This is a genomic window from Microbispora triticiradicis, assembly GCF_005864065.1.
Lineage (GTDB): Bacteria > Actinomycetota > Actinomycetes > Streptosporangiales > Streptosporangiaceae > Microbispora > Microbispora triticiradicis.
In genome coordinates this window covers 335494-450429 of the sequence record NZ_VANP01000001.1, presented here as the reverse complement: position 1 = coordinate 450429, position 114936 = coordinate 335494, and the positions used below count along the sequence as shown (strand labels likewise).

100 protein-coding genes, 1 tRNA gene and 1 pseudogene (2 of these 102 cut by a window edge) are annotated in these 114936 nt (G+C 72.0%); 65 read left to right on the top strand and 37 right to left on the bottom strand.

All coding sequences use genetic code 11. The annotated features are described in order from the left end of the window. Both FED44_RS02170 and FED44_RS02165 read left to right on the top strand, forming a co-directional pair. Positions 1-186: the final stretch of a DedA family protein gene (locus tag FED44_RS02170; RefSeq protein ID WP_244301665.1), read on the top strand. 519 nt of this gene lie to the left of the window's left edge; the window shows 186 of its 705 coding nt (coding positions 520-705); its start codon lies off the left edge, out of view; its stop codon occupies positions 184-186. Positions 187-265: 79 nt separating this feature from the next. After that, positions 266-712: a hypothetical protein gene (locus tag FED44_RS02165; RefSeq protein WP_138459552.1), complete on the top strand. Its 447-nt coding sequence runs from the start codon at positions 266-268 to the stop codon at positions 710-712. On the opposite strand, the gene FED44_RS02160 is transcribed toward FED44_RS02165, so the two are convergent. Further along, a complete protein-coding gene (locus FED44_RS02160) occupies positions 684-1226 on the bottom strand; it encodes an orotate phosphoribosyltransferase (protein ID WP_111700374.1) in 543 nt (180 codons plus the stop codon). The two genes, FED44_RS02165 and FED44_RS02160, sit on opposite strands and share 29 nt — an antisense overlap. Before the next feature lie 167 nt (positions 1227-1393). On the opposite strand from FED44_RS02160, the gene FED44_RS02155 reads away from it, so the two are divergent. Then, a complete protein-coding gene (locus FED44_RS02155; RefSeq protein ID WP_167521361.1) occupies positions 1394-4225 on the top strand; it encodes a hypothetical protein in 2832 nt (943 codons plus the stop codon). 230 nt (positions 4226-4455) lie between these two features. Beyond that, the gene (locus FED44_RS37960) at positions 4456-6438 is read left to right on the top strand and encodes an NYN domain-containing protein (protein ID WP_262367108.1); all 1983 of its coding nucleotides are present in this window, start codon (positions 4456-4458) and stop codon (positions 6436-6438) included. 25 nt (positions 6439-6463) lie between these two features. On the opposite strand, the gene FED44_RS02140 is transcribed toward FED44_RS37960, so the two are convergent. From FED44_RS02140 to FED44_RS02130, 3 genes are all read right to left on the bottom strand, one after another. After that, positions 6464-7495 carry a MerR family transcriptional regulator gene (locus FED44_RS02140; RefSeq protein ID WP_138459550.1) on the bottom strand — a complete coding sequence of 344 codons (1032 nt, stop codon included), beginning with the start codon at positions 7493-7495 and terminating at the stop codon, positions 6464-6466. 82 nt (positions 7496-7577) lie between these two features. Beyond that, positions 7578-8210, bottom strand: coding sequence for a response regulator (locus FED44_RS02135; RefSeq protein WP_138459549.1), 633 nt, complete (start codon positions 8208-8210; stop codon positions 7578-7580). 3 nt (positions 8211-8213) lie between these two features. After that, positions 8214-12428: a HAMP domain-containing protein gene (locus FED44_RS02130; protein WP_138459548.1), complete on the bottom strand. Its 4215-nt coding sequence runs from the start codon at positions 12426-12428 to the stop codon at positions 8214-8216. Between the two features lie 159 nt (positions 12429-12587). Here FED44_RS02130 and FED44_RS02125 point away from each other — a divergent pair, with 159 nt between their 5' ends. Beyond that, complete coding sequence (locus FED44_RS02125) at positions 12588-14120, top strand: PP2C family protein-serine/threonine phosphatase (RefSeq protein WP_244301664.1); 1533 nt, start codon at positions 12588-12590, stop codon at positions 14118-14120. 28 nt (positions 14121-14148) lie between these two features. On the opposite strand, the gene FED44_RS02120 is transcribed toward FED44_RS02125, so the two are convergent. Further along, the gene (locus tag FED44_RS02120) at positions 14149-15930 is read right to left on the bottom strand and encodes a S9 family peptidase (RefSeq protein ID WP_111700380.1); all 1782 of its coding nucleotides are present in this window, start codon (positions 15928-15930) and stop codon (positions 14149-14151) included. Positions 15931-16040: 110 nt separating this feature from the next. After that, entirely contained in the window at positions 16041-16856 is an 816-nt protein-coding gene (locus FED44_RS02115) for a putative RNA methyltransferase (protein WP_138459902.1), read from the bottom strand. A gap of 54 nt (positions 16857-16910) precedes the next feature. Here FED44_RS02115 and FED44_RS02110 point away from each other — a divergent pair, with 54 nt between their 5' ends. Then, positions 16911-17642, top strand: coding sequence for an MBL fold metallo-hydrolase (locus tag FED44_RS02110; RefSeq protein WP_138459547.1), 732 nt, complete (start codon positions 16911-16913; stop codon positions 17640-17642). 57 nt (positions 17643-17699) lie between these two features. Here FED44_RS02110 and FED44_RS02105 read toward each other — a convergent pair whose 3' ends face one another. Beyond that, positions 17700-18857, bottom strand: a complete 1158-nt coding sequence (locus FED44_RS02105) for an MFS transporter (RefSeq protein ID WP_138459546.1) — start codon at positions 18855-18857, stop codon at positions 17700-17702. A gap of 186 nt (positions 18858-19043) precedes the next feature. Then, positions 19044-21296: an MMPL family transporter gene (locus FED44_RS02100; protein WP_138459545.1), complete on the bottom strand. Its 2253-nt coding sequence runs from the start codon at positions 21294-21296 to the stop codon at positions 19044-19046. Positions 21297-21458: 162 nt separating this feature from the next. On the opposite strand from FED44_RS02100, the gene FED44_RS02095 reads away from it, so the two are divergent. The 4 genes from FED44_RS02095 (at position 21459) to FED44_RS02080 (ending at position 25126) form a co-directional block, all read left to right on the top strand. Next, a complete protein-coding gene (locus FED44_RS02095) occupies positions 21459-21932 on the top strand; it encodes an NUDIX domain-containing protein (RefSeq protein ID WP_244301663.1) in 474 nt (157 codons plus the stop codon). A 72-nt stretch (positions 21933-22004) separates the two neighbouring features. Continuing rightward, positions 22005-22232, top strand: a complete 228-nt coding sequence (locus tag FED44_RS02090; protein WP_111700385.1) for a hypothetical protein — start codon at positions 22005-22007, stop codon at positions 22230-22232. Positions 22233-22305: 73 nt separating this feature from the next. Then, complete coding sequence (locus FED44_RS02085) at positions 22306-24519, top strand: ATP-binding protein (protein ID WP_138459544.1); 2214 nt, start codon at positions 22306-22308, stop codon at positions 24517-24519. Between the two features lie 145 nt (positions 24520-24664). Then, positions 24665-25126, top strand: coding sequence for a PPOX class F420-dependent oxidoreductase (locus tag FED44_RS02080; protein WP_111700386.1), 462 nt, complete (start codon positions 24665-24667; stop codon positions 25124-25126). A 65-nt stretch (positions 25127-25191) separates the two neighbouring features. Here the strand turns inward: FED44_RS02080 and FED44_RS02075 are convergent, their stop codons facing one another. Continuing rightward, a complete protein-coding gene (locus FED44_RS02075; protein ID WP_138459543.1) occupies positions 25192-25845 on the bottom strand; it encodes a GNAT family N-acetyltransferase in 654 nt (217 codons plus the stop codon). Between the two features lie 183 nt (positions 25846-26028). On the opposite strand from FED44_RS02075, the gene FED44_RS02070 reads away from it, so the two are divergent. From FED44_RS02070 to FED44_RS02040, 7 genes are all read left to right on the top strand, one after another. Next, entirely contained in the window at positions 26029-27627 is a 1599-nt protein-coding gene (locus tag FED44_RS02070) for a class I adenylate-forming enzyme family protein (protein ID WP_222867863.1), read from the top strand. 65 nt (positions 27628-27692) lie between these two features. Next, positions 27693-29261 carry an NAD(P)-binding domain-containing protein gene (locus FED44_RS02065; RefSeq protein WP_138459542.1) on the top strand — a complete coding sequence of 523 codons (1569 nt, stop codon included), beginning with the start codon at positions 27693-27695 and terminating at the stop codon, positions 29259-29261. Beyond that, on the top strand, positions 29258-30304 hold the full coding sequence (locus FED44_RS02060) for an alpha-hydroxy acid oxidase (protein WP_208758792.1): 1047 nt from the start codon (positions 29258-29260) through the stop codon (positions 30302-30304). The genes FED44_RS02065 and FED44_RS02060 overlap by 4 nt, the downstream gene beginning before the upstream one ends. After that, positions 30298-31686, top strand: coding sequence for a cytochrome P450 (locus tag FED44_RS02055; protein WP_208758791.1), 1389 nt, complete (start codon positions 30298-30300; stop codon positions 31684-31686). The genes FED44_RS02060 and FED44_RS02055 overlap by 7 nt, the downstream gene beginning before the upstream one ends. A 15-nt stretch (positions 31687-31701) precedes the next feature. After that, positions 31702-33033, top strand: a complete 1332-nt coding sequence (locus FED44_RS02050; RefSeq protein WP_111700389.1) for a cation:proton antiporter — start codon at positions 31702-31704, stop codon at positions 33031-33033. A 142-nt stretch (positions 33034-33175) separates the two neighbouring features. Continuing rightward, positions 33176-33865: a response regulator transcription factor gene (locus FED44_RS02045; protein WP_208758790.1), complete on the top strand. Its 690-nt coding sequence runs from the start codon at positions 33176-33178 to the stop codon at positions 33863-33865. Next, positions 33862-35163, top strand: a complete 1302-nt coding sequence (locus tag FED44_RS02040) for a sensor histidine kinase (protein ID WP_208758789.1) — start codon at positions 33862-33864, stop codon at positions 35161-35163. The genes FED44_RS02045 and FED44_RS02040 overlap by 4 nt, the downstream gene beginning before the upstream one ends. 1 nt (position 35164) lies before the next feature. On the opposite strand, the gene FED44_RS02035 is transcribed toward FED44_RS02040, so the two are convergent. After that, positions 35165-36559, bottom strand: coding sequence for a cytochrome P450 (locus FED44_RS02035; protein WP_138459541.1), 1395 nt, complete (start codon positions 36557-36559; stop codon positions 35165-35167). 402 nt (positions 36560-36961) lie between these two features. On the opposite strand from FED44_RS02035, the gene FED44_RS02030 reads away from it, so the two are divergent. The 6 genes from FED44_RS02030 (at position 36962) to FED44_RS02005 (ending at position 45329) form a co-directional block, all read left to right on the top strand. Beyond that, a complete protein-coding gene (locus FED44_RS02030) occupies positions 36962-40948 on the top strand; it encodes a metallophosphoesterase (protein ID WP_138459540.1) in 3987 nt (1328 codons plus the stop codon). Between the two features lie 94 nt (positions 40949-41042). Further along, positions 41043-42197, top strand: a complete 1155-nt coding sequence (locus FED44_RS02025) for a HupE/UreJ family protein (protein ID WP_138459539.1) — start codon at positions 41043-41045, stop codon at positions 42195-42197. 98 nt (positions 42198-42295) lie between these two features. Beyond that, complete coding sequence (locus tag FED44_RS02020; RefSeq protein WP_111700393.1) at positions 42296-42706, top strand: TOBE domain-containing protein; 411 nt, start codon at positions 42296-42298, stop codon at positions 42704-42706. Between the two features lie 12 nt (positions 42707-42718). After that, the gene (gene modA, locus FED44_RS02015) at positions 42719-43495 is read left to right on the top strand and encodes a molybdate ABC transporter substrate-binding protein (RefSeq protein ID WP_138459538.1); all 777 of its coding nucleotides are present in this window, start codon (positions 42719-42721) and stop codon (positions 43493-43495) included. A gap of 35 nt (positions 43496-43530) precedes the next feature. Further along, positions 43531-44301: a molybdate ABC transporter permease subunit gene (modB, locus tag FED44_RS02010; RefSeq protein ID WP_138459898.1), complete on the top strand. Its 771-nt coding sequence runs from the start codon at positions 43531-43533 to the stop codon at positions 44299-44301. Beyond that, on the top strand, positions 44298-45329 hold the full coding sequence (locus FED44_RS02005; RefSeq protein ID WP_111700396.1) for an ABC transporter ATP-binding protein: 1032 nt from the start codon (positions 44298-44300) through the stop codon (positions 45327-45329). Before modB ends, FED44_RS02005 begins: the two co-directional genes overlap by 4 nt. A 169-nt stretch (positions 45330-45498) precedes the next feature. On the opposite strand, the pseudogene FED44_RS01995 reads toward FED44_RS02005, so the two are convergent. Continuing rightward, positions 45499-45858 (bottom strand): annotated as a pseudogene (locus tag FED44_RS01995) (SRPBCC family protein); the annotation flags it as partial. Positions 45859-46725: 867 nt separating this feature from the next. Here FED44_RS01995 and FED44_RS01990 point away from each other — a divergent pair. Further along, positions 46726-48093 carry a glycoside hydrolase family 10 protein gene (locus FED44_RS01990; RefSeq protein ID WP_208758788.1) on the top strand — a complete coding sequence of 456 codons (1368 nt, stop codon included), beginning with the start codon at positions 46726-46728 and terminating at the stop codon, positions 48091-48093. 33 nt (positions 48094-48126) lie between these two features. Further along, positions 48127-49620, top strand: coding sequence for a non-reducing end alpha-L-arabinofuranosidase family hydrolase (locus tag FED44_RS01985; RefSeq protein ID WP_138459536.1), 1494 nt, complete (start codon positions 48127-48129; stop codon positions 49618-49620). A 164-nt stretch (positions 49621-49784) separates the two neighbouring features. Here FED44_RS01985 and FED44_RS01980 read toward each other — a convergent pair whose 3' ends face one another. Beyond that, a complete protein-coding gene (locus FED44_RS01980; RefSeq protein WP_111700399.1) occupies positions 49785-50198 on the bottom strand; it encodes a VOC family protein in 414 nt (137 codons plus the stop codon). A gap of 224 nt (positions 50199-50422) precedes the next feature. Here FED44_RS01980 and FED44_RS01975 point away from each other — a divergent pair, with 224 nt between their 5' ends. The 3 genes from FED44_RS01975 (at position 50423) to FED44_RS01965 (ending at position 52792) form a co-directional block, all read left to right on the top strand. Then, complete coding sequence (locus tag FED44_RS01975) at positions 50423-50845, top strand: winged helix-turn-helix transcriptional regulator (RefSeq protein WP_138459535.1); 423 nt, start codon at positions 50423-50425, stop codon at positions 50843-50845. Between the two features lie 142 nt (positions 50846-50987). Then, entirely contained in the window at positions 50988-52052 is a 1065-nt protein-coding gene (locus FED44_RS01970) for an LLM class flavin-dependent oxidoreductase (RefSeq protein ID WP_138459534.1), read from the top strand. A 23-nt stretch (positions 52053-52075) separates the two neighbouring features. Next, positions 52076-52792 (top strand): NADPH-dependent F420 reductase, encoded by a 717-nt coding sequence (locus FED44_RS01965; RefSeq protein WP_138459533.1) that lies wholly within the window; start codon positions 52076-52078, stop codon positions 52790-52792. A 4-nt stretch (positions 52793-52796) separates the two neighbouring features. On the opposite strand, the gene FED44_RS01960 is transcribed toward FED44_RS01965, so the two are convergent. Continuing rightward, positions 52797-53828: a nitronate monooxygenase gene (locus FED44_RS01960; RefSeq protein WP_138459532.1), complete on the bottom strand. Its 1032-nt coding sequence runs from the start codon at positions 53826-53828 to the stop codon at positions 52797-52799. Then, positions 53825-53989: a hypothetical protein gene (locus tag FED44_RS35555; RefSeq protein ID WP_167521360.1), complete on the bottom strand. Its 165-nt coding sequence runs from the start codon at positions 53987-53989 to the stop codon at positions 53825-53827. Before FED44_RS35555 ends, FED44_RS01960 begins: the two co-directional genes overlap by 4 nt. A gap of 412 nt (positions 53990-54401) precedes the next feature. Between FED44_RS35555 and FED44_RS01955 the strand changes: the two genes are divergently transcribed. Both FED44_RS01955 and FED44_RS01950 read left to right on the top strand, forming a co-directional pair. Beyond that, entirely contained in the window at positions 54402-57344 is a 2943-nt protein-coding gene (locus FED44_RS01955; RefSeq protein WP_167521359.1) for an immunoglobulin-like domain-containing protein, read from the top strand. Positions 57345-57438: 94 nt separating this feature from the next. After that, a complete protein-coding gene (locus FED44_RS01950) occupies positions 57439-57630 on the top strand; it encodes a hypothetical protein (protein WP_138459530.1) in 192 nt (63 codons plus the stop codon). Positions 57631-57775: 145 nt separating this feature from the next. Here the strand turns inward: FED44_RS01950 and FED44_RS01945 are convergent. Together FED44_RS01945 and FED44_RS01940 are read right to left on the bottom strand one after the other, a co-directional pair. Beyond that, positions 57776-57852, bottom strand: a tRNA-Pro gene (locus FED44_RS01945). A gap of 35 nt (positions 57853-57887) precedes the next feature. Next, positions 57888-58820 (bottom strand): metallophosphoesterase, encoded by a 933-nt coding sequence (locus FED44_RS01940; protein ID WP_111700471.1) that lies wholly within the window; start codon positions 58818-58820, stop codon positions 57888-57890. Positions 58821-58901: 81 nt separating this feature from the next. On the opposite strand from FED44_RS01940, the gene FED44_RS01935 reads away from it, so the two are divergent. Further along, positions 58902-59357, top strand: a complete 456-nt coding sequence (locus tag FED44_RS01935; protein ID WP_111700472.1) for a GatB/YqeY domain-containing protein — start codon at positions 58902-58904, stop codon at positions 59355-59357. A 124-nt stretch (positions 59358-59481) separates the two neighbouring features. On the opposite strand, the gene FED44_RS01930 is transcribed toward FED44_RS01935, so the two are convergent. Continuing rightward, positions 59482-61650 (bottom strand): transglycosylase domain-containing protein, encoded by a 2169-nt coding sequence (locus tag FED44_RS01930; protein WP_316246841.1) that lies wholly within the window; start codon positions 61648-61650, stop codon positions 59482-59484. Between the two features lie 313 nt (positions 61651-61963). Here FED44_RS01930 and FED44_RS01925 point away from each other — a divergent pair, with 313 nt between their 5' ends. Then, on the top strand, positions 61964-62260 hold the full coding sequence (locus FED44_RS01925; RefSeq protein WP_030506755.1) for a WhiB family transcriptional regulator: 297 nt from the start codon (positions 61964-61966) through the stop codon (positions 62258-62260). 36 nt (positions 62261-62296) lie between these two features. On the opposite strand, the gene bagB is transcribed toward FED44_RS01925, so the two are convergent. Further along, positions 62297-63436: an ATPase BagB gene (gene bagB, locus FED44_RS01920; RefSeq protein WP_111700474.1), complete on the bottom strand. Its 1140-nt coding sequence runs from the start codon at positions 63434-63436 to the stop codon at positions 62297-62299. A 44-nt stretch (positions 63437-63480) separates the two neighbouring features. Next, complete coding sequence (bagA, locus tag FED44_RS01915; protein ID WP_165900647.1) at positions 63481-64518, bottom strand: ATPase BagA; 1038 nt, start codon at positions 64516-64518, stop codon at positions 63481-63483. Positions 64519-64690: 172 nt separating this feature from the next. Here bagA and FED44_RS01910 point away from each other — a divergent pair, with 172 nt between their 5' ends. From FED44_RS01910 to FED44_RS01895, 4 genes are all read left to right on the top strand, one after another. Next, entirely contained in the window at positions 64691-64843 is a 153-nt protein-coding gene (locus FED44_RS01910; RefSeq protein WP_076440089.1) for a DUF4177 domain-containing protein, read from the top strand. Further along, on the top strand, positions 64843-65304 hold the full coding sequence (locus FED44_RS01905) for a RidA family protein (RefSeq protein ID WP_138459529.1): 462 nt from the start codon (positions 64843-64845) through the stop codon (positions 65302-65304). Before FED44_RS01910 ends, FED44_RS01905 begins: the two co-directional genes overlap by 1 nt. 105 nt (positions 65305-65409) lie before the next feature. After that, entirely contained in the window at positions 65410-66246 is an 837-nt protein-coding gene (locus FED44_RS01900; protein ID WP_167521358.1) for an NUDIX hydrolase, read from the top strand. Continuing rightward, positions 66243-67046 carry an MBL fold metallo-hydrolase gene (locus FED44_RS01895; RefSeq protein WP_222867862.1) on the top strand — a complete coding sequence of 268 codons (804 nt, stop codon included), beginning with the start codon at positions 66243-66245 and terminating at the stop codon, positions 67044-67046. The genes FED44_RS01900 and FED44_RS01895 overlap by 4 nt, the downstream gene beginning before the upstream one ends. On the opposite strand, the gene FED44_RS01890 is transcribed toward FED44_RS01895, so the two are convergent. Further along, positions 67043-67723, bottom strand: coding sequence for a Crp/Fnr family transcriptional regulator (locus FED44_RS01890; protein ID WP_111700476.1), 681 nt, complete (start codon positions 67721-67723; stop codon positions 67043-67045). The two genes, FED44_RS01895 and FED44_RS01890, sit on opposite strands and share 4 nt — an antisense overlap. Positions 67724-68074: 351 nt before the next feature. On the opposite strand from FED44_RS01890, the gene nth reads away from it, so the two are divergent. Together nth and FED44_RS01880 are read left to right on the top strand one after the other, a co-directional pair. Beyond that, on the top strand, positions 68075-68824 hold the full coding sequence (gene nth / locus FED44_RS01885; RefSeq protein ID WP_138459528.1) for an endonuclease III: 750 nt from the start codon (positions 68075-68077) through the stop codon (positions 68822-68824). A gap of 203 nt (positions 68825-69027) precedes the next feature. Further along, positions 69028-69723 (top strand): NUDIX hydrolase, encoded by a 696-nt coding sequence (locus FED44_RS01880; protein WP_244301662.1) that lies wholly within the window; start codon positions 69028-69030, stop codon positions 69721-69723. Here the strand turns inward: FED44_RS01880 and FED44_RS01875 are convergent. Next, the gene (locus tag FED44_RS01875; RefSeq protein WP_138459527.1) at positions 69670-70386 is read right to left on the bottom strand and encodes a HEAT repeat domain-containing protein; all 717 of its coding nucleotides are present in this window, start codon (positions 70384-70386) and stop codon (positions 69670-69672) included. The two genes, FED44_RS01880 and FED44_RS01875, sit on opposite strands and share 54 nt — an antisense overlap. 71 nt (positions 70387-70457) lie before the next feature. Here FED44_RS01875 and FED44_RS01870 point away from each other — a divergent pair, with 71 nt between their 5' ends. Next, positions 70458-71642 (top strand): MarP family serine protease, encoded by a 1185-nt coding sequence (locus FED44_RS01870; RefSeq protein WP_182872935.1) that lies wholly within the window; start codon positions 70458-70460, stop codon positions 71640-71642. Between the two features lie 11 nt (positions 71643-71653). On the opposite strand, the gene FED44_RS01865 is transcribed toward FED44_RS01870, so the two are convergent. From FED44_RS01865 to acs, 4 genes are all read right to left on the bottom strand, one after another. Beyond that, positions 71654-72139, bottom strand: coding sequence for a DUF309 domain-containing protein (locus tag FED44_RS01865; protein WP_138459526.1), 486 nt, complete (start codon positions 72137-72139; stop codon positions 71654-71656). Between the two features lie 185 nt (positions 72140-72324). After that, positions 72325-73245: an alpha/beta fold hydrolase gene (locus FED44_RS01860; RefSeq protein ID WP_111700482.1), complete on the bottom strand. Its 921-nt coding sequence runs from the start codon at positions 73243-73245 to the stop codon at positions 72325-72327. Then, entirely contained in the window at positions 73235-73735 is a 501-nt protein-coding gene (locus tag FED44_RS01855; RefSeq protein WP_111700483.1) for a phage holin family protein, read from the bottom strand. The genes FED44_RS01860 and FED44_RS01855 overlap by 11 nt, the downstream gene beginning before the upstream one ends. 332 nt (positions 73736-74067) lie before the next feature. After that, positions 74068-76044 (bottom strand): acetate--CoA ligase, encoded by a 1977-nt coding sequence (acs, locus tag FED44_RS01850; RefSeq protein WP_138459525.1) that lies wholly within the window; start codon positions 76042-76044, stop codon positions 74068-74070. 274 nt (positions 76045-76318) lie between these two features. Here acs and FED44_RS01845 point away from each other — a divergent pair, with 274 nt between their 5' ends. The 9 genes from FED44_RS01845 to FED44_RS01805 all read left to right on the top strand — a co-directional run bounded on the left by FED44_RS01845 (position 76319) and on the right by FED44_RS01805 (position 85567). Beyond that, a complete protein-coding gene (locus FED44_RS01845; RefSeq protein ID WP_138459524.1) occupies positions 76319-77095 on the top strand; it encodes a Fic family protein in 777 nt (258 codons plus the stop codon). A 939-nt stretch (positions 77096-78034) separates the two neighbouring features. After that, positions 78035-79120 (top strand): septum site-determining protein Ssd, encoded by a 1086-nt coding sequence (ssd, locus tag FED44_RS01840; RefSeq protein WP_138459523.1) that lies wholly within the window; start codon positions 78035-78037, stop codon positions 79118-79120. Beyond that, the gene (locus FED44_RS01835; RefSeq protein WP_111700487.1) at positions 79117-80307 is read left to right on the top strand and encodes a TadA family conjugal transfer-associated ATPase; all 1191 of its coding nucleotides are present in this window, start codon (positions 79117-79119) and stop codon (positions 80305-80307) included. Before ssd ends, FED44_RS01835 begins: the two co-directional genes overlap by 4 nt. Next, positions 80294-81052 carry a type II secretion system F family protein gene (locus tag FED44_RS01830; RefSeq protein ID WP_244301661.1) on the top strand — a complete coding sequence of 253 codons (759 nt, stop codon included), beginning with the start codon at positions 80294-80296 and terminating at the stop codon, positions 81050-81052. The genes FED44_RS01835 and FED44_RS01830 overlap by 14 nt, the downstream gene beginning before the upstream one ends. 85 nt (positions 81053-81137) lie before the next feature. Further along, the gene (locus FED44_RS01825; protein ID WP_244301660.1) at positions 81138-81887 is read left to right on the top strand and encodes a type II secretion system F family protein; all 750 of its coding nucleotides are present in this window, start codon (positions 81138-81140) and stop codon (positions 81885-81887) included. A gap of 235 nt (positions 81888-82122) precedes the next feature. Then, positions 82123-82578 (top strand): DUF4244 domain-containing protein, encoded by a 456-nt coding sequence (locus tag FED44_RS37005; protein ID WP_244301659.1) that lies wholly within the window; start codon positions 82123-82125, stop codon positions 82576-82578. 1 nt (position 82579) lies between these two features. Beyond that, positions 82580-83236 carry a TadE family type IV pilus minor pilin gene (locus tag FED44_RS01815; protein WP_138459522.1) on the top strand — a complete coding sequence of 219 codons (657 nt, stop codon included), beginning with the start codon at positions 82580-82582 and terminating at the stop codon, positions 83234-83236. Beyond that, complete coding sequence (locus FED44_RS01810) at positions 83233-83622, top strand: Rv3654c family TadE-like protein (protein WP_138459521.1); 390 nt, start codon at positions 83233-83235, stop codon at positions 83620-83622. The genes FED44_RS01815 and FED44_RS01810 overlap by 4 nt, the downstream gene beginning before the upstream one ends. A 307-nt stretch (positions 83623-83929) precedes the next feature. Then, on the top strand, positions 83930-85567 hold the full coding sequence (locus FED44_RS01805) for a hypothetical protein (protein ID WP_138459520.1): 1638 nt from the start codon (positions 83930-83932) through the stop codon (positions 85565-85567). 270 nt (positions 85568-85837) lie between these two features. Here the strand turns inward: FED44_RS01805 and FED44_RS01795 are convergent, their stop codons facing one another. Beyond that, complete coding sequence (locus FED44_RS01795; protein WP_244301658.1) at positions 85838-88447, bottom strand: DEAD/DEAH box helicase; 2610 nt, start codon at positions 88445-88447, stop codon at positions 85838-85840. Positions 88448-88593: 146 nt separating this feature from the next. Between FED44_RS01795 and FED44_RS01790 the strand changes: the two genes are divergently transcribed. From FED44_RS01790 to FED44_RS01770, 5 genes are all read left to right on the top strand, one after another. After that, entirely contained in the window at positions 88594-88944 is a 351-nt protein-coding gene (locus FED44_RS01790) for an STAS domain-containing protein (protein ID WP_030506779.1), read from the top strand. 19 nt (positions 88945-88963) lie between these two features. Continuing rightward, the gene (locus FED44_RS01785; protein WP_111700492.1) at positions 88964-89392 is read left to right on the top strand and encodes an ATP-binding protein; all 429 of its coding nucleotides are present in this window, start codon (positions 88964-88966) and stop codon (positions 89390-89392) included. A gap of 456 nt (positions 89393-89848) precedes the next feature. Further along, positions 89849-92182, top strand: a complete 2334-nt coding sequence (locus FED44_RS01780) for a sodium-translocating pyrophosphatase (RefSeq protein ID WP_138459519.1) — start codon at positions 89849-89851, stop codon at positions 92180-92182. Positions 92183-92403: 221 nt separating this feature from the next. Then, the gene (locus FED44_RS01775) at positions 92404-92889 is read left to right on the top strand and encodes a SixA phosphatase family protein (protein WP_244301657.1); all 486 of its coding nucleotides are present in this window, start codon (positions 92404-92406) and stop codon (positions 92887-92889) included. A 69-nt stretch (positions 92890-92958) separates the two neighbouring features. Continuing rightward, positions 92959-95373, top strand: coding sequence for an FUSC family protein (locus tag FED44_RS01770; RefSeq protein ID WP_138459518.1), 2415 nt, complete (start codon positions 92959-92961; stop codon positions 95371-95373). Positions 95374-95379: 6 nt separating this feature from the next. On the opposite strand, the gene serB is transcribed toward FED44_RS01770, so the two are convergent. Next, positions 95380-96603, bottom strand: a complete 1224-nt coding sequence (gene serB, locus FED44_RS01765) for a phosphoserine phosphatase SerB (protein WP_187405952.1) — start codon at positions 96601-96603, stop codon at positions 95380-95382. 148 nt (positions 96604-96751) lie between these two features. Here serB and FED44_RS01760 point away from each other — a divergent pair, with 148 nt between their 5' ends. Together FED44_RS01760 and FED44_RS01755 are read left to right on the top strand one after the other, a co-directional pair. Next, positions 96752-97510: a GNAT family N-acetyltransferase gene (locus tag FED44_RS01760; protein WP_138459517.1), complete on the top strand. Its 759-nt coding sequence runs from the start codon at positions 96752-96754 to the stop codon at positions 97508-97510. Next, the gene (locus FED44_RS01755; RefSeq protein WP_208758787.1) at positions 97507-98547 is read left to right on the top strand and encodes a lysophospholipid acyltransferase family protein; all 1041 of its coding nucleotides are present in this window, start codon (positions 97507-97509) and stop codon (positions 98545-98547) included. The genes FED44_RS01760 and FED44_RS01755 overlap by 4 nt, the downstream gene beginning before the upstream one ends. 107 nt (positions 98548-98654) lie before the next feature. Here the strand turns inward: FED44_RS01755 and FED44_RS01750 are convergent, their stop codons facing one another. From FED44_RS01750 to FED44_RS01735, 4 genes are all read right to left on the bottom strand, one after another. Continuing rightward, positions 98655-99215: a DUF11 domain-containing protein gene (locus FED44_RS01750; protein WP_138459516.1), complete on the bottom strand. Its 561-nt coding sequence runs from the start codon at positions 99213-99215 to the stop codon at positions 98655-98657. Between the two features lie 122 nt (positions 99216-99337). Continuing rightward, entirely contained in the window at positions 99338-99919 is a 582-nt protein-coding gene (locus FED44_RS01745; RefSeq protein WP_117409119.1) for a hypothetical protein, read from the bottom strand. 41 nt (positions 99920-99960) lie between these two features. After that, the gene (locus tag FED44_RS01740) at positions 99961-101151 is read right to left on the bottom strand and encodes an S-adenosylmethionine:tRNA ribosyltransferase-isomerase (protein ID WP_138459515.1); all 1191 of its coding nucleotides are present in this window, start codon (positions 101149-101151) and stop codon (positions 99961-99963) included. After that, positions 101148-101810, bottom strand: coding sequence for an SDR family NAD(P)-dependent oxidoreductase (locus FED44_RS01735; RefSeq protein ID WP_117409121.1), 663 nt, complete (start codon positions 101808-101810; stop codon positions 101148-101150). The genes FED44_RS01740 and FED44_RS01735 overlap by 4 nt, the downstream gene beginning before the upstream one ends. 124 nt (positions 101811-101934) lie before the next feature. Here FED44_RS01735 and FED44_RS01730 point away from each other — a divergent pair, with 124 nt between their 5' ends. After that, on the top strand, positions 101935-103206 hold the full coding sequence (locus FED44_RS01730) for a GAF domain-containing sensor histidine kinase (RefSeq protein WP_244301656.1): 1272 nt from the start codon (positions 101935-101937) through the stop codon (positions 103204-103206). Continuing rightward, the gene (locus tag FED44_RS01725; protein ID WP_138459514.1) at positions 103203-103826 is read left to right on the top strand and encodes a response regulator; all 624 of its coding nucleotides are present in this window, start codon (positions 103203-103205) and stop codon (positions 103824-103826) included. The genes FED44_RS01730 and FED44_RS01725 overlap by 4 nt, the downstream gene beginning before the upstream one ends. Before the next feature lie 16 nt (positions 103827-103842). Here FED44_RS01725 and FED44_RS01720 read toward each other — a convergent pair whose 3' ends face one another. Further along, entirely contained in the window at positions 103843-104574 is a 732-nt protein-coding gene (locus tag FED44_RS01720) for a hypothetical protein (protein WP_244301655.1), read from the bottom strand. 66 nt (positions 104575-104640) lie between these two features. On the opposite strand from FED44_RS01720, the gene FED44_RS01715 reads away from it, so the two are divergent. From FED44_RS01715 to FED44_RS01705, 3 genes are all read left to right on the top strand, one after another. Further along, on the top strand, positions 104641-105429 hold the full coding sequence (locus tag FED44_RS01715) for an ABC transporter ATP-binding protein (RefSeq protein ID WP_117409124.1): 789 nt from the start codon (positions 104641-104643) through the stop codon (positions 105427-105429). Between the two features lie 95 nt (positions 105430-105524). Further along, complete coding sequence (locus tag FED44_RS01710) at positions 105525-106274, top strand: sulfite exporter TauE/SafE family protein (protein WP_117409125.1); 750 nt, start codon at positions 105525-105527, stop codon at positions 106272-106274. A 6-nt stretch (positions 106275-106280) separates the two neighbouring features. After that, complete coding sequence (locus FED44_RS01705; RefSeq protein ID WP_222867861.1) at positions 106281-106526, top strand: hypothetical protein; 246 nt, start codon at positions 106281-106283, stop codon at positions 106524-106526. A 54-nt stretch (positions 106527-106580) separates the two neighbouring features. Here FED44_RS01705 and FED44_RS01700 read toward each other — a convergent pair whose 3' ends face one another. From FED44_RS01700 to FED44_RS35550, 3 genes are all read right to left on the bottom strand, one after another. Beyond that, positions 106581-107492 carry a Rieske (2Fe-2S) protein gene (locus FED44_RS01700; RefSeq protein WP_117409126.1) on the bottom strand — a complete coding sequence of 304 codons (912 nt, stop codon included), beginning with the start codon at positions 107490-107492 and terminating at the stop codon, positions 106581-106583. Positions 107493-107623: 131 nt separating this feature from the next. Beyond that, complete coding sequence (locus tag FED44_RS01695) at positions 107624-108226, bottom strand: HD domain-containing protein (protein ID WP_117409127.1); 603 nt, start codon at positions 108224-108226, stop codon at positions 107624-107626. A 139-nt stretch (positions 108227-108365) separates the two neighbouring features. Next, positions 108366-108527, bottom strand: a complete 162-nt coding sequence (locus FED44_RS35550; protein ID WP_165900842.1) for a hypothetical protein — start codon at positions 108525-108527, stop codon at positions 108366-108368. 598 nt (positions 108528-109125) lie between these two features. On the opposite strand from FED44_RS35550, the gene FED44_RS01690 reads away from it, so the two are divergent. The 4 genes from FED44_RS01690 (at position 109126) to FED44_RS01675 (ending at position 112349) form a co-directional block, all read left to right on the top strand. Next, complete coding sequence (locus FED44_RS01690) at positions 109126-109983, top strand: helix-turn-helix domain-containing protein (RefSeq protein ID WP_117409128.1); 858 nt, start codon at positions 109126-109128, stop codon at positions 109981-109983. A 61-nt stretch (positions 109984-110044) separates the two neighbouring features. Continuing rightward, positions 110045-110251 (top strand): DUF397 domain-containing protein, encoded by a 207-nt coding sequence (locus FED44_RS01685; RefSeq protein WP_117409129.1) that lies wholly within the window; start codon positions 110045-110047, stop codon positions 110249-110251. Positions 110252-110418: 167 nt separating this feature from the next. Beyond that, the gene (locus FED44_RS01680) at positions 110419-111540 is read left to right on the top strand and encodes a CapA family protein (RefSeq protein ID WP_117409130.1); all 1122 of its coding nucleotides are present in this window, start codon (positions 110419-110421) and stop codon (positions 111538-111540) included. Between the two features lie 158 nt (positions 111541-111698). Further along, positions 111699-112349, top strand: coding sequence for a TetR/AcrR family transcriptional regulator (locus FED44_RS01675; protein WP_117409131.1), 651 nt, complete (start codon positions 111699-111701; stop codon positions 112347-112349). Position 112350: 1 nt separating this feature from the next. Here FED44_RS01675 and FED44_RS01670 read toward each other — a convergent pair whose 3' ends face one another. Next, positions 112351-112878, bottom strand: coding sequence for a hypothetical protein (locus tag FED44_RS01670; RefSeq protein WP_138459512.1), 528 nt, complete (start codon positions 112876-112878; stop codon positions 112351-112353). 161 nt (positions 112879-113039) lie between these two features. Here FED44_RS01670 and FED44_RS01665 point away from each other — a divergent pair, with 161 nt between their 5' ends. Further along, on the top strand, positions 113040-113579 hold the full coding sequence (locus FED44_RS01665) for a tetratricopeptide repeat protein (RefSeq protein ID WP_316246840.1): 540 nt from the start codon (positions 113040-113042) through the stop codon (positions 113577-113579). Between the two features lie 284 nt (positions 113580-113863). Here FED44_RS01665 and FED44_RS01660 read toward each other — a convergent pair whose 3' ends face one another. Continuing rightward, positions 113864-114936 carry the 3' portion of a hypothetical protein gene (locus FED44_RS01660; protein ID WP_138459511.1) on the bottom strand. The gene runs 658 nt beyond the window's last position, so only the last 1073 of its 1731 coding nucleotides appear in the window; its start codon lies beyond the right edge, outside the window; its stop codon occupies positions 113864-113866.

Below are 114936 nucleotides of genomic sequence, written 5' to 3'. Positions count from 1 at the left end.
GGCTATTTCCTCGGCAGCAAGGTCGAGGGCATCGACAAGTACATCCTTCCCGGCGTATTCGTCGTCATCGTCCTGTCGATCATCCCCATCGTGCGTGAAGTGATGAAGAGCCGCCGGGCCGCCGTCGTCGTGCCGAAGGGCCGCCACCACGCCGGCGTGGAGCAGCGGAACCACCCCGGCGTCTGACGCGGGCCCGGCGATGAATGCCTGATGACAAGCGACAGGTCAGCACTGAACCTCCCGCACAGCCGCTACTCTCCGGATTGTGGGACGCCACAGGTCTGATCCCCTCGGAATCGCGAGGCTGGCACTCGTCGGCCTGGCGGTCGTGCTGCTGCTCGCCGTGATCGTGATCGGCGGCAGGGCGCTGTTCTCGACGTTCGGATCAGGGCAGTCCGGGGACCCCGCGGCCGTCGCGTCCTCGTCTCCGGCGGCCCGGCCCTCCGCGGCGACGTCCCCGCCCAGCGTGCCCACCGTACGGGTGGTGTGCCAGGCCGACCGGTGCCCGGTGTTCGTCCGGGTGCCGGGCGGCGACGTGCTGGTCGACCGGGACCTGGCCCGGGGCGAGCAGGCGTCCTACTTCGACCCCGAACTCGACGTCGTCCTGGACGACGCGAGCACGGTCGAGGTGTTCACGAACGGAGCCGCCAGGTCCCCCGGGCCGCCCGGCGAGCGGCAGGCGTTCAGTGTGCGGCGATCCCCAGGTCAGTGAGCGTGTAGGCGGAGCGGTAGGGCACCCCGGTCGCCGCCAGCGCCTCGTCGCCGCCCCGGTGCACGATCGTCGCGATGCCCACGACCTGCGCGCCCGCCTCGCGCAGCGCCTCCACGGCGGTCAGCACCGACCCGCCGGTGGTGGTGGTGTCCTCCACCGCGAGCACCCGGCGTCCGGCGACGTCGGGGCCCTCGATCCTGCGCTGCAGGCCGTGGGCCTTGCCTGCCTTGCGGACGACGAACGCGTCGAGCGCGCGGCCCCGGGCGGCCGCCGCGTGCAGCATCGCCGTCGCCACGGGGTCCGCGCCCAGCGTCAGGCCGCCGACCGCCTCGTAGCCGAGATCCTCGGTGAGGTCCAGCATGACGCGGCCCACCAGTGGCGCCGCCACGCCGTCGAGGGTGATGCGGCGCAGGTCGACGTACCAGTCGGCCTCCTTGCCCGAGGACAGCACGACCCGCCCGTGCACGATGCCCTTGTTCTTGATCTCGTCCAGCAGCTTCTCGCGGTCACTCATGGGCCTCAGCGTACGGCCGGCCCGGCGGGACGCTTCGCAGAGGCCGATGACTACGCAGAGTAAAGACGTGGCTGCGGTTTAGCCAGGACGCGGACTGCGGAATGATTGGCGATGCAACTCATCGTAATCGCGAGGTCGCAATGCGTAGACAAGTCCGGCTTACCGACGTGGAGCTGCTCGAAGCCGTCCGGGGAGGCGACACGGCGGCGTACGGAACGCTCTACCGGCGTCACTCCACGGCCGCCCGGTCCCTGGCCCGGCAGCTCACGCAGAGTGAGGAGGCGGTCGAGAACCTCCTCGTCGAGATCTTCGCGAGGGTGCTGGAACTGGTGCGGCGCGGCGGCGGCCCCGCCTCCGCCTTCCGCCCCTATCTGCTGGCGTCGCTGCGCCGGTACGCCGCCGCCGGGGTGGTCGACCTGGCCGACGGCGACTCCCTCTACGTGGACCCCGAGCTGAAGGGGCTCGAACGCGCGCCGCTCGCCCGCGCCTATCTCTCGCTGCCGGAGCGCTGGCGCATGGTGCTGTGGCATGTGGAGGTCGAGGGCGCCGACCCGGCGGAGGCGGGCCCGCTGCTCGGGCTCTCGGGAAGGGCGACCGTCGAGCTCACCGGGAGGGCCCGCCGCGCGCTGCGGGAGGCGTACGTGCGGCTGCGCCTGGACGGCGGTCCGCGCGAGGAGTGCCGGCCGGTTCTCATCACGATCCTGCGGTACCTGGAGAACGGCCTGCCGAAGCAGGAGGCCGCCGAGGTCGACGGGCACGTCGCCGAGTGCATCGACTGCCGGTCGGTCTTCCTGGAGATGGTGGACCTCACGCAGGGGCTGCGGGACGTCGTCGGCCAGCTCGTCGCGGGGCCGGCCGTGGACGACTACCTCGCGGACCTCGCCGCGCACACGCGGCACGACCAGGCGTCCGGCGGGGACTTCAGAGCGGGCGTCCGGGCGGGCGTCCGAATGGACGACAGCCCTCTGGCCGTGCTGCGGGCCGCGTACGACAGGGCCCGGGCTTTCGTGCGAAGCGTCTGGACGGGCGCGGTCGCGGTGCTCGGGGCCGCCGGTGACCGGGTGCGGGCGCCCATCCTGCGGCTGCCGGCCCTCGTGCAGAGCGTGCCGGCCTCCTACCGCGCGGTGCTGGGAGGCATCGCCGTGGCCGGCCTGGCGACGGCGGCCTTCCTGCTCGTCGCCGAGCCGACGGGCGTGCTTCCGGTGAGCGTCTCGGGATCACCGGGCCGGACGGGCGAGCCGGTCGGCCCCGCGACACCGGCCGGGACGGCCGCGATGCCGGAGCCGGCCCGGCCGGACGACCCGGTCCCGCCGCACCATGACAGCCGAGGGCACACCGGGTGGCCTCCGGCTCCCCGTCACTCCTCCGATGTCCGGGTGAACGCGGGGCACGCCCCGGCTCAGGAGGGCGTCGCACAGGGGGGTACGGCGCAGGAGGGCCGCGTCTCGGCCCCGGAACGGCAGCGGGTGCGCCGGCGGGTTCCCACGGTTCCGTACGAAACGGACCGCGACCAGGGCCGCCGGCAGGCCCACCAGCAGTTCCCCACCCGCCAGGAGGTGCGTCAGCGGGTTCCCGGGCAGGCCCGCGCCGGCGTCCGGGATCACGCGGAGCACGCCGGACGGAGCACCCGGCCCGGCGGCGACGGGACGACCGGGAGGCGGCACGCGGCGCGGACCCCGCACCCCGGCACGGTGAGCCGCGCCGAGAGGAGCGGGGAGGCCGGGCCGGTCGTCGCCGTCGACCCGCTCGGCGCCCTGCTGCGCGGGCAGCCGGGGCTCGTCGCCGTACGGCTGCGCGACGCGGGCCGCGCAGCCACGGAGGGGGAGAGCCGGGAAGGGAAGGACGAGGTCGTCGCGACCGTGACGCTCCCGCCGGGAGTCAGGTTCGTGGCCCGGAGCCGGTACGCGGCTTCCGGCGGGCATCGAGGCGGGCATCGGGACGGGCGCGAGAAGGGGGACGCCGGCACGGGGGACGGCTGGACCTGCACGGCGGAGGGCCGGGTCGTGCGCTGCGCCCGAGGGCCGCTGGCGGCCGGGGAGGTGACCGCGATCTTCCTGAAGGTGGCCGTGGCCGCGGACGCGCCCACGGGAAGGGCGTTCACGGTCCGGGTCCGCTCGGGGCGGACGGAGGCCGCCGCCCGATCGACGGCGGGAGTACGTGGGTCGGGTGTGGCGGCCCGGTTCGCCGCGGACGGCCGTCTGGTCACGCGGGTCGTCGGCAACACGCTCGTGGGCACCGCCGCCTCCACCGCTCCCGGTCGTGGCCCGGGCGTCAGCGTGCCCGTCGACCTCGACGCGGACGACTCGACGCCGACTTCGAGTTGCGCCGATCTCGCTCTGCCCGGGGCCGGCCGGGTGCTGTGGGCCGGGCTCTACTGGTCGGCGGACGGCAGGCGGGCGCAGCCCGCCGGGGACGTCCGGGTGCGTGCGCCGGGCAGCCCGGCGTACGTCACCGTGCGCGCGGCCGAGATCGCGCGGCGGAACCTGCCCACGGGTCCCGGTTACCAGGCGTTCGCCGACGTCACGTCCCTGGTCCGGGCCGCGGGCGGGGGCCGCTGGTGGGTCGCCGGGGCGGCCCCGGCGCGTACGGGGACGGTCCGGCACGCCGCGTGGGGCCTGGTGATGCTGGCCGTGGACGAGCGGCAGCCGTACACGCGGGTGGTGGTGCTGGACGCCGCGGCCGTCGTGGGGACCGAGGAGGAGGCGCTGCGGATCCCGCTCGACGGCCTGGCCCCCGGCGGCGCCCCGGCACGGATCGACCTGATGGTGTGGAACGCCGAGGGGGTCAGGGCCGGGCTCGCCACCACCGGCGGCCGGGGTCGTGGCGAGGACCGGGGGGAGGCGGGTGTCCTCTCCACGGGGGCCACCGGAGCCACCGGCGGTGTCGCGGTGGACTCCCTCCACACGCTGCTGGGACGCCGCCCCACGCTGCGTCTCGCGACCAGGCGGGAGCCGGCCTTCTTCGGGGTCGCGGTCGTGAGCGCGAGGACGTGGTCCTGACATATTCCGCCTCCTCGAGGGGAGCTTTTTCCGAAGGCGACCGATAACGAATGAGTGGCAGGTAATACCTGGACAAACTGGTACGGTCGGCGTGAACGCTTCCGATTCCAGGGGCCGCGGACGTCCCGATCTCCCACCTGGGGGCGAGGGTTGAATCGCCGGGAATCACCCTCGCGGGAACACACGCTTTGACTACCCTGAGAGAGCCACGTAAGGAAGGGCGGTGTCGCGTGGATCGCTGCGCGCTGTTCGTTGACGCCGGCTACCTGCTGGCGGACGGCGCGATGGCCGTCCATGGGACCCGCCATCGCGAGGCAGTCTCCTGGGACTATCCGGGGCTGTTGCGGTTCCTGACGAACCTGTCGCGAGAGCGCACCGGCCTGCCGTTGCTGCGCTGTTACTGGTACGAGGCGACCGTCGAGGGCCGCCGGACGCCCGAGCACGACGTGCTGGCCGACATCCCCGGTCTCAAGCTCCGCCTCGGGCGCATCCGTCCGGGCCGCCGGGAGGGCGTGGACGCCCAGGTCCACCGGGACCTGATGACCCTGGCCCGCAACAACGCCGTCTGCGACGCGGTCGTGGTCAGCGGTGACGAGGACCTCACCCAGGTGGTGAGCGACGCGCAGGATCTGGGCGTCAGGGTGACCGTCATGCAACTGGCCGCGGACGGCGCCTGGTCCGCCGCGCGCACCCTGCGCCAGGAGTGCGACGACCTCGTGGAGATCGCGGGCGCGCACCTGCGGTCGTACGTCACCCTGTCGACCGCGGTGGACACGAGCCTCAACACCGGCAACGGGCAGCACCAGCTCACAGCGGGCAACGGCCAGCACCACGGCAACGGCGTCGTCGCCCACGCCAACGGCTCCCACCCGCAGGGTTCGCAGCAGTACGGTTCGCAGTCACAGGCCGGCTACATCCTCGGCTCGCACACCCCCGGCCTTCCCGCCTCCGGCGGGCACGACAACGCCTCGTACGGCTCCGGCTCACGGAGTTCGGGCGCACACGGCGCCTCGACGCCGGGCACCTCGTCGCCGGACACTGCGACGCCGGGTCTTCCGGCATCTGGCACGCCGGCATCCGACGGGCTGCCACAGAGCGGCGGCTCCCACGGCTCCGGGGCACACGGCTCCGGGTCCCACAGTGCCGGTTCGCACGGCACCGGTTCGCACGGTGCCGGTTCGCGCGATTCGGGATCGCTCGGTCCGGCGTCGCCTGGAGGATCGTCGCTGGGCGGGTCGTCGCTGGGCGGATCTTCGCTGGGCGGGTCGCTCGGCGGCGGGGCCCACAGTACGGGCGCTCACTCGTCCGGCAGCCACGCGTCCGGGTCCGGCGCCCAGGGGTCCGGTGCGCACGCGTCCGGCACCGCGGGGCCGGGCGGCCACACGTCGGGGGGTTACCCGTCCGGCGATCACTCGTCGGGCGGCCTCGGGTCCGGTGCGCAGGATTCCGGCGCCCAGGGCGCGGGTGCGTTCGGTTCCGGTGCCCATGGGACCGGGGCACATGGTTCTGGGGTACATGGTTCCGGGGCTCAGGGGTCCGGTGCCCATGGTTCCGGTGCTCATGGTCCGGGCGCGCAGGGCTCGGAAACGCACAGTTCGGAAGCGCACAGTTCGGGAACCCACAGCTCGGGCGCGCATGGCTCCGGTGCCCACGGCGGCGGCCGATCCTCCGGGCACGCCCGTCCGGTGCTTCCGGCGCAGCCGTCCCCTCCTGCCTACAACGGCTATCCGCCGGAGCCCCAGCAGTCGCCGGGCCAGCCGCAGCAGCGTCCGGCTCCGCCGTCCCCGTCCATGCCGCCTCCGTCCATGCCGTTGCCGGCTCCGCCCGCGCCGCCCGCGGGTCAGGCGCCGCCGACGACCCCGCTGAACAGCCAGTACGCCTCCGGGCCCGTCGGTTACCCGCCCTCCCAGCTCGGGCCGTACACGGGTCCGCAGCCCGCGCCGGTGCCGATGCAGCCCGGGGGCACCACCACGCTGGCCGAGGCGGTGCAGGCCGCGCACAAGGAGGGACACGACTTCGGCGAGTCCGTGGCCAGGGACGCTCCCGCGCTCTGGCTGGAGGCGGTGCTCGCCCGGAAGCCCCGCATGCCGTCCGACCTGGAGGCCAGGCTTCTGCAGGGGTCGTCGCTCCCGATCGACTTCCTCCTCCACGACGAGGTCCGGCACGCGCTGCGGCGCGGCTTCTGGGACGCCCTGGAGCGGGCCCGCCGCTAACCCTCGCCGCTGACCCCCGCCGGGCTCAGTCCGGCATCCGGGTGCGCAGGGCCTCGGCGAACCAGGTGAGAGCGGGCGTCAGGTCGTCCGGCGGCGGCCAGCCGTTGACCACCGCGAGCAGCCGGGAGTAGGTCTGGCGGCGCGGGTCGTTCGCGGTCTCCAGCAGCGTGAGCAACCGGCGACGCAGGGTCGCGTCGTCCGGGCGGCGCAGGCTCGCGGCATATCGTGCGGTGACCGCGGCGAGGTACGGTTCGGCGCCGGGCGAGGCGGGATCGACGCCCGTCGCCAGCGCGGGGGCGACCTGGTCGCGGACGATCGCGACGGCGTCCGGACGTGGGGCGGTGTCGGGAAGCGGGGCGATGTCCGGACGTGCGGTGGTGTCCGGACGTGCGGTGGTGTCCGGACGTGCGGTGGTGTCCGGACGTGCGGTGGTGTCCGGACGTGGGACGGCGGGTGCGCGGTCGGCCACATGCTGCTCGGCGATGCGCCTGAGCGCGGCCCGGAAAGCGGGGTCGCCGGACAGCTCGGCCAGTTCGACCCAGGCCTCGACCTGCTCGGGTTCGGGGTCGTCGGGGAGTTCGGGGGTCATCGTCCGCCTGATCCCGGTCAGGTCGGTGTCCAGTTCACCGAAGGCGGCGTCGAGGAAGTCGTCGATCAGCCGCCGCCGTTCGTCTTCGGTGAGCCTGGCGAGTCTGTGCATCAGATCCATCTCCTCAGGGGTGGAGCCGCGCCTGGCCACCGCCAGCGCCACCGCGTGCCGCAGCCGCAGCACCCGGATCTGCGCCGCCAGCGCCTCGGCGTGCGCCGCCGCGACCTCGGCCAGCGTGGCGTCCCGGTCCAGGACCCTCCTGATCGTGGGAAGGTCGATCCCCAGGTCGCGCAGCGTGCGTACGAGGTCCAGGCGGGCCACGGCGTCGGCGTCGTAACGGCGGTAGCCGGCCGGGCTGCGGTCGGCGGGCGGCACGATCCCGCGGTCGGAGTAGAAGCGGATCGCCTTGACCGTCAGCCCGGTTCGCGCCGCCAGTTCGCCGATCGACCACGTCGTGTCGCCGTCCATGCCTCCAGCCTTCCGTCTCCCCCTACGGGAGACTCAACCCGGCGGGGTGACGGTCCGGCGGGGCGAGAGGGGCGGCTCGCCGTCAGGTGAGGGCGTCGAAGCCGGCCCGGAGGTGGGCGACCCGCTCACCGAGGTCGGAGATGGCGCCGTTCAGTGGTGAGTCGTCCGACCTGCCGGCCTGTTCCCGCACGCGGCGCAGGTCGTCCTCCACGGCGGCGAGCCGCTTGGCCAGTTCGGCCAGGACGGACGTCAGGTCGGTGTCGCGGCCTCCCGGCAGTTCACCGGCCAGCCGCTCGCGCAGCAGCGCCGCCTGTTCGGTGAGCCGCCGGTTCATGGCGTACAGCTCCACGAACACGGAGACCTTCGCGCGCAGCACCCAGGGATCGAACGGCTTGGTGAGGTAGTCGACCGCTCCGGCGGCGTACCCGCGGAAGGCGTAGTCGGGTGCGCTGTCGACCACGGTCAGGAAGATGATCGGGATGTTCCTGGTGCGCTCTCTCCGCTTGATGTGCGCGGCCGTCTCGAAGCCGTCCATGCCGGGCATGCGCACGTCGAGCAGGATGAGGGCGAAGTCGGTCGACAGGAGAGCCTTCAGCGCCTCCTCGCCGGAGCGGGCCCGTATGGGCACGACGTCCAGCGAACTCAGGATCGCCTCAAGGGCGATCAGGTTCTCCTCGCGGTCGTCGACCAGCAGGACCCTGGCGCGGTCGGGCATCGATCATGCCTCCTGGGAGTCGCGGGGCTCGGGGGCCGGCACACCCCTCGTCCGTTCTGTGCCCACGTTCCGCCCGCGCATGAGCCATCCGCGCAGCCGTTCGAGCAGCCGGTCCACGTCGACCGGCTTCGGCACGTAGTCGGACGCGCCCGACGCGATGCTCTTCTCCCGGTCTCCCCGCATGACCTTCGCCGTCAGCGCGATGATCGGGAGATCGGCGAACTGCGGCATCTTCCTGATCGCCGAGGTCGTCGCCCAGCCGTCCATCTCGGGCATCATGATGTCCATCAGGACGAGTGCCACGTCCTCGTTGCGTTCGAGCTGTTCGATGCCCTCGCGGCCGTTCTCGGCGTAGACGACGGTCGAGCCGTGCCGCTCCAGCACGCTGGTCAGCGCGAAGACGTTGCGGATGTCGTCGTCCACGATGAGGATCTTCGCTCCGGACAGCGGGTCGTCGCCCTGCCAGTCGTGGACGTGGCCGTCGGGGATCGGCGCGAGCTGCGCCATGGGCGGGTCGGTCGGGAGCGGGATCTCCGGGAGGATCTCCTTGATGTGCAGCTCGGGCACGTCCACCTCGTGCCCGTCCGAGGCCGCCAGCGAGGTGATCGCACCACCGTCGGACGCGGCGAGCGGCCCGGAGTAGCTCGGCGGCAGATAGAGCGTGAAGGTGCTGCCCGCCCCGGGCGTGCTCTGGACGTGGATCTCGCCGCCGAGGAGGCGGGCGATCTCCCGGCAGATCGACAGGCCGAGGCCGGTGCCGCCGTACTTGCGGCTGGTCGTGCCGTCGGCCTGCCGGAACTGCTCGAAAATCACTTCGAGCTTGTCCGGGGCGATGCCGATGCCGGTGTCGACGACCTTGAAGGCGAGCATCTCCTGCGCGCCCTGCAGCTTCTCGTCCACGTACGGCACGTCCCCGGGCGCGCGGGTCACCTCCAGCCTGACTTCGCCCTGGTGGGTGAACTTCACGGCGTTGGAGAGCAGGTTGCGCAGGACCTGCTGCAGGCGCTGCTCGTCGCTGCTGACGTCGCCGGGCACCGAGGGATCGACGTCGACGGTGAAGGAGAGCCCCTTGTCCCGCGCGAGCGGGGCGAACGTGGCCTCCATGTACTCGACCAGCGCGGCCAGCGACATGGCCTGCGGGTGGATGTCCATGCGGCCCGCCTCGACCTTGGACAGGTCGAGGATGTCGTTGATGAGCTGGAGCAGCGCCGAGCCGGCGTCGTGGATGGTCCGGGCGAACTCGACCTGCTGCGGCGTCAGGTTGCCCTCGGCGTTCTCCGTGAGCAGCTTGGCGAGCACGAGCAGGCTGTTCAGCGGGGTGCGCAGCTCGTGGGACATGTTCGCGAGGAACTCGGACTTGTAGCGGGACGACACCGCGAGCTGCTCGGCGCGCTCCTCCAGCGTCCGCCGGGCCTGCTCGATCTGGAAGTTCTGGATCTCGATGGCCCGGTTCTGCTTGGCCAGCAGCGCCGCCTTGTCCTCCAGCTCGGCGTTGGACCGGCGCAGCTCCTCCTGCTGGCGCTGCAGCTCGTCCGAGCGCTCCTGCAGCTCGATCGCGAGCCGCTGCGACTCGGTCAGCAGCGCCTCGGTCCGGGAGTTCGCCATGATCGTGTTGATGGTGACGCCGATGGTCTCGACGAGCTGGGTGAGGAACGCCACGTGCACCTGGCTGAACTGGGTGAACGAGGCCATCTCCAGGACGCCGAGCACCTTGTTCTCGAACAGGATCGGCAGCACGACGATCTGCGCCGGGTGCGACCGGCTGAGCCCGGTCTCGATCGTGATCGAGTCGGCCGGCACGTTCTCCAGGATGATCTGCTTGGCCTCCAGCGCGGCCTGGCCGATGATCCCCTCGCCCAGCTCGAAGCACGGCTTGGGGGACGACCCCGGCTGGATGCCGTACCCGGCGATGAGGTTGAGCCGGCCGCCGTCGTACAGGTAGCAGGCGCCGTGGCCGGCCGACACGAGCGGGGTGAGCTCGCTCATGATGAGCCGCGCGACCTCCATGAGGTCGCGGTGGCCCTGCATGAGGCGGGAGATCCGGGCCAGGTTGGACTTGAGCCAGTCCTGCTCCTGGTTGGTCTTGGTGGTCTGGCGCAGGGTGGACACCATCGTGTTGATGTTGTCCTTGAGCTGGGCCAGCTCGCCCGGGGCCTCCACCGTGATCGACCGGGTGAGGTCGCCCCTGGCGACGGCGCTGGTCACCTCGGCGATGGCGCGCACCTGCGTGGTGAGGTTGCCGGCCAGTTCGTTCACGCTCTCGGTGAGCCGCTTCCAGGTGCCCTCGACGCCCTCGACGCGGGCCTGGCCGCCGAGCTGGCCCTCCGAGCCCACCTCGCGGGCGACGCGGGTCACCTCGGAGGCGAAGGACGACAGCTGGTCGACCATGGTGTTCATGGTGCTCTTGAGCTGCAGGATCTCGCCTTGGGCGTCCACGTCGATCTTGCGGGTCAGGTCGCCGTTGGCGACGGCCGTGGTCACCTGGGCGATGTTGCGCACCTGGTAGGTGAAGTTGTTGGCCATCGAGTTGACGTTGTCGGTGAGGTCCTTCCAGACGCCTGAGACGCCCGGCACCCGGGCCTGGCCGCCGAGGCGCCCCTCGGTGCCGACCTCGCGGGCGACCCGGGTGACCTCAGCGGCGAACGCCGAGAGCTGGTCGACCATCGTGTTCATCGTGTCCTTGAGCTCCAGGATCTCGCCCTGGGCGTCCACGGTGATCTTCTTGGACAGGTTGCCCTGGGCGACGGCGGTGGACACGACGGCGATCTGACGGATCTGGGACGTCAGGTTGTTCGCCATGAAGTTGACGTTGTCGGTGAGGTCCTTCCAGTTGCCCGACACGCCGCGCACCTGCGCCTGGCCGCCGAGGCGTCCCTCGGTGCCGACCTCGCGGGCGACGCGGGTCACCTCGGAGGCGAAGGACGAGAGCTGGTCGACCATGGTGTTCATGGTGCTCTTGAGTTCGAGCATCTCGCCCTGGGCGTCGACGTCGATCTTGCGGGTGAAGTCGCCGTTGGCGACGGCCGTGGTCACCTGGGCGATGTTGCGCACCTGGTAGGTGAGGTTCCTGGCCATCGAGTTGACGTTGTCGGTGAGGTCCTTCCAGACGCCCGACACGCCCTTCACCTCGGCGCGGCCGCCCAGCTTGCCCTCGGTGCCGACCTCGCGGGCGACCCGGGTCACCTCGTCGGCGAACGCCGAGAGCTGGTCGACCATCGTGTTGAGGGTCTCCTTGAGCTCCAGGATCTCGCCCTGGGCGTCCACGGTGATCTTCCTGGACAGGTCGCCCTTCGCGACGGCGGTGGACACCACGGCGATCTGCCGGACCTGCGAGGTCAGGTTGTTCGCCATGAAGTTGACGTTGTCGGTGAGGTCCTTCCACGTCCCGGAGACGCCGCGCACCTGCGCCTGGCCGCCCAGCTTGCCCTCGGTGCCGACCTCGCGGGCGACCCGGGTCACCTCCTCGGCGAACGCCGAGAGCTGGTCGACCATCGTGTTGACGGTGTGCTTGAGCTCCAGCATCTCGCCGACGGCGTCGACGGTGACCTTGCGGCTCAGGTCGCCCCTGGCCACCGCGGTCGTCACCTCGGCGATGTCGCGCACCTGCGCGGAGACGCGGTCGGACATCGTGTTGACGGCCTCGGTGAGGTCGCGCCAGCTTCCCGACATGCCGCGCAGGTTCGCCCGGCCGCCCAGCCTGCCCTCGGTGCCGAGGTCGCGGGTGACCCGCGTCACCTCCGAGGTGAACAGCGAGAGCTGGTCGACCATGCCGTTGATGGCCTTGCCGAGCCGCCGCACCTCGCCCCGGGCCGCGCGGTCCACGTCGATCCGGCGGGACAGGTCGCCCTTGGCCACGGCGTCGATGACGTCGGCGGCGCCGCTGACCGGGGTGACGATCGCGTCGATCAGGTCGTTGACCGAGCCCACGCTCTCCGCCCACGCGCCCACGCCCGGTCCCGGGCTCAGCCGCTCGGTGAACCGGCCCTCCTTGACGACCTCGCGGCGCACCCGGGCCAGCTCGTTGGCCAGGTGCTCACGCCGGTCCGCCACCTCGTTGAGCAGCAGCCGGATCTCGCTGAGGATCCCCGCCGGGGCGTGGGAGACGCGCCGGCGGAAGTCGCCGTCCCGCCAGGTGATGAGGGTTTCGAGAAAGGGAACGAGATCGGATTCGGTGTAGGTCCGTTCGGTCCCGGCCAGTTCGACGTTGGCGGGCGACATCTAGCCTCCTTTACCCCGATCGGGGCTGACGCGACCAAGGCAGCGGCCGATACGGCCTTGTCCAGCCGTGGACTCCATGCCAGTCTGTCACGTTCCGTGGAGTGCGGGGCCCCCTTGCCTGACCCGGCGTCAGCCCGAAGTGTGGTAAGCAAGAAGGCGGTGGCTGTTTCCCCTCGTGCCGTTCTCGCCGCGTCCTTCACTCCGGGCGAGACGGCCGTACCCGACGCTAAGCGGTTCACGCGTGAAGTGATGACGGCGTGGGCGGCCCTGTCCGTGTGCCCGGAAGCCGAGCGGCTGGTGGGCGAACTCGTCGCGGAGGCGTCGGGAGGGCCCTTCGAGGTCGCCTGGCTGCACAACGGGGAGAGCATCCAGGTGGAGGTGCGGGAGAAGACGGACGGCTCGGACTTCGGGCCGCAGGCCGAGGCCGTGACCTGGGGTGTGACGTTCACCTCGGCCCTGCGCACCCGGTGGGCCCGGCTCGACCTGCCCGGCGGTGAGCCGGTGCAGAGCGACGAGTGGCTGCTGGAGGCCGCGCACGGCCCGGGCTGGCTCGGCTTCCTGGCGGACGCGAGCGACCTGCTCGCGGGCACGCTCAACCCCGAGATGGTGCCGGCGATCATCGCGCAGATCGTGGTGCCGCGCCTGGCCAGCTGGTGCGCCGTCTACACCGCGCAGGACGGCTCGGGCGACCTGCGCCCCGCGTACCTGTGGCACGCGGACGAGACGCAGATCGACGCCATGCGCGACGAACTGGAGGACGTCGCGCTGCCGGCCGACGACGGGCCCGCCGTGCTGCCGCTGGGTGAGTGGCAGGCGCTGGCGTACCCGCTGACCGCGCGCGGGCGGCGGCTCGGCGTGATGTGCCTGGGCCGGCGCGACCACTTTCCCGACGAGGCGATGCAGATCGCCGAGGACCTCGGCCGTCGCGCGGCGCTGGCGCTCGACAACGCCCGCCTGTACGCGCAGCAGGCGGCGGCCAACCGGGCGCTCCAGCGCAGCCTGCTGCCGCCCGACGAGCCGGACACGCCCGGCCTCGACTTCCACGTGATCTACGAGCCGGCCGGGGAGACCAACGAGGTCGGCGGCGACTTCTACGACCTGTTCCCGGTCGCCCAGGGCGTCTGGCGCTTCGCGATCGGCGACGTCTGCGGCACCGGCCCCGAGGCCGCCGCCGTGACCGGGCTGGCCCGGCACACGCTCCGGCTGCTCGCCCGCGAGGGGTACGGCGTGGCCGCCGTCGTGGGCCGCCTCAACCAGGCCATCCTGGAGGAGGGGGAGCGGGCCCGCTTCCTGACGCTGCTGCACGGCCAGATCAACGTCGTGCCCGAAGGACTCGACATCAGGCTCGTCTCCGCCGGGCACCCGGAGGCGATGCGGTTGCGGCCGAACGGCGACGTCGAGGTCGTGGCCTCGCCGCAGTCGCTGCTCGGGGTGTTCCCCGAGGCGAGGTTCCAGGAGGACGAGCTGCGGCTCACCCCCGGTGACGTGCTGCTCGGCGTGACCGACGGGGTCACCGAGCGGCGGTCGGGCGACCGGCTGCTGGACGACGATGGCGGCCTCGCCAGGCTGCTGGCGGAGTGCGCCGACCTGTCCGCCCGCGCCGTCGCCGAACGCATCCGCCGCGCCGTGCAGGACTTCGCGCCCGAGCCGAGCGCCGACGACCTCGCCATCCTCGTCCTGCGCGCCCCCTGACCGGCCGGCTCGCGCCGGTCGGGTCAGTTCAGGCCCCGCCCAGGGCGCGTACGGCGAACTCGATGGACGCCCCCATCTGCCGGATCCGCTCCTCGACCGCCGGCGTGCCGCCGGGCCCCGCCGCGTACCGGTAGAGGGACGCCTCGCGGCCGTGGTCGGCGAGGGCCCGCACGTACTGCTCCACCTGCTCCATCGGGCAGTGCGGATCATCGTCTCCCGCGATGATCAGCAGCGGCGCCTCGACCATGTCGGCGTAGGTGATCGGGGAGGACGCGGCGTACCGGTCGGGCACCTCGTCCGGAGAGCCGCCGAGCAGCGCCCGGTGCGCCGCGCGCAGGCACTCGGCCTCGTGCTCGTACATCGCCGCGTGATCGGGGATGGGCGTGGTCGCGATCCCCGCCGCCCAGGCCTTCGGCTGGGTGCCGAGCGCGAGCAGGGTCAGGTAGCCGCCCCACGCGGCCCCGGCGAGCACGAGACGGTCGGGGTCGGCGATGCCGTGCTCCACGGCATAGTCGCGCACCGCCGCCACGTCGGCAAGCTCGATGTGGCCGACGTCCCCGCGCAGCGCGTCGCGCCAGGCCGAGCCGTACCCGGCCGAGCCGCGGTGGTTCACCCGGATCACGGCGAAGCCGTTGTCCACCCACGCCGCCACCTGCGGCTGGAAGGAGTCGTCGTCCTGCCCGCCCGGCACGCCGTCGAACGCGGCCGGCTGGCTGTGCAGCAGGAACACCGCCGGGTACGGCGCGGCGGCCCGTTCCGGCCGGGAAACGAGGGCGTGGATCCGGCCGCCCGGGCCGTCCACGTCGATGTCCTCCAGCGGCACGGACGGCGGTGGCGTACGGCCGGGGCTGAAGACCACGTGGCCGTTGCTCGACCTGATCACCGGTGGGTGGGCCGCGCTCGACCACGCGTACTCGACGGTGCCGTCGGGCCGGGGCGCCGCCGCCTCGATCACCCCGTGCGGGCTGTCGATGGGGGTGAGACCCCCGCCGGCCAGGTCGTAGCGCAGCAGTTCGGTGCGGCCCCGGTGGTTGTGGACGATCAGCAGGGCGCGGCCGTCGTCGTACCAGTCGGCGGAGATCTCCCCGCGCACCCGCAGCCAGATCTCCCGCTGCTCGCCGGTCACCGGGTCCCACACGAGCGGCTCGCGGCGGCCCCGGCGCTCGTGCAGGACCAGCAGCCGCCGGTCGCCGGGCACGGGGGCGAAGCGGGCCGCGATCACTCCCTTGCCGGGCCCGTCGTCCAGTTCGGCGACCACCGACCCGTTCGTCTTCACGACCCGTACGGCCGGGTGGAGCAGGTCGCCGTGCTCGCTGTGGTTGACGGCGACGACCGCCCCGTCGAGGGACATGTCCGCGACCACGGCGTACTCGTCGTGGTGGTAGAGCCGCACCGGCTCGTCCCCCGGCCGGGCCAGCAGGATCTCGAAACCGTCCCGGGAGGAACGGCCGACCGCCGCGGTGCCGTCGGAGGCGAGCGCGAGCCCGCCCGGATGACCGGGCGGCAGGGACAGGGGCACGTCGGGACCGCCGTCGAACGGCTGCCGCGACCAGACGCCCTGCCCGTCGCCCTCGGCGTCGCCGAACCACCAGACCCAGCGGCCGGTCGGGTCGATCGCGCCGTACCGCGTGCCGTGGGGGCGGTCGGTGACCTGGCGGGTGCGCCCGTTCGACCGGTCCCAGGCGTAGATCTCCCAGGCGCCGGAGGCGTTGCCGCGGTAGACGGCACGGTGCGGCGCCTGCCGCGCCCACGTGGGCAGGGTCACGCGGGGTGCCCGGAACCTGGCCTGCCAGCGTTCCTCGGCCTTCATGCCGCCCTCCCCTGCGCTCCTACGGGGTCGCGTTCAGTATGTCCGGTGAGGCGTGACAATGACCGCTAAATGGGTGATGTCGGGCGAGGATTCCGCCCACAGAGGAAAGGTCAGGTGCGGGCGGCCCAGCGGGAGACGCGGAACGAGGCGCTCACCTCGACCGGGTCGGGCAGGTCGCCGATTTTCGCGGCCAGTTCCTCCGGGCGGGTGTGCCAGGCGCTCGGGCCCATGCCGACCACCGCCCCGACCTCCTCGTGCCCGAGGGAGAGCGCGAACTCCTCCGTCTCCTCGCCCTCCCGGGTGAACGCGCCACCCAGGCTCTCCTCCAGGCGGCGCTCCTTGTCCTCGTCCACCGACAGCAGGCCGAGCCGTTCCACGAGCGGGCGCAGATGGCCGGGGCCTGGCGTGACGACGACCAGCGTCCCGCCCGGCCGCAGGACGCGGGCGAACTCCGGCGCGTTGCGCGGCGCGAAGACATTGAGCAGCACGTCGACGCGGTCGTCGCCGACCGGGAGGGGCCGCCACACGTCCGCGACGACCGCGCCGACGCGGGGATGGGCCCGCGCGGCCCGCCGCAGCGCGTGCTTGGACACGTCGAGCGCGATCCCCACCGCGCCGTCGCCGAGCGCCGCCGCCAGGTAGTGGCCGGTGCCCGCCCCGGCGTCGGCGACCACCTCCGCGCCCGCGCACAACCGGGCGAGGCGGCGGGCCAGCGGACCGTAGTGGCCCGCGTCGAGGAAGCGCGCCCGCGCCGCCACCATGTCAGGCGTGTCGGCCGTGCCCGCGGGCCGGGTGAGCATGTTCACGTACCCCTGGCGCGCGACGTCGAAGGAATGGCCGCTCCCGCACCGCACCGATCCCCCGGCGAGGTGGGTCCTCGCCCCGCAGAGGGGGCAGGCGAGCAGGTCGATGACGTCGGCGAGCACGCCTCCATCATCCCGGCCGCCCGGGCGTCGTCGCACCCGCCGTATCGTGGTCGGATGCCGTACGAGCCGAGAGTAGTGGCCGGCGTCGAGATCACTCCGCTGTGCGACGCCGTGGGCCCGATGGGACCGCCCATCCGTAAACCGCTGCCGGAGATGTTCGCCGGCTCGTCGTTCGGGCCGGACGAGGAGTGGGTGCTCCACTTCCACTGCTTCCTGCTGCGGGCCGGGGGCCGTACGGTCCTGGTGGACACCGGCATCGGCGGCGCGGACTCACCCGCGACCTGGGCGCCCCTGCCCGGACGGCTCGGCGCGGAACTGGCCGCCGCCGGGGTCGCCCCGGCCGACGTCGACGTCGTGGTGGTGACCCACCTGCACAGCGACCACGCCGGCGGGTGCGTCGTGGACGGCGCCCCGGCCTACCCGAACGCCCGCTACCTGCTGCAGCGGGCGGAGGTCGAGTGGGCGTCCGGCCCGGTGCGCGAGCGGATCATCCTGCCGCTGGGGGACCGGGTCGACGTCGTCGACGGCGACGCCGAACCCGTCCCCGGGGTCCGGGTGCTGCACGCCCCCGGGCACACGCCCGGTCACCAGTGCGTGCAGGTGGGGGACGTGCTGATGAGCGGCGACCTCCTGCACCACCCGGCGCAACTCGCCGATCCCACGATCCGCTACGTGTACGACGAGGATCCTGATCTCGCCGTACGGACGCGCCGGAGCCTCCTCGCCCGAGCCGCCGTCCTCGCCCCCGCCCACTTCCCCCAGCCCTTCATCGCCCTGAGTAATTAATCGATCACCTCTCGCTTGTCTTGCCGCTATCCTGCTGCAGTGCCGGGTGGGTCCCGGTCAGGCGGGGGCCGGGGCGGGGGTGAGGGGAGCGGAGGCGCGGCGGCGGGCGCGGTAACGCATGATTTGGACGGCGCCGAGCAGCCAGAGGGGGTACTGCACGGCGAAGGCCCAGTGGTAGCCGCCCCGCAGGTCCAGTGCGACGCCGATGAGCGCGATCACGGACATCGAGGCGGCGAAGCCGCCGCCGTTGACGATTCCGGTGGCGACGCCGATGCGTTCGGCGGGGTTGAAGGTTCTGGCGTAGTCGAAGCCGATGACCGCGCCGGGCCCGTTCGTGGCGAGGGCCACCATCAGGAGCCCGAGCGTCCAGACGGGGGCGCGGCCGGGCCACAGCAGGACGAGCGTCCACGCGCCGGCCGTGATACCGATGATCGTCAGCACCATCCACGAGCGGCGCAGCGGGAAGCGGCCGGCGAGGTGGCCGAGCAGCGGCCCGCAGGCCATGGCGAGCAGGGTCAGCGAGGTCAGCAGCATCCCGGCCGTCCGGGGCGACAGGCCCTGGCCCTGCACCAGGAACGGATATCCCCACAGGAGGGTGAACGCCGCCGCCGACGACGAGGTGGCGGCGTGGGTCCACATCCCGAGGCGGGTGCCCGGCTCGGCCCAGGCGGCGCGCACTCCGGACGCCGCCGGAGCGCGTTCGGGCCGCCGGTCGCGCAGCCCCGCCCCGACCGCGACCAGGGCCACGCCGCCGAGCCCCGCCGCCCACAGGAAGGTCGGGGTCCAGCCGTACGCGTGCAGCGAGGTGATCAGCGGTACGGCCGACACGACCGCGCCGAACTGGCCGAGGATGCCGGTGAGCTGCACGATCAGCGGGTTGCGGCGGGGCGGGAACCAGACGTTCACCACCCGGATCACGCTGATGAACGTCATCGCGTCGCCGCAGCCGACCAGCACCCGGCCGGCGGCGGCCGTGACGAGATCGGCCGAGACGGCGAACAGCAGCTGGCCGAGGGCCATCACCGCGGCGCCGGCGAGCAGCATCCGCCGGGAGCCCAGGCGGTCGACCAGCACCCCGACGGGGATCTGCATGGCCGCGTAGACGAGCAGTTGCAGCATCGCGAGGGTGGACAGCGCCGTCGAACCGACCCCGAACCTCGTCGCCGCGTCGATGCCGGTGACGCCGAGCGACTGGCGATGGAAAACCGCGATCATGTACGCGAGTACACCGGCGGCCCAATAGATCAGAGCTTTTCGACTGTTCCCACCCGTATGCACCACGTAGACGCATTTTAACGTTGCATGCTTCTTGTCCCTTGTGTGACCCGGTGTGAGCCCGGACACGCCGACGCCGGGACGGCACCAGTGTCGACTGGCCGTCCCGGTGCGGGCTTCGGGTGATCAGACGAGGGCCGGGACCCGCTCCTCGGGAGTCTCGGGGGCCTCCTCGGCCGCGTCGTCCCCGTGGGAGAGCCGCGGGAGCCAGCCGAGCCAGCGCGGCAGGTACCAGTTCCAGTCGCCGAGCAGCTTCATCGTGGCCGGCAGCAGCACCGCCCGGACGATGGTCGCGTCGATCAGGACCGCCACCGCGAGGCCGATGCCCATCTGCATGAACGTCAGCAGCGACAGCGTGGCGAACGTCGCGAACACCGCCACCATGATGAGCGCGGCGCTCGTCACGACGGCCGCCGTGCTCCTGATCCCGAACGCCACGGCGTCCTCGGTGCTCATGCCCTTGTCGTACGCCTCCCTGATCCGGCTGAGGATGAACACGTGGTAGTCCATCGACAGCCCGAAGAGGATCACGAACAGGAACAGCGGCAGCCAGTTGGTGATCGTCCCCGTCGAGTGGAAGCCCAGCAGGCTCTCGCCGTACCCCTTCTGGAAGACCAGCACGAGCACGCCGTACGCCGCGGCGACGGACAGCAGGTTGAGCGCGATGGCCTTGACCGCCACGACCAGCGAGCGGAACGACACCAGCAGCAGCACGAAGGCCAGCAGCAGCACGAACGCGAACACCAGCGGGATCCTGCGGCCGAGCTGTTCGTTGAAGTCCATCGAGCCCGCGGTGTTGCCGGTGACGTGGGCGCCGGGGAGGGCGGCCGGCACGACCTCGTCGCGCAGCGTGCGGATCGCGTGCTCGGACACCTCGTCGGCGCCGGTGCCCTTGATGCCGATACTGATCTTCGCCACGGTCTTCGCGGGGTTGACGGCGACGGCGAAGGGCTCGTTGGCCTCGCCGGTGGCCAGCGCCCGCCGCTTGAAGTCCTCGATCTTCGCGGTGAACGCGGGCGTCGTCACGTCGGCGGCCTCGACCACGACGACCGCGGGCTCGTTGCCGCCGGGGAACGCCTTGTCGATCCGCTTGAACGTCTCCGCGATCTGGTAGTCGCCCTGCAGGTCGTCGATGGTCTGCGCACCGGTCTTCAACTGGAAGGCGGGGATCGCGAGGCCCACGAGCAGGCCGCCGGCGAGGAGCACCGAGACGAGCGGGTGCCGCAGCACCGGGCGCATGATCGCCCCCCAGACCCGGCTCTGGCCGCCGCGCACGCCGAGCACCCGGCGCCAGGTCACCCGGCCGCCGGTGACGACCCGTACGACGCCGTGGACCAACCGGGCGTCGATCTTGTCGCCGATCAGCGAGAGCAGGGCGGGCAGGACGGTCAGCGAGCCGACGACGGCCGTCAGCACCACGAGGATCGTGCCCTCGGCGAAGCCCATGAAGACGCCGTTGCCGGTGAGGAACATGCCCGCCATGGCGACGATGACGGTGATGCCGGAGATCAGCACCGCGCGTCCCGAGGTGGCCGCCGCGATCTCGATGGCCCGCTTCTTGCTCCGGCCCCTCGCCCGCTCCTCCCGCTCCCGCATGATGTAGAAGAGCGAGTAGTCCACCCCGACGGCGAGGCCGATGAGCAGCATGACGTTGCTCGTGGCGGAGTCGACGTGCAGGAGGTGGCTGGTGAAGGCCAGCAGGCCTGTCGCGGCGAAGATCGCGGTCATCGCGAGCGCGACCGGCACGATCGCGGCCAGCAGCGCGCCGAACGCGGCGAGCAGGATCCCGATCGTGATGGGCAGCGAAAGCTGCTCGGCGCGGACGAAGTCCTTGTCGATCGCCTCACCGATCAGCTTGCCCGCGCTGGCCGATCCGGCCTCCTCCACGCGCAGGTCCGGATGCGCCCCCTGCACCCGGGCCACCGCGTCGAGCACCGGCTGGATCCGCTCCTCGGCCGTGCCGCCGTCGCCCTTCATGTCGAACTGCACCAGCGTCGTCCGCCGGTCCTGTGTCACCGGCGACGGCTCCTTGTCGTACGGCGTGCGCACGTGCTCGACCTGGCCGGTGGCCTCCACGGCCTTCCTGACGTCCTCGACCGCCCGGCGGAAGGCGGGGTCGGCGATGGTCAGCGTCCCCGTGCGCGACTGGACCAGCACGATCTCGCCGGCCACGTCCTTGAACGCCGCGCCGTCGAGGATCCGTTCCGCCTGGCGGGAGTCGCCGTTCGCGGATTCGTAGCCGCGCATCTCCACCGTGCCGGCGGCGTTGCCCGCGACCGTCGCCACGGCGACGAACGCGATCCAGATGAGCAGCGCCAGCCAGCGGTGGCGTGCGCTCCAGCCGCCGATGGCGGCGGCGATGTTCCTGCGGCCTCTCATGACCTCCCCTTTTCACGACTGTCTCGACGGTAGAAGTCGATCAAGGGCGAAACATCGGGCGAGCAGACCAGATCGCGCGTACTGCCCTGGGCGTACACCGCTCCTCCCAGCGGTCTAGGGGACGTCCCCGACTAGGCTCAGGGACATGCGATCGGAACTGCGGTGATACCGGCGGAGGCCTTCTACGCCGGCCTGTTCAAGGTGGCCGCCGCGGCGGCCGGGTTCGTCACCGATCCCTCGGGCCGGGTCCTGCTCGTCAAGCCGGGCTACCGCGACCACTGGGGCTGGCCGGGCGGGCACGTCGACGAGGGCGAGTCGCCCGAGGCGGCCTGCCACCGGGAGCTGGCCGAGGAGCTGGGCCTCGTCCTGCCGGTGGGCCGCCTGCTCGTCGTCCACTGGGTGCCGCCGCTCGACGACCGGCCGATTCCGCTGGTCCACTTCCTGTTCGACTGCGGGGTCGTGGAGGACGGCACCGGCATGGTGCTCCAGGAGGAGGAGCTGGAGGACTACGGCTTCTTCACCGCCGAGCAGGCCGCCCCCCTCCTCCCGGCGTACCTGCTGGCCCGGCTGACCGCCGCGGCGCGGGCGCGGGAGAGCGGCACGACCGAGTACCTCGGCGGCTCCGTCCTCGAATAGTTCTCCTCCGCGTGGAAATGGGGTGGGCGAACGGAACGACGAGCGCGAGTGACGGAAGCGGGACGGTGTGGCATGGGTGATCCGGAGCTCAAGAAGGAGCTTGAGGAGCTGGACGCGCAGATCGAGCGCATGCGCCGGGACAGCGCGCAGATGCGCGAGGAGATCGGGCAGAGCTGGGACGCGCCCACCGACATGGCGGAGCGGGCCACCCTGCTGACCAACGTCGAACAGCAGGAGGCGCTGATCGACGATCTGCAGGTCAGGCGCGAGCAGATCCTGCGGCGGATGGGCTCCGCCTGAGCGACGGCCGCGCCGGCGAAAGTACGCTGGTAGAGGCCACTGGCGTACGGACGACGGGGGCGGCATGGGCGTCATGACCGCTGGGGGACCGGGAGGCACGGGCTTCGTCGGGCGCGGGCCCGAGCTGGCCGGGATCGGGCGTCTGCTGGGGACCGCGGGCGTGGTCACCGTGGTGGGCGTGGGCGGCGTCGGCAAGACCCGCCTCGCCCTGCGGGCGGCCGAGAAGGCGCGCGGGAGCTTCCCCGGCGGCGTCCGGGTGGCCGAGCTCGCCGCCCTGGAGGACCCCGCGCTGCTGGTGCACGCCGTGGGCGATGCCCTGCCGGTCGCGGGCCACTCGGCCGGGCCGCCCCTGGAGGCGCTGATCGACCGGTTGCGCGGCGGCCCGGCCCTGGTCGTGCTGGACGGCTGCGAGCACCTTCTCCCCGGGTGCGCGCCGTTCGTGGACACGCTGATCCGCGCGCTTCCCGAGCTTCGGGTCCTGGTCACCGGCCGGCGGCCGCTCGGTCTTCCGGGCGAGCGGGTGGTCGAGCTCGCGCCGCTTCCGGAGCCGGACGCCGTGCGACTGTTCGCGGATCGCGCCGCCGCCGTCGTGCCGGGGTTCGGGACGGCAGGGTTCCAGATGGCCGGGTGCAAGGTGGCGGAGATCTGCCGCCGCCTCGGCGGGCTGCCGCTCGCGATCGAGATGGCCGCCGTACGGCTGCGCGACCTGTCGGTGCGGCAGGTGCTGGAGGGGCTGGACGCCAGGTCGCGGCATCGGTGTGCGCTGCGGGTGCTGTTCGAGTGGAGCCACGACCTGTGCACGCCCGGCGAACGGCTGCTGTGGCGGCGGGTCTCCGTCTTCGGCGGCGGTGTGGACCTGGAGGCGGCCGAGCACGTGTGCGCCGGGGACGGCGTCGCCCGGGAGCACGTGCCCGCGCTGGTCGCCGGTCTGGCCGACGCGGCGGTCCTGCTCCGGCGGGAGCGCGACGGCGTGGTCCGCTACCACCTCCACGACACGGTCCGGGCGTTCGGCCGTGCGTTGCTGGCCGAGTCCGGCGAGGAGGCGGCGCTGCGCCGGCGGCACCGCGACTACTACCGGAAGATCACCTCGCGGGCCTGGGCGGAGCCGTCCGGAGCCGCGCAGCGGTCCTGGACCGGGCGCCTCCAGCGCGAGCACGCCGACCTGCGCAGGGCGCTGGACTGGTCGCTGCGCGAGCCGGGAGAGGCCGGGACGGCCCTGACGATGATCGCGGAGCTGCTGTACCACTGGAGCGGTCGCCACCTGTCGGAGGGGGCGGGCTGGTTCGGCCGGGGCCTGGCCGCCCAGACGGATCCGGGTGAGGTGCGCGCCCACGGCCTGTGGGCGGGGGCCTGGGTCTCCCTGCTCGGCGGAGACCACGCCACCGCGGCCGTACGGCTGGCGGAGGCCGGGGCGATCGCCGCGCGGCTCGGCCTGCGGGAGATCCGCGGCCACGTCGCGTTCCTCACCGGCATGACCGCCGTCCGCGGGGGTGACCTGCGCACCGGCATGCGGTGGTACGAGGAGGCCGCGCGGGCCCACCGCGCCGTCGGCGACCCCGTCGGTCTCGCGCTCGCCCTCAGCCGGCTCGCCCTGGCGAACGCGTCCCTCGGCCGTCCGGAGGCCCGCGGCCTCGCCGAGGAGTGCGTGGCCCTGTGCGACCTGTACGGCGAGGGCCGGCACCGGGCGTACGCGCTGCTCGCGCTGTCGATCTCCGCCTGGCTCCGTGGGGACGCGCGGGCGGCCGTGGAACACGGCGACGAGAGCCTGCGGCACAGCGCCCTGCTGGACGACCGGCTCGGCCTGGGCGTGAACCTGGAGGCCCATGCCTGGTTCGCGGCGGGAGCGCGCGACCACGAGCGGGCGGCCCGGCTGCTGGGCGCCGCCGATGCCGTCCGGGCGGCCGCCGGGTCGCGGATGGGGGAGTTCGGTTACCTGAGCCGATTCCACGACGCGTGCGTGGCGGCGACCCGTACGGAACTCGGCGAGGCCGCCTTCCGGGCCGCGCTCGCCCGGGGCGCGGCCATGCCGGCGGACGAGGCGGTCGCGTACGCCCTGGCGGACAGGCCGCCCGCCGCCCACGCTCCCGGGAAGATCGCGCCGTTGACCCGCCGGGAGACCGAGATCGCGCGGTTGGTGGCCGAAGGGCTGAGCAACAAGGACATCGCGGGCCGGCTGGTCATCTCGCAGCGCACCGCCGAGGGCCACATCGAGCACATCCTCGAAAAGCTGGGGTTCCGGTCCCGGGTCCAGGTCGCGGCCTGGGTGAACAGGAGGCCGGCCGTCTGAGGTCGGCTGGAGAGAGGCCGCGTGCGATCGCGCGGGCCGGCGACTCCGGGTCCGGCAGGCGGTGACCCGCGTGCCGCGCCTCGACGCGGCGAGCCCGGCCCGGGCAGGGCACGTCGCGGCGGGGGCCGGTTACTAGAGTTGCGTCATGAGTCCCAGGATCGCGACCGCCGAGACCGTCTCCCGTGAGCAACTGCTCGACTTCGTCCGTGACCGCCACAAGGCCATCCTGATCACGACGAGAAGCGGCGGCGGGCCGCAGGCGTCCCCGGTGTCCTGCGGCGTCGACCCCGAGGGGCGCATCGTCGTGTCGACGTACCCCGAGCGGGCCAAGGCCCGCAACGCCCGCCGCGACCCCCGCGTCAGCGTGGTCGTGCTGTCGGACGACTTCGACGGACCGTGGGTGCAGGTGGACGGCGCCGCCGAGGTGCTCGACCTGCCCGACGCCCTTGAGCCGCTGGTGGAGTACTACCGCTCGATCTCGGGCGAGCACCCCGACTGGGAGGAGTACCGCGCGGCGATGATCCGGCAGGGCAAGTCGCTGCTGCGGGTCACCCCGATCTCCTGGGGTCCGGTGGCCACCGGCGGGTTCCCGCCGCGCCTGGCCTGACGCGGAGGAGACGCCACTCGTCCGAAGGGCTCGCCCCGCACGCACAAGCGCACGGGGCGGTGCGGCTAGGCGTGCGGGGGGCGGCCTTCGGCGAGTCCGAACAGGGGCAGGCAGGGTTCGAGACCGTGGATCGCGAACCCGTCCGGGGCCGTCCAGTCCTCGCGGGCCAGCCGCACCCGCTGCTGCCGAGCCGTCTCGTCCCGGCGCCGGCACACCTCGATGCCGTCATCCCGGTAGCCGAGCCTGCGCGACACGGCGAGCGACCGTGGGTTGTCGGTGAAGGCGGACGACACCGCGTAGCGGGCCCCGAGCCCGGCGAACGCGAGATGCAGGACGGCGGCGCGCATCTCGGTGCCGATGCCCCTGCCCTGGAAGCGCAGGCCCAGCCAGGAACCGGTGGAGATCTCCCGGGTGTACGCGAAGTCGCGGCCGGCCATCTCCTGCGTGCCGACGATCCGGCCCTCCCAGGCGACGACGAAGGAGCAGTGCCAATCGTCGGGGGACCAGGTGCCCCACTGCCGGAAATGCATCTGGACCGTCGAGCGGGCGCGCTCGAGCGGCGGGGCGTCCGTCCACGGCACCCCGAACGGCATCCCCCCGGGCTCGTGGACACCCTCCGCCGCGCGGTCGGCGAGCGCGTCGAGGTCGTCCAGGGTGGGCAGCCGTAGCTCCAGCCGGGGGGTCGTCACCCTGAGTGCGAAGAGCGGCCAGTGTCGCATGCGCCGATCGTGGCAAGACCGGGTGCCTCGCCGCACCCCGATTTCCGGGAACGGCCCCGGCTCTGATGCGGTTCTGATGTGCGCCTCCTACCGTCGGCGGGTGCCGGTGGCACACCGGCACCCGCGCCGCGGCCGACGGCGTCGTCGCCGCGGTCCGGCGCCCGCGAGACGAAGGAGCTGGACGTGCACGATCCCGCCGCGCCCTCCGCGCCCTCCGAATTTTCCCTGCCCGCCGTGCCCGCCGAGGCAGATGCCGTGGCGTTTCCGCAGGTGCTCCTGGACGCGCTGCGGAGCGCGCCCGGCAGCCCGGCCTTCGAACAGGGGGGCAGGGCCGTCTCCAGGGGCGAGCTGCTGGGCCTGATCGGGCACCTGGCCGTGGCGATGCGGGAGGCCGGTCTCGGGCCCGGCCGGGGCGTCGCCGTACGGACGGGGGTCACGCCGGAGGCGTTCGCCGCCCAGATCGCCGCGCACGTGCTGGGCTGCCGCGTCGTCAGCGTGAAGCCCGGATACACGCCCCGTCAGCTCGCGCACGTCCTCGGGACGGGAGTCGACGCGGTGGTCGTCGACCCGGCGACCGCGACCCCGGAGGTGCTCGACGCCGCCGGGCCGGCGACGGTGCTGTCACTCGGTCCCGTCGAGGGCGTGCCCGCCGCCGTAGACATCCTCACCGCGGCCGGAACGGGCGGCGGTCCGATGCCCGAGGTCACGGCGCGTCCGGACGACGTGGCCCTGCTGACCTTCACCAGCGGCAGCACCGGAGAGCCGAAGGGCTGCGTGCTCACCTACCGCGCTCTCGCCGCGCACTGGTCCTGGCCGCGCGTCTGGTCGTCGGTCGAGCCCGGCTTCACCGACCGGTTCGGGCGGCACCTGCTGTTCGGCACCCTGGCCAGCCTGGTGATGCTGGAGTTCCTGGGGCCGTGCCTGCTCGGCGGCGGCACCGTGGTCATCCCGGAGGACGACGGCCGGCCGCTGTTCCCGTACGCTGTCGAGCGCCACCGCATCACCAGCGCCATCGTGACCGCGCCCCGGCTGTGCCAGATGCTCGATGTGCTCCGCGAGGAGCGGGTCGACGTCGGCAGCCTGCGCATGCTGATGGTCTCCGGGTCGCCCATCAGCCCCCACCGGATGCGTGAGGCGGCGGACCGGCTCGGCCCCGTCGTCTACCAGGCGTACGGCGCGACCGAGGCCGGGATGATCACCATCCTCAACCCCGGCGACCTCACCCGCGCGCCGGCCTCCGTCGGCCGTGCCCACCCCAGCGTGGAGATCAGCGTGCGCGACGAGGAGGGCCGCCCGGTCGGGACGGGACACGCCGGTGAGGTCCACGTGCGCAGCCCCTTCCTGATGACGGGCTACTGGGGACAGCCGGAGGAGACCCGCGACGTGCTGCGGGACGGCTGGCTGCGCACCCGCGACCTCGGCCGCCTCGACGACGCGGGCCTGCTCTACCTGGCCGGCCGGACCAGGGACGTCGTCATCGTCAACGCGATCGTCGTCTACGCCGGTCCCATCGAGCGGGTGCTGGCCGGGCACCCGGACGTGGCCGAGGCGTACGTGACCGGCGCGCCGGACGAGCGGACGGGGGAGGCCATTCACGCGTTCGTCGTCCCCGTGCCCGGCCGCACGCCGGACTCCGCGGTCCTGGCCGACCTGGTCCGCGCCGAGCTCGGCGCGGACAGCGTGCCCCGGACGATCACGACCGTGCCCGGAGTGCCGGTCGCGGTGAGCGGCAAACCAGACAAGCGCGCCCTGCTGGAACGGCACCCGCCGTCCGCGCTCTGAGAGTTTTCTGAGAATCACCCGCCAACACTGGTGAAACTTCAACCACCCCAGCGAGGGAGGCGGCAGTGCCGGAAAAGATCCTTGACTACCTGGTGATCGGCGCCGGACCGGCGGGCCTGCAGATGGGCCACTTCCTGCACCGGGCGGGGCGGAGCTACCGGATCCTGGAGGCGACGCCCGCGCCGGGCGCGTTCTTCCGGACCTTTCCCCGCCACCGGACGCTCATCTCCATCAACAAGAAGTACACCGGTTGGGACGACCCGGAGCTCAACCTCCGGATGGACTGGAACTCGCTGCTGTCCGACGACCCCCGGCTCCTGTTCACCCAGTACAGCGACCGCTACTTCCCCGACGCCGACGACATGGTCCGCTACCTGGAGGACTTCGCCGCCACCCAGGAGCCGAACATCACGTACGACGCGCGGGTCGCCGAGGTCGCGCGCCCCGACGCCGACGGCCCGTTCAGGGTGACCGACGAGCGCGGCCGGACGTTCACGGCCCGGCGGGTGATCGTCGCGACGGGGGTCACGCAGCCCAACGTCCCGCCGATCCCCGGCATCGAGACCGCCGAGCAGTACGGCGCCGTCTCCGTCGACCCCGCCGACTTCACGAACAAGCGGGTGCTGATCATCGGCAAGGCCAACTCGGCCTTCGAGACCGCCGACAACCTCATCGAGACCGCCGCGGTCATCCACGTGGCCGGGCCGCACTCGGTCAAGCTGGCCTGGAAGACCCACTTCGTCGGGCACCTGCGGGCGTACAACAACAACTTCCTCGACACCTACCAGCTCAAGTTGCAGAACGCCGTGCTGGACGGCGACATCCGGCGCATCGAGCGCCGGGCCGACGGCTCCTACCTGGTGACCGTGGCCTTCGTCCGGGCCGACGAGGTCACCAAGGACATCCCGTACGACCGGGTGATCGTCTGCACCGGATTCCGGTTCGACTCCTCGATCTTCGCGCCCGAATGCCGTCCCGAGCTGGCGATCAAGGACAGGTTCCCGGCGCTGACCCCGGCGTACGAGTCGGTCAACGTGCCCGATCTCCACTTCGCCGGGACCATCACCCAGTCGCGCGACTTCAAGCGGGGGACCAGCGGGTTCATCCACGGGTTCCGGTACGGCGTACGCGCCCTGCACCGAGCCCTGGAGGCGCGGTACCACGGCGTCGAGTGGCCGGGCCGCGACCTGTCCGGCGACCCCGGCGCGCTCGCGGCGGCCGTGCTCGAACGGGTCAACCGCAGCTCGGCGCTGTGGCAGCAGTTCGGGGTGCTGGCCGACGTCATCGTCCCCGACGGCCGCGGCGGCGCGCGTTATCTGGAGGAGGTGCCGCTCGACCTGCAGGGCCCGCCGGTCGGCGACCAGGGCCACTTCGCCGTCACACTGGAGTACGGCCCCGGCCACGACCAGGTCGATCCCTTCGACATCTCGGTGGGGCGGATCACCCAGAGCGACGCGGAGCGCGCGCACGAGGGCCACTACCTCCACCCCGTGGTGCGTCGCTTCCGGAACGGCGTGGTGGAGGCCGTCCACCACGTCACCGAGAACCTGGAGAACGACTGGACGTCCGAGCAGGTGCATCTCAACCCATTGCGGGACTTCTTCCAGCACCACAGCCTTCCGGTCTCGGTGTGACGACCGTGCTGCCGACCATCGGGGAGTACGAGGCGGCGGCCCGCGACCGCCTCGCCCCCGCCCACTACGACTACTTCGCGGGCGGGGCCGGCGAGGAGATCACCCTGCGGGCCAACGAGACGGCGTTCGCCCGGCTCGCGCTGCTGCCGCGCGTGCTGCGCGGCGCGGGGAGCCCCCGGACCGGGATCACCCTGCTCGGCAGCTCCCTGGCGATGCCCGTGCTGGTGGCGCCGACGGCGTTCCACCGGCTGGCCGACCCCGAGGGCGAGCGGGCCACGGCCCGCGCGGCGGCCACCGCGGGCACCGTCATGATCGTGAGCATGGCCTCGACCATGGCCGTCGAGGACGTCGCGTCCGCCGCGTCGGGCGTCACCCTGTGGTTCCAGCTCTACCTCCAGCCGGACATGGACTTCACCGAGGCCATCGTCCGGCGGGCCGAGGCGGCCGGCTGCGCGGCTTTGGTGGTCACCGTCGACTCCCCCGCCCGGGGGCGGCGGGACCGGGACGCCCGCAACGGCTTCGACGACCTGCCCGACGGCATGTGCTGCGAGAACCTGCGCGACGGCGACCGGGTGCGGCCCATCGTCATGTCGCCGGAGGTCGGCTGGGAGCACGTCGACCGGCTGCGGCGGATGACGCGGCTGCCGATCGTGCTCAAGGGCGTCACCCATCCCGCCGACGCGTGCCTCGCCCTGGACCACGGCGTGTCGGCGTTGTACGTGTCGAACCACGGCGGACGGCAGCTCGACACCGTCCCGGCGGCAGTCGACCTGCTGCCGGCGATCACCGCCGCCGTCGGCGGCGCCGTACCCGTGCTGGTGGACGGCGGGATCCGGCGCGGCACCGACGTGGTGAAGGCGCTGGCGCTGGGCGCGTCCGCCGTCGCGGTGGGCCGTCCGGTGATATGGGGCCTCGCGGCGGACGGCGAGCGCGGCGCGGCCCGCGTGCTCGGGCTGCTCCGCGACGAGATCGAGCACGCGCTCGCCCTGTGCGGCGTCGCCTCCGTACGGGACCTCGGGCCCGACCTGGTGCGGCCGTGCTGAGCGGGATGTGGGCGACGGCGGGATGGGTGGCCGCGGCCCTCGTCGTGGTCAGCCTGCCCCGGTGGCTCCCCGGGCGGGTAGTCGCGCTGCGCGGGTGGGTCTTCACCCGGATCAACGGCGACGAGAGCATCCCGGTCCCCGGAGATCTCGTCGGCGTCGATCGGTTCAGGGAGGTCTACTCCCATCCGGCGGCCTCCGGCCGCAGCAGGGGCGCCGCCCTGTCGGACCTGTTCTGGTACTGGCTGTCGCCGGGACCCGAGATGCACCAGGAGCACCTGGAGGAGGGAGAGCGCTACGACGCCGTCGCCCTGGCCACCCGCCGGATCCTGTCCGTGCCGCGGGCGCGGGCGGAGGAGCTCACCCGCCGCTGCGTGACTCGTGCGCTGCGGGACGGGCAGGGCCGGGACAGGCGCGGCGTGGTCCGGCTGCGTGACCTGACGATGCCGGCGTGGGCCGAGTTCTCCTACGAGCTCGTCTTCGGCGAGGAGTGCCCGCCGTACGCCCGCGACCTGATCGTCGGCAACGCGGACGACGTCGTGACCTCTCTGAAGTGCTGCGGCCTGCGGCACATGGACCGGCGCGACCGGCTGACCTCGTATCTCGTCGAGTCGCTGCCCAGGCTGAGGGAGGACGTGAGGCGGGAACTCCCGCCCGGCCTGACGGACCGGGAGCGGGCGCTCTACCTCCAGGGCGCCTTCTTCAACACCGCCGTGGTGCAGATGTCGGAGGCCACGGCACACGTGCTGATGGCCCTCGCGCAGCATCCGGAGGTCCAGGACAGGGCGCGTGGCGGCGACGACCGCTACCTCGACCAGGTGATCTCGGAGACCCTGCGGCTCTACCCGCTCTTCGGCATCGCGCACCGCATAACCACCGGTGAGATCCCCCTCGGGGAGGGGGCGGCGATACCGGCCGGCTCGGTGCTGTGCTTCGACTACCCCTCCTTCCACCGCGCCGGGTTCCCCGACCCGGAGCGTTTCGATCCCGGGCGCTTCGCCCCCGGGCACACCCCGGTCCGGGAGCTCAACCACATCCCGTTCGGCATGCCGGCGAACCGTCCCTGCCCGGCCTGGCGGCTCGCCCCCCTGATGATGCGGGTCGCGGTGCGGGAGATCCTCGGGGCGTACCGGCTCGACTCCACCGCCGCCCACACCCGGTCCCTGCCCAACCGGGGACCCTGCCTGCTCACCCCCCTGGGGGCCCCGCGCGGGCCCGGACACCGCATGACGCTGCTGTTCATGCGGTTCAGGGACGACTGGGAGAACCTCTGGCGCAGCCTCGTGCAGCTCGTCCTCGGCACGTACATGGTCTGGGACGCGCGCAGGCTGCGACTGTGCGAGCGCCACTTCGCCGATCTCTCCGGCGACGCCATCCGTTCATGAGCTGAGGAGCGTGTCATGCTCGTTCCGGCCCTTCCCCTGGCGGCCGCACCCGCCACCGACCCCAACCTCGCACTCGCTCTCAAGGTGCTGCCGGCCCTGGCCGTCATCCTGCTGGCCGCGGCGGTGTGCGGCCGGCTGGCCACCATGGTCATGCAGCCGCGCGTCGTCGGCGAGATGGTCGCCGGCGTCCTGCTCGGGCCGACGCTGTTCGGCGCGCTGTTCCCCGACGCCCAGGCGGCGTTGTTCTCCGCCGACGTCAGGCCGATCCTGTACGTGCTCAGCACCATCGGCCTGACGTTGTACATGTTCCTCGTCGGAGCCGGGATCGACCACGACGCCCGGGCGCCGGGCGAGCTGCGCAAGGCGAGCGCGCTGGCGGCGTCGGGAATCGGCTCCCCGATGGTCCTCGGCCTCGGTGCCGGGCTCCTCCTGTGGGACCGGCTCTCCCGCCCCGACGTCGGGCGGTGGGAGTTCGCCCTGTTCCTCGGGGGAGCGCTGTCGCTCACCGCGTTCCCCATGCTCGCGCGGATCCTGTACGAGCGCGGGCTGCAGAACACGCGTGTCGGCCGTCTCACCCTGCTGGCCGCCTCCATCGACGACGCCGTGGCGTGGTGCCTGCTCGCGGCGCTGTCGGCGGTGCATCTGGGCGGCGGCCCGTCCGACACGCTGCGCACGATCGGCCTGACGGCGGCGTTCGCGGCGGTGATGCTCGGGGTGGTCGCCCGGCTGCTGCGCCCCCTGGGCCGCCAGGTCGCCCGCACCGGGCGGTTCGGCGCCGGCGCCGTCTACGTGGTCGTCCTGGTGCCGCTCACCGCCGGGTACATCACCGACGCGATCGGCGTCTACTCGGTGTTCGGCGGCTTCATCGCCGGGCTGGCCATGCCGCGCGAGCCGGCGTTCCGCGCCGCCCTGCACGGCCGGATGATGGACGTCGTCTCGACCCTGCTGCTCCCCGTCTTCTTCGCCTTCTCGGGGCTGAACACCCATCTCGCGGGCATCGCCGGAGGCCCCGCGCTCCTGGCGTTCGCGGTGATCCTGGCCGCGGCCTTCTGCGGGAAGTACTTCGGCTGCTCCCTCGCGACGAGAGGGCTGGGCTTCGGCTGGCGCGAGTCCTGGGCCGTGGGCGCGATGATGAACGCCCGCGGGCTGATGATCCTCATCTTCATCAACATCGGCCTGGCCCAGGGCATGATCACGCAGGAGCTCTTCGCGATGCTCGTCCTCGTGGCCGTGCTCACCACGGCGAGCGCCCTGCCGCTGTACAAACTGGCGCTTCCGGAGCGCATCGAGCGGGCGGAGGCGGCGGAGGCGGAGAGCCTGGCCGGGCGCGAACGGGCGGCCGCCTGAGAAAACGGTTTCAGCTACTTTCACGTTCCGCTCGGGAGGCGGCCAGGGAAAACGCGAAGAAATCGCAGAAGGGCGGGGGGCGGGAGCCGGAGCGACGTCCCAAAGTCTGGATATTTCGCGATATTGGTGCCACGGTATTCCAGTGGCACGGATATCGGGGACATCCGAACCGCGCTCCCGTCGCCTGCTGCTCGTGGAGGACGACCGCGAGCTGGGAGACATGCTGGCCGACGTGTTCGGCGACCAGGGATACACGGTCGACCTGGCACTGGAGGGGCAGCGGGGCCTGCATCTGGGACTGAGCCGCGGCTACGACGTGATGATCATCGATCGCGGGCTCCCCGTGGTCGACGGGCTCGATCTGCTGAGGCGGCTGCGCCGCCAGGCGGTCACCGTGCCGGTGCTGATGCTCACCGGCTTCGGCGCCGTCGCCGACCGGGTGACCGGGCTCGACGCCGGCGCCGAGGACTACCTGGTCAAGCCGTTCGAGATCGACGAACTGCTGGCCAGGGTCCGCGCCCTGCACCGCAGGAACCTCGACCAGGCGACGCTGCTGCCGCTCGGCGCCGGCTGGCTCGACTCCGGGTCCTGCACCGTACGGCTGCCGTCCGGCGAACAGGTGACGCTGTCCGGCCGGGAGTACTGGCTGCTCCACGCGCTGGCGGCCCGCCCCCGGCAGGTGCACACGCGCTCCTCGCTGCGGCAGCGGGTCTTCGACGGCGCCAGCACCGAGTCGATCGTGGACACCTACGTCTACTACCTGCGCAACAAGCTGGGCCCGGGCGTCGTACGCACCGTGCGCGGCGTCGGATACCGCCTGGGCGAGCTGTGACGCCCCGGCGGCCCTTCGACCCGGAGCGGCGCCTGCTGATCCGGGCCCGCCGCCGGATCACCCTGCAGATCGCGGGCGTGTTCTGCCTGGTGACGGCGGTGATGGGCGCGGTGGTCTACTGGGCCGTGGCGCACGGGCAGGACGTCGGCGCCCGGCGGGACCTCGCCGTCGCGGCGCAGGCGGCCCCGCTCGCCCAGCCCCCGCCCTGCGTCTGGCTGTTCGAACTGCGCGGCGGCACCATGCGGAGCTCCCCCGGGGCGCCGTCGATCCTGCCGATCCGCGCGACGCTGGACGCGGTCGCCGCCGACGGGAGGACGCGGACCGGCCTCGTGCGCCTCGCCGGGCGTGACCTGCTGGTCCACACCCAGCTCCGCGGCGACGTGCCGGTGCAGGCGGTGCAGGACCTGCGTTACCAGACCGCCGAGCGGCAGCGGCTGCTGCGGGTCCTCGGCGCCGCCGAGGTCGCGTCCCTGCTGGCGGCGCTGCTGATCGGCCAGGTGCTCGCCCGCCGGGCGATCGCGCCGCTGGGCGACGCCCTCGACCGGCAGCGCCGGTTCACCGCCGACGTCAGCCACGAGCTGCGCAGTCCGCTGGCCCGCCTGCACGTCCGCGCCCAGCTCGCCGCGCGGCGCCTGGGCCGGGAACCCGATCCCGGCCTCGTCGCGGGCGACCTCGACCGGCTGGTCACGGGCATCGGTCAGCTCGGCGAGGTGATCGAGGACCTGCTGCTGTCGAGCCAGCTCAGGCAGCACCGGCCGTCCGGGCCGGTCGACCTGGCCGCGCTGGCCGAGGAGTCGGCCGGGGCCGAGGCGGCCCGCGCAGGGCAGCGCGGGGTGACGATCGACGTGCGGCGGGGGCCGGGCGACCACGTCGTGCGCGGAGCGCAGTCCGCGCTCCGCCGGGTGATCTCCGCGCTCCTGGACAACGCGCTCCGGCACACCTCCTCGGGCGGGCACATCTGGGTGACGATCTGTTCGGGGCCCGATCTGGTCCAGCTCAGCGTGCGGGACGACGGGGTGGGCCTGGATCCGCGCGACGGCGAGCGGTTGTTCGCCCGGCACGCCGGCGCGCCTCACAGCGGAGGCCTCGGCATCGGCCTGGCTCTCGTGAGCGAGGTGGTGGACGCGCACGGCGGCACGATGACGGTGGACGGACTGCCGGGAGCCGGGGCCACCTTCACCATCAGCCTGCCCCGTACGGCGCCGGAACCGGTGCCGCGCGAGCCCCGGCTCCTGCTGCCGCAACAGGCGCGGAGCGCGACCTCCCTGCCCGCCGGGGACGGCCCCGCGGGCCGGTGACTCACTGGCCGCGGCGCAGCTTCCGGAGGAACGTCCAGAAGCCGGAACGGGAGGACGGCCGCCATTCGCCGGCGTTCGTCTCCTCCGGCGGCGGCTCCTGGGCGGCGGTCGCCGGACCGGGACGGGACACGGGCACGGCGTTGGGGTTGACCTCGAACCGCACGTGCAGGGAGCGCAGCGCGCGGATGAACGGGGAGGGCCGCCAGGGCAGCTGATTAAGCGGGGTCGCCGGCGTGAGCACCGAGAACCGGTCGAGCAGCCGGCGTACGGCGATCGTGCACATCTGGGTGGCGAGCCGCTGGCTTGGGCATCTGTGCGGGCCGGCGCCCCAGGCGAGATGGGCCCGGGTGCTGCGTACCGTGTTCCGGTTCAGGGCGGAGGCGAACAGGGGATCGGCGTGCGCGCCCGAGATGGACAGCATGACCGGGTCTCCGGCGGCGATCGTGAACCGCCCGAGCTTCACGCTCGCCCTGGCGTAGCGGAAGGTCAGGTTGGCCAGCGCCGGGTTGAGCAGGGCGACGCGGTTGACCAGCTCCTCGATCTGCCCGGACGACACCGACGTCCGCAGGTCCGGGTTGCCGACGGCCTCGAGAAGGACGTTGCAGATCAGGCTGCCGGTGAAGTCGAGGAAGCCGGACAGCATGAACAGCTCGCGAGCCACCTCCTCGGGGGTGAGCGCGGGATCGGCCGCGAACATGGCGGAGGGCAGGTCGTGGCCGGGCTGGTGACGTTTGAGCGTCGCCAGTTCCAGGAGGGCGGCGTTCAGGCGCTGGTAGGCGCCGGCGGCGTCGGGGCCGTCCAGCAGACGCCACTGATCCATGACCATTTCCTCGCCGGCTTCGATGGTGACGCCGAGGAGGTGGTTGGCGACCAGGAGGGGCAGCGGCCGCCCGTACTGCGCCGCCAGGTCCGCCCAGCCGGTGGGCATGCCTTCCGTCATCACGCCGATGAGGTCGTCGCAGTGCCTCATGATGGCGCGTTCCAACTTCTGGGTGTGCTCCCCGCCGGGCTCCTGGAACTCCAGCAGACCCGCGATCCACGCGCCCCGGAGACGGCGGTGCCGGTCTCCGTCGTGGAAGCCCGAGTTGTCGGCGGACAGGAGGGGAATCAGCGGCCAGTCGGCGGGAATCCGGCCCTCGGCGAACGCCCGCCAGTTGCCGACGTGCTTACTCCAGAGCTCGTCCGGGTTCTGCATGATGTAGCGCACTTCGTCGTACCCGAAGGCGAACCACACCGGCACTCCGTGCAGCTCGATCGGCGCCACCGGGCCGTACGCGGCGCGCAGGCGTTCGTGCACATGTGCCGGGTTCGTTTCGTACTCCCTGGTCAGCAGGGATTCGAGGGGTAATGACGACAGGTCTTCCGCGGTCGGCGCCGGCCATATGTCGGGGGTCAAGGAACAGCCCGCCTTTCCAGTCGCCCGGACGGCGCCGATGCGCGCGACGCCCGGGTATGGGCGGCGATCTTAGAGCGCCCGGTCCCGTCTGTCAGCGGCCCGGAGCCCCCGCGCGCGGCACTGTTCCTATGTCGTGATCGAGCCCGGCCGGCGTACGGAGAGCGACCGCGGCGTCACGAGTGCATGCCCGAAATTTCACGTAGTGGTCGCCATTTGTGAGATTACGGGCGATGTGACGCACTTGTTCCCGATTCGTGACATGTGCACAGAATGAGGCGATAGTTCGTCTTCACTTCAGTCCCTTCACGCACTTCGTTCACTCGCGAAAACCACTGTGACCGCTCGAAGACCACGCCGTTTTTTATCGGCGTCTTATCGAACGTGATGGAAGGACTGCACCAGATGCAGCCAGTGGCAGCGAGAAAGCTGCTGGGAGGCGTGCGGCGGCGAGGGCGTCTCGCCGTGGCCGCCGTGATCGCCACGGTCGCGACGCTGCTCGCCGGCGCCGTCGTGACCACGGCGCACGCCGACCCCGACCCCGCGAAAGCGGGCAGCGGACGTCCCAGCCCGGCGCCGACCGGTTCCCCCACCCCGCCGACGCTCAGCCCCGCCGGTGGTTCGTACCTCGAAGGCCTGGTCAAGGTCGCGGCGGTCCCGGCCACGGCCGGTGACAGCGTGACCGGACTCGCCGTCGACGGCGACGCCCTGAACGCCACCCGTACGGTGGGCGTGTCCCGGCTCCGTTTCGACGTCGGCTCGAACTCGACGGAGGCGCGATACCACAACTACGTGCTCGTCAACGGCGCGTACCGGACCGACATCGGCGATCTCGTGAACGAGCGGGCGACCATCGAGATCCCGAACGAACACCTCGTCAAGGGCGAGAACACCATCGAGATCTTCGCCGGGACCGTCCAGAGCTCGTGCGGCGTCAACTACGACGACTTCGTCCTTTCCGACGTGGGCCTCGAACTGCTCGGCGAGGTCGCGGACGGAGAGGACAACCCGTACACCCTGTCCTTCGGCGACGGCAACTGCGGCTCGAACACCGCGCTGCTCAAGCAGGCCGCGCTGAAGTTCTTCGTCAAGGGCGACCCGCAGGGGACGACCGGTCTGGCGGCGGACCTGGACACCACGACCCTGGCCAACGGCGAGCACGCCATCACCGCCACGACCGCGTCCGGGGCCACCGTCAAGAACGCCGTGACCGTGAACAACGCCCCGGCCGGGGCGCCCCGGCTGCTGCCCACGGACGGCACGCTGGTGTCGGGCACCACGCCGGTGTCCGCGACCGTGCCCGCCGCGGGCGCGGGCGGCGTCTCGTCCCTCACCGTCGACGGTGCCGAACCCGCCGCCAAGGCCACGCTGGGCAACGGCGCGGCGATGTTCGGCTTCGACGTGGGCGCGGACGGGATCGAGGACAAGTACGACGACTTCCTGCTCGTCAACGGCAAGCGCGTCGACCTGGGCGGTTCCTGGGCCGGCCGGCGCGTCACCGTCGCGGTCCCGGCCCGGTTCCTGGTGCCCGGAGACAACACGATCAAGGTCGTGACCGGCGACTGGAAGGCGTCCTGCGGCACCGACCGCGACGACTTCGCCATCGCGAACCTCGACCTCGCCCTCGACGGCGCCACCGTGAAGGGTCACGACATCGAGCCGTCCTACGACATGGGCGACGGCACCTGCGGCAGCGGCCAGACCGCCCTCCGGGAGGTCGAACTGCACTACACGATCGACGCCCCGGCGGTGCACGTCGTCCAGACGCTCGGCTCGGGTGACGCGACCCTCAGCTTCACCGTGGGCACCAACTCGATCGAGGCGCGCTACCAGAACTACGTGCTCGTGAACGGGCGGAAGGTCGTGCTCGACGGCGACTTCGTGAGCCGGCGGGTCGACTTCACCTTCCCGAACGAGTACCTCGTGCCCGGCTGGAACACGATCGACTTCGTGACCGGCACCTATCCGACGTCATGCGGCAACAACCGCGACGACTTCGCGATCTCGAACATCGCCCTCACCCCGGTGCGGGGCACGGCGAGCGGCCAGATGCTCAAGAGCTCCTACAGCATGGGCGACGGCAACTGCGGCGACAACGTGAACCTGCTGACCGAGATCGATCTCGAGTTCCTCGTGGACGCGCCCGCCGCCGGTCTGCGCGCGGACCTCGACACCACCGCGATCAAGGACGGCAGGCACACGCTCGCCGCGATCTCGACCACGGGCGAGAAGGCCACCCGCACACTGGTCACCGACAACACGGCGCCCGAGGTCGCGACGAGCGTCCCCGCCGCGGGCAAGAAGATCACCGCCTCCGTCGTGCTGGACGTCACGCTGGAGGACGCCTCCGGTGTGGTGTCCGGGCCGGACGTCACGCTCGACGGCCGGCCGATCGCGCTGGGCACCCGGGTGGGTCCCGGTCTGCCGCCCGGCAGGCACACCCTCGCCGTGACCGGCGCCGACTCGCTCGGCAACACCGCCACCCGTGAGATCGCGTTCGAGTCCGCGGGCATCCCGGACGTCCCCGCCGAGCTCACCCCGGCGTCCGGGACCGCCGACGTGCCGGGCACCGTCACGCTCTCGGCGAAGGTGGCCGAGCCCGGCGGCGGCCGGGTCAGGGCGACGTTCTCCGAAGCCGACATCCTGACACCGAACCAGGCGTACCAGGGCGTCGCCGACGCCGTCCCGACAACCTTGCAGGTGCCGGGTGAGAAGAAGGTCAAGGCCGCGGGCCTGGAGCCCGCCGACGGCGTCACACTCGACGCGCCCGCCGGACGGAACCTCACCTACCAGCGGTACGACATCCAGGTGAAGGGCCACGTGGACACCCCGGTCCTGCGCTGGGAAGGCGTCATCGACCCCGAGCGCCTGGTGTCGCTGCGGGCCTGGAACACCGGGACCGGGGCGTGGGATCTGCTGACGAGCGCACGCGGCGCCGCCGAGGGCCGGACCACGCTCAGCGCCGTCGTCGGCGACGAGTACGTCGACGGCCAGCGGGTCCACGTGATGGTGACGGGTGAGGATCCGTTCGCCGACGACATCGACCCGGGCGACCCGAACGGCTTCGCCGACCCCTCCACGTACGACTTCTCGATCGTCCACTTCACCGACACGCAGTACCTGTCGGAGGGCGCGGTGGAGCAGGAGACCGCCGAGGAACGCGCGGTGTGGGAGTCCGCGTACGCCGGGATCGTCAACTGGATCAAGGGCAACAGGGACCAGCGGAAGATCTCCTACGTCGCGCACACCGGCGACATCATCGAGAACAACATCCGCAAGCCCGCCGACGAGGCCACGCAGCGGCAGGTCGCCGGCGAGCTGGAGGTGTCGTCCAAGCAGCAGAAGGTGCTGGACGACGCGGGTATCCCCAACGGCGTGATCGCCGGCAACCACGACAACCAGTCGGGCACCGAGAACGGGCCGGAGGCGATCTACAACAAGTACTACGGCCCCGGCCGCTACCAGACGGCGGCGCAGGGCTGGCAGCACGCGGAGTACGGCGGGCCGTGGAAGGAGGGCGACAACCAGAACCACTACGACCTGTTCTCCGCGGGCGGGCTGGACTTCGTCGTGGTCGGCCTGTCGTACGGCGTCACGCGGGAGGAGGCCGAGTGGGCCGACTCCGTCTTCAAGCGGTTCCCCGGCCGCAACGGCATCCTGCTCTCGCACGACTACCTCGTGCCCAGCACCAACCCCGACGGGCGCGGCGCGGGATTCTCGGCGCCCGACGGCTCGATGCTCTACAAGACCGTGGTCGAGAAGAACCCGAACGTCTTCCTCATCCTCGCCGGGCACGAGCACGGCGTGGGGACGAACGTGAAGCCGAAGGTGGGCCAGGTCGGCAACGGCGTCGTCGAGTTGCTGGCCGACTACCAGTTCTACACGGTCTCGGCCGACCGCCTCGGGCTCACGCAGGTCGGCGGGTACAACCCGGACGACCAGCTCCAGTTCGGCGCGAGCTTCTTCCGGCTGCTGCAGTTCGACGTCAAGCGGGCGGAGCTGACCGTGGACACCTACTCGCCGCTGCTGAACGACTTCGGCGCGGGTGAGTTCGACCCGCTGCGCCGTTACGACGGGCGCGAGGACAACATGGTGCTCCCGATCGACCTCACCACCCGTACGACGAGCTTCACCACCGACTCGCTGGCGATCTACAAGCCCACCCGGGTCATCGGCACGAGCACGGTCGCGTCAGGTCAGGTCGCCTCGGTGACCTGGGACCGCCTCAAGGGTGACACGGCGTACGCCTGGTTCGTCACCGCACGCTCCACCGGCGGCGGCGTGACCGCCTCCGAGCCGAGCGTCTTCGTCACGAAGGACGAGCACGGCCGCCCCGGCAAGTGGGGACCGGACTCGCCCCTCTACCACTGGTTCCAGCACAGGCAGAGCTGAGTAATCCGTGACCGCCGCCCCGGGCACCGCCTCATGGCGGAGCGCCCGGGGCGGCCCTTCCCCCTTCAACCGCTCGAATCCTGGAGAACGAGACATGTCCCGCAGGCGCCGGCTCTCCGCCGCCGTCCTCGCTCTCGCCTGTGTCCTCGGTTGTGCCCTCGCCTGTGTTCTCGGCGTCCTGATGGTGTCCGCCGCCCCGGCGTCGGCGCACGACGTGACCACGAAGGCGCACGCCACGGTGACCGGAACGGGTGCGGACGTCAGAGTCGTGCTCGACCTGGAGTACGACCTCCTCATGAAGTCGGCCTGGCTGTACGCCGAGGCGTACGACGCGAAGGAACGGGCCGAGCAACTCCGCCAGCTCAAGAAGAACCACGCCGCGGTGGCCGACTACGTCACGCGCCGATTCGCCGTGGCGTACGGCGACGCGCCGTGCACACCCACCTCCGTGGGCGACGCGGACGTGCGCGACCGCGACGGGGTGGCTTTCGCGGTGGTGACCCTCGCCTACCGCTGCGCGGGAGAGGGCGGGGGCGGGCACACCGTCTCCAGCGCGCTCTTCCCCGACGCCGAGAGCTTCGTGCACAGCACGCAGACGATCGTCCGGTACACGCTCGACGGCACGACCGGCTCCGCGGTGCTGACCGCGGGGAATCCGACGCTGCGGGTCGGCGAGCACCGGGCCTCGCACCAGGCCGGGGAGTTCTTCCTACTCGGCGCCGAGCATCTGCTGTCCGGCCTCGACCACGTCTTCTTCCTGCTCGCCCTGATCATCGGCGCCCGCCGCCCGCGCGACGTCGTCGTCGCGGCCTCCGCCTTCACGGCCGCCCACAGCATCACGTTCCTCATGGCGGCGCTCGGGGTCGTGGACGTGCCCGCGGAGATCGTCGAGCCGGTCATCGCGGTGTCGATCATCGTCGTGGCGGTCGCCAACCTCCTGGGCCGCGACGAGGACAGACTGGGCGGATGGCGACTGCCGATCGTCTTCGCCTTCGGCCTGGTGCACGGACTGGGCTTCGCGAGCGCGCTGGACATCGAGGAGAAGGGATCGTGGGGGCTGCTCCTGTCGCTGCTCTGCTTCAACGCCGGGATCGAGGCGACCCAGCTCCTGATCATCGCGGTGCTCTTCCCGGTGCTGGCGCTGCTGCGCCGCACCTCCGCCGCTCGTTGGGTGACGGCGGCCATGTCGGTCCCCATCGTGGCGGTGAGCCTCTACTGGTGCGTCGACCGGATCGCGCCGCAGCTCTGAATCAGCCTCGCAGATGCGACACTCAGGCCCTCAATGAGGTCGATATTGCAATCCTACTGAGACGCTGCGATCCGCAACTGCGGCGTAGGGTGTCGTCTGTGACGATGTTCCGGATCAGCGAAGCCGCCGCGGTGCTCGGCGTGAGCGCCGACACCGTACGGCGTCTCGTCGACGGTGGCCGACTGCCCGCGCACCGCGACGAGCACGACCACCGTGTCATCGCCGGCACCGACCTCGCCGCGTTCGCGAGGGCGCAGACCGAGGAGGACGAGCGCACCGGGGTCTCCTCGGCGCGCAACCGCCTGCGCGGGATCGTGACCGAGGTGATCAGAGACTCCGTGATGGCCCAGGTGGAGATCGCCGCCGGGCCGTTCCGGGTGGTCTCCCTGATGAGCCGGCGGGCGGCCGACGAGCTCGGGCTGGAGCCGGGGGTGATGGCGGTGGCCGTCGTCAAGTCCACCAACGTCGTCGTCGAGATCCCGGACAACGCGCGCGTCGCGAGTCACTAGAAGGAGCCGGTCGTGCTCAAGCGTCTCTCCCTGGCCGCCGTCCTCGCCTCGGTGTCCTGCCTGGCGGCGTGCGGCTCCTCCACCGGCCCGGCGGACACCGCCACGCCGGGGGAAGGCGGGTCGCTCACCGTGTTCGCCGCGGCGTCCCTGACCGGGACGTTCACCGAGCTGGGCAGGCGGTTCGAGAGCGCCCACGCCGGCACGAAGGTCACCTTCAATTTCGGCTCCAGCGCGACGCTGGCCCAGCAGATCACCCAGGGCGCCCCGGCCGACGTCTTCGCCGCCGCCAGCCCGGCCACCATGAAGACGGTCACCGACGCGGGGCCGACCGCCTCCGCGCCTGCGGTGTTCGCGAGGAACACGCTCCAGATCGCGGTCCCCGCGGGCAACCCGGCGAAGGTCGAGTCGCTCAAGGACCTGACCGACCCGAAGGTCAAGGTCGCCCTGTGCGCCGAGCAGGTGCCCTGCGGCGCCGCGGCGGTCAAGGCGCTGGACGCGGCCGGCCTCAAGGTCACCCCCGTCACCCTGGAGCAGGACGTCAAGGCGACGCTCACCAAGGTCGAGCTCGGCGAGGTCGACGCGGCGCTCGTCTACCGCACCGACGTGATCGCCTCCGCCGGGAAGGTCACGGGCATCGACTTCCCCGAAGCCGCCCAGGCGGTCAACGACTATCCGATCGCGGCGCTCGGCACCGCGCCCGCGTCCGATCTGGCCAAGGGGTTCGTCGATCTCGTGCTGTCGCGGCGGGGCAGGGACGTGCTGACCAAGGCCGGTTTCCAGGCGCCGTGACCGGGCCCGTACGAGCGCGGGGCCCGCGGGCGCGCATGCCGTGGGCGCTGCTCGTGCCCGCGCTCGCGGGGCTCGCCTTCCTGGTGCTGCCGCTGGCCGGGCTCCTGGTGCGCGCGCCGTGGCCGGCCCTGCCCCAGCGGCTGGCCGAACCGCGGATGATCGAGGCCCTGCGGCTGTCCCTGGTGACCGCGACCGTCGCGACCGTGATCTGCCTGCTGCTCGGCGTGCCGCTGGCCTGGCTGCTCGCCCGTACGGACCTGCCGGGCAGGCGGCTGCTGCGCGCGCTGGTCACCGTGCCGCTCGTCCTGCCGCCGGTCGTCGGCGGCGTCGCGCTGCTGCTGGTGCTCGGCAGGCGCGGCCTCGCCGGGCGCTGGCTGTACGACGCCTTCGGCGTCTCCCTGCCCTTCACCACCACGGGGGTCGTCCTCGCGGAGGCGTTCGTGGCGATGCCGTTCCTCGTCATCGCCGTGGAGGGGGCGCTGCGCGCCGCCGACCAGCGGTACGAGGAGGCCGCCGCCACCCTCGGCGCCTCACGCTGGACGGTCTTCCGCCGGGTGACCCTGCCCATGATCGCCCCCGGCGTCATGGCCGGAGCCGTCCTGTGCTGGGCCCGGGCGCTCGGCGAGTTCGGCGCGACCATCACCTTCGCCGGGAACTTCCCTGGCCGTACGCAGACCATGCCGCTGGCCGTCTATCTGGCCCTGGAGACCGATCCGGACGCCGCCATCGTGCTCAGCCTGGTGCTGCTCGCGGTCTCGGTGATCGTGCTGGCCGCGCTGCGCGACCGCTGGGTGGGATCGGCATGAGCCTGCGGGCCCACCTGGTCGTCGAACGCCCCGCCTTCCGCCTCGACGCCGAACTCGACGTGCCGGACGGTGAGGTGGTGGCCCTGCTCGGTCCCAACGGCGCGGGCAAGACCACCGCGCTGCGCGGGCTCGCCGGGCTCACGCCGCTGAGCGGCGGGCGCATCGTGCTGGACGGCGCCGAGGTGCACCACCTGCCGCCGGAACACCGCCGAATCGGCGTCGTCTTCCAGGACTACCTGCTCTTCCCGCACCTGACGGCCCTGGACAACGTCGCCTTCGGGCCGCGGTGCCAGGGCGTCGGGAGGGCCGCCGCCCGCCGGATCGCCGCCGGGCTGCTGGAGCGCGTCGGCCTGGCCGACTTCGCCGGCGTCCGCCCCGGGCGCCTGTCCGGAGGCCAGGCGCAGCGGGTCGCCCTCGCCCGCGCCCTTGCCGTACGGCCCCGCCTTTTGCTGCTGGACGAGCCGCTGGCGGCGCTCGACGCGCACACCCGGCTGGAGATCCGGTCGGAGCTGCGCCGTCACCTGGCCGGTTTCGACGGCGCGACGATCCTGGTCACCCACGACCCGCTCGACGCGATGGTCCTGGCGGACCGGCTTGTGGTCGTCGAGAACGGCGCCGTCGTGCAGACCGGCGCCCCCGCCGAGATCGCCCGCCGTCCGCGTACGGACTACGTGGCCCGCCTCGTCGGCCTCAACCTCTACCGCGGCGAGGCCGACGGGACCCACGTCACCGTGGGCGACGTCCGCCTGAGCAGCGCCGAACGCCTGAAGGGCCCGGCCTTCGTCGCCTTTCCGCCGTCCGCCGTCGCCCTCTACCGGACCCGCCCCGACGGCAGCCCCCGGAACCTGTGGAAGGCAGTGATCGACGGTATCGAGCGGCACGGCGACAACGTCCGCGTCCACCTCGACGGCCCGATCCCGCTCGCCGCCGACGTCACGCCGTCCGCCGCGGCCGACCTGGACCTCGTCCCCGGCCAGGAGGTCTGGGCCGCCGTCAAGGCCACGGAGACGCACGCCTACCCGGCATGAGGCCCGGTACAGCCGGTGGGGCGGGGGACCTGGGCGAACGTGGACAACCTGAACCACCAGGGCAGGGCGCGGCGCGCCGCCTCCGGGCCGTGCACCTCGACGGCGCCGGCGCGGCCGCACCACCGTGCGCCGGCCGGGGCGAGACGCTCACTGTGACCGTGTCACCTCGTCACGAGCGGTCTCGTCCGAGTTCGCGTCGGTACGCGTCGAGGACGAGGCCGTGGAAGTGATGGACCGCGTGCTCCGACAACCCGGACCCGTCGGGGTCGAAGACGATCTTCCCCTGGGTGAACGCGGGGGTGCGCATCCCGCGCTGGACGCTCTCCACCAGGGCGATGTCCTCCACCTGGAGCACCTCGTCGATGTACCGGATGCTGTCCCGCTCGGCCTCGTTCGGCTCCGCGGTCTCCAGGTAGAAGTCCCAGATCTCGCGCGTGCGTTCCGGACCGTCGGGGATGATCTGCAGGACCATGAAGTTCCCGCGGCCGGGGTAGCGCAGCAGGCAGGTGTTGGGCCACAGCCACCAGACCGCGTGCTCGGTGACCGTGGTGCTCGATCGCCGGGGTCGAGTGCGGTGTCACCGTACCTCCGATGCATGACACCAGGTGCACGAGGGCCTGAGCGACTGTCCCGTGAGACGGCACAGAACTCCTGTGTCGACCGGATCGAGATTAAGATCCTTTTCGTCAGGTTTCAAGGCTTTTGTGTGATGCAGGCGGGTGCGGCGAGGGGGAACCGGACGCCGCCGAGAAGGGGCGGACGGCCCGCGGCTGCGCCGGTGCCGGCACGACGCGACGAAGGCGAGCGTCCTGGACGTTCGTCTCTGCGGTCGTGAACCTCCTCATCGGTGACTGTCCGGGAGGGCGGCTCCAGGGACGTGGTGTCTGTCCCCCGGACCGCCCCGCGCCGGCCGCCGGGTGACGGACCCGGTTCGGCTGTTAGCGCTCACACGCTTTCCCTGTCGCGGTTCCTTCTCTGTCAGACGGTGGTGGTGGCAGATCGGAGCCAATACGAGACGAAGAGGAGGCGTCAAGGACGGCCCCGCACGCCTGCGGGAGGGTCGCGGGCGGGTGTGCGCCTCATCAGGCGTTATCAGCGGGCGCCGCCCGTGACGGCGAGAGCGTCGCTCTGAAACTTTCTTGCGGGGCTTGACACATTTCGGAGTGGTTTCCAAACTGTGTCCCGAGGCGGCTTCCTCCTGCCCTGTGGTGGTGAGCGGTGAGGACCGCCCTTCGCGACGCCCCAGTGGTGTGCGTTCCCTGATCACGGGACGCGGCGTCGATCGCGTGGGTGAGACCCCCGTTGTCCGCTTTTCCCGTGATTCAGTCTGGAGCACTCCCTCATGGGCAGCAAAGCCTTACTTCCGTCGCGGCCTTCCAGAAGCCCGCGGGTTCTGATGGCCGCGGCCGTCGGCGTACTCGGCGTGGTCGCCGCGGTGGCGGTGTCGACCACGCCGGCGGGTGCGGCGGCGAGTACGCTCGGCGCGGCCGCCGCGCAGAGCGGGCGGTACTTCGGCACCGCCATCGCCGCAGGCCGGCTCGGCGACTCGAACTACACCACGATCGCGAACCGCGAGTTCAACATGGTGACGCCCGAGAACGAGATGAAGCCGGACGCCACCGAGCCCAACCGGGGCCAGTTCAACTTCTCCAGCGGCGACCGGGTCTACAACTGGGCCGTGCAGAACGGCAAGCGGGTGCGTGGCCACACGCTGGCCTGGTACGCCCAGCAGCCGGGCTGGATGCAGCAGTTGTCGGGCAGCAGCCTGCGGCAGGCGATGATCGACCACATCAACGGCGTGATGGCCCACTACAAGGGCAAGATCTACGCCTGGGACGTGGTCAACGAGGCGTTCGCCGACGGCAACTCCGGTGGCCGGCGTGACTCCAACCTGCAGCGCACCGGCAACGACTGGATCGAGGTGGCCTTCCGCACCGCGCGGAACGCCGACCCGGCCGCCAAGCTCTGCTACAACGACTACAACATCGAGAACTGGACCTGGGCCAAGACGCAGGGCGTCTACAACATGGTCAAGGACTTCAAGCAGCGCGGCGTGCCGATCGACTGCGTCGGCTTCCAGTCGCACTTCAACAGCGGCAGCCCGTACAACAGCAACTTCCGCACCACGCTGCAGAACTTCGCCGCGCTGGGCGTGGACGTGCAGATCACCGAGCTGGACATCCAGGGCGCCTCGCCCACGACCTACGCGGCCGTGACCAACGACTGCCTCGCCGTGCCCCGCTGCAACGGCATCACCACGTGGGGCGTGCGCGACCAGGACTCCTGGCGGTCCGGTGACACCCCGCTGCTGTTCAGCGGCAACAACAAGAAGCCCGCCTACGACGCGGTCCTCAACGCCCTGAACTCCGGTCCCACCATCTCGCCCACCCCGCCGGTCAGCCCCAGCGCGAGTCCTTCGCAGAGCCCCAGCGCGAGCCCGTCGGCCTCGCCGTCGACGTCCCCGGTTCCCGGCGGATGCTCGGCGACGATCAAGACGATCAACAGCTGGGGCGGCGGCTTCCAGTCCGAGGTGACGGTGCAGGCGGGCAGCTCGGCGGTCAACGGCTGGACCGTGAAGTGGACCTGGCCCGGCGGGCAGAGCATCAGCAGCCTCTGGAACGGCCGGCAGAGCACGTCCGGTTCCTCGGTGACCGTCCGCAACGAGACCTACAACGGCTCCATCGCCGCCGGCGGCTCCACCACCTTCGGCTTCACCGCCAACGGCACGGCGGCCACCCCGACCGCTACCTGCACCAGCCCCTGACGGCGGCTATAAATGATCACAAGGAGAATTCGAATGCATCTGCCCTGGCGAGCGCGGTCATCGCGCCTCTCCGCCGGCACGACCGCCTCGCGCCGCGGTCTCGCGATCGGCGCCGTCACGGCCCTGCTGGGCGGCGGAGCCGGCCTGCTGGCCACCCAGCCCGCCCAGGCTGCCGTGGCCTGCCGGGTCGACTACGTCATCAGTTCGAGCTGGCCGGGCGGCTTCAACGCCAGCGTCACCATCAACAACCTCGGTGACGCGATCAACGGCTGGCGGCTGACCTGGTCCTTCGACGCCGGCCAGCAGATCACCCAGATGTGGAACGCCACCAACAGTCAGTCCGGCTCGTCGGTGACCGCCACCAACGTGTCCTACAACGGCTCCATTCCCTCGGGCGGCAACACCAACTTCGGGTTCAACGGCTCGTACAACGGCAGCAACCCGGTGCCCGCCTCGTTCTCCCTGAACGGTGTGGCCTGCACCGGCAACCCGGGCACGCCCAGCGCCACTCCCAGCTCCACCCCGACGCAGTCGCCCAGCTCGACGCCGTCCCAGTCGCCGTCCCAGTCGCCGTCCGCGTCGCCGTCTCCGTCTCCGTCGGTGACGCCGACCGGCACGTGCCCGCTTCCGTCGTCGTACCGCTGGACCTCGACGGGTGCGCTGGCGCAGCCGAAGTCCGGGTGGGTCTCGCTGAAGGACTTCACCAACGTCGTCTACAACGGCAAGCACCTGGTCTACGCCACCACGCACGACAACGGGTCGAGCTGGGGTTCGATGGGCTTCAGCACGTTCACGAACTGGTCGGACATGGCCTCGGCCACCCAGACCAAGATGAACTCGGGCACCGTGGCGCCCACGCTGTTCTACTTCGCGCCCAAGAACGTCTGGGTGCTGGCCTACCAGTGGGGCGGGACCGCGTTCTCCTACCGCACCTCCAGCGACCCGACCAACCCCAACGGCTGGTCGGCGCAGCAGACGCTGTCCACCGCGAGCATCTCCGGTTCGGGCACCGGCCCGATCGACCAGACGCTGATCGGTGACGGCCAGAACATGTACCTGTTCTTCGCCGGGGACAACGGCAAGATCTACCGGCAGAGCATGCCGATCGGGAACTTCCCGGGCAGCTTCGGCTCGAACTACACGCAGATCATGAGCGACTCGACCAACAACCTGTTCGAGGCGGTCGAGGTCTACAAGCTGCAGAACCAGAACAAGTACCTCATGCTCGTCGAGGCGATCGGCTCGCGGGGCCGCTACTTCCGCTCCTTCACGGCCGACAGCCTGAGCGGGTCGTGGACGCCGAACGCCGCGACCGAGAGCAACCCGTTCGCCGGCAAGGCCAACAGCGGTGCCACGTGGACCAACGACATCAGCCACGGTGACCTGGTCCGCAACAACCCCGACCAGACCAAGACGGTCGACCCCTGCAACCTGCAGCTGCTCTACCAGGGCCGCAGCCCCAGCTCCGACGGTGTCGACTACGGTCTCCTGCCCTACCGCCCGGGCCTGCTGACCCTGCAGCGCTGAGGCATGACACAGGTTCCACCCGGACGTCCTGACGGCTGAACCCCAGGACCGGGCGGACCCGAGACAGGCGGGCTCGGCACGACGCCGAGCCCGCCTCAGTCTGTTCCGGCGCCCAGGCCCGGCCGGCGCCGCCCCCGAGGGCGTCTGGGAGCCGCGCGCCGGGGTCACTCCGCGTAGGGCTGGTCCTGTCCCTGGGCGCTGTAACCGAGGCTCCAGATGTAGCCCTCCGGGTCGGCGAAGGTGCCGCCGTACCCGCCCCACGGCAGCGCGCCGGCGGCCTTGAGGATCGTGGCGCCGGCCTTCTCGGCCTCTGCCATGATCTCGTCGACCCGCGCCTCACTGCGGACGACGTAGGTGAGGACGAGCCCGCCGAAGCCGCTGCCGTCCCGGCTCGTTCCCACCATGTCGGCCAGGCCGTCGCGGCCGTAGAAGCCGACCGGCGAAGCTCCGTCCGACTCGAAGAACACCGAGACGCCGTAGTCGTTCTTGATCTTCCAGCCGAGACCCTCGGTGTAGAACCTCTTGGCCTGGTCCATGTCACGGACACCGAGGAGGATCGAGCTGACGTGCGCCTTCATGCCTTTGCTCCTTCGCGCTTCAGGGGTCGTGCTCATGAAGCTCACGCTACGAGCGGCTCCGGGTCCGGCGCTTCTCGATTCGTGACCGATGTCGGCGGCCGAGGTGGGGCGACGGGCATGACGCGCCTCCTCCGGAGGTTGCTTCTGTCGCCGATGTACTCTTCGGCAACCGGTAACAGCAACATGACCTGGTCACTTTCGGGTGACGGAGCAGGCGGGAACCCATGTCACACCAGACCGAGGCGGACAGGGTGCTGCGTTCGCTGGGCAGGGCGTGCCTCGAACACGACCCGGACGTGCTCCGATCCGTGCTGGACCGGGTCGGTGACAAGTGGAGCCTGATCCTCATCGGGCTGCTCGACAAGGGGCCGATGCGCTTCACCGAGCTGCTGCGGACGGCGCCCGGCATCTCCCGCCGCATGCTGACGCTGACCTTGCGCGGCCTGGAGCGTGACGGGCTCGTCAAGCGCCTGATCTATCCGGAGATCCCGCCCCGGGTCGAGTACGAGGTCACCCCGTTCGGACGCACCCTGTCCGAGCCCGTCCTGGCGCTCACCCGGTGGGCGGCCGACAACCAGGACGCGATCCGCGCCAACCGCCGCGCCTTCGACCAGGCGGCCGGCCTCGATGTCGACGATCTCGACTGAGACCTCGTCGGTCCACTTCATGTGACCACGGTTCAATTGAAGTTACCGATCGCCGGCGTGTACCCAGGTATGCGGAGTCGCTGAGGCGGCCTGTTCCAGGCCGTCGGCGCACGTACGGGAGTTGATCGGTATGTCTGGCACCATGTCCGTCGGTAGGACCGAACACCCACGTTTCGAGCTGGGGCTCAACTCGTTCGGGGAGGTGGCGACGGACGGCGGGCGCGTGCTCGACGACGCCGAGACCGTACGCCTGCTCGTGGAGGAGGCCCGGCTGGCCGAGGCGGTGGGGCTGGACGTCTTCAGCGTGGGAGAGCATTACCGGGAGGGACACAACGACTCCGCGACCCCGGTGCTGCTCGCCGCGATCGCCACGGCCACCCGGCGAATCGGGCTCGGCACCTCCGTGACCGTGTTGAGCACGAACGACCCGGTCCGGCTGTACCAGGAGTTCTCCACTCTCGACGCGGTGTCCGGCGGCCGGGCCCGGATCGTGCTGGGCCGTGCCTCCGCGACGGAGTCGTTCGCGCTGTTCGGCTACGACCTGGCCGACTACGAGCGGCTGTTCGAGGAGAAACTCGACCTCTTCCTGCGGCTCGAACGCGAGGAGCGGGTGACCTGGTCCGGGACGGTGCGTCCGCCGCTCACCGGGCAGCGACTGCATCCCCGGATGCGGCCGGGCGGCATCCCCACCTGGATCGGCGTCGGCGGCAGCCCGGATTCCGTGGTGCGCGCAGCCCGTCACGGCCTGCCGCTCATGATGGCCGTCATCGGCGGACGGCCCCAGCGCTTCGCCAGGAACGTCCAGTTGTACCTCACAGCGCTCCAGCGCTTCGGTCGTCCCGCGTTGCCGATCGGCCAGCACTCGCTCGGCCTCGTCGCCGACACCGACGAGGAGGCCGTCGAGACGTGGTGGCGGTACTGGCAGCCCGTCGTCGAGGATCTCGCCGCCGAGCGCGGCTTCTACGCCCCCGATCGGGAGCGGTACGAAGCCGAGGTCGAGGACGGGGCGCTCTTCGTGGGATCGCCTGAGACGGTTGCCCGCAAGATCGTCAGGGTGGCCCACGATCTCTGCCTGAGCCGTTTCGATCTCAAGTACGACATCATGCACCTTCCTCGCGACGCCCGTGCTCGCACGATCGAGCTGCTGGGCCGAGAGGTCGCCCCGCGCGTACGCGAGCTGCTCGCAGCCGGCACGGTCCACGCGTGACCCATCGGCGACTTGGAGCGACCATGAAACCAGGCGATGTCCGCACCATCGGCATCCTCGGCGCGGGCAAGCTCGGCACCGTCCTGGCCCGCCTCGCCGTGGCGGCCGGCTACCGCGTCCTGATAGCGGGCTCCGGGGAGGCCGCACGGATCTCCCTCACCGTCGAGGTCGTCACGCCCGGCGCGGCCGCGGTGACCGCGGTGGAGGCCGCATCCGAGGCGGATGCCGTGGTGCTGGCCCTGCCACTCGGCAAGCATCGCGACGTCCCCGCCGAAGCGCTGCGGGGCAGGCTGGTGCTCGACGCGATGAACTACTGGCAGGACGTGGACGGGGCCCGGGACGACCTCACCGACCCGCGCACGTCCTCCAGCGAGATCGTCCAGGCGTTCCTGCCGCACGCGCGGGTCGTCAAGGCCTTCAACCACATGGGCTACCACGACCTGGAGGAGAGCGCCCGTCCCGCCGGCGCTCCCGGCCGCCGCGCGATCGCCGTCGCCGGCGACGATCCGGAGGACGTCGAGGTCGTCGCCTCGATCGTGGACGCGCTCGGCTTCGACCCCGTGATCGCCGGCCCGCTCGCCGAGGGCGTCCGCACGGAGCCGGGCACGGAGCCGTTCGGCGCGAACATCCACGCGGCCGGACTGCGTGCCATGCTCGATCGTTTCCCCGAGTCGCGGCGCGGCCGCGAGGTGCTCCGCGCACGCGGCGGAGTGACGTCGTCGCCCTGCCCGACGCCCTGATTCCTCAGAGGCGGGATGCGAGCCGTCGCAGGATCCGGGCGGCGGGTTCGGGAGTGGCGTGGTGGTGGCCGGTGCCGGCCCACAGGTTGATCCGCTCCGGATCCCGGGCGGCTGCCGCGGCCCGGCGCATGGGGCCGGTCAGGTGGTGCAGCGCGGGATAGCCGAAGGGCGCTAGATCGCCGTAGCGGTCGGTGAAGCGGTTGCGCAGGGCCCGTGCCGGCCTGCCGGTGAAGGCTCTGGTGACCACCGTTCCCCGGTCCGCCGCGCCCGCCAGCGCGTCCTTGTGGGGGAGCGACGTCCCGGACTCGTCGGCAAGCAGCAGAACGGTGCCGACCATGGCCGCCGCGGCGCCGGCCCCCAGCGCCCGGACCACGTCGGCGGGGGTGGCCAGCCCGCCCGCGCCGATGAGGGGCAGGGACACGCGGCCCGCCACCTCGCCCAGCAACCGGGGGAGCGGCACGTCGGCGGGGGTCCGCCGGGGCGTGAACGTGCCCGAGTGGCCGCCCGCGGCCGAGGCCTGAACGACCAGCATGTCGGCCCCGGCCTCCGCGGCCTGAAGCGCCTCCGCGGGTGAGGTGACGGTCTGGACGACGAGCGTGCCGGCGGCGCGCAGTGCCCTGACGACCGCCGGGTGCGGAACGGCGAAGGTGAAGCTGACCACCGGAACCGGTCGGGACAGCAACAGCTCGATCTTGTCGGACCAGTGGTCGTCGTCCTCGACGGCCTCCGCGGCGAGGAGGTCGAGGCCGTACGCCTGGCCTTCGGGGGCGATCGTGCGGGCGTAGCGCCGGAACTCCGCCGGATCGACCGGCAGCGGGTTGGGCGCGAAGAGGTTCACCCCGAACGGGACCTCACCGGCGCGTACCTGGTCGATCTGCTCGCCCAGCGCGCCGGCGTCCTTGTACCCGCCGGCCAGGAAGCCCAGGCCGCCCGCGCGCGCCGCCGCGACGACCAGGGCGGGCGTGCCCGGGCCGCCGGCCATCGGCGCGGCCAGGACGGGAGCGCTCACCCCGAGGGCGGTCAGTGCCTCGTTCACAGGAGTCGGCGCCCTGCGCTCCGGCCGCTGGTGACGGAGAGGGCGGTCTCCACGTGGAGCACGCCGGCCGCGATGACCCGTTCGGCGGTGGCACGGCCGGAGATGTCTCCCTGGACGGTCAAGCCGGTGATTACGGCGACCTCCTGGCCCCGGTTGCTCATGCTGGCCCCTTCTCTGGTCCCGCCTCCGCGCAGATCACCAAGGTACGGCTCTCTCCGCCCGAAACCGAGTCGAGCAGCCCGGGTGGTTCCACTCGGAGTGACCTCGGGTGGAAAGTCCGTACCCTCCGCAGCCGTAGTCACCCAGGAATGAGGTCTTTATCCAGGTCATGCCTAGCTTTCATCGGTTCACTGACAAAGCTTACTTATGGTGAGGCTATCTTTCGCTGGGGCTGGAGGTTAATGTCTGCATCCAAGACCCGGACACCTGCGACATATAGCCCAGTCTCCCCCCAGTTCACGCCGTCCCCCCATGTCTCACAGCGAGGTGAACTTTGTCTGTGCTGCCCTCGTCTCGTCGGAGCGCTCAACGAGGCCTGATCACAGTGACCGGATCAAGGAGGACCAATTGAGAGTGCGACAGCAAAGGTCACGTCACAGGCTGAGTCGCAAGGGCAGAGGTGTCGCGGGCCTGGTACTGGGTGCGCTTCTCTCGGTCTCGTTCGCGGCGACGCCCTCGCACGCCGCCGAGGAGGAGCTCAACGAGGGTCTGGTGCACCACTTCGCCCTCAACGAGACCAGTGGAACGACGCTGGTCAACTCGGGTAGCGCGGGCTCGGCGGCGAACGCCACGCTCGTGAATCCGGGAAAGGCGACGTTGACCGGCGATGGAGTCAGGTTCAACCCCGACTCCTACGAGAGCGCCCTCGACGGTGCGTATGTGAAGCTGCCGAACAACCTCACCGCCGGCATGTCGAACCTCACCGTCGACTATGACGTGTGGATCGACCCGGCGAACGTCGGCGAGCACCAGATGTGGGGCTTCGGCGCGAAGTCCGGCTCGTGCGACGTCGACACCGGCGCCCAGGGCTCCATCTTCGCGTCGAACACCCAGCGGTTCCGCGTCGCGGTGGGTTCGGCGAACCTCCAGCAGAACCGCGTCCGGATGACCGAGGGAGCCTGGACACACGTCACCTACACCCAGTCGCTGAACGCGAACGGCACGAGCTGGACCGGCAGGCTCTACCTCGACGGTGTGCTGCACGCGACGTCCACGAACCTGACCACGCCGCCGTCGGTGAACGCCGCGGGGACCAACTGCAACTTCCTCGCTCGCTCGCAGACGTCGAGCCACTACTCGTTCCGCGGAACGCTCCGGGACTTCCGGGTCTACGACCGGGCAGTGAGCGTCGACGAGACACTCGCCCTGGCGAAAAGGACCGTCTCCACCGGCGTTCACGCCGACGCCGAAGCCATCGACCTCGGCCTGACCAGTGCGATCGTACGCGACATCGTTCTGCCCAAGGTGGGCTCCGTGGCGGGCTCGACCATCACGTGGACGAGTTCGGACCCGTCGGTCGTCCAGGTCTACACCCCGCCGGCCCTCCCCAGCGCACGCAAGGTCGCGGTCACCGGCAGGATCACCCGGCCCGCGAAGGGGCAGCCCGACGCGACGGCCACGCTCACGGCGACTGTCCGTAAGGGCGCCCAGGAGGTCACCACACGGGAGATCCCCGTTGTGGTGAAGGCCGAGTTCGACGACGCGCAGGCGGTCGGCCGTGACACGTTCGACCTGGCCCTGCACGACACCGACGACGTACGCGGAAACCTCGACCTTCCCGCCACCGGTGAGTTCGGATCCACGATCACCTGGAAGTCAACCACCGACCTCGTCACCCCGAAGGGTGAGGTGACCCGCCCGGCCTTCGGCCGTGCGGACGCCGACGCCGTACTGACGGCGACCATCACCAAGGGGTCGGCCTCGCAGACGAAGTCGTTCCCGGTGACCATCACCGCCATGCCCCGTTCCGAGGAGCGCGAGCGGTACTTCCTGGGGTACTTCAAGGGCGAGGGGATCGCCGACGGCGAGCAGATCATGTTCGCGACGTCCAACGGGAACACCGCTCTGGACTGGACCGGGCTGACCGGAGGCCGGCCGTCGCTCATCTCCCAGCTGGGCGACCAGGGCCTTCGTGACCCGCACATCGTCCGCTCACCCGACGGCGACACGTTCTACATGATCGCCACCGACCTCAACTGGTACGACCAGGGCGGTTACGCCATCAACGACACCCAGTACATCGAGGTGTTCGAGTCGCACGACCTCGTGCACTGGACTCCTCAGCGGCACGTGAAAGTCGCGCCCGACAACGCGGGCAACGCCTTCGCACCCGAGTCGCTGTGGGTCGAGGAGATCGGCGCCTACGCCGTGTTCTGGGCACAGTCGCTGTGGAACGACCCCGTGAACCGCACCGGTCAGGGGAACGCGCAGATGTGGTACACCACGACGCGCGACTTCCAGACGTTCTCGGCTCCCAAGGTCTGGCAGAACCCGGCCCCTCTGTCGCGGATCGACACGACCGCGATCCGGGTCGGTGACTACTACTACCGCGTGACCAAGAACGAGGCCGGCAACCAGGGCTCGGACATCTTCTCGGAGAAGCACACCGACTTCCTGGACAGCAACATCAACAACTGGAAGTTGCTCGCTCCGGCTCTGGGGCGCACGACGTGGGTCGCCGACCAGGGGTACGAGGGGCCGATCATCTTCAAGGCCAACCCTGGTGACACCTCCTGCCCCGGCCAGTTCTACCTCTGGGGTGACCGGTACACGAACGGTGGTGGCTACCAGGCCGCGTGCCACGAGAACATCGAGGCTCCGACCTGGAACGCCAAGGCGATCACGATGACCAACGCGGGCGTCGTCCGTCCGCGTCACGGCACCGTGATCCCGATCACCCTCCGCGAGTGGAACGACATCCGCAAGATCCCGAACAGCGACGTCGCGACCACCACGGAGGTGGCTGTCAAGCCGTACGCGAGCGGGGCCCAGACGACCACGGCCACCGCCACGGTGAAGGCGGCCGACGGGTTCGAGACCGGCGGTCAGGTGCGGTTCAGCATCGGCTCGTGGTCGAAGCTCGCCTACCTGGAGGACGGCGCGGCCACGGTCACGCTGCCGGAGGGTCTGCCCGCGGGTACCCGGACGGTCAAGGCCGAGTACCTCGGCATCGACTACCTGAAGGCGTCGGAAGGCACGGCGTCGTTCACGGTGCCGGTCGCTCCGGAGCTCGCGCTGACCGTGACCGCCACCGCCCGCTGCGTGGGCACCACGGCGTACGTGGCCGTGACCGCGGTCAACGACGCCGCCGTGCCGGCGAACGTGACGCTGACCACCCCCTACGGTTCGAAGGCAGTGGCCAACGTCGCCCAAGGCAAGCAGGCTTACCAGTCCTTCAGCGCCAGGGCCGGGCAGATCGCCACGGGCAGTGCGACCGTGACGGCGACCGCGACGATCGATGGCCGGCAGGTCACCTCGACCTACAACCCCTCCTACACCGCCATCAACTGCGCCTAACCCGACCGGCCACGGCGCATTCCCGCTACTGAACCGGGGCCGGTCGCGTACCGGTCGGCCCCGTCCCCATAGATCTATGTCGCATGAAGACCCGGTGACCGGAACAATCGACACCGATCACCGGGCCATCAACGACACCCAGTACATCGAGGTGTTCGAGTCGCACGACCTCACACTGCGGACCGCCGATCTGCAGCGCGGGAACTACACGGTCCACGTCGCCTACTCCGGCAACCCGACCTACCGGCCTCACGCCGCCGACTACCAGAAGCTGACGGTGCGGTAGGAGGCAGATGGCGGGCCGGCGAGCTCAACCTCGTCGGCCCCCCAGAAGGACACGATGCCACTCTGCTCCGCGTGGAGAGGCAGTCACTCAGCAACGCAGAAGGCCGGTTCCGATCTTCGGAACCGGCCTCTCAGCTGGTACTGCATGGTCGGGGTGGCGGGATTTGAACCCACGGCCTCTTCGTCCCGAACGAAGCGCGCTGCCAAGCTGCGCTACACCCCGGTCGCTTGGACTTTTCGTCCAGCGCCTCGGCAAGTCTAGCGGACTTTGCGGCCGCTTGTGCCATCGGACGCGACCGGCCGGCGCGGGACGAGGGTCAGGAGGGTCGCCTCGGGCGGGCAGGCGAAACGCGCGGGCGCGTACGGGGAGGTGCCGAGGCCGGCCGAGACGTGCAGCCAGGAGCTCTCGTGCCTGCTCAGCCCCTTGACCCGGGCGCGGTCGATGCCGCAGTTGGTGACCAGGGCGCCGTAGAACGGGATGCAGAGCTGGCCGCCGTGGGTGTGGCCGGCCAGGAGCAGCTGGTATCCGTCGTCGGCGAAGCGCGACATGTTGCGCGGCTCGGGCGAGTGCATGACGCCCAGCCGGAGGTCGGCGTCGGCGGGAGCCGGGCCGGCGATGTCGTCGTAGCGGTCCCTGTCGATGTGGGAGTCGTGGATCCCGCCCACGTGGACGTCGAGGTCGGCCACCTTCAGGCGGGCCGTCGTGTTGTTCATGTCCAGCCAGCCGGCCTCCCGCATCGCGGCGCCGAGCTCCTCCCAGGGCAGGTTCGGCACGTGCTGCCGGGAGTCGCCCTTCGACGTACGCCAGAGGTAGCGGACGGGGTTCTTCGGCCGGGGGGCATAGAGGTCGTTGGAGCCGTAGACGAACAGGCCCGGCCGGTCGAGCAGCGGATCCACGGCACGCATGTACGCCTCGACCGCATCGGGGTGCGCCAGCGTGTCGCCGGTGTTCACGACGAGGTCGGGGTTGAGCGACGCCAGCGACCGCACCCACTTGATCAGCCGGTCGCGGCGGGGGGTGAGATGCAGATCGGAGATCTGCAGGATCCGGACCGGCCGCTGCCCGGGAGCGAGAACGGGGACGTCGAACCGGCGCAGCCGGAACCAGTTCCGCTCGATCACGGCGGCGTAACCGGCACCGGCGACGCCGAGGCCGAGCACTGACAGGGGAATCGCGGCGGCTTTCCTCACACAGCCATGATGCCCGACCTTCGCGCCGCCTCCCGCATAACCTGGCGAAGACCGGGCCCCCGGCACGGCAAGATGGGACGCATGAGTGCGTTGAAGGACAAGCTGAAGGCCGACCTCGCGGCCTCGATGAAGGCTCGTGACGAGGTGCGCCTCCGGACGATCCGGATGGCGCTGGCGGCCGTGAACGTCGAGGAGGTCGCCGGCAAGGAGGCCCGCGAGCTCAGCGACGACGAGGTGGTCAAGATCCTGACCCGTGAGGCCAAGAAGCGCCGCGAGGCCTCCGAGGCGTTCGCGGGCGCCGGCCGGGCCGAGCAGGCGCAGGCGGAGCTGGACGAGCAGGCGGTGCTGGAGGAGTACCTCCCCGCCCAGCTCAGCGACGACGAGCTGAACGCGCTCGTCGACGAGGCGATCGCGGAGAGCGGGGCACAGGGCCCCAAGGCGATGGGCCAGGTCATGAAGGTCCTGAACCCGAAGGTCGCGGGCCGGGCCGAGGGCGGCCGCGTCGCCCAGGCCGTACGCGCCCGTCTCTCCGCCTGACCTCCGCGACACCGGGCCGGGCGGCCTCCGCCTGAGCGCCCGGGAGACCGGAGAGTCCCCGTACGCCGATGGGCCGCCCCTCTGGAGAGGAGCGGCCCATGGGAAGGGAAGCCGGTCGAAGACCTCAGTTGAAGGGGTCGAACGGCTGGTTGCCGAACGGCCGGTCCGGCCCGCGGCCGTTGCCGCCGCCGCGCCCGCCGTCACCGCCGGGACCACCGCCATGGCCGCCGGGCTCCGACTTGGGCTTGGGCGGGGGCGCGCACTGGTGGGCGCAGCCGCCGAACCGCGACATGTCCGGATTGGTGAACGACGACGGATCCACGCCCTTGAGCGCCGACAGGAACGTCGCCTTCCAGATCGGTCCCGGGATGGTGGCGCCGAAGACCGAGCCGTACGTCCGGCCTCCCATCACCTGGCCGGGGAGCGGGTACCGCATCGGGCCGCGCGGGTCACCGAGGCTGACGGCGCCAGCGAGGTCGGGAGTGAAGCCGGCGAACCAGACGGTGCGGGACTGGTCGCCGGTGCCGGTCTTGCCCGCGGCGTCCCGGCCGATGCCGCCGACGGGGGACATGGTGCCCTTGGTGAACACGCCCGCCAGGATGTGCGTGACCGCGTCCGCGACCTCGGTCTCGATGGCCTGCTTGCAGGACGGCTTGAACGAGGTCACCTTGTTGAAGCGGTCGGTGATCTCGGTGATCGCCATGGGCTTGCAGTACTTGCCGCGCGCCCCGATGGCCGCGTAGGCGCTGGCCACGGTCACGGGGTCCATCTCGTTGAAGCCGAGCGTGAACGTCTGGAACTCGCGCAGCTTGCCGCCGTCGGCCCGCTTGATGCCGAGGTCCTTGGCGGTCTTGACGACGTCACAGAGCCCGACCCGCTGCTCCAGGGCCATGAAGAAGGTGTTGACCGACTTCCAGGTGCCCGTCTGCAGGGTCAGGAACCCGCCGCTGCCGCCCTCGGAGTTGTGCTGGACGCCCCGGGGGTCGCCGACGAGGTTCCCGTTGCAGTCCTTGAACGCCGAGGGGCCGCTGGCCTGGAAGGTCGCGCCGGTGTTGAGGCCGTCGTTGAACTTGTAGCCCTCCTTCAGCGCGGTGATCAGCGTGAAGACCTTGAACGTCGATCCCGCCTGGAAGCCGGCGCCGCCGCCGTGCAGCGCGTCGGCCACGACGTTGATCGACATCTCGTTCTTCTTCTTGCTGGTGCCGAACTTCCGGCTGGCGGCCATCGCCTTGATGGCGCCCGTGCCCGGCTCGACCAGCGCCTCGGAGGCGACCGGCTTGTCGGAGGGGTGGACGTACTTCTTGATCGCCTTCTCGGCGGCCTTCTGCATCTTCGAGCTGAGCGTGGTCCTGATCGTCAGGCCGCCTCGCGCCAGGAAGTCCTGCCGGGCCTTCTTGGACTTGCCGAACTGCGGGTCGTTGAGGATCTCGTTGCGCACGTACAGGCAGAAGTACGGGTAGCCGCTCTCCTCGCAGCCGCCGGGGATCTCCTTGTCCTTCCACCCCAGCTTCTTCTTCTTGGCCTCGTCGCGCTCGGCCTCGGTGACGATCTTCAACTCGGCCATCCGGTCGAGCACGACGTTGCGCCGGGCCAGCAGCCGGTCCCGGAACGTCTTGCCCCGGTTGGGGTCGGTGGCGTTCGGGTCCTGTACGGCTCCCGCCAGCGTCGCGGCCTGGGCCAGAGTGAGCTCGGACGCGTGCTTGCCGAAGAAGCGCTTGGAGGCGGCCTCGACGCCGTACGCGCTGGCGCCGAAGTAGGCGATGTTGAGATACCGGTTGAGGATCTCGTCCTTGCTGTACTTCTGCTCCATCGTCATGGCGTACCGGATCTCGTTGAGCTTGCGCCCCACGGTCGGCGCCACGGCGGCGGCCTTCTCCTCGTCGGTCTCCGCCTTGTTGAACAGCACCTGCTTCACGTACTGCTGGGTGATGGACGAACCGCCCTGGGTCACCCCGCCCGTGGTGATGTTCTTGACCAGCGCGCGGGTCGTGCCCTCCAGGTCGAGCGGGCCGTGCTCGTAGAAGCGGAAGTCCTCGATCGCCACGATCGCCTTCCGCATGATCGGGGCGATGCGGTCCATCGGGACCGACTCCCGGTTCTCGAAGTAGAACTGGGCGAACGGCTTGCCGTCCGCGTCGAGGAGCACGGTCTTCTCGGGCAGTGGCGGTTCGTCGAGGTCGGCCGGCTTGAGGCTCAGGGTCTCGATACCGGACTTGACCGAAACGCCCGCCCCGCCCACGGCGGGTAGTGCAATCGCCGCCGCCAGCACGCCCGCGACTCCCGCGGCGCCCACGAGGCGCAGGACGGCGGCTGACCGAGATGCCAGTGTTTTACCGTGAGCTTGCACGGAACCAAGGGTACGTCCGTTTGGTGCCTCACCAGGCATCGGCCTCACGGCTCGGCATTACCCCGGGGAGGGGGGGACTAGTCATTCCCGGCCACATGGCCTGACTTGACCATGTACGAATTTGGTCCCCCCGGGGTATGTCGGATCGATCGTTTCGTTGCGTACGTTCTCCTCTGCGGCTACTGCAATACAGGAGGCCCGACGCCCGCGCCCGTCGGCCGAAACAACGACTGACCACCTAAGGGGAGTGGGGTCGCACATGTGGATCACGGATTGGACCTCCCGTGCCGCCTGCCGAGGTGCGGATCCTGACGCGCTCTTCGTGCAAGGCGCCGCCCAGAACCGGGCGAAACTCATCTGCCGTGGATGCCCCGTCCGTACCGAATGCCTCGCCGATGCGCTGGACAACCGCATCGAGTTCGGGGTGTGGGGCGGGATGACGGAGCGGGAACGCCGCGCGCTGCTCAGGCGCCGGCCCGATGTGGAGTCCTGGCGGGACCTGCTCGAGTCCGCCAAAGAGGAGTACGAGCGGACCAACGAGTTGATCGCCGGCTGACCGGCGGCCGGCCTCCTCCCCGAGGGGCGCCGGACGTCACGACGCGAGGAGCTGCCCGATCTGGCGAAGTCCCGCCAGATCGTGCACGTCCTCCGGCATCGCGGGCACCTGCGCGATCGGCACCGTGGGATGGGCCGACGTGAAGTGCTCCCGCTGGCGCTGCTCCCGTGCGGCGAGCTGCATCCTTCCGGCGTGCAGCCGCAGTACGGCCGCGGTCAGCTCGTGCTCGCCCCGGGCCTCCAGGTCCTCGGCGGCGGCGGAGCTCCGGGCCGCGGACAGCGAGGGCGCCGGCGACCGGTGCACCCGGTTGACGACCAGCCCGGCCAGTGGCATGCGCTCCTCGGCGAGCCGCTCGACGAAGTAGGACGCCTCGCGCATCGCGTCACGCTCGGGCGCGGCGACGACGAGGAAGGCGGTGCCGGGCGCCTGGAGCAGCCGGTACGTCTGCTCGGCCCGTTGGCGGAATCCGCCGAACACGGCGTCGAGCGCGGTGACGAACAACTGGATGTCCCGGAGCACCTGGGCCCCGATCACCTTCGTCAGGATGCCGGCGACCACGCCGAAGCCCGCGTTGAGCAGCTTGAACGCGCTGCGCCCGCCGGCCTTGGCGGGCGCCGTGAGGATGCGGATGAGCCGCCCGTCGAGGAACCGGCCGAGCCGTTCCGGCGCGTCGAGGAAGTCGAGCGCCGACCGCGAGGGCGGGGTGTCCACCACGATCAGGTCCCACTCGTTCGAGCGGCGGAGCTGGCCGAGCTTCTCCATCGCCATGTACTCCTGCGTCCCGGAGAAGCTGGACGAAAGGGACTGGTAGAAGGGGTTCGTCAGGATCTGCTCGGCCCGCTCCGGATCGGCGTGCGCCTCGATGATCTCGTCGAAGGTCCGCTTCATGTCGAGCATCATCGCGTGGAGCTCGCCGCCGGCCTCCCCGCCGCCGTCGGCGCCGTCCACCCGCCTGGGCGTGTTGTCGAGCTCGGTCAGGCCCATGGCCTGGGCCAGCCGCCGGGCGGGGTCGACGGTCAGGACGACCACGGAGCGGCCGCGCTCGGCGGCGCGCAGCCCGAGGGCCGCGGCCGTCGTGGTCTTGCCGACGCCGCCGGAGCCGCAGCACACGATGATCCGGGTGTCCGGGTCGTCCAGAATCGCGTCGATGTCCAGCGCGGGCGCCGTCCTGGTCACAGCTCAGCCTCTCAGTCGGTGGGCGGGAAATCGGTCGGCGGGCGTCACACGGCGCCCTGGGCGCGCAGCGCGTCGGCCAGCTCGTAGAGTCCGGCCAGGTCGGCGCCGTCGGGCAGCAGCGGCAGGTCGTACCGCGGCGTTCCGGCCTCCTCCAGCTCCGCGCGCTCCCGCTTCTCCAGCTCCGCCCGCAGGGCGTGCTCGGCGACCTCCTCGGCGAGCGCCTCGGCGATGGCCGAGGCGCCGGCGGAGGCGTCGGCCAGCCCGGCGGCCTTCAGGCCGAGCGCGATCTCGGCGGCGTCGAACCGGCCCTCGGCGGCGGCCTTCAGCGCCCGCGCGGGCAGCAGGGCCGGGCGCACCATGTTGACGAACACCCCGCCGACCGGCAGCCCGGTCTCCCGGAGTTCCGCGACGCCGTCCAGCGTCTCCTGGACCGGCATCTCCTCCAGGAGCGTCACGAAATGGACCGCCGTCTCCGGAGAAGCGAGGACGCCCCTCACCAGGTCGGCGTGGTTCTTGATCGGGCCGACCCGGGCGAGCCCGGCGACCTCCTGCGTCACGTTCAGGAAGCGGGAGATGCGGCCGGTCGGCGGCGCGTCCATGACGACCGCGTCGTACACCCTCCGGCCCAGCTTGTCGCGGCGCCGTACGGCCTCGCTCGTCTTGCCCGTCACCAGGACGTCCCGCAGGCCGGGGGCGATCGTGGTGGCGAAGTCGACCACGCCGATGCGGGTCAGCGCCTTGCCCACCCGCCTGATGCCGTAGAACATCTCCAGGTATTCGAGCATGGCCTCTTCGGGATCGATGGCCAGCGCGTACACGTCCCCGCCGCCGGGCGCCACCGCGATCTTGCGCTCCTCGTACGGCAGCGGAGGGAGATCGAACGCCTGGGCGATGCCCTGCCGTCCCTCGACCTCGACGAGCAGGACCTTGCGCCCGCCCGCCGCGAGGGCCAGCGCGAGCGCCGCGGCGACCGTCGTCTTCCCGGTGCCGCCCTTGCCGCTCACCACGTGCAGGCGCACGCCGTCCCAGTCGGTGTCACGGGTCTCCCCGCCTCCGCCGCGCCTGCTGGTCGGCTGACTCACCGTGCCTCCTCCGGCCGGCCGGCGAGATCGCCTCCGCGGATCGTCGCGCGGTAGTTCCCGTCGGCGTGCCTGCTCCACTCGCCCACGTGAGGAAGGCTACCCAAGGCTCACCTGCCGATTCGCGCCGGTCGTCCCCGAGCGCGGAGAGGCTGTGCCTCGATAGCCTTTGCCCATGACCAAGTGGGAATACGTCACGGTGCCGCTGCTCACCCATGCCACGAAGCAGATCCTGGACAACTGGGGTGAAGACGGGTGGGAGCTCGTCTCCGTCATCCCGGGGCCCAACCCGGAGCAACTGGTCGCCTACATGAAGCGGCCCAAGTGATGGCCACTCCGGAGGAGCGCCTCGCCGAGCTCGGGATCACGCTGCCCGAGGTCGTGCCTCCGCTGGCCGCGTACGTGCCGGCCGTACGGACGGGCGGCCACGTCCACACCTCGGGCCAGCTTCCGCTGGTGAAGGGCGAGCTGAGCGTCACCGGCAAGGTCGGGGCGGAGGTCTCGCCCGAGGAGGCGAAGGAGCAGGCGCGGATCTGCGCCGTCAACGCGCTGGCGGCCATCCGGTCCCTCGTCGGCGATCTGTCGCAGGTCGTGCGGATCGTGAAGGTGGTCGGGTTCGTCGCGAGCGCTCCCGGTTTCACCGGGCAGCCGCAGGTCGTCAACGGCGCGAGCGAACTGCTCGGCGAGGTGTTCGGCGAGGCGGGGCGGCACGCGCGGAGCGCGGTCGGCGTGGCGGTCCTGCCGCTCGACGCGGCCGTGGAGGTGGAGGTCGTCGCGGAGGTCCGCTGACCGCCGCGGGGTGGCGCGTCGGAGACCCGTCGATTGCGGTCACGGGACGGCGTACGGGAGCATGGGGCCGGTCGGACCGATCCTTGTTCTGGTTGGGAGGGCTCCATGGGGTTTCCGCTGCCGGGTCATCTCGGCGAGCGGGCGCGGGAGATCCTGGCCGGCCGTCTGGCTCCCGTCCCGGCCCGTGACGCGGCCACGGTGGTGCTGCTCCGCGACGACCCCCTTGAGGTGTATCTCCTCAGGCGGCACGCGACGATGGCCTTCGCGGCCGGCGCGTACGTGTTCCCCGGCGGGTCGGTCGACCCCAGGGACGCCGACCAGGCCGTGGCCTGGGCCGGTCCCTCGCCCGCCGAGTGGGGTGCGCTCCTGGGGACTGGAGAGGGCACGGCGCGGGGCCTCGTCTGCGCCGCCGTACGCGAGACGTTCGAGGAGTCGGGCGTGCTCCTCGCCGGGCCGGGCCCGCGGACCGTGGTGACCGACACCACCGGCGACGACTGGGAGGCCGACCGCCTCGCGCTGATCGCGCGCACGCTGTCGTTCGCCGAGTTCCTCGACCGGCGGGGGCTGGTGCTGCGGTCCGACCTGCTCAAGGCGTGGGGACACTGGATCACCCCGGTCATGGAGACCCGGCGGTTCGACACCCGCTTCTTCGTGGCCGCGTTGCCGTCCGGTCAGCGTACGCGTGACGTGGGCGGCGAGGCGGCCGAGGTGGCGTGGGTGCGGCCCGGGGACGCCCTGGCAGCCGCGCGGGACCGTACGGCGTTCCTGATGCCGCCGACCTTGCGGACGTTGACCGAGATCGCCGCTTTCGAGACGATCAGCGATGTGTTGTCCTCTTCCCGGTCGATCACGACCATCATGCCCGCACCCGCCGAGGTGGACGGCCGGATGGTGCTGGTGATCCCCGAGGAGATCCCCGAGGCGGGGAGGGCGGGCGCGTGAGCGGCCTGCGCATTCCCCTGGACGGCGCGGAGGGCCCGGACGGCGCGGGTACGGCGACCGCCGTGAACGTGCTGGCGCCCAATCCGTCGCCGATGACCCTCGACGGCACCAACACGTGGATCGTCGGCGGGGCGGACGCCGTACTGGTCGTCGATCCCGGGCCGGACGACGAGGCGCACCTGCGGCGGGTCGCCGAGCGGGTGGACGGCCGCCGGGTGACGGCCGTACTGCTCACGCACGGGCACGCCGACCACAGCGAGGGGGCGGGCCCGCTCGCGCGCCTGCTCGGCGCTCCGGTGCGGGCGCTCGACCCCCGGCACCGCCTGGGCGAGGAGGGCCTGGACGACGGCGACGTCGTCACGGCGGGCGACGTGGAGGTCAGGGTCGTCGCCACGCCGGGGCACTCGTTCGACTCGCTGTGCTTCTGGCTGCCCGGCGACCGGGCGATGCTCACCGGAGACACCGTCCTCGGCCGGGGGACGACGACGATCGCCCCCGACGGGGACCTCGGCGACTACCTGCGCAGCCTGGACCGGCTCAGACAGGGCGCGGAGATGCTGGAGGCCACCGCGTTGCTGCCCGGCCACGGCCCCGTCCTGCCCGATCCCGCCGGGGTCCTGAACGCGTACGTCGTGCACCGCCGGATGAGGCTGGAGCAGGTCCGCGAGGCGATCCGCAGGGGCGCCAGGGACGCGCGGGAGATCGTCGAGATGATCTACGCCGACGTCGACCCGGCGCTGTGGCCGGCCGCCGAGATGTCGGTCGCGGCCCAGCTCGACTACCTCAAGACCACTCTTTAGCGGGAGCGGTTGAAGAGCCGTTCCCTGTCCATGATCACGACGGCCTTGGCCTCGATGCGCAGCCAGCCGCGCTGGGCGAAGTCGGCGAGGGCCTTGTTGACCGTCTCGCGCGAGGCGCCCACGAGCTGGGCCAGCTCCTCCTGCGTGAGGTCGTGGTGCACCCGGATGCCGTCGTCGGTCTTGTGCCCGAAGCGGTCGGCGAGGTCGAGAAGCTGCTTGGCGACCCGGCCGGGCACGTCGGTGAAGACGAGGTCGGCGAGCACGTCGTTGGTGCGGCGCAGCCGCTGCGCGAGGGCACGCAGCAGGTGGAGGGCGACCTCGGGCCGCCCGGTCAGCCACGGGCGGAGGTCGTCGTGCCCGAGCCCGGCCAGGCGGACGTCGGTCAGCGCGATCGCCGAGGCGGTGCGGGGGCGGGGGTCGAACAGCGACAGCTCGCCGAACATCTCGCCCGGGCCGAGCACGCTGAGCAGGTTCTCCCGGCCGTCGGGGGCCGTGCGCGCCAGCTTGATCTTGCCTTCGAGCACCACGTAGAGCCGGTCGCCCGTCTCGTTCTCACTGAAGAGGGTGCGCCCCTTGGGCAGCTCCACCTCGGTGATGCTCGTACGCAGCGCCGCGGCGCTCTCGCGGTCGAGCGCGGAGAACAGCGGCGCCTTGCTCAGTACTTCCTCGGTGCTCACGGTGCCTCCTTGCTGCGGGCGCGCTCGGTCGCCGGCTCCGTGCTAGCCATTGTGACCCACACCCTTCCCGGCGCATTACGGGGTGTCCTGTTGCGTCGTACGAGCGCCGGCCCCGGCTCACAGTCGTGTGCGTCGCGCCTGGCGAAACTAGACAATCTTCGCGAAACCTATTCTTACGCCCATCCCGCGCTCGACCGGCTCGGGCGGCCGGCCGTCCCCCTACGGGCACAGTGTATTGCGCTGCGTACGGACAAATTGGCAAATACAGGCAGCATATGCGGCATGTATGACAAGGCGGTCGACCCGGCGGGACGGGAGGTGGACGGTCGCCGGAGGGCCTACGCTTGCGGCATGGCGACGAACCCGGCCGTGAACACGGCTGTCCCGCGACGGCGCCGACGCGAGGCCGAGACCCGCCTGGGCCTGGTGCGGCGAGCGCGGCGGATCAACCGGATCCTGGCCGAGACCTACCCCGACGCCCACTGTGAGCTGGACTTCGGCAATCCCCTGGAGTTGCTGGTCGCCACGATCCTCTCGGCGCAGTGCACCGACAAGAGGGTCAACATGGTCACGCCGGTGCTCTTCGCCAAGTACCGGACGGCGGCCGACTACGCAGGCGCCGACCGCGCGGAGCTAGAAGAGATCATCAAGTCGACCGGGTTCTTCCGGGCGAAGGCCAACAGCATCATCGGGATGGCGCAGGCCCTCTGCGAGAGCCATGAGGGAGAGGTCCCCGGCAGGCTCGCCGACCTGGTCAAGCTGCCCGGCGTGGGCCGCAAGACGGCCAACGTCGTGCTCGGCAACGCCTTCGACGTGCCCGGGATCACCGTCGACACGCACTTCCAGCGGCTGACGCGGCGGTTCGGCTGGACGGCCGAGACCGATCCCGTCAAGATCGAGCACGAGGTCGGGGAGCTGATCCCGAAGCCGGAGTGGACCATGCTGTCCCATCGGCTGATCTGGCACGGTCGCCGCATCTGCCACGCCCGCAGGCCCGCCTGCGGCGCGTGCCCTCTCGCCGAGCTCTGCCCGGCGTACGGCACCGGTCCCACCGATCCGGAGGAGGCCCGCAAGCTTGTGAAGGCGGGCCCGTTCTCCTGACGTCTCCGGGCCCGGTGGCGGGGAGTCCGGTGAACGGCGCCTCCCCGGTGCGTCCTCGATGCGTCCCCGGCGCCTCCCCGGTGCGTCCTGGTGCCTTCGGTGCGTCCTCGGTGGGAAGCCGGTCGGGAAAGCGGTGGGAGGCCGGCGGGAAGTTCGCGCCCACGCCGATGGTTGTACGGCACACCCGGCCGGCGCATGTTCGCGTGCCCGGCCGCCCCGACGATGTGGAGGTGGTCGTGGTGGAGGTGGTCGCGGCTCCCGACTGGCTGACCCGGCTCGCCGCAAAGGCCGCGCACAGCCCTGTCCCCACCGCGCTGCGGCCGCCCGCGAACGGCGCCGGTCGCTCGGCGGCGGTCCTGCTGCTGTTCGGCGAGGGGCCGCAGGGCCCGGACGTCCTGCTCATCCAGCGCAGTTCGAAGGGCCGGGTGCACGCCGGCCAGCCCGCGTTCCCCGGCGGCGGCGTCGACCCCGGCGACGACGGCCCGGTCGGCGCGGCCCTGCGGGAGGCCCGGGAGGAGACCGGCCTCGACCCCGCCGGCGTCGAGGTCGTCGGCACCATGCCCGAGCTCTACATCTGGCACAGCGACAACCGGGTGACGCCGGTGCTCGGCTGGTGGCACACGCCGTGCGCCGTGCACGCGGCCTCTCCCGACGAGGTCGAGACCGTCGAGCGGGTCCCGATCGAGGAGCTGGTGGACCCCGCCAACCGGCTGCGGCTGCGTCACCCGCGCGGAGTGGTCCCGTCCGTGGCGTTCCGCGTACGGGGCCTGCTCGTGTGGGGTTTCACCGCCGGCGTGCTCGACGGCGTGCTGACCGCGGCCGGTTTCGAGCGGCCCTGGGACCGTTCACGGATCGAGGACCTGCCCCCCGAGGTCGTCGACCTGGCCGCGCGAGGCTGAGCTTCGCTTCGCGGGCGCGGCGTTCGGCGCCAGGCCGTTCAGGGACAGGCCGAGCGCGGCCCAGTCGGCGACGTCCTCGTCCGCGTCGGCCGCCAGGCGGCGCAGTGCCGCCAGTCCTGCGGTGTCGGGCGGATCGCCCATGACATGCGGAAGGGCGTAGGCCGCGCCGTACCTGACGGTGGGGTGCTCGTGCGCCGCGAGGTCGATCACGGACGGCAGCGCTCTCCCGTCGCGCAGATGACCGAAGGCGATCAGCACGGAGTAGAGCACCCTCGGATCGTCCTCGTCCGCCGCCAGCGCGCGGAGCACGGGCAGCGTGCGGTCCCTCAAGGGATGGTCCCGGCCGAGCTCGCCGAGGATGTCGGCTCCCAGCACCCGCTCGGCGGGGTCCGCGCTCACGCAGAGCCGCCGGGCGAGGGCGAAGGTCTCCGGGTCGCCCCGCGCCTGCAGCGTGGTGATCGCCCGCCACCTGACCGGCCCGTCCGGGTCCGTGTCGGTGAGCGCGATCCTGATCAGCTCGTGCGCGGGCTCCCCGCCGTCGTCGCCTCGCCCCGCGGCCTCGTAAGGCGTGTCCTTCGCGTCCGCCGTGTCCTTCGCGTCTTCCGGGCCCCGCGCGCCGTCGTCGCGGTCCCCAGCCGCGGGTGGCCGTTCCGATACCCCCATGTCGTCACGATATCGATGAGACTCCAGGGACGCCCGCACGACGAATGGCGTGGCTGGATACCGTGGTAGCTGTGAGCGGCGATCTTCTGGATCTCATCCTGATCGGCCTGGTTGTGGCCTTCGCGGTATCCGGCTATCGGCAGGGATTCATCATCGGGGCCTTCAGCTTCATCGGATTCGTCGGTGGCGCCGTTCTGGGGATGTTCATCGCGCCTCCGCTGGCCGGGGCGATCGTGAGCGGTGACACCGAGCGGGCGCTGCTGGCGATCGTGATCGTCTTCCTGGCGGCGACCATCGGGCAGTTCGCGTCCTCGACCATCGGCGCCGTCGCCCGCAGCCACGTCACCTGGGAGCCCGCCCGGATGGTCGACGCCTTCGGCGGGTCGGTGGCCAGCGGGTTGTCGGTCCTGGTCATCGCCTGGCTCATCGGCTCGCTCATGGTCTCGATGAGCTTCGCGCTCATCAAGGAGCAGATCAACGGCTCGCTGGTGCTGCAGACCGTCGACGAGGCCATCCCGGACGGCGTACGGGCCCTGCAGAAGCCGTTCAGGGACTTCGTGGAGACCTCCGACTGGCCGCAGGTCATCACCTCCATCGGCGGCCAGAATGTGGCGCCGCCGGACCAGACCCTGATCAACGCCAGCCCTTCCCTGGTCCGGGCCCGCCGGGCGATCGTCAAGGTGCAGGGCACCGCGCCGAGTTGCCGCAAGCGCATCGAGGGGACGGGATTCGTCTACTCCCGGCAGCGGATCATGACCAACGCCCACGTCGTCGCCGGGGTCACCGAGGGACTGCGGGTGACCGACTACCGCGGTGACCAGCATGACGCCCGGGTGGTCCTGTACAACCCCGAACGCGACATCGCGGTGCTGTTCGTCCCCGACCTCCAGATCGGCACGCTGCGCTTCGACACGGTCGCCAGAAGGGGCGACAGCGCGATCATCGCCGGATATCCGAAGGACCAGGGCTTCACCCCGCTCGCCGCGCGGATCAGGGTCAAGCAGCGCGCCGAGATGTACGACATCTACAACAAGCGGAAGGTCGAGCGCGAGGTCTACGCCATCCGGGGCAAGGTGCAGCCGGGCAACTCGGGCGGGCCGCTGCTGAGCCCGGACGGCAAGGTGTTCGGCGTGATCTTCGCCGCGGCGACCGACACACCGGAGACGGGCTTCGCCATGACGGCCGAGGAGGTCCTGCCCGACGCCCAGGACGGCAGCCACGCGGTCGGCCCGGTGAGCACCGAGGGCTGCGACTGAGCTCCGCGCTTCTAGGGCTCGGCCGGGGTCAGGAGGGCGCGGACCGCGGAGATCGCGGCGTCGGCGCCGGCGTCTCCCTCGTCGATCGCGGTCGTGATCGCGTCGGCCTGTACGGCCAGAGCCCGCAGGTCGAGCCCGTAGGGCCGGGTGGACCCGTAAGCGCCGAGGCGGGCGGAGCCACGGGTCAGCAGGGCGGCGGCGCCGGAGAGGTTGCCGCGCTGGAGGTGCGTGAGACCGACGCAGATCTGGGCCAGTCCCTGCCACAGCTCGCGTTCCTCGTCGGGGCCGGTCTTCCAGCGGGCCTCCAGCACCTCGTGCGCGTGGAACGGCCGTCCGTCGGCGAGCAGGCTCCTGGCCTGCTCCAGCGCCTCCTCCGGGCCGGGGGCGTAGTCGTCGGGTACGCGGGGAACCCCTTCGGCCCCCCGGGGCAGTGGCCTGCCGTACTCGTCACGAGGGCGTGCGTTGCGGGGACGTCCCGCTTCGTCACGGTCACGCATGGTCTCTCCTCAGGGCGCGTGGGCGGTTCACGGCGACCGAAGGACCAGCGACCTTCCCGGCGGACGCGATAGATCAACCAAGAAGTTGGGCCACTTCAGGGCACATTTCTACTATCTTCTGCAAGATCACGGGTAGGGTTCCCGGCCCTTGGCCGCGGGTGGCACGCACGAACGGCGGGGCGGGATCAGCGGTCGGGCTCGGGGTCGGCGAGCCAGGAGATCAGCTCGGTGTTGAACTGGCCGGGGCGTTCCTCGTGCGGGAAGTGCCCGGCGCCCTCGATCAGCCGCCACCGGTACGGCGCGGCGACGAACCGGCCGGACCCCTGGGCGGTCCGCGGCAGGACGCAGGGGTCGAGCGCGCCGTGCATCTGCAGCGTTGGGGCCTCGACCTCGGCGCGCATCTGCCGCGCGTAGCGGAAGCCGTCCGGGCGGATCTGCGAACGGGCGAACCAGCGGTAGTACTCCAGGGCGCAGTGCGCCACGGTCGGGATCCGCATCGCGTCGCGGTAGACGCGGGTCGCCCCGTCGCCCGGCCACTGCGGTCCGGCCCACCTGTCGATGATCCGCCCCACGGCGGCGCCGCTCCGCCGCGTGAGCTTCCGCTCAGGGAGGAAGGGAAGCTGGAAGCCCAGGCCGTACCGGCTGGCCCTGAGCTGACCGAGCGGATCGGTGAACAGGGCGGCGCGCATGCGCAGCGGGTGCGGCGCCGACACCGGGACCAGCCGTCGCACCACCTTGGGATCGAGGACGCTCATGGTCCAGCCGAGGAGGCCGCCCCAGTCGTGACCCACCACGATCGCGCTCGTCTCGCCCAGCGCCCGCACCAGGCCCGCCGCGTCCACGGCCAGCGTGGGCAGGTCGTAGCCGCGCGGCGGCTTGTCGCTGCCGCCGTAGCCGCGCAGGTCGACGGCGACGGCGTGGTAGCCGGCCTCGGCCAGCGCCGGAAGCTGGTGCCGCCAGGTCCACCAGAACTGGGGGAACCCGTGCAGCAGCAGGACCAGCGGCCCGTCTCCGGCCTCCGCCACGTGGAACCGCACGCCGCCCGCGTATACGACCCGGTGCGTCCAGGGGCCGTCGGCCTCGATCAGCGACTCGTCAGTGGACATCGCGGATGGACTCCCGGTGAGCGCCCACCTGCCCGGCCGTCGGGCCGGTGTAGGGCGGCGGTGCGGGAGTCTCGGCCGCCATGGCGGGGACGGGGGCCGTCTCCGGCAGCGGCGCCTCCGCCTCCTCGGGACCCGCGAGGCCACGCAGGCTCCGCATGGTGCGCTTCATCCCGGCCAGCCCCTTGAGCCGGCGGTAGCCGACGAAGACCAGCAGCCCGGCCATCAGGAGGTAGAACACGGTGACGATGGTGAAGGCGAGCCAGGTGGCCAGCCCGAGCGCCACGAGGCCGTACGCGATCGCGAACGAGGCCAGGATCAGGCACAGGTGCCCGATGAAGGCCGCGGCGCCGAACATCCCGGCGGCCATCCCGACCCGTTTCGCGTCGAACTTGAGCTCGGCCTTCGCCAGCTCGATCTCCGACCGTACGAGGGTCGAGATGTGATGGCTCGCCTGGGCGACCAGCGCGCCGAGCGATTCGTCCTCGGGCATCAGCGATCTCCTATCTGCGACTATCAAACATCATCTCGTCTCCGTCCGCGCACGCGAACAGGAAGACCCCCGCCTGTGGACAACCTCAGCCCGCCCGGCGGGCATGCGGGGGACCTGCCCACAGGCGGCGGGATTATGACGCCGAAGGCGATCCGGCGTCTCCCCGCCATGGCGAATCGCCTCCGCCGGGGCCGCGGAAAAGCCGGACCACAGGAAAGCCGGGCCGCATGAACGTCGGGACGGAGAAGGCGTGGACGCAGGCTCCGTCCACGCCTTCCATGATCCGTCCGCGGCCCCCGATTACCGAACCGCCCGGGGGCCGGGCCGGCGGATCAGTCGTCGCTCTTGGCGCTGGGCAGCTTCTCCGCGATGAGGTTCATCACGGAACTGTCGGTGAGCGTGGTGACGTCGCCGAGCGACCGGTTCTCGGCGACGTCGCGCAGCAGACGGCGCATGATCTTGCCCGAGCGGGTCTTCGGCAGCTCGGGCACCACCAGGATCTGCCGCGGCTTGGCGATCGGGCCGAGCGTCTTCGCCACGTGGGCGCGCAGCTCGGAGGCGATGTCCTCGCTCTCCTCCGCGCCGCCGCGCAGGATGACGAAGGACACGATAGCCTGGCCGGTCACCGGGTCGGTGGCGCCCACGACGGCCGCCTCGGCCACCTTCGGGTGGCTGACGAGCGCGCTCTCGACCTCCGTCGTGGAGATGTTGTGCCCGGAGACGAGCATGACGTCGTCCACCCGGCCGAGCAGCCACAGGTCGCCGTCCTCGTCGCGCTTGGCGCCGTCGCCTGGGAAGTACATCCCCTCGAACCGCGACCAGTAGGTGTCGATGTAGCGCTGGTCGTCGCCCCAGATGGTGCGGAGCATGGCCGGCCAGGGCTCGCGGACCACGAGGAAGCCGCCGCCGCCGTTCGGCACGGACTCGCCCTGGTCGTCGACGACGTCGGCCACGACGCCGGGCAGCGGGCGCATGGCCGCGCCGGGCTTGGCGGCGGTGACGCCCGGGAGCGGGCTGATCATGATGCCGCCCGTCTCGGTCTGCCACCAGGTGTCCACGACCGGGCAGCGGTTCGCGCCGATGTGCTCGCGGTACCAGACGTACGCCTCGGGGTTGATGGGCTCGCCGACCGAGCCGAGCACGCGCAAGGACGACATGTCGTACTTCGCGGGGATGTCGTCGCCCCACTTCATGAACGTACGGATCGCCGTGGGGGCGGTGTAGAGGATCGTGACCTGGTACTTCTGCACGATCTCCCAGAAGCGGCCCCGGTGTGGAGTGTCCGGAGTGCCCTCGTAGATCACGCTGGTCGCGCCGTTGGCGAGCGGGCCGTACACGATGTAGGAGTGCCCGGTGACCCAGCCGATGTCGGCCGTGCACCAGTAGATGTCGGTCTCGGGCTTGAGGTCGAAGACGGCGTGGTGGGTCCACGCGACCTGGGTGAGGTAGCCGCCGGTGGTGTGCAGGATGCCCTTGGGCTTACCGGTCGTGCCGCTCGTGTAGAGGATGTAGAGCGGGTCCTCGGCGTCGTGCGGCACGGGCTCGTGCTCGGAGGGCTGGCGCTCGACGAGGTCGTGCCACCAGACGTCGCGCTCGTTCACCGGGACGTCCTGCCCGGTCCTGCGTACGACGAGCACGTGCTCGACGCCGGGGCAGTCGGCGACCGCCTCGTCCACGGTCGGCTTGAGCGCGCTCGGGGCGCCGCGGCGGTATCCGCCGTCGGCGGTGATAACGATCTTGGCGTCGGCGTCGTCGATGCGGCTCTTCAGGGCGGACGCGGAGAACCCGCCGAAGACCACCGAGTGGATCGCCCCGATCCGGGCGCAGGCCAGCAGCGCGATCGGCAGTTCGGGGATCATCGGCATGTACACGGCGACCCGGTCGCCCTTGCGCACGCCCAGCTCCTCCAGCGCGTTGGCCGCCTTGGCGACCTCTTTCTGCAGGTCGGCGTAGGTGATCGTACGGGTGTCGCCCTCCGGCTCACCCTCCCAGTGGTAGGCGACCTTGTCGCCCCGGCCGGCCTCGACGTGACGGTCGACGCAGTTGTAGGCGACGTTCAGCTTGCCGTCGACGAACCACTTGGAGAAGGGCGGCTTCCACTCCAGCGTGGTGTTCCAGCGCTCTGCCCACGTGAGGCGCTCGGCGGCGCGTTCCCAGAAGGCGAGCCGGTCCTGGGCGGCCTCCTCGTAGGCGTCCGCCGTGACGTTGGCGGCCGACGCCAGGTCCGCGGGAGGCTCGAACCGGCGCGTCTCACTCAGCAGGTTCGACAGCGTCTCCTGGGTTTCCTGACCAGGGGTCTCGGTGGCCACTCCGTACTCCTTCACAGCGTCTTCGGGTTGTCTCTCGTTCGGCCGCCTCGGCCAAGCTGGGGTATGTCGTGTCCCACTTCACCAGGCGAGCGGCGTCAAGTACAAGTAATCCGGGCAGGCACGCCGTAGCTTCGCGTTGTCCGTGGTAACAGGGCTATGACCGGCAAACTTAGTGACAGGTGGGAAGCCCGCCGAGATCGCGTACGCGCGTCTGCGGTGAACGGGCGCACCTCCTCGGCGAACGACGTCCTACCGGCCGATATGGTCGGGGGCTGTGAGCGATCCGCTGGCCGTCGTCGCCGGGCTGCCCGGCGTGCCCGAGGCCGTACAGGAGGCCCGGGAGGCCGTCGACCGGCTCTACCGGCACCGGGTGCTGCGGCGGCGCGGTCCCGAGGTGTCGGCCGAGTCGGCGCTGCGCGGGGCCCGCGCCTCCGCCGCGCTCGAAGGCGTCGACGTGCCTCTTGAGCAGCTGCGCACGGGGGAGGTGGCCGACCCGGTGGCGCAGGGCGCGCTGCGCGCGTCGGCCGAGCTCGGACGGCTGACTGCCACGTGGCGGCCGGCCCCGCGTCAGGTCCTCGCGCGGCTGCACACGCTGGCGGCCGCGGGCCTGACGGCCGACCCCGGCAGGCCGCGTACGGTTCCCACGACCGCCGATCCGCTCGGTCTCGGTCCGGCCCCCGGCCCGGAGGAGACGGCGGCCCGCATGTCGGCGCTGGCCGGGCTCGTGACCGGCTCGTCCACGGTGCCCGCGCTCGTGCTCGCCGCGATCGTGCACGCCGAACTGGTGGTGCTGCGGCCCTTCGGCATCGCCGACGGCCTGGTCGCCCGCGCCGCCGAACGGCTCACGCTCGTCGGCCTCGGTCTCGATCCCAAGTCGCTCGCCGCCGTCGAGGTGGGGCACGCCGATCTGGGCGACGCGTACGCGGAGGGCCTGAGGTCGTACCTGAAGGGGACGGGCGAGGGCGTCGGGACCTGGATCCGGCACTGCGCCACGGCCGTCGTGCTCGGGGTGCGTGAGACGACGGCGATCTGCGAGGCCATGTCCCGCTGAGTGACCCCTTTTGTTTTGCGGGGGAGTCCGGCGTCTTTCCGGGGGAAGCCGGGGGGGAGCCGCGCATCTTCTGGGGTGTCCGGCACGCCGATGTTCCGGGGGTGTCCGGCACGCGGATGTTTCGGGCGTTCAGGCGGCCGACAAAGCGGACGGCGTCCCTGGTGTGGAACGCCGTCGCAAGTACACGTCACCGGGTTACCAAGCGTGCACCTCGTATTTGTCGGAGCGGGTCAAGCCCGTCTCGACACGCCTCCCGCGGCTGGTCGCGCGTGGGTACCCGATGCGGTACGCGGACCCTCAGGCCCGTAATCCCTTTTTACGTCCGAATCCTCGGGATGGAAAGCCCCGGGCGCGGAAGCTTTACCGAGAGTATGCGACTTTCATGGTGCTTCATCCTCTTTAGGGCCTTTTTTCCTGATTGTGACGCCTGTGAAGGATGAGGCGAAGCGGGGCACGTGATGCGATGCGCCCCCTGGCGCACCGTTGCGATTGCGCGTGTTCACATGTAACACTGACTCGGAGAAAAAATTTTACTCAAATCGGTGGCGGGCTCGACCTACCTCTCCCGATCAGGCAGCATACGGGTGCGTCTCCCCCCAGAGGCGGCATCTGTGTCATCGGAGCGGCGGACCTCTTGCCACGCCCCGGCTTCGTGTTTAAAGCTTTCGGAATAACGGCCCGGCTCTACCCCCCCAGAGCCGGACCCACGGCGACCCCCGCTATCCCCCCCGGCGGGGGTCGCCTTTTTTCTCCAGTCGGCTCCGGCCGGTCTCCGTGCGCTCTCCGATCGGTCTCCCATCGCTCTCCGCCGTGGCCCCGCGTCCGAGATGGTCGCGGCGTCGTCCACAGGAGGCGCGTCGTCCACAGGACCCGGTCCGCGCCCCGCCGGGGTTCCGGTCCTGCCGCATCGTGGTGCTCCCGGACGACAGGGAGAAGCCGATGCCACGCCCGCTGGCCGTAACCGACGATCAGGAACTCCTCGACGATCTGCTCCGCATCGCCGCCGCGGCGGGCGTCGAACTGGACGTCGCCCAGGCGGCCGCCCATGCCCGGCCGTACTGGATCCGGGCGCCGCTGGTCGTGGTCGGGGCCGACCTGGCGGACGACCTCGCCGTGACCGGCCCGCCGCCCCGGCCGAACGTGGTCGTCGTCACGCGGGCGGCCGGCGATCCCGACATGTGGCGCAGGTGCGTGGCCGTGGGCGCGCGCACCGTGCTGGAGCTGCCCGAGTCCGAGCGGCTTCTGGTCGAGGAGTTCGGCGACGCGGCCGAGCCGGAGACCCGGGCCGGGACGGTCGTCTGCGTCGCCGCCGGCAAGGGCGGTGCGGGCGCCACCGTCCTCGCCGCGTCCCTGGCGCTCACGGCGTCGCGTCGCGGGCTCCGCACGCTGCTCGTCGACGCGGACCCGCTCGGCGGCGGCATCGACGTGCTCCTCGGACAGGAGGAGGCGCTGGGCGCCCGCTGGCCCGACGTCGCCGGGCGAGAGGGCCGGGTGAGTTATGCCGCGCTCCAGGAGGCGCTGCCCACCTTCGGGGAGCTCACCGTGCTTTCGGCGCACCGCGGGGAACCCGTGCGTATCCCCCGCGAGGCGATGCGCGCCGTGCTCGACGCCGCGCGGCGCGGGTGCGACCTGGTCGTCGTGGACCTGCCACGCCATGTGGGGGAGGGCGAGGCGGAGGCGCTGACAAGGGCGGCGGCGACGATCGTCGTCGTCCCCGCCGACCTCCGGGGAGCGCTCGCCGCCGCCCAGACCGTGACGCTGCTGCGCCCCGGGACGGGCGACCTGCGCCTGGTGATGCGGGCCGGATCGCTGGACTCCCAGGTCGTCGCGGCCTCCCTCGCCGTTCCGTGCGCGGGCGTGCTCCCCGAGGTACGCGGACTGGCCGAGATCCTGGATCGGGGAGACCCGCCGCCGCTGGGCCGCGCCCCGCTCGGGCGCTTCTGCGCGCATCTGCTCGACTCGCTGCCGGGCGGGCTCGGCGCCGGCCGGGCCGGGTGGTCGCCTGCGGGGACGGAGGGCCGATGAGCCGCGAGGGCCCGGCGACCGTGCCCGGCGTGAGCGCCGACCTGGTCGAGGCCGTCCGGGTACGGCTGTCGCACGCCCACGCCGCGCCCACTGCCGCCCAGGTGGCCGCGGCCCTGCGGGCGGAACGCGCGGTGCTCGGCGACGCCGAGGTGCTCGCCGTCGCGCGCACCCTGCGTGCCCATCTCATCGGCGCCGGGCCGCTCGAAGTCCTGCTGGCCGAGCCGGGTGTCACGGATGTGCTGGTCAACGGGCCGCGAGAGGTGTGGGTGGACGACGGGGACGGCCTGCGCCGCACGGGAGTGACGTTCTCCGGGGACGACGAGGTGCGCCGCCTCGCCCAGCGCCTGGCCGCGGCGGCCGGACGGCGTCTCGACGACGCCTGCCCCTACGTGGACGCCCGGCTCGCCGGTGGCGTGCGGCTGCACGCGGTGCTTCCCCCGATCGCCGCCGAGGGGACCTGCCTGTCCCTCAGGCTGCCGTCGCGGCGGACGTTCGCGGTGGAGGAACTCGCCGAGGAGGAGGGCGCCGCGTTCCTTCGGGCGATCATGGCGGCGCGGCTGGCGTTCCTGGTCACCGGAGGGACTGGCACCGGCAAGACGACCATGCTCAGCGCCATGCTCTCCCTCGCGGGTCCGGACGAGCGCCTGCTGCTGGTCGAGGACAGCGCGGAGCTCCACCCGGCCCACCCCCACGTCGTACGGCTGGAGGCCCGGCCGCCCAACCTGGAGGGCGCGGGCGGCGTGGGACTGCGCGATCTCGTACGGCAGGCCCTGCGCATGCGGCCCGACCGCCTGGTCGTGGGCGAGGTGCGCGGATCGGAGGTCGTCGACCTGCTGGCGGCGCTCAACACGGGTCACGAGGGAGGCTGCGGCACGCTGCACGCCAACAACGCCGCGGACGTGCCCGCCCGGCTGGAGGCGCTCGCCTGCGCGGCGGGGCTGTCCCGGGAGGCGGTGCACAGCCAGATCGCCGCCGCCCTCGACCTCGTCGTCCACCTCGTACGGGAACCAGGTGGCGGCCGGCGCCGGGTCGCGGAGGTCTGCGTCCTCGAACGTGGGCCGTCCGGCCTGGTGACGGCGGTGCCGGCGCTGGCCTTCGACGCGGAGGGCCGGGTGAGCCGGGGGCCGTCCTTCGGCACGCTGCGGGACCTCTGCCCGGAGCCGGGAGGCCGACGTGCCGCCCGCTGACGGCCGGTTCCTGCCCTTGGAGCTGGTCGCGGTGCTCGCCACGGCGCTCGCCGCCTGGCTGTGGGCCGGGCCGGAGCCCGCGGCGGCGCGGCTGGCCCGTCTCACCGGCGCACGGCGGGGGACGAGGGCCCCCGGCCGGTTGTGGACGGCACTCGCCAGGCCCCCGCGTCCGGGCGCGACCGCCGCGGCCTGGCGAGCGGTGTCCCTGGAGCTGTGCCAGGGCCTCGCGGCCGAACTGGCGGCGGGCCGGCCCCCCGGTGACGCCCTGGCGCGGGCCGTCTCGTCGGTGCGGCCGCCGGACCCCGCGGCGCTCGACCCGGTTGTCGCCGCCGCGAGAGACGGCGGTGACGTCGCGGCCGCTCTGCTCGCCGCCGCGCCGGCCCGAGGCGGGGAGGGGCTGGTCCGGCTGGCCGCGTGCTGGCGGGTGAGCGTGGCCGCCGGGGGTGGTCTGACCGCGCTGGTGGAACGGGTGTGCGTGTCGCTGCGGGAGGCGCAGGCGCATCGCGAGGAGGTGGCGGCCCAGCTTTCCGGACCCCGGGCGACCGCCCGGATGCTGGCGGGCCTGCCCGCGCTCGGGCTGCTGATGGCCGCGGGTCTCGGCATGAACCCCTTGTCGTTCCTGCTCGGCGGCCCGGCGGGTCTCGCCTGCCTGGTCGCCGGGCTCGCCCTGGACGCCGCCGGCCTGTGGTGGACCCACAGGCTCGTCGCGCGGGCGGAGGAGCCCCCGGGCTCCGGCCCGCGCTGACCGGCAACAGGGTCGGGCGCAGGGGAGCGGGTGTTCCTGCAGGGAGAGGCGGCGACGCATGCCGCCGGCGGAAGGGCGATGACGGATGATCTGCGTGCTGGCCGGGGTTCTGACGACGCTGGCCGTGCTGGCGTGGCCCGCTCGTCCTTCGGCCGCCGGGCGTCTCGCCGCCATCGCGTCGCCGCGTACACGCGGGGAGGCCGGCGCGATGGCGCGCGCGCCGGAGGGCGAAAGCATGTCCCGCCGGGGAGCGGCCGTAGCACTGCCCGTGGGGTTCGCGCTCTTCCTGCTGGTCGGAGGGCCCGCAGGCCTGGTGACAGGAGTGGCGGCGGCCTCGGGTGTCTTCATCGCCGTCCGTCGTCGGGAGCCCGCCGAGGCCGGGCGGCGGCGGGCACGCATGGAGGCGGATCTCCCGTTCGCCGTCGACCTCATGGTCGCCTGCCTGCGGGCAGGGCAGCCGATGAGCGGGGCCGTGGAGACGACCGCCGCCGCGATGCCGGGTCCGGTGGGCGAGCGGCTGACCTGGGTGGGCGCTCAGTTGCGCCTCGGCGCGGCCCCGGAGGACGCCTGGGCCGGGCTTTCGGCCGAACCCTCGCTCGCCGCCCTGTCCAGGGCCATGGTCCGTGCCGCTGCGAGCGGCGCGCCGGTAGCCGACGTCCTCACCAGGCTCGCCGACGACGCCCGACGAACCGCCAGGGCGACGGCAGCGGCGGCGGCACGACGGGTGGGCGTCCACGCCGTGGCTCCGCTCGGGCTCTGCTTCCTCCCGGCCTTCGTCCTCCTCGGAGTAATACCCATGGTCGCGGGCCTGGCGGGTCAGATCCTCCTGCCGTGAACAGCCTGTGGACATCGCCATCCACACCTGTGGACAGTGCGGGGTGCGGCGGTTCGACGAGGCCGTCATGACCAGCGTGATCGGCATTCATGCAGGGCTGCGGTCCTTGTGGAGAACGCGCTCGGCGGGAGCGTTGTCCACAGAACCGCGTTCGGCCCGAACGTGGTCGTCCGTCCTGCCGCAACCTGGCCTGGACGAGGGCGGACGAGCCGCCCCACACGGGTCAGGAGGACCGATGAGCAGGCACGCGGCGGCGACCGGCCGGACGAGCCGGACGGACAGCGAGCCCCGGCGGCGATGGGCGGAGGGCGCGGGCCGGCACCGGGCACGCTCAGGACGGTGGGCGGTGCTCGGCGATGCCGTGTGGCGGGTGCTCGACCTCGCCTGTGGGCGAGGGGCGTGGCTCGTCGGCCCGGCCGTCGTCGCGGCCATGGCGTCCGGGCCGAAGCGAGGATGGCCGAGTATGCGGCGAGCCGTCGGAAGGGCCACGAGCCGGGCGCGGAAGCTGGGCATCCAGTGGGTGGTGCAGGCGAGGACGAGGGCCGACGCGGGCATGTCCACCGCCGAGTACGCCGTCGGGACGATCGCCGCCTGCGGCTTCGCCGCACTCCTCTACAAGATCGTTACCAGCGCGGAGGTGCGGTCCATGCTGGCCGCGCTGATCCAGAAGGCCTTGAAGCTGGCCGCCTGAGATGCCCGGGACGACGCGCCGGCGGGAGCGCGGTTCGGTGACGGCGGAAACCGCTGTCGCGCTTCCGGCACTGGTTCTGGTCCTGACCGCCTCCCTGTGGGCGGTGGCGGCCACGGACGCCCAACTGCGATGTGTGGACGCGGCCCGGGCGGGCGCCCGGGCCGCTGCCCGGGGCGAGGCGCCGGAACAGGTGCGTGCGGTGGTCCTGCGACTGGCTCCGGCGGACACCACTGTGTCCGTCGCTGCGGGAGCGGGCACCGTCCGGGTCGAGGTGACCGCGACCGTCCGGCCGCTGTGGAGGTCGTTCCTGCCCCCGGTTCGCCTCAGGGCGAGCGCCGTCTCCGACACCGAACCCGGTGTCCTCCCGCCCCCGCCAGGATCGCTCGGGTCTGCCAACCGCACGCCCGCCCAGTTCACAACTCCGCCTGGGTCGCTCAGCTCCACCAACCGCACGCCCGCTCGGTCCATGCCGTCGACTCCGCGCGGAGCGCCAGGACCCGCGACCCCGGCTCTGCCGCCGCTGTCCATGTCGTCGGGTGCGCCCAGAACGTCCGGAGCGCTGACGAGACGGGAGCGGGACGCCGGCCCGGGCGAAGCGCACGGTGGCGGCCGCTCCTCGCCCCTCCTGGACGACGTCGGAACGCAGGAACGCCGATGAGGGGCTCGCCCGCCGGTGCGGACGTGGGGCGTCCTGCCCGGGAGCGGGGCTCGGCGACCATCTGGTCGATCACCTTGATGGCCGTCGTCTGGCTGGCGGCGATGGTCGTCGTTCAGGTGGGCCTCGCGCGGGTCGCGCGGCACCGGGCGCAGAGCGCCGCGGACCTCGCCGCGCTCGGCGCCGCCCGCTGGACCCTCGCCGATCCGGGGGAGGCGTGTGGCCGGGCACAGGTCATCGCGGTGGCCAATTATGCGTCCCTGCGGTCCTGCGCCATCTCGGAGAGCGTCGCGGAGGTCGCGGTGTCCATACGGTTCGAGGTGCCGCTCCTCGGCACGGCGACGGCTGTCGCGTCCGCGACGGCCGGCCCGGCCGGTGCGACGGCATGAGGGGGGAGCGGGTGTCAGTGAGCGGGCGGACAAGTCGCCGCCCACGACGGTGGTGGCACTCGGCGAGGCGTAGTCGGCACGGCCACGCGAATCGAGGCCGTCGACCAGCGGCTTACTTGACGGACGGCACGCGGCGCTTTTCAGATCTTCCGCGATATGAAACTACTTGTGTCGCAATAGAATCACATCTTCTTAGACATAACGTCCAAGAGGGGGCGGCTGGCATAAAGTGCCCCGTACTCTCAGTCGCCCCACGCCTTCGGCCGGCCGAGGCAGGGGTGGACGGTTCTCCACGAAGGGATGCGTCGTGACCGGGGTTCCCAGGCTTGGTACCGCGGCGTTGATCGTTCCGATCGCGGTGGTGTTCGCGCTGCTGGCGGGCGCCTCCCCGGCAGCGGCGGACGGCGAGATCCTGTCTCCTTCGAACGGGCAGGTCGTCAAGGCGCCCGGCCCGGTGGCCGTGTCCGCCAAGACGGACTGGTACCAGGTGAAGATGTCCCTGTTCGTCGAGGGCCCTTCCGTGTCCCGGCAGGAGATCGCCTCCGGGGGAGCGAACCAGACGATCAGCGGATCGTTCGACCCGGGTGACGCCCCCAACGGCACCTTCACGGTGACCCTTCTCGGCGAGGTCACGCACAAGACCTATGCCACCTCGACCTTCGTCCTCAGCCGTCCGCCCGAGGCTCCCTCCGGCGTCGGAGCGCAACTGAAGAACGCCACGACCGTCCTCGTCAGCTGGGCGAAGGGCAGCGAGCCCGACCTCCAGAAGTACGAGATCACCTCGGCGAAGGCCGGGAAGTCCGGCTCCGTGACCGTAGAGTCCGCCTGCCCCGGCTCCACCTGCCGGGCGAGCCTCACGCTCCCGGCCAGGACGGCCGGGCAGAAGGTGGACGTCAGCGTGCGCGCGGTGCGCGCGGACGGCGTCGGCGGCACCATCGCCTCTTCCCCCTCCGCCCCCGTCTATGTGACGGTTCCGGCGCCGAAGGCGTCCCGGAGCCCCTCTGCCACACCGTCGCCGTCGAAGAGGCCCGATCAGTCGGCGGTCACGTCACCTGCCGCGAAGACTCCGAAGACCCACCTTCCCACCACGGTGCCGAACCCCGAGCCCAAACTGCCGAAGGACGGGGAGCTCACACTGCCGGAGGCGAACGGTGGAAGCGACCAGACCGAGCCGGTCCTGGTGCCGGAGCAGACCGAGGCGCCCAAGACGACCGCCCAGTCGTCCTTTCTGCCGCTCGGCGGCCTCAACTTCGGCGTGTACGTGGCGATCGCCGTCGTCCTGCTGCTCATCGGCGCCAATCTCGGGGCGTGGCTGCGGCGCAAGGGCGTGACCGGCGACACCACGGGAGACGGAGAACCCGCCGCCGCCCGGCCGAAGCCCATCATCGGCAGATCGAGCGCCGGGGCTGGGGACGCAGCTGACGCCGGCGGTGCCGCGACGGCCGGCGGCGTCGCCACCGCGAAGAGCCGGGGGAACGCACCCACCCGTCGCCCCGCCGTGATCCTGGCGACGCCGAAGAGCCGCGGAGGTCAACCGGAGGCGGAGGCCGACACCCGGTCCGGCTCGGACGCGGCCCACACGCCCGACACGAGCGGCGAGATCACGCTGCCCGGCCATGGCCTCGCCGTGTCCCCGACCGACACGGAGCCGGAGCCGGCGCTGGAAACGGGGCAGGGGACGCAGACGGAGCAGGTGACGGAGACGGACCGGGAGCACCGTGAGCCGGGTGACGGGCGCGCCACCCCGGCACGCGTGCCGGTCGAGCAGGTCCCGCTGGTTCCGGCGGCGACGGTACCGGCCGGGTCGGTGGTTCCGGCCGGGACGGTGGCGGCGGGCGCGATGGCCGGCGGTCAGTTTCCGGATCGGCCGCTGCGCCAGCCCGAGCCCGACGTGTGGACCGACGAGGACGACGATCCCTACTCCGGTCGCCACCGCGACTTGTGACCGCCACCGCGACTTCTGACCGCCGCCGTGACTTCCGGCCGCCGCCCGGGACCGCGGCCTGTGACCCCACCAGGGGCCGTGACCTCGGGCCGTGACCTCGGGCCGTGGCTTCGGGTGGTGGCCTCGGGCCATGACCTCGGGCGGTGACCTCGGGTGGTGACCGCCTTCCGCTGCCCCGCCGGTCCCCGCCGCCCGCGCGCGGCTCACCGCTCCAGCGAGGCTCCGGCCCGCGGGCCGGGACAGCGGGACCGGCGGGGCGACCAGGGAATCTCAGGGGCCCAGGAGGACGTCGAGAAGGCGGATGGCCCCTGCCTTGTCGAGTGGTTCGTTGCCGTTGCCGCACTTCGGGGACTGGATGCAGGACGGGCAGCCGCGGTCGCACTCGCAGGAGGCGATCGCCTCCCGCGTCGCCGTCAGCCAGTCGGACGCCCGGGCGTACCCCCGCTCGGCGAACCCCGCGCCTCCGTCATGGCCGTCGTAGACGAAGACCGTGAGCAGGCCGGTGTCGGGGTGGAGCTCCGTGGACACGCCGCCGATGTCCCAGCGGTCGCAGGTCGCGAAGAGGGGGAGGAGACCGATGGCGGCGTGCTCGGCCGCGTGCGCCGCCCCGCCGAGGTCCACCGCGTGCCCGGCCGCGGAGCCGCCGGCGTCCGCCAAGCGCCCCGCGGACCGCGACCCGGGATTCGCCGAGCGTCCGGCCGACCCCGACCCGGGATCCTTCGTGCGTCCTGCGGACCGCGACCCGGCGTCCGCCGTACGCTCCGCTTCTCCGGCGTTCGCGGGGCGGCCTTCACCGCGCAGGCCGGCGAGGGCGGGGTCGGGTAGCGTCCACCAGACCGCGCGGGTGCACAGCGTGCGGGGCGGGAGGTCGAGGGGCTCCTCGCCGAGCACCTCCCCGGTCTGGGTGCGGCGCTTCAGGTACGAGACCACCTGCCGGGTGACCTCCACGGACCCGAAGTGCAGGGTGCCCGGGCCGAGGTCTCTCGAACGCAGTGACTCGATCACCCGGATGTCGGTGACGTCCCGCGCGAAGGTCGCGTAGTCCGGTTCCGCGGCGGTGACCAGGGCGACTCCGGCGTCGAGGTCGAGCAGGTCGACCACGAACGTCTCGCTCTGGTGCAGGTAGACGGCGCCCGGATGGACCATCGTGTGCGACGAGGGCTCGTCGACCGTGCCCAGCAGGCGGCCCGTCGACGCCTCCACGACCTGGACCGGGGCGCCGCCCGAGCCCCGGATGTCCGCGAGGTCGGCCGCGTTGTCCCGGCTGGTCCAGAACCAGCCGGCGGGCCTTCTGCGGAGCAGCCCCTGGTTCACGAGGTCGTCCAGCGCGTCCCGCGCCGAGGGACCGAAGATCTCCAGGTCCTGTTCGCCGAGCGGGATCTCCGCGGCGGCGGCGCACAGGTGCGGAGCCAGCACGTACGGATTGTCCGGATCGAGGACGATGGCCTCCACCGGGCGCCCGAACACCGCCTCCGGATGGTGGACGATGTAGGTGTCCAGGGGATCGTCCCGGGCGATCAGGACCGCCAGCGCGTCCTGCCCGTCGCGCCCGGCCCGGCCCGCCTGCTGCCAGAGTGAGGCGCGCGTCCCCGGCCATCCCGCGATGAGGACCGCGTCGAGCCCCGACACGTCGACGCCGAGTTCGAGTGCGTTGGTGGTCGCCAGGCCGGTCAGCTCCCCCGACCGCAGGGCCTTCTCCAGCACCCGGCGGTCGTCGGCGAGGTAGCCCGCCCGGTAGGCCGCCACCCGGTCCGCCAGCCGTACTCTCCGAGCGACCGCAGGAGCCGCCGCTTCCGCCTCTTCCGCCTCCGCCGGTTCGCCCGGTTCGTCCGGCAGCGGGGACGCCCAGGGGTGGTCCTCCCCGTACGGCGGATCGTCGTCGACGAGGGCCTCGACCTCCTCCAGGGTGTGCCGCGCGGACAGAGCCACGGCTTCGGCGGCGCGGCGGGAGCGGACGAAGGCGAGCGTGCGGACGTCCTCGATCACGAGGTCGGCCAGGAGGTCGGCGGCCTCGGCCGTGGCCGTACGGCGGACCGGGGCGCCGCTCTCCCCGCGTAGATCGGTCAGAGGCGGCTCCCACAGGGCGAAGGTGGTCGAGCCCCTCGGCGACGCGTCCGTGGTCACCTCGGCCATCTCAAGGCCGGTCAGGCGCATTCCCGCGGCGGCGGGGTCGCTCGCGGTGGCCGACGCCAGCAGGAACACCGGGGACGCGCCGTACTTGGCCGAGACCCGGCGCAGCCGGCGCAGGATCTGGGCGACGTGCGAGCCGAAGACCCCCCGGTATCCGTGGCACTCGTCCACGACCACCAGGCGCAGCCGCCGCCAGAAGGACGACCAGGACGCGTGCCTCGGCAGGATCGACCGGTGCAGCATGTCGGGGTTGGTCAGCACATAGTTGGCGTTCTGCCGGACCCACCGGCGTTCCTCCGGCGGGGTGTCCCCGTCGTACGTCGCGGCGCGCACCTGGGTCAGCCGTAACCTCCGCAACGCTCGCAACTGGTCGGCGGCGAGTGCCTTGGTGGGGGTGAGGTACAGCACGGTGCCGCCGGAGAAGATCTCCGTGACGGCCGGGACGACGTACGCCAGTGATTTTCCGGAGGCGGTCCCTGTGGCAATGATCACGTTTTGGCCACGTTTAACCAGCTCGGCGGCGTGAAGCTGATGTTCCCACAGCCCTTCGACCCCCTGGAGGCTCAGTCGTGCGACCAGGAGATCGGGGGCCCAGTCGGGCCATCTTGCCTCACCCGCGTGACGTGCTGGAACATGCTCCACATGGGTCACGCGCCCCCGGCGTGCGGGAACCGCGAGCAGACGGGTGAGAAGGTCGCCTGTTCGGGCAGAGGACGAAGAAGTCGGAGTCACTGGTTTCCAGTTTGGCATCTGCGGGGAGAGTCGCCCGGAGTCGTGATTTCGTATAGACACGGAGTCGTAGCGTGGTTGAATGCCGCGCGTCGGGGTCGTGCTTCTGGACTACCAGGATGCAGGACCCGTATGGAGACCTACGCAAGTAAGGCGCTGGAGGATCTGTGGATCTGAAGTTGGACCACCATTCCGAGGACAACCTCACCATCGTCGATGTCGAGGGTGAGATCGACGTCTACACCGCGCCCAGACTGCGTGAGCTGCTGATCGACCTGGTCAACAAGGGCAACTTCCACCTGCTCGTGAACATGGAGAAGGTGGACTTCCTCGACTCGACGGGCCTTGGCGTGCTGGTCGGCGGTCTCAAGCGCGTGCGGGCGCATGACGGCTCCCTGGAGCTCGTCTGCACACAGGAGCGCATTCTGAAGATCTTCCGTATCACGGGCTTGACGAAGGTCTTCGGGATCTACGCCTCGGTCGAGGAGGCCAAGGAAGCCCACGGCCGGGACAAGTGAGGGCCGGGGAACCAGCACCATGGCCACCGTCGAGCTGACGTTCACCGCCCTGCCCGCCCATGTGCGTACGGCCAGGCTGGTCGCCACGGCCATCGCCAGGCGCACCGGGGTGGCGGAGGCGATCCTGGACGAGGTGCGGCTCGCCGTCGGAGAGGCGTGCTCGCGGGCCGTGGAGGCACACCGCCTCCACTGCCCCGGGGAGCCCGTACGCATCGAGTTACGTGACGACGCGGGGCGTTTCGAGGTGACGGTCACCGACGCCGCTCCGGGCGACGACGTGATGCCTCAGGTCCTGGAGGCGAACGGCAGCCTCATGCCCGAGATCGACAATCTGGGCATCGCGGTCATCGCGGGGCTGGCGGACGACGTCGAGGTACTTCCCGGGCCGAAGGGCATGCGCATCCGCATGAGCTGGCCCGCCTCCGCCAACGGCGTCGCCGCGTTCTGACTCCCGCGTTCCGGCTCCGGCTCTCCGGCTCCGCGCGCCGACCACCGTACAGATCGAGTGTCGCCCCCGGCGTGACACTCGATCTTTTGGTATGCCCGCGTTCCGATGGGTCCGCCGGCAGGTATCGACAGAGGTTCTGGTTGTCCGAAATCCAGAGCAAGGATGTGTCGTAACCAGGGGAATGCCGCCGGACAAGATCCTGACCGCGCTGGTCAAAGCACCTTCATAGTGGTGCAAATGTTCGTTCATCATCGGACGCCGACCCGATTCCCGGGCACGAGGGCCTTCATATCCGCGGCGTCGCTGCGTAGACTCCCGGCACCGGCCAAGGTATTGCGGATGCAACCGGAAGCGGCACTTGCCAACCGCCCGGGGAGTGCGCCGCACGGCCAGAGGGTTCGTCCGTAGCGTCGTCCGGGCAGGAGGACCGAAACCCCGTCTGGCCGAGGAGGACGGATGTCTGCCTATCACGCCGCTGGCGAAAGCACAGCGGTAGCTTTGAACGGTTCCCATCTCACCCTTGTCATCGTCGTCGCCGTCGTGGCGCTGCTCGCTCTGGCCGTAGCGGGCGGACTGGTACGAGAGGTGCTCGCCGCCGGGCAGGGCACCGAGCGGATGCAGAACATCGCGCGGGCGGTGCAGCAGGGCGCCGCCGCCTATCTGACGCGGCAGTTCCGGACGCTCGCGATATTCGTCGTCATCATTCCGTTCCTGCTTCTGCTGCTTCCGGCCGGCTCGACCGGCGAGCGGATCGGCCGATCCGTGTTCTTCGTCGTCGGCGCGGTGTTCTCCGCTCTTACGGGATTCATCGGAATGTGGCTCGCCGTACGCGGAAACGTCCGCGTCGCGTCCGCCGCCCGGGAGTCGGGCGAGCGGGTCGCGATGCGGATCGCGTTCCGGACCGGCGGTGTCGCGGGCATGTTCACGGTCGGCCTGGGCCTGCTGGGCGCCGCGATCGTGGTGCTGGTCTACAAGGGCGACGCGCCGAACGTCCTGGAGGGCTTCGGCTTCGGCGCCGCGCTGCTCGCGATGTTCATGCGGGTCGGCGGCGGCATCTTCACCAAGGCCGCCGACGTCGGCGCCGACCTGGTCGGGAAGGTCGAGCAGGGCATCCCCGAGGACGACCCGCGCAACGCGGCCACCATCGCCGACAACGTCGGTGACAACGTCGGCGACTGCGCCGGCATGGCGGCCGACCTGTTCGAGTCGTACGCCGTGACCCTGGTCGCCAGCCTGATCCTGGGCCGGGCCGCCTTCGGCACCGAGGGCCTGGTCTTCCCGCTGATCGTCCCCATGATCGGTGTGATCACCGCGGTCATCGGCATCTTCACCACCGCCCCCCGCGCCAGCGACCGCTCCGGGATGTCCGCCATCAACCGCGGCTTCTTCATCTCGGCCGCGATCTCGGCGGTGCTGGTGGCCGTGGCGGCGTTCGCGTACCTGCCGTCGAGCTTCGCCGGCCTGTCCGGCGCGTCGCCGGACGTCGCCGCGCTCACCGCCGACCCGCGGCTGATCGCCATCGGCGCCGTGCTCGTCGGCCTGGTCCTGGCCAGCGCCATCCAGATCCTCACGGGCTACTTCACCGAGACCAACCGCCGCCCGGTCCGGGAGATCGGCGAGAGCTCGCTCACCGGCCCGGCCACGGTCATCCTGTCCGGAATCTCGGTCGGCCTGGAGTCGGCGGTCTACTCGGCGCTGCTCATCGGCGGCGCGGTCTACGGCGCCTTCCTGCTCGGCTTCGGCAACGTGACCGTGGCCCTGTTCGCGGTGGCCTTGGCCGGCACCGGTCTGCTGACCACGGTCGGCGTGATCGTGTCCATGGACACCTTCGGCCCGGTCTCCGACAACGCGCAGGGCATCGCCGAGATGTCGGGCGACGTCGAGGGCGAGGGCGCCCGCGTGCTCACCTCCCTGGACGCGGTCGGCAACACCACCAAGGCCATCACCAAGGGCATCGCGATCGCGACCGCCGTGCTCGCGGCGACCGCGTTGTTCGGGTCGTTCCGTACGGCGGTCGAGGGCGAGCTGGCCAAGGCGTCGCAGGGCGTGAAGAACGCCCTGGGCTCGTTCGCGGACTTCAGCCTCTCGGTTGACGCCCCGAACGTGCTGGTCGGCCTCATCATCGGCGCGGCCGTGGTGTTCCTGTTCTCCGGCCTCGCGATCAGCGCCGTCGGCCGCGCCGCCGGCCGGGTCGTCTACGAGGTGCGCGAGCAGTTCCGCACCAAGCCGGGGATCATGGACGGCAGCGAGCTGCCGGACTACGGCCGGGTGGTGGACATCTGCACCCGTGACTCGCTGCGCGAGCTCGCGACGCCCGGCCTGCTGGCCGTGCTGACCCCGATCGCGGTCGGCTTCGCGCTCGGGTACGCGCCGCTCGGCGCGTACCTCGCCGGCGCCATCGCGGCCGGCACGCTCATGGCGGTGTTCCTGGCCAACTCCGGCGGCGCCTGGGACAACGCCAAGAAGCTGGTCGAGGACGGCCACCACGGCGGCAAGGGCTCCGAGGCGCACGCCGCCACCGTGATCGGCGACACCGTCGGCGACCCCTTCAAGGACACCGCCGGCCCGGCCATCAACCCGCTGATCAAGGTGATGAACCTGGTCGCGCTGCTGATCGCCCCGGCCGTCGTCACGTACGCCGACAACGTGACGGTGCGCGTGGTCGCGACGGTCGCCGCGGTGGCGGTCGTCGTGGGCGCCGTGGTCGTCTCCAAGCGCCGGGCGACGACCATCGCCCCGTCCGGCGAGGCCGACGCGGCCGCCCGCGCGAGCGAGCCCGTCGCGCACTGACGCCCGAGCGGGCCGTCACACTGACGGCCGTACGGCGCGCTCGTCCGAAGGTCCCCTGCTTGGTCAAGCGGGGGACCTTCGTCCGTACACTGGGCCGTTATGGACAAGCCGAACGGGGGCAGGACGCTCGCGCTGATCCTGCTGACCATGGTGGCGATGCTCGCCCTGATCGTGGGTCTCGCCGTCTGGGCGATGCCGTGAGCGATGCCCTGAGTGAAGCCGTGAGCGATGCCGTCACCGAAGCCGTGAGCGTCCGCACGCTCGTCGTGGTGCGGCACGCCCAGGCGGGCCACGCGCCCGGTCTCCCCGACAGCGAACGTCCCCTCACCCCCCGCGGCGAGCGGGACGCGCGGGCGGCCGGCGAGGAGATCCGGCGGCTCGCCCCCGCGCTCGTCCTGTGCTCGCCGTCGGTCCGCACCCGCAGGACGGCCGAACTGCTCGCCCCCGGCGTCCCGGCCGAGATCGAGCGGGACATCTACGAGGCCTATCCCGACGACCTCTTCGACGTGCTGCGCCGTACGGACGCCGAGATCGCGTCCCTCGTGCTCGTCGGCCACAACCCCGGCGTCCACGAACTGGTCACGGCGCTGACCGGCACCCGGCTCGACGGCTTTCCGACCTGCGCGTACGCGGTGATCGAGATCGGCGTGCCGTGGGAGGAGGCCGGGCCGGAGACGGGACGGCTGATCCGCGTCGGCCGTCCCTGACGCGCCCGGCCCTCCGTCCCTGACGCGCACCGGCTCCGGCCCGTCCCGGGGTGATAACGCTCGCGGATCGTGGGTAGGGACCTGCTCCTGCCGCTCCGGAACATCGCATTCGCCAGGGCGCCGAGGCTGGAGGATCCGCGCCTCGCGCTCGGCTTCGGCCTGACCGGGGCCTGCTGCCTGGTGGTCCCGTTGCTCGTGGGCATGCTCACCGGCCATCCGGCCGGCGGCGCGACGGCCGGGCTCGGCGCGTGGCTGGTGGCGGCTCGGGCCATCGCGAACCCCGCGAGCGTGCGGACGCCCTACCTGCTCGGGGCGGTGGTCTCGGTCGGCGTGGGAACGGCGCTCGGGGTCCTGGTGTCGGGCAGCAGCCTGCTCATGATCGGCGCCGCCTCGGCTCTGGCAGGGCTCGGCGGGCTGGTGCGGCCGATCGGCGTCACACCGGCGCTCACGCTGCTGCTGACGGCCGCGAACCCGCTGCCGCTCGACCCCGTGCCGCACACGGGCCTGCAACTGCTCGGCGGGCTGCTGTCGGCCGTCCTGCTCACGCTGCCCTGGCCGTGGCGGCGCACCCGCCCGGTCATCACGACGCTGAACGAGGTGACCGCCGCCCTGGCCGCGCTGGCCGAGGCCGTGACCGGCCCAGGGACAGCGCCAGGGACCGGCCCAGGAAACGGCCCAGGGACAGCGCCAGGGACCGGCCAAGGCACCACAGGCTCAGGCACCACAGGCCCAGGCCCGGGGACAGGGTCGGTGACCGGCCCCGCCGCCGATGCCGCCGCCCGGAACACAGGCCCGGACGCGCACTCGGACGCGGACCCCGCCGCGGTGCGTAAAGCGGACTCGGGCCGGGACTCGGGCCGGGACGAGTGGGACGCGCGCCGCCGCGCGGCGGCGGACGCGCTCGCCGAGGTCGGCACGGCCCGGGCCCGGCGGCTGCGCCGCGAACGCTCGCGGGCGGCGGACGAGGTCGCGCTCGCGCTTCGCCGGGTGTTCCACGAGATCGTCGCGTTGCGCGGCCTGTCCGACACACTGCGGCGCCGGGCGCCCCGTGCGATGGAGGAGGCCGGCATCGCCGACCTGACCGCGTCGCTCGCCGGCGCGCTGCGGGCCTACCTGGCCGACTGCCCTCCGCTGCGGGAGCCGGTGGTCGACTTCGGCGCCCGGGTCGACCGGCTGCGCGAGCGGATCGCCGGCGGGGAGCGGGAGATGGTCGTGCTCGTCCTGCTGCGTCAGGTCGCCCACAGCGTGGGGCGGATCCAGGCGGCGCTGGACGGGGCCGCCGCGCAGGCCCGCCGCCTCTGCGCGCCCGGGTTCGACGTCTCCCGGCTCGACGTCTCCCGGCTCGACGTCTCCCGGCTCGACGTCTCCCGGCTCGACATCAGTGGGCTCGACGCCGCCGCGCGCGGCCTCGCCGGGCTCGCGGCGCCCCCACCGCTCGCCTTCGACGACCCCCGGGTGCGGCACGCCCTGCGCGTCGTCCTCGGCACGGCCTTCGCCTCGGTCGTCATCGTGCTCTTCAAGCCCGCGTTCCCGCACTGGCTGGTGATCGCCGTGCTGGTCACCATCCAGCCGACGTACGGCGAGACGCGGGCGAGGGTGTGGGCGCGGGTGGGCGGCAGCACGGTCGGCGGGCTGGTCTCGGCCGCCGTGCTGCACCTCACGCCGGGCCACTGGGCGCTCGTGGCGCTGATCGGGGTGTCGGCCGCGCTGGCGTTCGGCCTGGCCCCGACCCACCAGGCCTACTGGGCGACGTTCATGACGATGTGCGTGCTGCTGCTGCTCGACTTCCAGGTGCCGCAGACCGCGCGGATCGCCGAGTCGCGGGTCGCCCTGACCCTCGCGGGCGGGGCCATCGCGATCGCCTGCACGCGGCTGCTGTGGCCGCGGGGCGAGACCCGGCGGCTCGCCGATCGGGTGGGCCGGATGCTCGGCGCGCACGCCGCGGCCGCCCGCGCGCTGGCGCAGCTGGCGCGGGGGAGGACGGGCGCCGATCGGGCCGAGGCCCGGATCAGGAAGGCCGGGGTGGACGCGGAGATGGTCGCGGGCGCGCTCGGCTACATCGCGAGGGAACCGGGCGGCACCGCCCCGGAGGCAGTCGGCGGCGCCCTCGACGCCGCCCAGCGGGTCCGCGACGACCTGCTGACGATGTTCTCGCTGCTCCGGGACGAGCCGCTCGGGGCGGGGCCGGTCGCCGACGTCCTGGACGCCGTGGCCGGGCAGCTCCAGTCCGCCTCGCAGGCCGTGCAGGCGGGGGAGCCGTACGAGCCGGGCGCGGGCGTGAGCCGCGGGCTGGCCGACGACGCCCTGTGGGTCGGCGGGCAGGCCGAGCGGCGGCTCGCCGAGCTGGAGTCGGCGCCGGAGGGCGCCGGGTCACGCCGGGCGCTCCTGCGGACCGCCGCCGCCGACCAGGCGCTGCGCTCGCTGGACGCCGACGCCGTACGGCTGTGCGCCGCGGTGGGCGGCGCCTTCGTGACCGTACGGTGAGGGACGTCAGGTGGTGGCGGGCGGCATGCCGTCCTCCGCGTCGGCCGCCTCCACCTCCTCGCGGGAGATGCCGAGGAGGTAGAGGATCGAGTCGAGGTAGGGCACGTTGACCGCGGTGTCGGCGGCCTGCCGGACGATCGGCTTGGCGTTGAACGCGATGCCGAGCCCGGCGACGGCGAACATGTCGAGGTCGTTGGCGCCGTCGCCGATCGCCACGGTCTGGCTCAGCGGGACGCCCGCCTCGGCGGCGAACCGCTCCAGCGCGCGGGCCTTGCCCGGCCGGTCCACGATCTCGCCGACGACCCGGCCGGTGAGCCGGCCGTTCACCACCTCCAGGGTGTTGGCGGCCGAGTAGTCGATGCCGAGGTCCGCCACGAGAGAGTCGGTGATCTGGGTGAAGCCGCCGCTGACGATCGCGAAGCGGTAGTCGAGCCGCTTGAGCGTACGGACCAGCGTGCGGGCGCCGGGGGTGAGGACGACCTCCTTGACGACCTTCTCGAAGACCTCCTCGGACAGGCCTTCGAGCAGCGCGACCCGCCTGACGAGCGATTCGGCGAAGTCGAGCTCGCCCCGCATGGCCTCGTCGGTGACACGGGCGACCTCATCCAGGCAGCCGGCGTGCCGGGCCAGCAGCTCGATGACCTCGTTCTGGATCAGCGTCGAGTCGACGTCCATCACGATGAGGCGCTTGGCACGGCGATGCAGGCCGCTGCGCTGGACCGCCACGTCAACCTGCTGGGCGGCCGCCTCGGTGGCGAGCTCGGCCCGCAGCGCCTGTGGGTCGGCTCCTGAGACCGCGAGCTCGATGCAGGTGACGGGGTAGCTCGACAGCCGTTCGATCCTGTCGATGTTGGCGCCGCTCGCGGCGATCCGCCCGGAGATCCCCGCCATCGCGGCGGGCAGCAGCGGCGCGCCCAGGACGGTGACGTGCAGTCGTCCGCGCCGCCTCTTCTCCTTGGAGGTCGTGCCGGTGGCGATCTCCAGGTCCATGTCAAGATCGGCGGCCACCTGCTCGACGGCCGTCCACAGCCCGCCGATGGTGCCTCCGGTGCCGGTGGGCGGCCCTCCGGCGTAGGCGACGAGCACGCCGAGGGTCAGTCGGCCGCGGATGACGACCTGCTCCACGTCGGCCACGACGACCGGGAACCCGGCCAGTACGGCGAACAGCCGTGAGGTGACGCCCGGGCGATCCGGACCGGTCAGCGTGATCAGGAGCGTGCGCTGGTTCACGTTGTTTGAGGTTACTGTGCGGCTTGTCGTGGCCGCGCACGAGGTTCACGATGCGGACGCCTTCGTGCCCCCGGGCTGAGGGAGCGGCGTCATTTCCGCATGTCGTCATGGTGGTGGGCGCATGCCCCGAGGAAGGACGTGACGACACATGACGATCTCCCTTGGCCCTGGACCACTCCAGCCCGGCTCTCTGCGGACCGGCCACCACAGCGGCCGCTACACCGTGCGCCTCGCCGAGAGCGCCGCCGACGTCCGCGCCGCCCAGCGGCTGCGCCACGAGGTCTTCGCCGTCGAGATGGGCGCCCGGCTCGACTCGCCGCTGAACGGTCACGACGCGGACCGGTTCGACGCGTACTGCGACCATCTCCTCGTCCGCGAGGGGGACACCGTGGTCGGCACCTACCGTCTGCTGCCTCCCGGCCGTTCGGACCGGCTCTACTCGGAGACCGAGTTCGACCTCGCCGCGCTGAAGGGCCTGCGCGGCGGCCTGGTCGAGGCGGGGCGCACCTGCGTGCATCCCGCGCACCGGGGCGGGGCGGTCGTCGCGCTGATGTGGGCGGGGATCGCCCGCTACCTGACCGATCACGGCTGCGCCTGGCTGGCGGGCTGCTGCTCGGTGCCGCTCGACGACGGCGGCGTGGTCGCCGCGGGGGTGGTCGACCGGGTGCCGCTCGGGCCGGAGGAGTATCGGGTGACCCCGCGCACGCCCTGGCGCGACGCGGGTGTGCCCCGGCCCGACCGGTTCGTGCTGCCGCCGCTGCTGCGCGGATATCTGCGGCTCGGCGCCTGGATCTGCGGGGCGCCCGCGTACGACCCGGACTTCGGCACGGCGGACTTCTTCGTGCTGCTCTCGCTGGCCGAGACCGACCCGCGTTACCTGCGGCACTTTCTGGGAGAGACGCCGTGAGCGCGGTCACGCCCCTGCCGCCCACCCCCGCACCGCCCCCGTCGCCGGCCCTCGCGCCGGTTCCCCCGGCTGTCTCCCCGGCTGGCTCCTCGGCCGAGCGCTCGGTCTGGCTGCCCGTGTCGTCCTGCGCGCCCGCCGCGTGCCTGCGGGCCGAGACGCGGACGGCCGGGCCGCTGCGGCGGGCCGCCCGGCTCGCGGGCGCGGTCGCCGTCCTCGCCGCCGGTCTGCCGCTCGCGCTCGTGATCGGGCGTACGGCCCGGCGGGGAGCGGCCGTGGCCCGCTGGTCGCGGCTGTTCCTGCGGGCACTCGGCATCAGGGTGGTGGTCCGCCGCGGGTTCTCCTGTCTCGGAGGTTCCGCCAGGGCGCGGGCCGTACACGACGACGGCGGCCCGGCCCTGCTCGTGGGCAACCACGTCTCCTGGCTCGATCCCCTGGTGATGGCCGCGACCCTCCCCTGCCGTCCGCTGGCCAAGGCGGAGGTGGCCCGCTGGCCGGTGGTCCGCACCCTGGCCGCGGGCGGCGGCGCGCTGTTCGTCGACAGGGACGCGTTGTCCACCCTGCCGCGGGTCGTCGCGGACATGGCCGCCGCGCTGGGCCGTGGCGAGAGCGTGGCGGCGTTCCCGGAGGGCACCACCTGGTGCGGCCGGGAGATGGGGCGTTTCCGCCCGGCCGTGTTCCAGGCCGCGCTCGACGCGGGAGTGCCCGTACGGCCGGTCGCGCTGCGCTTCGTGGAAGGCGTGGGCGAGTGCGCGACGCCGTCCACCCGGCCGTCGTTCGTCGGCGACGACACCCTGGTCGCGTCGCTCCTGCGCATCGTCGCGACCCGGGATCTGGTCGCGGAGGTGACCGTCTTCCCCGGCGTACGCCTGGACCAGGCGGCCCCGCGCGGCCCCGGCCGGGTGGACGCGCACGGCGAGCCGGGGCGGGGCGAGTGGTCCCGGCGCGGCACGGCGCGCGCGGCGCTGGCCAGGATCACCGAGGCCCAGGTCAGAACGGCGCTCCTGCCGGACTCCGGCAGACCCGCCATAGCGGCCTGAGCCGGGCGGTCTGAGCCGGGCGGCCGGTCATCCGGACGGCGGCCCGGAAACGGCGGACGCCCGCCTGCCGGGGCAGACGGGCGTCGTCGGGGCTCGCTATGGCGAGGTCAGCGGACGATCTTCGTCTTGACCGTCTTCAGGAAGTACCAGTGCTTGACGCCCAGTTCCTTCCAGGCGCGCCGGTTGAGGTCCTCGGCGCCGTTGGGGACGTCCCACTGGTCCACGCCGACGCGGGCGAGGGCGGTGCCGCGGGCGCCCTTCTTCAGCTTGACGGTGATCGAGAACGAGACCGCGTCGTCGACCTCGAGCGCGCGGGGCACCACGCACCAGAACCCGTCGGGGAAGAAGGCGCACCCCGTGCCCTTGGGAGCGCTGTAGTACACCTTGCGCTCGATGCCCTTGGGCAGCTGGCCGCCGACGAAGTACGTGTCGGCGAGGTGCGGGCCCCGGTTGACCGCGCCGACGGTGTAGGTGATCCGCGAGCCGGCCTTGGCCTTCTTCGGGCCCTTCGCGACCACGTAGAAGTTCGAGTACGGCTCCGCCTTGGCGGTCGCCGCGGCGGTGGACGCCGGGGCGGCCGACGCCGCCGGGGCCGCGGCGAGGAACAGGGCGCCCGCGAGCGGCGCGGCCGTCGCGAGGCCGACGATCTTAACGATCGGGTGACGCATGAGTGTGTGTCTCCTGAGGACGATGGGGGGAAAGGGAGGTTCCCCCGCAATGGGGAAGATTTTGTACCATCCCCCCACATCATCCGTAAAGATCTTTAATGTGAAGATTGCGGATCCGAATGTCAGCGGGTGATTGTGCTCTTCGTCTTCACCCAGCTGATGCTGTCACCGAACTCGCTGAGCAGCTGCTTGGGGTCCGTGTTGAGTGACGTGTCGGTCACCGCTCCGCCGAAATAGCCGTAGAGCTTGCCCCGCGCCGATCCGCTCACCCAGGCCTTGGCCCAGAACGTGTAAATCCTCCCCTTCTTGAGGCCGGGCAGCACGCAGAGCGCCCGGATTCGTTCCCTGGTGCACCGCTCGTTGTAGTGAGAACCCTGCGGAACGTAGATGCGGGCTTTGCTGACGTTCTTGGGGAACTTCGCGGCCAGGAAAATCTCGTCTGTCCTGGTCTTGAGCTTGTTGACGAGGGTGACCTTGAAAGACACCACCCGGCCCGCCCTGACGCGGTAGGGATAGCTCACCTTGATGGCGACCGGGGCGGCGGCCGCCGCGGTGGTGGTCGTGCTTGTGCTGGTGGCCGTGCTGGTGGCCGCTCGCGTCGCCGTGGTCGCCGCCGAGGAGGCGGTGGGGACGGAGACCACCAGCGCTCCGGCGGCCAGTGATGCGACCAGCGACGTCGTCGACTTACGGATCAGTGTTCGCATACGGACAGCCTTGACCAACAAAATCTCAGATTCGTCACATATCACAGAATGAGATGGCTGTCGCCGAACTCGTGCCAGAGGTAGCCCTCACGCAACGCCTCGTCGTACGCGTCGGCCAGCACCCCGGTCCCGGTGATCGCCGACAGCATCATCAGGTGGCTCGACCGCGGCTCGTGCAGGCCGGTGATCAGCCCGTCCACGGCGCGGACGCCTCCCGCCGGGGTGACGACATGGGAGGTCCACCCCGAGAGCGCCCGCACCCCGCCACCGTCCGGCCCCGCCTCCCCCCGGTGCGGTTCGGCGACCGGAGGCCGCACCGCCGCCGTCTCCAGAGCGCGTACGACCGTCGTGCCGACGGCGATCACCCGGCCCCCGTGCGCGCGGGTGAGGTTCGCCAGCCGGGCCGTACGCGCGGAGACCGAGAACCACTCCGGATAGGGCGGCTCGTCCTTCTCCGGAGACGCGACGCCGGTGTGCAGCGTGATCGGAGCGATGCCGATGCCCCGGCTGACCAGCGCGGTCACGAGTTCCGGCGTGAACGGGCGGCCCGCGCTCGGCATCTCCGCGCTGCCGGGCTCGACCCCGAAGACCGTCTGGTAGTCCGCGAGGGGCCAGTCGCGCCGCACGTAGCCGTACCGGATCGGCGCGCCGTGCGCGGCGAGGTAGGAGAGCACGTCGCGGTCCAGTCGGGCCCGCCACAGCCGCGCCGTCTCCCGCTCGACCAGGCGCAGCGTGGCCCCTCCCGGCAGCGGCAGCCACTCTCCCGGCGCGCCGCCGAGGTAGGGCTCCGTCGCCGTGGCCGTTCGGCGGCGCAACTCCACCAGCCAGTCGCCGGACGCGAGCCGCCCGGAGAAGTGCACGGCCAGGCGGTCGAGCCGTACGGCCGCGGGCAGGGTGGCGGAGTCGTTCACCACGAGCAGGTCGCCGGGGGCCAGCAGCGACGGCAGGTCGGCGAAGACGTGATGGGTGACCTCGCCGGTGTCGCGGCGGGAGACCAGCAGCCTGACCTCGTCGCGGCGCAGCCCGCGCGCCTCCGGCGGCTCACGGGCCTCCAGCGGCGCCGCGAGCGCGAACGTCAGCGAGTCGCCCGACGCGTGCGGCCTGGCGGGCTCCCCGATCGCATCCGCCGGCCCGTCCGAAGACGGTGCCGCATCCGCCAGCCCACCCCCGCCCAATGGCGTATCCGGGCGGCCCTCGGTCTCCGCCGCCGTCCGGCCGCCGGCGCCGGTCATCGCAGGTCTCCGCGGGTGAAGCGCCCCGGCGCGGGACGGGCGGCGACGAGGCGCAGCAGCGCCGGCGCCACGTTCTCGGGAGGCGGTGCCCCGTCGGCCTCCTCCTCACCGACCGCGTCCGCCAGCATGCGGGTCCGCATCTCGCCCGGGTCCACCCACCACACGGCGACGTCGGGCTCCTCGGCGGCGAGGACGTTCGAGACCTGGTCGAGGGCGGCCTTGGTCGCGCCGTACCCGCCCCAGCCCTCGTACGCCTCCACGGCGGCGTCGGAGGAGATGTTCACGATCGCGCCCCGCCGCTTGCGCAGCGCGGGCAGCGTGGCCTGGACCAGCGCCAGCGGCCCGACCACGTTCGTCTCGAACAGGGCCCGCAACGCGTCTAGCGGATAGTCGGCGAGCCTGGGCAGCGGGGCCGGGCCGAGCCCGCTCGCGTTGTTGACGAGCAGGTCCAGTTCGGGGACGGCCTCGGCGAGCCGGGCCACGTGCGCGGGATCGGCGACGTCTCCGGGAATGGCCTGGGCGCCGAGGTCGAAGGCCGCGGACATCAGGTCCTCCTCGCCCCGCGCGGTGAGGAGGAGCGACCAGCCGTCGTCGGCGAGCGCTCTGGCGAGGGCCAGTCCCAGCCCTCGCGACGCTCCGGTGATGAGTGCCTGTCTCATGCGCCTCACGCTAGGAAACGGCACGTCAGGCGGGCATCGGACCACGGTCCGGCATGGGTTCGGCAGTTGGCCCTAGGCCCACCGGCCGACGCGTGCCGGGCGCCGGGCGACCTACGCTGGACGGGTGCCCGAGCCCGCCGACACCGTCCCCCCGCCCGAGCCGCCCCGGCCGGGCCCGGACGGGTGCGCCCGCGAGCGAGCCGCCCTGGACCGCGCTGCCCCAGACCCCGACGCCCACGACCCGGCCGCCCACGACCCGGCCGACCGGGATCGGGACGCCGTGCTGCAGGCGGTCAGTTCGGCCGTGCTCGCGGTGACCCGTCATCTGTCGGTCCGCGAGGTCCTCCAGGTCATCGTGCGGTCCGCGCGCCGGCTGCTGGACGCGCGGTACGCAGCGCTCGGCGTGCCCGACGACGACGGCGCGTTCGCCGAGTTCGTGGCCGAGGGCATCTCCGACGAGCAGTGGAAGGCCATCGGCCCCACCCCGCGCCAGCACGGCATGCTGGGCGCGCTGCTGCGCGAGGGACGGCCGGTCCGGCTGCCCGACATCCGCGAGGATCCCCGGTACGGGTGGTGGCCGAAGGCCCATCCCGTGCTCACGGACTTCCTCGGCGTGCCGATCACGGACGGCGACACCGTGCTCGGGATCATCTTCCTGTCGAACAAGCGGACGCCCGGCGGGTTCGACGAGGCCGACGAGGACCTGCTGACGCTGTTCGCGGCGCACGCCGCCATCGCGCTCACCAACGCCCGCCTGTACGAGCGCGGGCGCGAGCTCACGGTGATCGAGGAGCGTACGCGGATGGCCCGCGAGCTGCACGACGCCGTCAGCCAGAAGCTGTTCTCGCTGCGGCTGACCGCGCGGGCCGCCGCGGCGCTGGCCCGCACCGAGCCCGAGCGGGCGGCCGAGGCGATCGAGCGGGTCGAGCGGATGGCGGGTGAGGCCCTGACCGAGCTGCGCGCCGTGATCGTGGAACTGCGCCCGCCCGAGCTGGACCGGTACGGCCTCGTGGAGAGCCTGCGCGAGCAGGTGGCCCTGCTCGACCGCCTGCATCCCGCGACCGTCGTGTTCGCGGCCGAGGGCGAGCCGCCCGGCGACCTGCCGCCCGAGGTCGAGGTCGCCGTGCTCCGGGTCGCCCAGGAGGCGCTGCACAACGCCGTACGGCACGCCGGGGCCGGCCGCATCGGCGTCCGCCTGACGCGCGCCGCGACCACCCTGGCGCTGGAGGTGACCGACGACGGCGCGGGATTCGACAGCGACGACATGAACGGGACGGCGGTGCGCGGCCTCGGGCTGCCCTCGATGGGCGACCGGGCCCAGGCCGTCGGCGGCAGGCTGTCGGTCTCCTCGACGCCCGGCCGCGGCACGACCGTACGACTGGAGGTGCCCGCGTGATCCGCGTGCTCATCGCCGACGACCATCCCGTCGTACGGCAGGGCCTGCGCACGTTCCTGGAGATCCAGGAGGACATCGGCGTCGTGGGCGAGGCGGCCGACGGCGCCGAGGCCGTCGCGCTGACCGAGTCGCTCGGCCCCGACGTGCTGCTGCTCGACCTGAGGATGCCGGTGCTCGACGGCCTCGGCGCGCTGGCGGAGCTGAGCGGGCGGGACGTAAGGGTGATCGTCCTCACCTCGGTGAGCGACCGCGGCGACGTCGCCCCCGCGATGCGGGCGGGCGCGGCGGGCTTCCTCTACAAGGACGTGGACCCGGCCGCGCTCGTGCGGGCGATCCACGCCGTGCACAGCGGGCAGGTCCTGCTCGCGCCGGAGGCGGCGGAGGCGATGTTGTCGGGCCCGGCGGAGCGTGAGCGGCCCGAGCACGCCGCCGCGCTGACCGACCGGGAACGCGAGGTGCTGCGGCACATCGCGGCGGGACGGTCGAACCGGGAGATCGCCCGTGCGCTGGTGGTGGCGGAGAAGACGGTGAAGACCCACGTCTCCAACGTGCTCATGAAGCTCGGCGTGCAGGACCGCACCCAGGCCGCCCTCTACGCCGTACGGCACGGCCTGTCCTGAGCGCCGGGGCCGGCCGTCAGACCTGGGATTCGACGATCGCGTTGTGCGCGGCGACCCTGGCCCGCCGTACGGCCCGGTCGAGGTCGCGCAGGGCGGCGCCGCGCACGGCGACCTGCCCGGAGGTGAGCCCTCGCTCGTCGGCCAGGCGGAGCGCGACGGCGAGCCGGGCGGCGAGCGCGCCGACCCGGTGCGCCCTGCCCGGGTAGCCGGGGGCGAGGGACTCGCCGGCGCGGTCGAGCGCGTCCGCCGCGGGGAAGCCCTGCGCCGGGCCGCCCACGCCGAGCAGCGCCTCGGTGGCGGCGACCATGGCGGTGCGCAGGGACTGCTCCGCCTCCGCCAGCGAGGGCACGTCGGGGGGCGCCGCCGACGCCTCGGCCGTGGCCCAGCGGACGCCGCGGTACGACGAGCCGCGCAGGTCGGCGGACGGCACGAGGCCGAGACACCTGCCGGGCAGCACGGCCACGGCGGCCTGACCGGCGTCGATGGCGACGCCGTTGAACGAGGGAGGACCGGTGAGCCCGAGCGGGTCGCCGGAGACCGGCAGGGCGAGGCGGAACGCGTTCAGCCCCTCGATCCTGCGGTCCAGAAGGAAGGCCAGTAGGGGGGTCTCGATCCCCTCCGCCGCCACCACCTGGGGCCCGGCCTCGCGCTCGACGCGGTCGAGGGCGGTCTTCAGACTCACGTGTCCCAGGAGCCAGGCGTTGCCCCAGGCGACGAGCGTGGCCGAGATCGGTGAATCGGTGTGCACCCGATCCACGATATGTGGTCGGACTGCCATAGTTTTATCCCAGAGAACCACAGGAGGGGGACCACGATGGGCGGTCAGGTGCTTCAGCTTCAGGACGTGGCCGTCCGCAGGGACGGCGCCGCCCTGCTGCGCGGCATCGACTGGAGCGTCCGCGAAGACGAGCGCTGGGTGGTCATCGGACCCAACGGCGCGGGCAAGACGACGTTGCTCCAGGTGGCCGCCTCGCTGCTGTTCCCGACCGAGGGGTCGGTGGAGATCCTCGGCGAGCGGCTCGGCCAGACGGACGTGTTCGACCTGCGGCCCCGCATCGGGCTGGCCAGCGCGGCGCTCTCGGAGCGCATCCCGCCGGACGAGAAGGTCATCGATCTCGTGCTCACCGCGTCGTACGCCATCCTCGGCCGCTGGAACGAGGAGTACGACTCCAACGACGTCACCCGCGCCGTCGAGCTGATCGACCAGCTCGGCTGCGCGCACCTGATCCGGCGGCGCTTCTCGACGCTGTCGGAGGGCGAGCGCAAGCGCGTGCAGATCGCCCGCGCGCTCATGCCGGACCCCGAGCTGCTCCTGCTCGACGAGCCCGCCGCCGGGCTCGACGTGGCCGGCCGCGAGGACCTGGTACGCCGCCTCGGCGCGCTGGCCCAGGACCCGGCCTCGCCCACGATGGTCCTGGTCACCCACCACGTCGAGGAGATCCCGGCCGGGTTCACGCACGTGCTGCTGCTGCGCGGCGGCGCGGTCGTCGACCAGGGGCCGATCGAGGCGGCGATGACCGCGGAGAACCTGTCGGCCACCTTCGGCGTCCCGCTGCACCTCGACCGGGGCCAGACCGGCCGCTGGTACGCCCGGCCCCTCTGACCCTCCGGGGCACGGCCGGTCAGGTCCCCCTCCGGCCGCCCGCGCGGGGCCGACGCCTACCCTGAGGCGACAGCCGTACGAGGGAGCAGGTGCGAGTGACGCCGTGGGAGGCGGTCGCGGTCTTCGCGGCCGGTGTGGGGGCCGGGGCCATCAACGCGGTCGTGGGATCGGGGTCGCTGATCACGTTCCCGACGATGCTGGCCGTCGGGTTCCCGCCGATCGTCGCCAACGTGTCGAACAACGTCGGACTCGTCCCCGGCGGGGTGACCGGGGTGCTCGGCTACCGCGCGGAGCTCAGGGGTCAGCGCGAGCGCCTGGTCCGGCTGGGCGTCGCGTCGGTGCTCGGCTCGCTCGGCGGCGGACTGCTGCTCCTGCGCCTGCCCGCGGAGGCCTTCCGGGTCATCGTCCCGGTGCTCATCGGCGTGGCCTGCCTCATGGTGGTGTTCCAGCCCAGGATCAACGAGTGGCTGGCCGCGCGGCGCCGGCCGCACCCGCACGGCGGGCCGTGGCTCTGGCTGGGCGTCCTCGGCGCCGGCGTGTACGGCGGCTACTTCGGCGCGGCCCAGGGAATCGTCCTGATCGGCCTGCTCGGCAGCTTCCTCGACGAGGACCTGCAGCGGGTCAACGCGGCCAAGAACCTGCTGTCGCTGCTGGTCAACGCCACGGCGGCGGTGTTGTTCGCGTTCATCGCGCCGGTGGACTGGGCCGCCGCGCTGACGGTGGCGCTGGGGTCGGCGGCGGGCGGCTTCCTCGGCGCCCGCCTCGGGCGCCGGCTGCCCGCGCCCTTGCTTCGGGGCTTCATTGTTGTCGTCGGAATCGTGGCGATAGTGAAGCTGGTGTTCTGAAAGGGTATGTATGCCCTCGTGAAGGGCGACCGGGTGGAGATCGTGATCGATGCCGGAGGCACCCCGCGCACGTACGAGATGATCGCGACCAGGGCGGGACGCCGGATCGAGGTCACCACGGGCCGGGGAGTCGTGGAGGTCACCGAGGTGACGCGGTCGGGCACGCCCGTCCGCACCGCGAGGTTCATGTCCAACCGGGTGCTCGCGCTGGTCGAGCATCCCGCCGACGACCGCGGCCCCGACACCGAGTGAGCGACGCCGGTGGCCGCGGCCCAGCGGCGACCGGCGCGGTCACCGGCGGGACGGTCATTCGGCGGGACGGACCTGCACCACGCCGTCCTGCCGCAGCCGGGTCTGGAAGGCCGGCTGCCGCGACGTCGCGGGGCCGTGCGTGACCCTGCCGTCGGAGATGCGGAAGGCGCTGCCGTGCCAGGGACAGACGATGCAGGGCTCGCCGTTCTCCATCGCGACGCGCCCCTGGTGAAGGGGGCCGCCGAGGTGGGAGCAGTTGTCCGCGAGCACGCTCACGTCGTCGCCGAGACGGATGACGAACAGGTCGATGTAGCCCAGCCGCCGCCGCACCGGCCGCCCGTTCGGCAGCTCCTTCAGGGCGCACAGGTCGTGCCAGCCCAGCGGCACGAGATGGCCGACCGACTCCGCGTGGTTGGCCCCGGCCGCCTGCCGGTAGGACATGTGCCCGCCGAGGTAACCGCCCGCGGAGGCCGCCGCGAGCCCGGCGTACGCCAGCGTCCGGCCGGCCCGCTCACGTCCCCGCATCCGTAACAGCAGGGAGCCGGTGTAGCAGACCGCCGCGGCCGCGTTGGTCATCGCGTGCACCAGGCCCACCCGCTGCTGCTCACGGTGGAGCGTGGACCAGTCGGTGAGGCCGGCCGCCACCGTGGGGACGGCGCTGCCCAGCCCCGCCAGGATCAGCGTGCGCGCCGCCCGCGACCCGCTCTTCGTCATGTCGACCACCCCGGCCGACAGCCAGCAGCCGAAGCTGACCATCGCGAGCGCCGGGTGCAGCGGATGTCCGATGGGCACGCCGTGCAGGAAGTCCCGGGTCTTGCCTGGGCCGAGCTTGCGGCGCACCTGTTTGGAGATGACAGCGATCGGCCGGTCGAGCACGGTGGCCCGCTCAAGCCCGTCGAAGACCTCGGCGGCGGGGACTCTCCGCGCCATCCGGCCCGTACGCCGCGACCTCGTCGTCTCTTCCATGTCTCGCCCCCTAACACCGGATCACGTACCCGCGCGTCACAGGTGTGAACATGGACAGGAATGAGACGGTATACGCGGGTTTCAGGCGTGCGAGCCCGAGTCCGCGGCGAGAGGGTCAGGGCGCGAGGGGGTCAGGGTGCGAGGTGGCCCCGGGCGACGGAGGCGGCGACGAGCCCGGCGGCGTACTCGCCGAGCGTGGCCGAGCCTTCCTCGATGAGCCGCACCTTCTCCATCACCTGACGGGCGGTCACCTTGTACAGCGACCAGGTGCCGCCCTCGTTGTGGTGGTTCGCGATGATCGGCGCGAGCCGGTCGAGCGCCCTGGCGAACCTCGCCTCCGGCGTGCGCCGCTCCTCGAACTCGTCCCACAGGGACCGCAGGCGCGCTCCCTGGTCCTCCGGCAGCAGCCCGAAGATCCGGTCGGCCGCCGCGCGTTCGAGGGCGGCCTGTCCCTCCACCGCGACGGCGTCGTAGATGAAGGTGTCGCCGGCGTCGATCTCCACGATGTCGTGCACGAGCAGCATGGCCACCACCCTGGCCATGTCGGTGCCGGGAGGCGCGTGCTCGGCCAGGGTCATCGCCATCACGCCCAGATGCCAGGAGTGCTCGGCGTCGTTCTCCCGGCGCGATCCGTCGATGAGAGAGTTCCGGCGGATGACGCGCTTCAGCTTGTCGATCTCGGTGTGGAAGGCGAGTTGGGACTGCAGCCGTTCGTGGATGAGGGCGGTCGTCACCCGCGCAAGCCTAACCGGTCGCCGTCGTCTTCCGCCTGATCCGCGAGCGTGTGCCGCGCCGGGGCGTGCGGCGACGGTGACATCGCGTCACCCGGGTCGCAGCCGTGCACAGCCGTAACGGCGCCACGGCGTCACCGGGTCACGCGCGGAAGAGGCGGCCGACCTCCTCCAGTTCCTGGACGAGGTCGAAGCGGGGATCGCGATACTGCCTGGCGCCGAAGCCGGTGCGGCTGACGGTCCACCTGAGCTCGCGGGCCCACCTGTCCTGCTCGGCGCACAGGGCCAGGTCGGCCGTCGTCATCCGGCTTCTTATCAATGAGAACCAGGCGGCACCGGGGGGATTCATGGGAGACTCCTTCCGGATGGGTGCCAAGCGGAGATCTCGTCGTGCTGAGTTGGTGGCCCTGTTTTCGTAGGCCTGTGTTCGTCGTCCTGAGTTCGCGGCCCTGAGTTCGCAGTCCTGGTTTCAACGAACGGAGAGCGCGCTCCGCGCCCGGAACGGCCCTGTAGTGGAAACTGCTCGCGTGGCGCGAGCGCCGGCCTCGCACGGCCGGGTGTCGAAATCCCGCTGGCCTGGATGCCTCCCGTCGTCACGCGCACCCGAGGCGGCCGGCGCCCCTGCCTTGGAAACGGGCCGGGCGCGTGCCCCGGGTGGGAAACAGGGCTCCGGAGCATTCCGCCGGCGGCCGCCGGCGCCCCCACTGTCCGGAAGACCCTTCCCGCATCGATCGTGACCCAGGTCGCATTCCGCTGCAATAGTTGGCGAAAAGAAATCCGCAACAATCTTCTGCTGATGCAGTGCAATTTTCAGTGCAACTTGCATGAGCGGGCGAGGTATCTTCGGACAGGGCGCTCCGCACCCGCGCGCCCGCCCCACCGGACGAAGGAGGTCGGCCGGGATGCCCGAGCACGGCAGTCCCACCGTCCGGCGGCGGCGGCTGGGGCAGGAACTGCGCCGGCTGCGTGAGCGCGCCGACATGACCGGCGACCAGGTCGCGACCCGGCTCGGCTGGTCCGCGGCGAAGATCAGCAGAATCGAGACGGCGCGCACCTCGCCTCGCGAGAGCGACGTTGAGGCGCTTCTGGTGATCTACATGGTAGATTCGCGCCAACGCCAAGAGCTGCTCGCCCTGCACCGGGACGCGACCCGGAAGGGCTGGTGGGAGGACTATCGCGACTCCCTGCCCAAGGAATACACGACGTTCCTTGGCCTGGAGGCCGAAGCCACAGCGGCACGCGACTGGGAACCCCAGGTGGTGCCGGGTCTGTTTCAGACCGAGGCGTACGTCCGCGCCATGATGGAGAGCGGGCAGCGGAGCACCCTGGAGGCGCCGGGCGGCGTCCGCAGCCGGATCGAGGTCCGGATGGCCCGCCAGCAGGCGGTTCTGCGGGTGGACAATCCGCTGGCCATCTCGGCCGTCGTCGAGGAGTCGGTCCTGCTGCGCCGGTTCGGCGGCAACGAGGTGATGCGGGAGCAGCTCGGGCGGTTGATCGAGGTGTCTGAGCTGCCGAACGTCGAGTTGCGGATCCTCCCGCTCGACGCGGCCCACCCGATCAACACCGGAGCGTTCAGCCACCTCAAACTGCCCGAATTCCATGACGTCGTGTACCTGGAGGCACTCCTGGGCGGGCGTCTGGTCGAGGACGAGACAATCGTCTACCGGTACGAGGTGGCATTCGACTACCTGGAGACGAAGGCCCTTGACGTGGACGACTCCCGCAGGCTTTTGGAAAAAACTGTCCGTCATTGGCGATAGAGCCCCAAGACCGCCCCGGAAATCCGCGCGTGAGAATCTCCGGGGGGAGAGAACACCTTTCATGAACTCGATTGACCTGTCCGGCGCCGCCTGGTGGAAGAGCAGCCGGAGCTCTAACAACTGCGCCTGCGTGGAGGTGGCCGTCCTGCCGGGCGGCCACGTCGGCGTACGCGACAGCAAGAACCAGGATGGTCCGGCGCTCGTTTTCACGCCCGCCGAATGGGACGCGTTCGTCGGCGGCGTCAAGGACGGCGAGTTCGACCTCTGACCGGTTTCTCTGATCGGTTTCTCTGACCGGTTACGGGCCCGCGTACGGCCCGCGTCCCGCGCGGGCGCGAGCCGTACGCGAGTCGTACTCCGGGCGGCGGAGTCTCGGCGGGAACCCGCGGGACGCGCGGGCGGAACGGGAACGCGTCCTCCGCGAGACGGCGGGAGATGGCATGCTCAGGTGCCGTGAGACGTCTTCCCCTCGCCCCGGCCCTGTTCACCCTCCTCGCGTCCTCCCTCCTCGTCGCCGGCTGCAGCGCGGCGGAGAGCGAGTCCGTTCCCGGCGCGTCGCGGCAGGAGCGTCAGGAGACGACGACCACCTCCGCGTCGTCCTCCCCCAAGCCGCAGCGGCGGCCCTACACGATCTCCTTCGCGGGGGACGTGCACTTCGAGGGCGTGCTGCGCAACCGGCTGAACGCCGACCCGCGCACCGCGCTCGGCCCGATCGCCGCCGTGCTGCGCAGGTCGAACCTCACCGCGCTCAACCTCGAGACCGCCATCACCACCGGCGGCACGCCCGCGCCGGGCAAGCAGTTCACCTTCCGCGCCCCGGCGACGGCGTTCACCGCTCTCAAGGCCGCCGGGGTGGACGTCGTGACGATGGCCAACAACCACGGCATGGACTACATGGAGAGCGGCCTGCGCGACACGCTGGCCGCCATCAAGTCGTCGAAGTTCCCGGTCGTCGGCATCGGCGCGAACGAGACCGAGGCGTACCGGCCCTACCGCAGGACGGTCAACGGCAACCGCGTGTCGCTCATCGGCGCCACCCAGGTGCTCGACGAGCAGTTCATCCAGTCCTGGACCGCCGCGGGTGACAAGGGCGGGCTCGCCTCCGCCAAGAACGAGCCGCGCATCCTGCGCGCCGTGCGGCAGGCCCGCAAGAACAGCGACACCGTCATCGTGTTCCTCCACTGGGGCACGGAACTGGTCAAGTGCCCGACACCCGTGCAACGCGGCCTGGCGGACAAGCTCGTGGAGGCGGGAGCCGACGTCGTGGTGGGCAGCCACGCGCACATCCTGCTGGGCGGCGGCTACTCCGGCCAGGCGTACGTGCAGTACGGCCTGGGCAACTTCGCCTTCTACAACTGGGGTCCGCAGACCGGCACGACCGGCGTGCTGACCCTGACCATCAACGGGAGGAAGGTCCTCAAGGACCAGTGGACCCCCGCCCGGATCAACGGCGGTGTGCCCGTTCCGGTCACCGGCGGCGCCAGGGAGCAGGCGGTCGGCGCGTACCGGGCGCTGCGCGGCTGCACCGGCCTGTCGGCCGCGCCGCAGGACTCGTGACGGCGGCGGCACCGGAATCTTGCCGCATTTCCGGCGAGTGGCCGCTAAGCCCTGACCGCGGACCCCGAAACAGGCAAGATGGATGGATGTCCAGCCGGGTGGTGTCGGAGATTGGTGATCCCGTCGTCGAAGGCCGGGGTCCCAGGGGTGGTGAGAGCATGTCGCCGCGCTCGTCGCACGCCGGAGAGCCGCTGCGGCGGCGGCCCGCGCAGCGTCGTAGCGTCCGCAGGGTGGAGCGGATGCTCGACGCCTGCGCGGAACTGCTCGACGAGGGCGGGTACGACGCCCTCACGACCACCCGGGTCGCCGAGCGGGCCGGGGTGGCCATCGGTTCGGTCTACCAGTTCTTCCCCGACAAGCGGGCGCTCAGCCAGGCACTCGCCCGGCGCAACGCCGAGTTGTTCGCCGCGCGGGTCGGGCGCCGCTTCATGATCGAGGATTACACGGGCTGGTGGGACGCGGTCGACGCCATCATCGACGAGTACGTCGAGATGCACCGGAGCGTGCCGGGTTTCCGCTCGTTGCACTTCGGCGACGTCTTCGACCTCGACCTGCTCGACTCCGTCGCGGACAACAGCACGGTGATCGCCGGACGCCTCCGCGCGCTGCTGCTGACGGAATTCGGGCTCGCCGACGGCGAGGATTTGGACCGTGCCATTCTCGTCGCGGTGGAGGCCGGGGACGCGGTGCTCAAGCTCGCCTTCCGCCATGACCCGCACGGCGACCCCGTGATCGTGACCGAGGCCAAGCAACTCGTGCGCGGATACCTCTCGCGGCAGCTCGCCGCCGCCGAGTCGCGGCGGCGGTGACTCACTCCTCTGGACGGGCGGGCTCGGACGGGGCCTGGGGCCCGGGCATGACGCGCGGATCGACGGCCCGGGGGTAGATCGCGCGCGGATCGAGGGCCCCCGGGTGGATCGCGCGGGGGTCGACGGCGCCGGGGCCGGTGACACGGGGGTTGGCGACACCGGGGCTTGTGACACGGGGGCCGGTGATGCCGGGCGCCTCGATGGAGGGCAGCAGCCCGGGCGAGTTGCCCGGCACGTACGCGGTGTTCTGCCACGAGCGGGTGTGGGTGCGCGGGGGGATCATCAGCTGGCGCGCGTCGTCGTCGTCCACCTGAAGCGGGGATCGCCCACCGGACTCTCCGGCGCGGCACCGCAGCGCCGCGGGCTCGATCGTGAGTTCCATCATCCGCAACTGCGCCTGCAGCCGGGCGAGTTCGGCGCGAGCCTGACCGAGCGCCTCGTACTGCGCCGTGAGGTAACCGGCGACACCCGGGACCACGGCGGCGAGCACCGTTGCGGAGGCGAGAGTCAGGATCACTCGCTTGGACATGCTGGACGCTCCTCGCCAGGGCTCGAATGCGCAGGCGTGGTGCGATATGCCCGTCTATCTGCAGAGAAAAGCGCATAGTAGTGGAAGGTCTACTAATCGTTGCTTCGTCAATGCCTGGCGTTGCCCTGCGAAACGAGGCTCGGGTCGGTAGCCTCGGCACTGTGGCACATGTGACAAATGAGCAGGTGGACCGTCTGCTCGAACAGGCCCTGCTGCTCGATGACCACGGTGCCCTCGCCCGTCGCCTCGACGCGCTGGCCCAGGGGTACGAGTCGGGCGAGATGTCGAGGGCGGCGATCCTCATGCTCGCGGCGGAGGAGTGGCGCCAGGCCGGCCAGCCGGCCGCCGCGCTGGACCGCTACCAGAGCGCCATCGAGGACGGGGGTGAGGTGCAGGTGGATCCACGCGCCGGCATCGCCGACACCCTGTTCGAGCTGGACCGGCCGGACGAGGCCAGAGCGTTGATCGCGGCGATCCGGGCGGGTGACTGGAACCCGGCCACCGCGCTCACCATCGCCGAGACCCTGGTCGCGTACGGCGACGCGGAGGCGGCGCACGACTGGGCCACCGAAGGCGTCCGCGCCTGCGGCCCCACCGGTTCGGGCATCCGCGACTCGCTGCTGCGCACCCGCTACCGCATCCGGGTCGATCTCGGGCTGCCCGAGGACGACCTCGACGCCCTCCTCGACATCACCCGCTGAGCCGCCGACCGCCCGTATCCCGGCGACGAATCCGTGGTGGTTCCCTGAGAGCTCCGGCATCCCGGGAACGAGGTGTCACGGCTGCCGAAGCGGAGCGCCGTGAACGACCCCGGTACGGGTCGCGCGTGGCATCGGTGTCCCCGGGACGAGATAGGGGCCGCGTGTCAGTCACGGCTTCTCGAAGCGGAGCGCCGTAGCCGGTCGCGGTCGGTCGCCGGTGAGCACTGCTGTCCTGGGAACGAGAAAGGGGCCGTGTATCACGGCCCCCTTTGTCGTGTGCCGGGTCAGGGCAGGATCCTGTTCCCGGTCGCGGCGGCGAAGTCGGTCACCCCGTGCGTGCCCGTCGCCCTGGTGAGGGCGGCAGGGGTGGTGATGTCGCCGCCCTGCGGGTGCGCGGCGGCCCGGGGGTACTCGCGCGGCTGGAGACGCGGAACGCGTCTGCCGCCCACCGTTTCAGGCTGGACGGCCGGTGCGATCTTCCTGCCCGGTGCTGCCTTGCCCTGTCCTGCCTTGCCCTGCGCCGCTCTGTCCTGGCCTGCGGCCTGAGGCCTACCGGCCTGGGCCGGTGCGGCGGCGTCGTCGCGCTGACGCCTGTGCCCGGCGCCGTTCTTCCGCTCGGTCGCCGTCCCGGTGTCCTCCTGGGCCGCGCTCGCCGGCCGGCCCGCCTGGTTCGCAGCCTGCTCCGGCGTCCCGTCCTGCTTGTGGGGATGGTGCCTGCGGTGCGGGTGCTTGCGTGGGAAGGTCTCGGTGGTCTGCTCCTGACCGGAGGCGCCGCTCTGGGAACTGGTGCTGACGGTGCTGCTCTGTGGCGTCAGTCCGGCCTGCTCGGCGGGGCGTGCGGCGGACCCCTGCCCGGCGGGGTTCTGCCCCGCGGGGTTGTGGGCGACCGGGTTGTGGGCGGCGGTGTTGTGGGCTGGGGTGCTGTGGGCGGCGCGGCTCTGCCCGCCGGCGTTGCCCGCCTCTTCCTCCGGCCTCGGGTGCCGACGCGCCCGCGGCCGCCCCTCGGTGAGGGGACGCACCCGCTCCTGCTCGGCCGGCTCGCCGCGTAGTCCCTGCGGTGCCTGCGGCGGGCAGGCCGCGTCCGAGGCGCTGGGCCTGGCGGGCGCGACGGCGAGGAGCGGAACGGCGCTCCTGGCGGGAAGCAGCGTGCCGGAGTTCGCGACAGGCGCGGTGGCCGGCACACGCGACCCCGCCACGGTCGCCGCCGGTGCCGTGAGCGACCTCGCGGGCGACGAGAGGGCCGAGGCGCCCGCGGCGAGCGGCTTCGTGGCCGACGGAAGCCCGGACGTGCCAAGGGATATCGGCTTCGTCGACGACGGGAGGACCGATGTGCCGGCGGAGATCGGCTTCGCCGCTG

What these genes read in the sequence shown, in the direction of transcription:
- FED44_RS01680 (WP_117409130.1), top strand. Translation starts at nt 110,419, where the DNA reads ATGGCATGCTCAGGTGCCGTGAGACGTCTTCCCCTCGCCCCGGCCCTG.
- FED44_RS01740 (WP_138459515.1), bottom strand. Translation starts at nt 101,151, where the DNA reads ATGACCGGCGCCGGCGGCCGGACGGCGGCGGAGACCGAGGGCCGCCCG.
- FED44_RS01905 (WP_138459529.1), top strand. Translation starts at nt 64,843, where the DNA reads ATGGCCACTCCGGAGGAGCGCCTCGCCGAGCTCGGGATCACGCTGCCC.
- FED44_RS02100 (WP_138459545.1), bottom strand. Translation starts at nt 21,296, where the DNA reads ATGAGAGGCCGCAGGAACATCGCCGCCGCCATCGGCGGCTGGAGCGCA.
- FED44_RS01785 (WP_111700492.1), top strand. Translation starts at nt 88,964, where the DNA reads ATGGCCACCGTCGAGCTGACGTTCACCGCCCTGCCCGCCCATGTGCGT.
- FED44_RS01865 (WP_138459526.1), bottom strand. Translation starts at nt 72,139, where the DNA reads ATGCGTGACCGTGACGAAGCGGGACGTCCCCGCAACGCACGCCCTCGT.
- FED44_RS01925 (WP_030506755.1), top strand. Translation starts at nt 61,964, where the DNA reads ATGTGGATCACGGATTGGACCTCCCGTGCCGCCTGCCGAGGTGCGGAT.
- FED44_RS02140 (WP_138459550.1), bottom strand. Translation starts at nt 7,495, where the DNA reads ATGGACGGCGACACGACGTGGTCGATCGGCGAACTGGCGGCGCGAACC.
- FED44_RS01700 (WP_117409126.1), bottom strand. Translation starts at nt 107,492, where the DNA reads ATGGAAGAGACGACGAGGTCGCGGCGTACGGGCCGGATGGCGCGGAGA.
- FED44_RS02050 (WP_111700389.1), top strand. Translation starts at nt 31,702, where the DNA reads ATGCTCGTTCCGGCCCTTCCCCTGGCGGCCGCACCCGCCACCGACCCC.
- FED44_RS01735 (WP_117409121.1), bottom strand. Translation starts at nt 101,810, where the DNA reads ATGAGACAGGCACTCATCACCGGAGCGTCGCGAGGGCTGGGACTGGCC.
- FED44_RS01670 (WP_138459512.1), bottom strand. Translation starts at nt 112,878, where the DNA reads ATGTCCAAGCGAGTGATCCTGACTCTCGCCTCCGCAACGGTGCTCGCC.
- FED44_RS02120 (WP_111700380.1), bottom strand. Translation starts at nt 15,930, where the DNA reads ATGAAGGCCGAGGAACGCTGGCAGGCCAGGTTCCGGGCACCCCGCGTG.
- FED44_RS02030 (WP_138459540.1), top strand. Translation starts at nt 36,962, where the DNA reads ATGCAGCCAGTGGCAGCGAGAAAGCTGCTGGGAGGCGTGCGGCGGCGA.
- FED44_RS01875 (WP_138459527.1), bottom strand. Translation starts at nt 70,386, where the DNA reads ATGGGGGTATCGGAACGGCCACCCGCGGCTGGGGACCGCGACGACGGC.
- FED44_RS01855 (WP_111700483.1), bottom strand. Translation starts at nt 73,735, where the DNA reads ATGCCCGAGGACGAATCGCTCGGCGCGCTGGTCGCCCAGGCGAGCCAT.
- FED44_RS01835 (WP_111700487.1), top strand. Translation starts at nt 79,117, where the DNA reads ATGAGCCGCGAGGGCCCGGCGACCGTGCCCGGCGTGAGCGCCGACCTG.
- FED44_RS01990 (WP_208758788.1), top strand. Translation starts at nt 46,726, where the DNA reads ATGGCCGCGGCCGTCGGCGTACTCGGCGTGGTCGCCGCGGTGGCGGTG.
- FED44_RS01780 (WP_138459519.1), top strand. Translation starts at nt 89,849, where the DNA reads ATGTCTGCCTATCACGCCGCTGGCGAAAGCACAGCGGTAGCTTTGAAC.
- FED44_RS01815 (WP_138459522.1), top strand. Translation starts at nt 82,580, where the DNA reads ATGCCCGGGACGACGCGCCGGCGGGAGCGCGGTTCGGTGACGGCGGAA.
- FED44_RS02090 (WP_111700385.1), top strand. Translation starts at nt 22,005, where the DNA reads ATGGGTGATCCGGAGCTCAAGAAGGAGCTTGAGGAGCTGGACGCGCAG.
- FED44_RS02110 (WP_138459547.1), top strand. Translation starts at nt 16,911, where the DNA reads ATGCCGTACGAGCCGAGAGTAGTGGCCGGCGTCGAGATCACTCCGCTG.
- FED44_RS02135 (WP_138459549.1), bottom strand. Translation starts at nt 8,210, where the DNA reads ATGCCCGACCGCGCCAGGGTCCTGCTGGTCGACGACCGCGAGGAGAAC.
- FED44_RS01810 (WP_138459521.1), top strand. Translation starts at nt 83,233, where the DNA reads ATGAGGGGCTCGCCCGCCGGTGCGGACGTGGGGCGTCCTGCCCGGGAG.
- FED44_RS01825 (WP_244301660.1), top strand. Translation starts at nt 81,138, where the DNA reads ATGATCTGCGTGCTGGCCGGGGTTCTGACGACGCTGGCCGTGCTGGCG.
- FED44_RS01860 (WP_111700482.1), bottom strand. Translation starts at nt 73,245, where the DNA reads ATGTCCACTGACGAGTCGCTGATCGAGGCCGACGGCCCCTGGACGCAC.
- FED44_RS01975 (WP_138459535.1), top strand. Translation starts at nt 50,423, where the DNA reads ATGTCACACCAGACCGAGGCGGACAGGGTGCTGCGTTCGCTGGGCAGG.
- FED44_RS01900 (WP_167521358.1), top strand. Translation starts at nt 65,410, where the DNA reads ATGGGGTTTCCGCTGCCGGGTCATCTCGGCGAGCGGGCGCGGGAGATC.
- FED44_RS01760 (WP_138459517.1), top strand. Translation starts at nt 96,752, where the DNA reads ATGACGATCTCCCTTGGCCCTGGACCACTCCAGCCCGGCTCTCTGCGG.
- modB (WP_138459898.1), top strand. Translation starts at nt 43,531, where the DNA reads ATGCCGTGGGCGCTGCTCGTGCCCGCGCTCGCGGGGCTCGCCTTCCTG.
- FED44_RS01970 (WP_138459534.1), top strand. Translation starts at nt 50,988, where the DNA reads ATGTCCGTCGGTAGGACCGAACACCCACGTTTCGAGCTGGGGCTCAAC.
- FED44_RS01795 (WP_244301658.1), bottom strand. Translation starts at nt 88,447, where the DNA reads ATGCCAAACTGGAAACCAGTGACTCCGACTTCTTCGTCCTCTGCCCGA.
- FED44_RS02130 (WP_138459548.1), bottom strand. Translation starts at nt 12,428, where the DNA reads ATGTCGCCCGCCAACGTCGAACTGGCCGGGACCGAACGGACCTACACC.
- FED44_RS01750 (WP_138459516.1), bottom strand. Translation starts at nt 99,215, where the DNA reads ATGCGTCACCCGATCGTTAAGATCGTCGGCCTCGCGACGGCCGCGCCG.
- FED44_RS01685 (WP_117409129.1), top strand. Translation starts at nt 110,045, where the DNA reads ATGAACTCGATTGACCTGTCCGGCGCCGCCTGGTGGAAGAGCAGCCGG.
- FED44_RS02025 (WP_138459539.1), top strand. Translation starts at nt 41,043, where the DNA reads ATGTCCCGCAGGCGCCGGCTCTCCGCCGCCGTCCTCGCTCTCGCCTGT.
- FED44_RS01910 (WP_076440089.1), top strand. Translation starts at nt 64,691, where the DNA reads ATGACCAAGTGGGAATACGTCACGGTGCCGCTGCTCACCCATGCCACG.
- FED44_RS02105 (WP_138459546.1), bottom strand. Translation starts at nt 18,857, where the DNA reads ATGATCGCGGTTTTCCATCGCCAGTCGCTCGGCGTCACCGGCATCGAC.
- FED44_RS37005 (WP_244301659.1), top strand. Translation starts at nt 82,123, where the DNA reads ATGAGCAGGCACGCGGCGGCGACCGGCCGGACGAGCCGGACGGACAGC.
- FED44_RS02005 (WP_111700396.1), top strand. Translation starts at nt 44,298, where the DNA reads ATGAGCCTGCGGGCCCACCTGGTCGTCGAACGCCCCGCCTTCCGCCTC.
- FED44_RS01985 (WP_138459536.1), top strand. Translation starts at nt 48,127, where the DNA reads ATGCATCTGCCCTGGCGAGCGCGGTCATCGCGCCTCTCCGCCGGCACG.
- FED44_RS01980 (WP_111700399.1), bottom strand. Translation starts at nt 50,198, where the DNA reads ATGAAGGCGCACGTCAGCTCGATCCTCCTCGGTGTCCGTGACATGGAC.
- FED44_RS02075 (WP_138459543.1), bottom strand. Translation starts at nt 25,845, where the DNA reads ATGCGACACTGGCCGCTCTTCGCACTCAGGGTGACGACCCCCCGGCTG.
- FED44_RS02085 (WP_138459544.1), top strand. Translation starts at nt 22,306, where the DNA reads ATGACCGCTGGGGGACCGGGAGGCACGGGCTTCGTCGGGCGCGGGCCC.
- FED44_RS35550 (WP_165900842.1), bottom strand. Translation starts at nt 108,527, where the DNA reads ATGACGACGGCCGACCTGGCCCTGTGCGCCGAGCAGGACAGGTGGGCC.
- FED44_RS01715 (WP_117409124.1), top strand. Translation starts at nt 104,641, where the DNA reads ATGGGCGGTCAGGTGCTTCAGCTTCAGGACGTGGCCGTCCGCAGGGAC.
- FED44_RS35555 (WP_167521360.1), bottom strand. Translation starts at nt 53,989, where the DNA reads ATGAGCAACCGGGGCCAGGAGGTCGCCGTAATCACCGGCTTGACCGTC.
- FED44_RS01745 (WP_117409119.1), bottom strand. Translation starts at nt 99,919, where the DNA reads ATGCGAACACTGATCCGTAAGTCGACGACGTCGCTGGTCGCATCACTG.
- ssd (WP_138459523.1), top strand. Translation starts at nt 78,035, where the DNA reads ATGCCACGCCCGCTGGCCGTAACCGACGATCAGGAACTCCTCGACGAT.
- FED44_RS01690 (WP_117409128.1), top strand. Translation starts at nt 109,126, where the DNA reads ATGCCCGAGCACGGCAGTCCCACCGTCCGGCGGCGGCGGCTGGGGCAG.
- FED44_RS01965 (WP_138459533.1), top strand. Translation starts at nt 52,076, where the DNA reads ATGAAACCAGGCGATGTCCGCACCATCGGCATCCTCGGCGCGGGCAAG.
- FED44_RS01705 (WP_222867861.1), top strand. Translation starts at nt 106,281, where the DNA reads ATGTATGCCCTCGTGAAGGGCGACCGGGTGGAGATCGTGATCGATGCC.
- FED44_RS01675 (WP_117409131.1), top strand. Translation starts at nt 111,699, where the DNA reads ATGTCGCCGCGCTCGTCGCACGCCGGAGAGCCGCTGCGGCGGCGGCCC.
- nth (WP_138459528.1), top strand. Translation starts at nt 68,075, where the DNA reads ATGGCGACGAACCCGGCCGTGAACACGGCTGTCCCGCGACGGCGCCGA.
- FED44_RS02160 (WP_111700374.1), bottom strand. Translation starts at nt 1,226, where the DNA reads ATGAGTGACCGCGAGAAGCTGCTGGACGAGATCAAGAACAAGGGCATC.
- FED44_RS01935 (WP_111700472.1), top strand. Translation starts at nt 58,902, where the DNA reads ATGAGTGCGTTGAAGGACAAGCTGAAGGCCGACCTCGCGGCCTCGATG.
- FED44_RS02080 (WP_111700386.1), top strand. Translation starts at nt 24,665, where the DNA reads ATGAGTCCCAGGATCGCGACCGCCGAGACCGTCTCCCGTGAGCAACTG.